The sequence below is a fragment of the Streptomyces sp. NPDC053560 genome, from assembly GCF_044544605.1.
Lineage (GTDB): Bacteria > Actinomycetota > Actinomycetes > Streptomycetales > Streptomycetaceae > Streptomyces.
Genome location: NZ_JBITXI010000001.1, coordinates 624,960 through 706,984 on the forward strand (window position 1 = coordinate 624,960; position 82,025 = coordinate 706,984).

An 82,025-nucleotide genomic window follows, 5' to 3' on the forward strand; every position below is an offset into this window, starting at 1 on the left:
CGGCGGCGTAGCCCCATACGGCCACGCCCCGGCCCGATCACATACATCCGCACAGCGAAAGGAGGACCCCATGCCGACCGCCACGGCCGGAGGACGCGTCCTGACCCCTGAACTGCTGGTACTCGAACAACTCCACTCCGACCTCCTGCGTCGCAACCCCGGCGAGCCGGAATTCCACCAAGCGGTGCTGGAGGTCCTGCAGCACATCGCACCGGCGCTCACCGCGCACCCGGAGTTCAACGAGCCGGGACTCGTCGAACGCATCCTGGAGCCCGAACGGCAGATCCTCTTCCGGGTCCCCTGGACGGACGACTCCGGGAGGACCCGGGTCAACCGCGGGTTCCGCGTGGAGTTCAACAGCAGCCTGGGACCGTACAAAGGGGGCTTGCGGTTCCACCCGTCGGTGAACCTCGGCATCGTGAAGTTCCTGGGTTTCGAACAGGTTTTCAAGAACGCGCTCACCGGGCTGTCCCTCGGCGGCGGGAAGGGCGGCAGCGACTTCGACCCCCGCGGCCGCTCCGACGGCGAGGTCATGCGCTTCTGCCAGTCCTTCATGACCGAACTCCACCGGCACCTCGGCGAGCACACCGACGTACCGGCCGGTGACATCGGTGTCGGCGAGCGCGAGATCGGCTACCTCTTCGGCCAGTACCGGCGCATCACCAACCGGTGGGAGGCGGGGACGGTCACCGGAAAGGACCCTGCCTGGGGCGGCTCGGCGGTGCGGAAGCAGGCCACCGGTTACGGCAACGTGCTCTTCGCCGCCCTGATGCTGCGAGCCCGCGGCGAGGACCTGGACGGGCAGCGCGTCACGGTGTCCGGCTCGGGCAACGTCGCGCTCCACTCCATCGAGAAGGCGCAGGACATGGGCGCCCACGTCGTCACCGCTTCCGATTCCGGGGGCTGTGTAGTCGACGGGAAGGGGATCGACGTGGCCCTGTTGCGACAGGTCAAGGAAGTGGAGAGGGGCCGGGTCAGCCAGTACGCGGCACGTCGTGGCGCGTCGGCGCACTATGTGGCCGGCGGCAGTGTGTGGGACGTTCCCAGCGATGTCGCGCTGCCCTCGGCCACGCAGAACGAGTTGGACGCCGGGGCCGCGTCGACCTTGGTGGAGAACGGGGTGAAGGCCGTGTCCGAGGGCGCGAACATGCCCACCACACCGGACGCCGTGCGCCTCTTGCGGGAGGCCGGTGTGGCGTTCGGCCCGGGCAAGGCGGCCAACGCCGGCGGCGTCGCCGTCAGCGCGTTCGAGATGCAGCAGAACGCCCGGCGCGACACCTGGCCCGCCCGACTCGTGGAGAAACGGCTCTCGGCCGTCATGCGCGAGATCCACGACACCTGCCGCGCGACCGCCGACCGGTACGGTGCGCCCGGCGATTACGTCCTGGGCGCCGATATCGCGGGCTTTGAACGGGTTGCCGTCGCCATGCTCGCTCAAGGGACGGTCTGAGGAGCCCGGAGCTTGCGGGCGAGCGTCCGGCCCGTGCTCGACGCCGAGTGGACGCACGGGCCGGTCGAGCGCGGCACGGTGGACATCAGTGCCCCGACCGCCAGGCCGGGCGCTCATCGACCGCCACCGCTGCGGCCGCATGGTCGAGTGAGTACTGCCGTGGGCCGGACCGCAAGGATGGGCTTCACCCGCGCGCAGGCGGCCTTCACCGTCAGTACCGCGCGCCACCTCATCGCCGCCAGCGTGGCCGCCATGAGCGCCCCCAGCTCCGTCGTACGGGAACGGCCCACGATTCACCACGTCATCGAGCACCTCGTCCACCTCGAACCGATGAAGGCCGAAACCCACTTGCACTCCGGGTGCCCACCCCACCGGCACCGGCGGTACTGGCGGTTCACCGCGCTTCCGGTCAGGTCGTCCCGCAAGGCCCGGTGGGCGCTCCGACGGCGGTGGGCGCCGGGTGTGATGTTCAGTGGGCCGTGCCGCCGTGCCAGACCCCGACCAGGTCCCGGTAGAGCGGAGAGCGGGTCAGGAGTTCGTCGTGGGTGCCGAGCGCGGGGCGGGTGCCGTCCAGTACCAGCACGCGGTCGGCGCGACGGGCCGAGGAGAGTCGGTGGGCCACCACGATGAGCGTGCCCGGCCGCGCCGCCAGTGCCGCCTCCGCGCGGCCCTCCTCCCGCGGGGACAGATGACAGGTCGCTTCGTCGAGCAGGAGCAGCGGGGCCGGGGAGAGGTGGGCTCGGGCGAGGGCGAGCAGCTGACGTTCGCCCAGGGAGAGCCGGTGCGGGTCCACGGTCGCCGACGGCCCGCCGAGCCCGTCCACCATCCGGTGCAGGTCCAGCGCGTCGAGGGTGGAGCCCAGTTCCTCGTCCGTGGCGTCCGGCCGCAGGTAGCAGATGTTCTCGCGGACCGATCCGCTGAAGATGTATGCCTCTTGCGGTACGAGCGCACGCCGGTCCGTCAACTCCCGGGCGGGGCAGCCCATGACTGTGTCGCCGGCCACGAGGACGTCGCCGGTTCCGGGCGTGACCATCCCGGCGATCAGCGCGGTCAGCGTGGACTTGCCGATTCCGCTGGGACCGACCACGGCCAGATGGTCACCGCGCCGTACGGTGAGGTCCAGCTGGTTCAGTACGGGCCGGCCTCCGTATCCGAAGGTCACGGAGCGGAGTTCGACCGCGGGCGGGCACGGCCCCGTGGCGTCGGGTGCGGGGGTGGAGGGGGCGGGTGCGCGGAGAGCAGGCGTGTGGCTGTTACGCACGGTGCCGGTCGTCATCGGAACCGGCCCGTCGGCCGGTACGCCGCCGGTACCGGGGCGGGGCGCCGGGGAGGCGGCCGGTCCGACCAGCCGGTCGAGTATCACCAGCAGCCGGGTGCCCGCGGCACCGAGCGCGGTCATCAGCGTGTTGAGCGCAGGCAGCAGGGACTGCGTCAGATAGGTGAGCGCTCCGAGGAGGGCCCCTGCGGTGACGCCGTTCCGCAGCAGCCACGGCGCACCGGCCAGCAAGGACAGCACGGGGAGGTGCGCCGCGGCCCCGAGCGCCCCGGTGCGTGCAGCGGACCACCGGGCCAGCGCCCGGGAAGCGGAGGCCTCGGCCGTGACGAGCGCGTCCAGCTCCCGAGTGGCGCGCGGGCCCGCGCCGCAGGCAGTGATGTCCCGCAGCCCCTCGCAGGCCCGTCCGGCCGCGGCTGCCAGCGCCTCGTCGGCGTCGAGAAAGGCACGCTGCCACCTGGCCATGGGCAAGAGGGTCAGGAGGAACAGGCCGATGCCCAGCGCGAGCGGCAGCAGCACGAACGGCAGCAGCACCGGCGCGAGCGCACCGAGCCCGAGCAGCGCGCCGACCGCGGTGAACACGAATGAGCGCAGGGTGAGCACCACCCCGGCGAAGCCGTCCCGCACTGCCTCCGTCTGCCCGGTGAGCCGGGACACCGACGAGATGTCCGCACGGGCGGGGTCGGTGAGCGCGTCGTCCAGCGCACGCTGCACCGTCCGCCGTACGAGCCCGTCGCGCAGTGGTTCCACCAGCCCGGCCAGGCCCGTGAACACCCCCCGTACGGCGCAGCCACCGAGGACGATGCCCGTCGCCGAGGCCGCCAGCCAGAGCAGGCCGGCCACCGGACGGCCCGCCAGGAAGCCGTCGTCCAGCGCGCGCGCCGCGCCGTACCCGCCGAGGAAGGTCTGCCCGGACTCCAGCAGCGACCAGCCCGCGAGCACGGCGAGGGAGCGGCGGTGCCGCCGCAGGAAGCGGCGCCCGGGACGCCGGAGCCGCCGCAGCGGCCTCTCCGCCGTGGCACTCGGCTCCGGACATCCCTTCGTACGGGGAGGCTTCCTACGAGGAGGCGTCGTGCGGGAAGACGTCGCCCGCTCGTGAAGCGTGCTCACCGCTCCGCTCCGGTCGCCGTGGGCACCGGTGGGCCCGTTGCGGTGAAGTTGGCGCGGTAGTCCGGGTCCTGCCACAGCTGCTGGTGACTCCCGGTGGCCCGTACCTTCCCGCGCTCCAGCCAGACCACCTTGTCGGCGAGGGCTGCACACGACGGCCGGTGCGCCACGATGAGCCGGGTGGGGGCCCGTACCGTTGAGAGCAGCGCGCGGTTGACCTGCTGCTCGGTGACGGTGTCGAGGCTGGACGTGGCGTCATCCATGATCAGCAGCCGTTCGCCGCCCACGAACGCGCGGGCCAGGCCCAGTCGTTGACGTTCGCCGCCGGAGAGCGGGGCCGCGTCCGGACAGGTGCGGTAACCGTCCGGCAGCAGTGTGACGAAGCCGTCCGCACCGGCCGCGCGCGCCGCCTCCCGTACCTCCGGTGGTGTCGGCCGTCGCGGGCCGCAGGCGAGGGCCTCCTCGACGGTCGGCCCGAAGAGCACGGGGCGCGCGAACGCTGTGCCGATCGCCCGCCGGGTCTGCTCGTACGTCAGGTCCGGCAGCGGTACGCCATCGAGGAGCACCGTGCCGGTGTCCGGGTCGAGCAGCCGCCCCGCCACCGCGGCCAGCAGCGTCTTGCCGGAGCCCGACGGGCCGACGACGGCCGTGGTCGTGCCGCCCGGCAGCCGCAGCGCGGGGACGTCCAGCAGCCGCTTGCCGTCCCGGTCGACGACGACGTCACGGAGCTCCAGCGCGCCGTTGCCGTCCGCCGGAAGGCACGCGCCCCCGTGCCGCAGCGGCGGCAGCTCCTCCAGCGCCGCCACGCGGCGAGCCGCGGCACGCCCCCGGGCCAGCGAGTTGAGCGCACCGGTGACCGCACCGACACCTGCCGCCAGGGTCGCGTAACGGGACAGCGCGAGCAGGTCGCCGACGCTGAGCTGCCCCGCGACCAGCCGGAGCCCGCCCACGGCGAGGACGACGGTGGTCAGCAGCGGCATCAGGACACTGCCGCGCGCCATGGCGCGTCCGTACACCCGCCACATGCGGCGGCCCTGCGCGTCGAGTCCGGGCAAGGAGGAGAGCACGCGGTCCCGTTCCCGGTCACCGGTGCCGGCCGCGGCGATGGTCCGCGCGCCGACCAGCGCCTCGCCCAGTCGGCCCGCGATCGTGGCCTGCAGACGCTGGTACGCGGCGTTGCTCTCGGCGGTGCCCCGGACGAACGTACGCAGGAGAAGCAGCAGCAGGGGCACGCCCGCCAGAAAGGCCACCGCGGCCCACGCGTCGATGACGAACAGGGCCACCAGCGCCCCCACCGGTGGGAGCGCCGCGGTCGCGACGGTCACCGTTGTGACGGGCACGGTCCCCGCGTCGGCGGTGTTGGCGGTCAGCCGGGTGGTCAGGTCTCCGGCGCCGAGCGAGCCGGCGCGGTGCGGTGCGGCCGTCAGCAGTCGGCGGATGCCGCCGTGCCGCAGCCACGAGGTGGAACGGGCCGTGACCGTACCGCCGAGCCAGGCCACGGCGGCGTCCAGCCCGATCTCCGCGGCGAGCAGCGCGGCGCAGAGCAGTACCGCCCCGCTGCCGTCCCCACCGCCGGAAAGCAGCACATCGACGGCGTGGCCCAGCGCGGTGGGCACGGTGAGCGCCGCGCCCGAGGCCGCGACGGAGCAGAGCGCCACCGCCGTGAGCCGCCCCGCGCTGTGCCGGGATGCGGCCCGCAGCAGGGGGCCGGGGGCACCTGCCTCCGCCGTGCTCACCGTGGGCGGGCCCATGGTTCCTCCTGAGGGAGTGCGGGGACGGCCGGTTCCGGGCGGAACGGAGTCCGCCCGGAACCGGAGGAGCGTCCCTTCACCGGGCGCCGGCCGGGGCCGGCGCCTCAGCGGCCGGACGAGGGACGGACCTGCGTCACGGGGTGCAGGCGGCGACGCTGAGGGAGCTGAACTCGCAGATGAGCAGCGATACCTGGCTGCCGTGGGCCAGGTCGCCCGCGGCCTCCTCGGTCGGGGTGTCCATCGCCTGAAGGTCGAGCAGTGCCATGACTGTTACCTTTCTGGGGACTGAGCGGTGTGGGTTGTGCTACTTGCCATCGGCCCCTGGCTGGGACCGGTCTGTGGGCCGCCGCAGCGGCGGGAGGAAGGGCAGGTGCGCCCGGTCGGGTTGGTGCACACTGCCAAGGGCGAGCAGACACCCGGCGGTACCGGTGGACAGGTCCATCGACAGCCGTGACAGCTGCTCCCCGGGGAACGCGAGCTGCCCCTGGTAGGGGATCGCGTGCCAGGCGAGGAGCTCGGACTGGCGGGCCACGTCCTGGTGTCTGCCGTCGCCGGGTGTGGACGTCCGGGAGAGGTGCAGGATCAGGCCCGCAACGCCCCGGAAGAGCCCCGGCTGGATGTAGAAGGAGGAGCGCGCGGCCTGGAGGATCTCCGTCCGTGCCGCGGCGAACTCCTCGTCCTCGCGGTGGACGAGATAGTCGTCGAGGACCATGCCGATGCCCACGCTGCCGCCGCCGAGGTACGGCATCGTACGGCGGGGCTCGCGGACCAGCAGCGCCCCGCGGTCGTCGCGGACGCAACGGGCCAGGTCGCTGCGGAGCGCCGTTGCCGCGGCATCCAGGAGGGCGGGATTGCCGGTGCGTTCGTAGAGGCGGAGGAAGAGCAGCGCGGGCCCGGCGGCGCCGCGCAGCAGACCGGCGCGCGCGTTGCCGGCGGGCTCGGTGGAGAGGCGGTCGGCGGTCAGCTCCGCGCAGCGCAGCGCGGTCTCGTGGAGCGTTGGTTCCTCAAGGAGCGGAGCCAGCTCCAGCAGGGCGAGGCCGACTCCGGCCAGCCCGGAGTGCAGGCCGGAGTTCAGGCCGTACAGCGGCTGCCGGGCGACCAGGTGTGCGAGTTCGGCGGCCGCAGCGCGGTGCCCCAGCCCCGCCAGGGCCCAGGCGATGCCGGACAGCCCGTCGTAGAAGCCGACCGGCGTCCCGGACTCGGGCTCTTTGCTGCGCAGCAGCAGCCACTCCTCGGCGTCCTCGCAGCGGATGCCCGCACTCTGCAGCGCGTACAGCACGCCCGCGGTGCCGTACCCGAAGGACTGCCCGCCGCACGGTGTGGCGAACTGGGCGATGTCGCCCGGGAAGTAGCGGTCACTGCGCTGCGGTGTGGCGGAGGCGAGGATGGCCCGCACCATGGAGTCACGCGCCGCTGGCCAGTCGCCGGGACGCACCGGCAGATACGCCGGCGGAGCGGACGGCACCGCCGTGGCGGACGGGGAGACACCGGTGACCACCGTGGCGGCCGGGGACGTGGCGGTGATTTCTCCGACTGCCCGGTGGAGCACCTCGCGTCGTACCGGATACCGGTCAGCGATGATGTCCGCCAGGTGGCCCGCCTTCGTGCGGTCGAGCGGGAAGAGAATGGTGAGCGGCGCGAACAGCGCCAGTCTGAGACAGGCCAGCGCATACCGGTCGATCTCCGTCCCGCGGCGGTCGGCGGGGGCGACGAACGCGGGATTGGCCACCACCTGACGCCGGTTCTCCTCGGCAGGTGAGGCGGACTCGAAGTCCAGGAGGGTGACCGAGCACTCGTCCGGCGAGACCATCACATTGCTCATGTGCAGGTCCCCGAAGACCAGCCCCCGATCGTTGACCTGCCGCACCGCCCGCTCCACCAGCCCGAACACACGCTCCGCCCACTCCGTGTGCGCGGCGAGCCTGTCGGCCGGCGGATCGGTTTCGGAGAGGGGGAACCGCCGCACGAAGACACTGTTGAGCGTGGTGCCCTCGACGTACTCCAGCACCAGGAAGTGGTGCTCGCCGAGGGTGAAGGCATCCAGCACCTGCGGGACGCAGTCCAGGCCCGCAAGCCGCTCCAGTGCCCACTGCTCACGGCGCAGCCGGCTCACCGCGTCGGCCCCGTCGGCCGCGAGCCCCGCGTGCGGGCGGCCCTCCTTGAGCACCACCGGTTGTCCGGTGCGCCGGTCGCGCCCCGCATAGACACCACCGCCGTTGGAGAAGTGCAGCGCTCGCTCGATGACGTACGGCAGGTCGGCCAGGCTCTGCTCGGAACGCGCCGCCAGGTGCGGTGCGAGAAACGACGGCGGAGAAACCCACTCCGGCAACCGGAACGACGGTCCACGCAGATCGGGTACGAGCTCTCCCGCCGGATTCGCGACGGCGGGGACCAGTTCACCGTCGTCACCGTGACAGTAGCGCCGGGCGAACGCGCCGTACCGCACGTACACCGGGCCGTCACGCCAGCGCAGATCGCTCAGGATGTACGGGCCGTGCTCGCCGGCCAGCAACCGGTCCAGCTCCCGCGCCGTCTCCTCGCAGTCCCTGTCGTCCACGGGGTACACCGTGATGAACTTGCCGCTGCTCGCGCGGTCCGCGTACTTGGCGTTCTTGATGTGGAGCAGATACCTGCTCGGCACGAACTTGAACGCGATCCGCTGCGCGAAGCAGTACCCGGCGACCGTGCGCAGCACCGTGCCGGCGTTGTCCAGGCCCGCGGAGACATGGATCTTCCAACCCTGGGCGGGGAGACGCAAACCGGCAGGCGACAACGCCGTCCAGTCGCCGCTGTGCAGCTCCTCCCACCCCTCCGGGACCGCGGGGCACGCCGCTTCCTCGAAAAGACCGCCGCCCCGGTGCTCCTCCGTCACCCGGCGGGGAGTGTCGTAGAACCAGCGGTCGGCGTCGCAATAAGCGGCGTACTCCGGATTCATGCCCACCCCCGCGTCGTTCCTCAGACCGTCGTCAATGGCCAGGAGTGGCACTGCATTTGCGCCACGTTTCCGGCACAGCGACGCTCCCACGGGGACGGCAGGCACCAACAGTCACAAAAGTCACCTCACGCCTATGAGAAATGCATATGCCGGTCACAAGGGCCGCGCAGCCCGAACGGTTTGCCCAGGTGAGGAGCATCGACGCCAGGGCGCCCGCGCCCCGGCCGCTGCCGGCCCCCGTCATATGTCATGCGGCACGTGTCCTGACTCGGCCCGGTCCACCGCGCCCACGCCCGAGGAGGCCGAGGCGATCCGGAAAAAGAAACGGCCCGTCGCCCGCGGCATGCCGACCGAACACCGGTGCAGACACGGCGCGCCCGCACCGGCCGCCCGGGCCAGCCGCACTGCCCGCCCGTCTGTGAACTCATGGCGAGGCCATCGGGTACCTCGTGAGTACCGCGCGTCCGGTCGAGAGGGGCGAGGATCCTGGCCGGGCAGGGCGGGGCGAGAGCCGCGCCATGGTGAGGTGATCCAGCGCGGTGCCCTGCCGGCCCCACCCCGCATCCCGGCGAAGTTGCGTCGCTGCAGCGCCAGGGGGAGGGCCCCGTGGACGGCAGCACTGCTAAGGGCGGCGGTCCAGTAAGGCGGTGAAGACCCGTCCCATGGTGCGACTGCAGATCTCTTCGTGGTCATGGGCCGTTCGGTGAGCGTTCCGGCCGGGCCGCTCCAGACGTGCACAGAGCTCCGCTTACCTCACGCGCCTTCCCGCTGTGGGACCCAGGGCCGAAGCTGCCCACGAGAGGTGAAGCGGTGGGCGTACTGAAGGACTTCACGGATACGCGCAATGCCAGGCCCCCGTCGGGCTGTCTCCAGCCCCTACTCACTTGGTGAGGAATATATGTACCGCAGCACGCGGAAAACCATCCTTGGGCGCAGCCCATAGCCATTGCTTCGCCCTTCAGCCTGCGGCGGGATGATGTCGGCCTTCGCGGTGGCGGACTTCCACGTGTAGGTGTTCCACGTGTTCACGGCGACAGCATCGCCGTAGCAAGAGGTCAGCAGAAGGCGAAGCTTCTTGCCCGACACGTCCCCACCCGACACTCCCACCGTTCCTGTACGCCAGCGGGGAACTCGCCTCGACGGTGGTCGCGCACGACCGCTTCTACCTCGTAGCTGTTCAAGTCGGAGGCAGAGTTGCCCTGTACGCCACACCGGTGAGCCACCGGTCGCCCCGCGCTCCTCTGATGGCTGGCGGTGGCGCTGATGCGCGTCGAAGACCTCCTGTGATCTCGGCGCTCCAGGTGCCGCCGAGTCCCGCACCAAGACCACGGAGGGGTCAGAATGTGGTTCCGGAGAAGGGCACGAGGTTGATCGCGCTCGTGCCAGGCCGCGATGGTCGCGTGTCTCCGCTACTGCGTTCGACAGTCGCCGCCGTCCCCTCAGCCGTACGCGGACCTTCTGCAGAAGAACGCCATCAGTTTGTGAACAAGCCAATAAGGCGGCATTGACAGATCGTTCTCTCTCGTCAACCGACTGATAAGGTTCTGTGATCGAGCGAACGTAGCCCCTTAGGTCTCATATGCTGCCCCAACGCCCCGGGAACGCGCTTCCCTTTCTCCTCCTCACGGCATTCCGTGTCCTCATCGACGAGCTGCACGTGCGCCTCGCCGACCTGGGGCATCCCGATCTGCGTCCGGCGCACGGCATCGCCATGCAAATGATCAGCCAGGGTGGGAGCATCACCGATCTCGGCCGACGGCTGGGAGTATCCAAGCAGGCCGCCAGCAAGACGGTGGCAGGACTGGAAAAGCTCGGTTATGTGCAGCGGAAGGCGAGTGCCAGGGACCAGCGGCAGATCGTGGTGAGCTTGACGGCACGGGGCGTGGAAGCGCTCACCTTGTCCGGCGACATCTTGAACCAACTGCGCGACGAATGGGCGGCGGAGGTCGGCGAGGGCGACATGGCCCTGGTGGAGGATGCGCTGGAGAAGGTCGGGCGGCCCAACGGGCTCGATCGCATCGTCGGGTGGCTGGGTGCATGAGGGGCGCCGGACCGCCGGGACGCCCATCCGTTCTCCGGCTGAGCGGCCGGCCGACTGTACCCGGAACGGAGCAAACAGCGCGTGCCCGTGCGACTCGGAGTGAGTCGCACGGGCACGCTGCACGAAGCCGGTCGTCAGTGGTGCTGCTGCACCGCCTCCGACTGCGTGCGGGTGCCGGTGGCCTCCGCAGAGGCCTCGGCGCCCGCGGGTGCCGTCCGTTCCACGAACTTCTCCAGCGTGAACGTCATGTCACCGTTCGAGCCGTAGCGCGTGCACATCTGGGTGGGGTAGTACCCCGACTTCTCCACCGCCGGTGTCTGAGGTATCGACCGGCACGCCGCTGACGGCTTCGTCGCGACGATCCAGTCCTTGTTCAGTACCGGCTCCCAGAAAGTGATGTGCCCGTCCCACGTACCGTAGGCGAATGCCTGGGTGAACGGATCACCGTTGGCCGGGGCCGCGTTGGGATCGATGAGGTGGTTCCCCATGCGGCCCGCGGCGCCGGGCAGCCCCCAGCCCTCCGGGGCGTACGGTGCCGGCACGGTTTTCTTGGCCTTCGCGTCGTCATCGCAATTGATGACGAGATTGCACGGCCCGGTGCGTATCTGATTACGGGCCGCGAAATCCTGGATGAAGAAGTGCAGGTCGAAGTGCGGCTTGTCGAAAACATGCGTGGGACCGTGACCGTGCATCTGCCAGTTGAACATCAGCCACTTGAACGGCAGACCGTTGAGCTTCGGGAGCCACAGATCACGCTCGTGGCCACTCGCACAGTCCGTCTCAAGGTTGATGCCGTCGCCGTCCTTGTCGAAGCACGTCTGACCGTCATGGCTCGGCGCCGACGGCAGCGACTTCATGGCCGCTGCGTCGACTCGGACAGCAATCACCTTCGGATGCCTGGCGGCGTCGGCGGCGTACAAGGTCTCGACGAAGCCATCGCCGAGCGAGACCTTGTTGAACGACGTCAGAGCCGGCAAGCTGCTCGACTCGACCGGCTCCGCCGCATCGGAACGGGCCGCGCCGCTGGCCGAGACCAACGGCGCGAGCCCGAGCAGAGCAGCGACGCCGAGCCCGAGACCGAGCGACCAGCGCCCACGAACTTTCCTCATCATCGACCTGTCCCCCCGCTGTGTCTCTCGGTTCTCAGTGCTCTGCGTGCCACTCGAACGCCTTGAACGGCTCGTCGACCGGCGCGTCGGTCATGCGGTTGGCGTAGGTCGAGATGGTGTAGACACCCAGCCCCAGCACAACCTCCAGCGCATTCCGCTGGGTGTAGCCGGCGTCGAAAAATGCCTTCATCGTCTCGTCGGCCACATGTCCGTGGCCTTCCATCACGGCGAGGGTGAAGATCCGCATCGCCTCCAGCTTCGCGTCCTCCAGGGGCTTGCGGGCGCGCAGGGCCTCGATAAGGGACTGGTCGGCGTTGGTGCGCTTCAGCATGGCGCTGTGCATGGCCACGCAGTAGTGACACTCCACCGTGGTGGCCATCGTGAGGATGAAGACCTCGCGCTCAAGAGGGCTCAGGGTGGTCTTGTTGAACAGCGCGTTGCCGTTCATGAAGCCTTCGAGCAGCTCCGGCGACTCGGCCATCAGGGCCACCGGCGCGGGCACGAAGCCGAAGCCCTTGGCGGTGTTCTCCATGATGGGACGTGCGGCTTCGGGGGCCGACGAGACGTCGTGGCGGGTGAACGTGGTCACGATGAGTTCCTCTCTGAACTGTGTGAGCCGAGCGACGGGACTGCCGTTCGGTGGTCTGTAGTGGCCCAGGCGGCGCGCACCGTCGTGACGAGCGCGTCCAGCCGGTCAGGGTGCAGAAGGGAGTAGTGGTCGCCTTCGAGGGTGTGGACGGTGACGTGTCCGGTGAGGTGGGTGGCCCATGCCGAGGTCACCGCCTCGGAGGCGCCCTCACTCGCGCGGATCAGCACGCCCGGTGACGCGTAGCTCCCCGGTTTGTGGTCGGCGAGGGCGCGGGCGTTGGTGACGAAGCGGGAAAGCAGCCCGTCGATCGTCACCTGGTCGGTGTCACCGTCCAGCAGTCCGCCGGCCCGCAGCCGGTCGACCAGGGCCGCGTCGGGATCGTCGGCTTCCGCCAGGTCGTGCCCGGCCAGCGGATCGGGCGCGCCGGCGATATGCGCGACGTCCCGGGCGAACCACTCCAGCAACCGTGCGCGGGACGGGACATCGCCGCGGTCGTCGGGGTGCTCCATCAGGTCGACGGCGACGACCGGGGCCACGGCGAGTCCGCGCTCCGCCAATCGCTCGGCGACCTCCAGCGCGAGCACTCCGCCCATCGACCAGCCGGCGATCCGCACGTCGGGCCCCGTGACGTCCTCGGCGATGGCGTCGGCGTAGCGATCGGCGAGTTCGGCGAGGCCGACCGGTGCAGTCACCTCGTCCGGCACCTGCACCGCGGTCACCGGCATACCGAGGGACTGCGCCAGGTCGCGGTAGCAGACCACGTCGCCGCCGACGGGATGGATCCAGTACGACGTGGGGCCGGTTCCGCCGGACGTCATCGGTACCAGCGTCGTCCGCCGTGTGCGTCCGTGCCGCACTGCGTCGGCCATGGCAGCGAGGGTGGGGTGGGTGAACACCACGGAGAGCGGGAGCGACCTCCCCAGGCCGGTCCGGATGCGGGAGATCAGCCGCACCCCGAGAAGCGAGTTGCCACCGAGCGCGAAGAAGTCGTCGTCCCTGCCGAGTGGGGCGTTGGGCAGCAGTTCGCTCCACAGCTCGGCCAGCGCCTTCTCGAGGTCGTCCCGCGGCGGCTCGGCCGCCGCCTGCCGTACCGACCGGCGGCAATGGTCTTCGAGTGCGCGGCGGTCGACCTTGCCGTTCGCGGTGATCGGCACAGCGTCCAGTGCCACGGTCCGGCTCGGCACCATGTACGCGGGGAGCTGCGCCCGCAAGCTCTGGGTGACCGCGTCGACGGTCGTCCCGTCCGCTTCGAGCACCACGCCGGCCACCAGGCTCTTGGCGCCCATCGTCTCGCCGACCGCGGTGGCGACCGCGCCGCGGACTCCGGGCGTCCGGCTCAGTGCGGCCTCGACCTCGCCCAGCTCGATGCGGTAGCCCTGGATCTTGACCTGGCCGTCCTCGCGCCCCAGGAACTCGATGTTGCCGTCCGGCAGGTATCTGCCCAAGTCGCCCGTGCGGTAGATGCGGCCGTGGACGGTGTCCACGAAGCTCGCCGCGGTCTTCTCTGCGTCGGCCAGATAACCGCGTGCGAGGCCGTCACCGGCGATGTACAGCTCTCCCGGAACCCCCGTGGGCCGATGCCGTAGCCGCTCGTCCAGCACGTGGAAGCGCTGGTTCTCCAACGGCTTCCCGTAAGGGATCGACGGCCATGAGGGATCCACGGCGCCGATGGGGTAGGTGATGGACCAGATGCTGGCCTCGGTGGCGCCGCCCAGCGAGTGGATTGCGGCGCCCGGCATGCAGCGGCGTGCGCGGTCGGGCAGGTCGGTGGGTATCCAGTCGCCGCTGAGCATGACCGCGCGCACCGATGGCAGGGTCGCTTCGTGGCCCGCCAGGTGGTCGGTCATCATCTGCAGCAGGGCGGGGACCGAGTTCCAGACGGTGACGCCGTGCTGCTGCACCAGCTCGTACCACGCCTGCGGATCGCGCAGCTGTTCCGGCCGCGGCAGCACCAGGGTGCCTCCTGCCGCCAGGACACCGAAGACGTCGAAGACCGACAGGTCGAAGTTGAGTGCGGACAGACCGAGTACGCGGTCCGTGGCCCCGATCTCGTAGCGTCGGCCGATGTCCTGGAGCGTTCCCAGAGCGGCCCGGTGCTCGATGACCACACCCTTGGGCTGTCCCGTCGAGCCGGAGGTGAAGATGACGTAGGCGACGCTGTCCGGCTCGGCCGTGCCGGCGGAAAGGCTGCCGGGCGGCGGTGTGTCCGTGGCCACGTCCAGGATCGGGACATCGCTCAGCCACGAGTGGCCCTTGCGCGCCTCGTGGTCCACCACGGTCAGCGTGGCCCCCGACAGCTCCAGTGTCCGGCGGGCACGCTCGGCGGGCAGGTCGGCGGCGATCGGTACGTACGCATTGCCGGCCTTCAGGACGGCGAGAACGGCCACGATCTGCTCAACGCCCTTGGGCAGCAGTACCGCGACGAGTTCTTCGGGGTCGGTCCCTGTCCTGGCCGCGATGTGACGTGCCAACGCATCGGCCCGCCGGTCGAGTTCGGCGTAGGTCATGGTTTCCTGGCCACATACCACGGCCAGTGCGTCCGGAGTCTGCTGTGCGGCCCGCTCGAAGCCGTGGTGCAGCAGACCGGTGGGCCGCTCCGCCTCCGTGGCATTGGCCAGGCGCCGGGGGGCGAGCTCCCGCTCGGTCAGCTCGACGTCCGGTGTACGGCTCCACGCGCTTTCCTCGTCGCAGAGCCTCTCGATGAGTGCGCGATAACTCGCGAACATCGAGGCGGCCATCGTCTCCGGCAACAGCTGAGACACGTAGTCCCAGTTCAGGCGCAGTCCGCTGGCATCCTCGATCACCTGGTGATCCAGCCACACCTGCGGTGTACGGATCATCGAGGAGACTTCCACTCCGTCGCCCGTCAGCCCGATCAGGTGGTCGGTCAGTGCGCCAGACGCGGGCCCCTCGCCCGAGGAGAAGTTCAGCGTGCTGGCGAACACCACGGGCGCCCGGCCGGCCCGCGCGGAACCGTGCAGGGTGGACAGCTCCCGCAGCACCTGCACGCCGCTGAAGGCGCTGTGCTCCAGGTCGTTCCAGAGCTGACGCTGCAGCTGCCGGCTGCGGGTGGCGAAGTCCGCCGGGCCGCGGGTGTCGACCTCGAGCAGCGTGGTGGTGGAGAAGTTGCCGAGTACCGCGCCGACCTCGGGGTGCACGGGGCTTCGGTTGAAGAACAACAGGGTCAGGGTGAAGTGCGGATTCACCGACCAGCGGGCGAGGGTTTCGGCGTACGCCGCGGCGATGGCCGCGGAGGGGGTGGCCCCTGCGGCACCCGCGTGTGCCTTGAACCGCTCCCACTGCTGAGGGGAGACGGTGGCGCTCAGGTGCGCGAACTCCGGCCGCCCGATGGCCGCCGGATCCGCCGCCAGCGGCAGTTCGGGGGCGGGGGGCAGTGTCGCGATCCGGTCCGTCCAGTACTCCCGGGCCGCCGCGTATGCCGGTTCGGACTCCAGCGCTCGGATGTGCCGGACGTAGTCGCGGAAGGTCAGCTCCACCGGCGCCGGTTCGTGCCCGCCGTACGTCTGAGCCAGCTCGGCGAAGAGCAACGCCGTGCTCCAGGCATCGATGATGAGCGCGTCGATACCGACGTGCAGCCGGGTCGTCCCGCCCTGGAGCTCAGTGACGGCGAAGTGGAACAAGGGCCAGACGGTCGGGTCGAAGACCTGGTGGGACAGTTCTTCGGAGCGCTCGGCCAGCCGCGCCGGCAACTCCTCGGCCGATACCGACGTGAGGTCCAGGCGGTCGAGCCGGTAGCGGTCGACCCGCGGCAGGACCCGTTGCCGACCGTCCTCGGTCATGACCGCGCGCAGCATGTCGTGCCGGCCGATGGCCGCGTTGACGGCGGCTTCCAGGCGATCGGAGTCCAGGCCGACCAGGTCGACCTCGATGTAGAAGAAGGTCGAGACGCCGCCCAGCTCCATGCCTTCCGAGCGCCCGATGAGGTATGCCTGTTGCAGGTCGGTCAGCCCGAAGGGCTCGTACCGGCCCTCCGGATCGGGGACCAGTTCCCGGCCCTGCGCCGGCGCGTCCGAGGGGGGCGCGGTCCCCTGCTCGGGCACGGAAGCCGGCCGCATTCGGTGGCCGGCGCTGCCGGACGTCTGCTCCCGTACGTACGCCGCGACCTCGGAGATGCTCGCGCCGTCGAGGAACATCGCCAAGGGGACAGCCACACCACAACGGGCCGCGATCGCCTCCTTGATCTCCAGCGCCATCAGCGAGTCCAGCCCGAGATTCTGCACCGGCTCGTCCTGCGGGAGCCGGCTCGCCTCGGCACGCAGGGACCGGGCACACGCCTCGGTCACCGTCGTGAGCGGGTCCTCCGGCGTTGCGTCCCGCACGACCGGGTCCGCAAGCGGTGCGGCCCCCGCCACCGGCTCCCAGATCTGTGCGTCGGCCGGCGCGTCGCTCGCCCGGACCTCCGCATGTGCCCGCGCGAGCGTGACGCCCGTCGCCGACACCCAGCATGTGCCGGCGTCATCGAAGAGCCAGGCATCGGCCACGACGGTGCGCGCGTCCGCCGCACTCCGCAGCTCAACCTGTACCTGCAGGGACTCGGCCGGCATCCCCGCACGTGCGGTGAACGCATCGATGCCGACCACCATGAACGCGCTGTCCGAGGTGCCACGGGCGGTCAACGGCGCGAACAGCACTTGGAACATCGCATCGGTCAGTCCCGGCGGCACGACGTAGCGCTGCGCCTCCAAGCGGTTGGCGGCCCGGACGCGGGCCCGAGCACGGTCCCGGTCGTACCCGACCTCCTCGATCCATCGGGCTCCGTCACCGAGGTACAGCCGGCGGGACCACATCTGGCGGTAGAACTCGCCACCGGTCATGTGGTGGGGCAGCTCGCCGAGCGGTTCGTATCCGGCCGTCGGGGCGGCAGCCGCCCCGGTCACGCGGCCGCGGCAGTGCACCGGCCAGGCCAGGGCCGGATCGCCCGGGTCGGACCGGTAGGCGAAGCCCAGCGTTCCGTCGGGTGCCGGGTCGAGGGTGAGCATGACCGTCGGACGCCGCTCCGCGTCGTATCCCAGGCGGCGGAGCACCATGACGTCTGCCAGGCCGGCGGTATCCCGGTCCGTCACCGTACGGGCCGCTTGGACGGCGGCCTCCAGGAAGAAGCCCACGTTGACGATGGGCTCTCCCCCGATGACGCAGTCCGCCAGCGCCGGGTCGGCTGCGCTGTCCAGGGACGCGAGGAAGGCGGCACCCGCGCCCGGCGCAGGCACCCGGGTGCCGAGCAGGGGTCCACCGCTGGACAGCGGAAGGCCGGTGGTCTGCCGTTCGGGTACGGAAGCGCCCGCGCTGCGGCTCGGTTCGTACCAATGACGAGTCCGCTGGAAGGGGTACGTCGGGGCGTCAGTGATCTTGGCGGACCGTCCGGACCACAGCTGCAGCCAGTCGATGTCCAGGCCGGCGGTGTACGCCTCCGCCACGGTGGCCGCCACAACCTCACTGTCGGGTCGTCCCGGCCGCATCGAAACGCCCCATACCCCGGGAAGCTGCTGCTCGGGCACGAACCTGCGGGCCATCGCCAGCAGGGTAGGCGTCGGCCCGATCTCCAGGACGTGGTCGATGCCGGTGTCCATGACGGCCGTCATGGCGCCGAAGAAGTCCACCGGCCGGAGCGCGTGCTCCAGCAGGTACGCGGCGTTCCATTCGTCCGCGCCCACCGGCGCCGCCGTCAGCGACGAGATGAGCGGAACGGCCGGCGCGCTGAACGTGATCCCGGCCAGCTCCTGCGCGAAGGCATCGAGCATCGGTCGCATCAGCGGAGAGTGGAAGGCCCGGCCGGTGGCCAGTTGCTTGCTGCGCAAGCCTCGCGCCGTCGCGCGTTCGACCACGCGGTGCACGTCGTCGGGGCTGCCCGAGACCACCACGTGCTGCGGTCCGTTGACCGCCGCGAGGCCGACGCGCCCCTGCTCCTCGGCCAGCAGTTCACGCACGGCGTCCACCGGCCCGAAGACCGCCGCCATCGCCCCCGGCTCGGTCAGCTCCTGCATCAGACGGCCACGGCTGACCGCCACCGCGAGCGCGTCGGCGATGTCCAGTGTTCCGGCCACCGCGGCCGCGGCGATCTCGCCCACGCTGTGCCCGACGACGACGTCGGGCTCGATGCCCAGGGCGCGCCACATCTGTGCCAGCGACCATTCGAGCGCCACCAGCGCCGGCTGCGCGTAGTGAGTGTCGTGGACGAGGGAGCCGTCCGAGGCGAACATGACATCGAGCAGCGGCCGGTCCAGCAGCCCGTCCACCAGTCCGGCGCACCGCTCCAGGCTGCGGCGGAAAACGGGCGAGGACGCGAACAGGTCGGCGCCCATCCCGGGGTACTGCGAGCCCTGCCCTGTGAAGAGGAAGGCGACGCGGCCCTGGCGACGCTTCGCCGGTTGCGCGAGGGCAGCCGTCCCCTCGGCTATCCGCCGCAGTTCGCTCCGCATGTCTGCCGGAGTGGCGGCCACAGCGGCCTGGCGCACCGGCCAGTGATCGCGCGCCGTACCGGCGGTGAAGGCCAGATCCATGAGCGTCTCGCCACTCATGTCACCCCGGTCCGGACCGAGCAGCGCCAGGTACTCCCGGGCGAGCTGCACGACGCCGTCCGCGGTGCGGGCCGACAGCGGCAGTACGCAGCTGCCGGGGTCCTTCCGCGGCAGGTCGTCCGCGACGCGGGCCGGTGCCTCTTCGACGACGACATGGGCGTTCGTGCCGCTCGCACCGAACGAGCTGACGCCTGCGCGCCGGACGCGTTCCCCCGGAAGCCACGGCCGGCCGTCGGCAGGTACGGCGATCTTCAGCCGGTCGAGGTCGATCTCGGGGTTGATCTCCGAGAATCCCCGGTGGGGCGGGATCAGGTCGTGGTTGAGGCCGAGCACGACCTTGATGAGGCCGGCGATGCCCGCGGCCGGCTCCAGGTGTCCGAGGTTGGTCTTGACGGAACCGACGAGCAGCGGAGTGCTCCTGTCCTGCGGACACAGCACGTCGGCCAGCGCGTTCACCTCGATCGGGTCACCGAGCGGTGTTCCGGTGCCGTGCGCCTCGACGTAGTCGATGTCCTCGGCCGCCAGTCCGGCCGCGTCGAGCGCAGCGCGTACGACCTCCCGTTGTGCCTTCGCGTTCGGCACCGTGATACCGCTGGCTCGTCCGTCCTGGTTGACGGCGCTGCCGCGGATGACGCCGAGGATGCGGTCCCCGTCGACCTGCGCGTCGGACAAGCGCTTCAGGACGACCACACCACATCCCTCCGACCGGACATAGCCGTTGGCGGAGGCGTCGAATGTTTTGCAGTGGCCGTCGGGCGACAGCATGTTGGCCTTGCCGAGCACGGTGTACCACTCCGGCGAGAGCAGGACGTTGACCCCGCCGGCGAGCGCCATGTCGGCATCGCGGCTGCGCAGCGCTTGCGCCGCGAGGTGGACCGCGACCAGGGACGAGGAACAAGCGGTGTCGACGGACAGGCTCGGACCGTGTACGCCGAGCCAGTAGGCGATCCGCCCGGCCGCGAACGTCGATGCGTTGCCGGTGAGGGCGTACGCCTCCAGCTCCTCGGGGGCCACGTGGCTCAGCAACGACTGCATGTAGTCGTCGTTGGTCACCCCGACATAGACGCCGACCTTGCTGCCCTTGAGCGTCGTGGGCCTGGCGCCGGCGTTCTCCAGGGCCTCCCAGGAGACCTCCAGGAGCAGCCGCTGCTGAGGATCTAGGTACCGCGCCTCACGAGGGGATATCCCGAAGAATTCGGCGTCGAACCGGTCGACGGCCTTGAGGAAGCCGCCCAGGGGCGCACCGTCGGGAAAGCCCCCGGGAACGTCCGCCAGCCGTGCGGACGGATACGGTGTGACCGCGTCCCACCCCTCGGCGAGCAGCTGCCACAGGGCTGCGGTGTCGTCCGCTCCCCCGGGCATGCGGGCGCCCATTCCGACGATGGCGACGGGTTCCGTGGTTTCTGCGCGCAGGGCGTCCCGTTCGCTGGTCAGCGACTTGATCCGGTCCAGCGCCGAGTGCAGGAGCCGGCGGGTGTCGTCCGGCAGGTTGGTGGTCATGACTGTCCCCCGGGCATCGGCTGGTGAGAGCGTCCGAGTTCTGACTCGAGCGCCCTGATGAGGTCGTCGTCGGCGAGTGTGTCCGGCGCCGCGGGCGAGTGCTCGACGACCGGGCCTTCGGCCGATGCGCTGCCGGCGCGCTCGCGCACCTGGTCGTCCGCGCTCACGGAAGCGGCGAGGAATGCCGCGAGTTCCGAAGCTGTGGGGTGCTCGAACATGAGGCGGGTCGGCAGGGCAAGATCGAAGGTACGGGCCAGCCTGTTCTTGGCCCGGGTGGCGAGCATGGAATCCATGCCGAGCGCGAAGAAGCCCGCGTCCGTGTCGAGGTCCTCCGGCTGCAGCCCCAAGGTCTCGGCCACGACTCGGACGACGGTGTCGGTCACCTCTCGCGCTGTCCAGGTGCCCGGCGTCGCCGACGGCTCGGCCGGGGCACTCGAACCGGCCGGAATCGCTGCGGGGACATCCCGCCGGTCCGCCCACGGGTTCGTCCACTGGGGGCTGGTGAACCAGTGGCGGGCCCGGGTGAAGGGGTATGTCGGCAACGACAGCATGGGGACGGCGCGGTCCGGCCGGAGCCTTGAGCGGTGCGGCCACGGACCGCGCGGGCGGTGGGTGAACAGGAACCCGGAGGCCCGCTCCATCGCCACGTCGTCGGGCAGGTCCCGGTGGAGCGACCCGGTGGCGGCAGCCGGCCCGTCGGCCGCAGCGCACAGCCCGTCGAGCGCGTCCACGAGCGTGGGATGAGGCGACATCTCGATGAAGGTGTCATGGCCGTCGGCGAGCAGGCCCTGCACGCCTTGCGCGAAGCGTACGGGTTCGCGCATGTTGGCGTACCAGTAGCGGGGGGACGGCGCCTGCGCCAGGGGCGTGCCCGACACCGTGGACACCATGGCGACCTGCGGGGCCATCGGCCGGATGCCGCCGATGGTCGCCAGCAGCTCGTCCTGGAGCGCGTCGACCTGCGGGCTGTGCGAGGCGACGTCCACCGCGACGAACTTGCAGAAGACGTTGTCGCGCGCCAGCTGGGCCGCGACCCGCTCCAGCGACTGGCGGGCCCCGGACAACACGGTGGAGTGCGGCGAGTTGACCACCGCTACGCAGATGTCACCGTACCCTCCGCACAGCTGCTGCGCCGCCTCGTGACCGACGCCTGCGACGAGCATGCGGCCCTGCCCGGCGATGCGTGCCAGCAACCGGGAGCGCTCGCAGATCACCGTCACCGCGTCCGGCAGCGACAGGGCGCCTGCGACGTACGCCGCGGCCACTTCGCCCATGCTGTGTCCGATGACGGCATCGGGCTGCACTCCGGCCGCCCGCCAGGTGGCCGCGAGTCCGACGGCGACCGTGAAGAGGGCCGGCTGGACGTGCTCGGTGGCGAGTCGGCCGTCGGCACCGTACTCGATCAGGTCGAGCACACTGCGTCCCAGCACCGGACGCATGGCCTCGTCGACCTCGCGTACAGCCGCGGCGAACACCGGGTCGGTCGCCTGCAGCCGGACCGTCATACCGACCCAGTGCGGCCCTTGGCCCGGGAAGACGAAGACCGTGCCACCACTGCCTTTCGCGGATCCGACCACGCCTGCGGGGCCGGACGCGCCGTCGGCCGCTTCACGCAGGACCGTGACCAGCTCGGCCGGGGATGCGGCAGATGCCGACAGCCGGCTGGGCAACACGGTACGGCGCTGGTCGACGGCTTCGGTGACGGTCCTGACGTACGCCGCGTCCGTACCGTCCAGCAGGTCCGCGTACCGTCCTGCCAGCTCGGCCAGGGCCGCGGGAGCCGCGGCCGAGATGCGCAAGGTCAGCGGCGCTTCGTCCGGCACGGCTTCGGGCGCCTCGACCGGCTGCGGCACGGGCGCGGGCCCCACGAGCGCGTGGGCGTTCGTCCCGCCGGCGCCGAACGCGGAGACGGCAGCGATCCGCCGCTCGTCGTCGCCCTCCCAGGGTCGTACCTGGTCGCCCGCGAAGCCGAGCCGGGTACCGTCGATCCGCAGGTGCGGGTTGACCGTGGTGAGATGCAGTGACGGGTAGACCGTCCGGTGGTGCTGGGCGAGCGCGGTCTTCACCAGTCCCGCGATGCCGGCGGCAGCCTCCAGGTGTCCCATGTTGGTCTTGAGAGATCCCAGGTGGCAGGTCGGCCCGGGCGCCGCACCGTAAATCGCCGCAAGCGCTTCGACCTCGATCGGGTCACCGAGACTGGTTCCCGTACCGTGCGCCTCCACCAGGCTGACCTGCGCGGGGCTGACACCGGCGTTTTTCAGCGCCGCTGTGATGCACTGCTGCTGCGCGCGTCCGCTCGGCGCCGTGAGGCCATTGGTGCGCCCGTCCTGGTTGACGGCGGACCCGCGGATGGTCGCATAGATGCGGTCCCGGTCGCTGAGGGCGTCGGACAGCCGCTTCAGGACGACGGCCACCACACCCTCACCCCGGACATAACCGTCCGCCGCGGCGTCGAAGGTCTTGCACCGCCCGTCCGGCGACAGCGGCAGCCCCTTGGAGTGCGCGACCGTACTGGCGGGCGACAGCAGGAGGTTGACCCCGGCGGCCACCGCCGTGTCGCACTCGCCGGACCGCAGCGCCTGCACTGCCAGGTGCACGGCGACCAGCGAGGAGGAGCAGGCCGTGTCGACGGACAGGCTGGGCCCGCGCAGATCGAGCTGATAACTCAGGCGGTTGGCGATGATGCAGTTGGTCCCGCCGACGACGGTGTAGAGGTCGACGGTCTCCGGACGCGCCAGCTGCATGGTGAGGTAGTCACTGGCATTGGCACCCACGAAGACGCCGGCAGCCGATCCTGCCAGCCGGTCGGCGGGCACCCCCGCGTCCTCGAAGGCGTGCCAGGCGGTTTCGAGCAGCAGTCGCTGCTGCGGGTCGATGTGCGCGGCCTCGCGCGGGGAGATCCCGAAGAAGGCGGCGTCAAAGCTGTCCACGTCGTCGATGAGACCGGCGTGCCGCATGTGCGTACGCCCGACCGCGTTCGGGTCCGGGTCGTAGAACTCGTTGTGCTCCCAACGGCTCGACGCCATCTCGGCGATGGCGTCGAACCCCGAGGCCAGCGCCTCGTGCAGGGCCGTCGGTGTGTTGATTCCCCCGGGCAGCCGCACGCCCAGGCCGACGATGGCGATGGGCTCCCGCCGCGCACGCGAGAGTTCATCGACCCGTGCACGCAAACTCCTGACGGCCGACAGAGCGGTGTTCAGCGCTCTGTCGGACTCCCCCTGCTCGCTCATATCTCCCCCACCAGCGCTTCCAGTTCTGCGAGTTCTTGTTGCAGGGCGTCCAGGCCGCCCCCGTCCGTGCGGGTCCTGGTGGCCGGGACGTCCGGCTCGGCCGCCTGCGGCGCAGCCGGTTCCCCGGACCGGTCCTCCGCCGCTGTCTCATCGGGTGTCAGCCGGTCGGCCAGTTCGGCCGAAAGGGCCTCGACGGTGGGGTAGTTCCAGACCACCGTCGGGGACAGTGTGATGGCCAGCAGGCGCTCCAGTCGGTTGCGCAGTTCCAGCCCCATGATCGAGTTGAGTCCCAGGCTGTGGAACGGTTCCGCCGGGTCCACCTGCGCGGCCGGGACGCCGGTGACTTCACTGACGACACCGCGTACCGCCTCGGTGACACGGACGGTCCGCTCAGCCACGGAGAGCGGGTCCAGCTGCCGGCGCAGGCCCCCTGCGTCCTCGCCGGTCGTGTCCGCCACTGCTACCGGTACCTGGCGCGCCTGGACGCCTCTGATACGCAGCGAGACGCGACCGTCGCTGATCAGATCCACGTCGGCGACGTAGGTCCCTGCGGCGGAACCGGGAGAGACCACCGCGACCGCCCGCGGATCGGCGCCGGGAGCGGAGAGCACGGACATCTCACGGACGGCCGTGGTGAGCACGGCCATGTCGGTGCCGATCCGGTCCGGCCCCACGAGGAGAGGCGCCACGGCAGCCTGCAGGGCGGCGTCCACCACCCGCGGATCGACCGGCAGGCGGCCCTCGGCCTGGCGAGGGTCCCAGTCGATCTCGGCGGTGGATCCGCCCGCGCCGACATCGATCCGGCGGATCCGCCGGTACTGCGGGCCGAAGGTGATTCCCCGTTCGGCGAAGCACTCGTACAGGTCCTCGGCCGGTACCCGGTTCCCTGCCACTGGTACCAGCGGCGCGCTCGCAGCCTCGGCTCGTGCGACCGTGGCCGTCCCCACCTGCACCCAGGGGTCACCGTCCCGTCCGAAGAACTCGACCCGGGCTGCTGTCCCGAGGGTGCGGACGGTGGTCTGCAGAGGTGTGTCCTCTCCGGACACCTCCAACGATGCCGAAAGCTCCAGTCCTCGGACCGTGACCGGTCCGGCTTCCAGGGCTGAGCCGGCCACGTGCAGGGCAACGGCTGCGAAGGCGGCGGCCGGGACCACGATCCGGCCGTCGATCACGTGATCGGCGAGGGACCACGTGAGGGAGTTCAGCCGGCCGGCGTGCACCGCGAGCGCAGGGTCGTGCGGCAGTTCCGTCCGCACGCCGACGGGGTCGGCACTTCCGTGGTTCGCCCCGCTCGTCAGCATCGGTGCGGAGGCCCGCTGCCACGGGTACGGCAGTGGCACCGGGAAGGCGTGCCCAGCGGCGTTCACCGCGGCGTGATCGACCGGGACACCACCGCCGTAGAGCCGTCCGAGCGCGTTCAGCAGTGTCGGCCATTCCGGCTGTTCTTTGCGCAGCGCGGGTACGACCAGTGTGTTCCGTGGCGCGGCGGTCTCCTCAATGGCAGGGCTGAGGACCGCGTGCGGGCTGATTTCGACGAAACAGGTGTAGCCGTCGTCCAGCATCTGATGCGTGGTGGTGACGAAGAGCACCGGATCGCGCAGATTTCTGACCCAGTACTCGACGTCCAGTTCGCTGCCGCCGGCCGGCCGCCCCAGTACGGTCGAGTAGAGAGGAAGCGTCGACTCGGTCGGACGGATGTCCGCGAGAGCCTCTCGCAGTGGCGGCAGGATGGGCTCCATCTGCGGGCTGTGCGAGGCCACTTGGACTCTTACGGGCCGGTTGAACACTCCGCGTTCGGTGAGCTCACGCGCGGCCCGTTCGATCTCGGCCGCCGCGCCGGACAGGACGGTGGAGCGGACCGAGTTGCTCACCGCGACCGACATCGCCTCGTTTCCCGCGCATACCGTCTCGGCCTCCTCGAAGGTCAGCTCGGTCGCGAGCATGGCACCCGTACCGGTCAAGCCGTCCATCAGCGCGGAGCGGCGGCCGATGACCGCAGCAGCGTCATGCAGTGTCAGCGCCCCGGCGAGGTGGGCCGCGGCCGCTTCGCCCATGCTGTGTCCGATCACCGCATGCGGAGTGACCCCGTAGTGTTCCAGCGTGCGTGCCAGCGCCACCTGCACCGCGAACAGCAGGGGCTGAGCCGTCGCGACGTTGGTGAAGGTGTCGTCGTCGGTGTCTTCGAGCAGCGGTTGCAGGACCCGCACACCACACGCCTCGCGCATCGCCGCGTCGCAGCGCCTCAAGTGCCGCGCGAACACCGAGTCGCGGCGGTACAGATCCCGGCCCATCCCACGCCACTGCCCGCCCTGGCCGGGGAAGACGAAGACGGTACGAGGGGCCTCGGCCGCGGCGGGCACACGCTCCGCCCCGGCTGGAGCGTCGGCCCGCGCACGCAGTTCGGCCACGGCCCGGTCCCGGTCGGACGCAACGACGCTCTCCCGGTACGGGAGGGTCGCCAGGCCGGCCAGAGCGGGCGCGACGGCCGCGGGCGAGCTGTCCTCGGGCCACCACTCCGCCACGTCCCGGCACCGCTGGGCCAGCGCCGCCGGGGTGTGCCCGCTCAGCGACAGCAGCGTCTCCCTGGGCAGTCCGGCCGCCGCACCGCAGGCGGCGGTGACATCGGCGAGGTGGCTGCCGGAACGTGAGTACACGGGGAGGAGTCGTGCGTGGTCGCCAAACCTGTCGCGCAGCGCGCTGCCGAGGATGGGATGCGCGTTGATCTCCACCACGACGTCCGGGGTGGTCAGCATCGGGTGTGCCAACGCGGCCGCGAAGTCGACGGGCCGGCGCAGTGCCGTGGCGAAGTACTCGGCGGTGAACGCACCGTCGGCCATCGGACGCCCGTCGAGCGCCGAAATCATCGGCAGTGTCGGCGGGTACTGGTCGAGCTGCCCGAGTGCCTCGATCAAGTCATCGTGGACCTCGTCGATGGCAGGGCTGTGGGCGGCGAGGCCGACGTTGATGCGGCTGGCCTTGTGTCCCGCACTGGACAGGACGGCGATGAGTTCGTCCAGATCGGCAGCCGGGCCCGACAGATTCGTCGAGCATGCCGAGCTCATGCCGGCGACCACGATGCCGGGTCGCTGCTCCAGGTAGGGCGCCAACTGCTCGGCCGAGAGGCCCACCACTGCCATGCCGCCGCCCCGGCCGACCAGCCGCTGCTGCGCCGCCGCGTAGTGTGCGACGACACGACCGCCCTCGTCCGCCGTGAGCGCGTCCACGGCGACCGCACCGGCGATTTCGCCGAGCGAGTGTCCGACCACCACGCCGGGGCGCACTCCGCGGGCGGCCAGGCTGCGCGTCAGGCCCACCTGGATCGCGTAGATCGCGGGCTGGCGCACGGCCACGCCGTACGGTTCCAGGTCGGCCCCGGAGACGAGCAGCTCCATGAGGGACGCACCGAGCACCGGTGCCGCGCCCCGGTCGCACTCGGCCACCGCGGCACGGAACACCGGGTCGGACCGGAGCAGGTCACGGGCCATTCCGGTCCACTGGCCGCCGAAGGGCGAGTACACGAACGCCACGTCGCCGGTCTGCTGCGCACCGTCCGGGAGCACGGACCGGACGCCGTCCCGCACCGGTGAGATGTCCGTGCCGGCGGTCTCCCGCTCATGGGGGCCGACCACAACGTGCGCATTGGTACCGCCCCAGCCGAAGCTGCTGACCCCGCCCAGGACGGGCTCGCCGGACGGCAGGGACACCGGTGCGGACGGCACGGCCAGGTTCAGAGCATTCAGGTCGATGTGGGGATTCACCTCACCGGCCAGGATGCAGGGCGGGACGACACCGTGGTGCATGACGAGGGCTGCCTTGACGAGCCCCGCAACACCCGCGGCCCCTTCGAGGTGCCCGATGTTCGCCTTGAGTGTGCCGAGCCGAACGGGCTCCGACCCACCTTTCAGAGCGCCGGCCAAGGCGGCCGCCTCGATCGGGTCACCGAGGGGCGTACCAGTCCCATGTGTCTCAACGAATCGGACCTGTGCGGGGTCGGTTCGGCCTCGCGCGTGCGCCTCCTGGATGACGGCCTGTTGTGCGCGGGGGCTTGGCGCGGTCAGCCCATTGGTGTGTCCGTCATTGTTCACCGCGGTGCCGTGCAGCAGGCACCAGATGTGGTCGCCGTCCCGCTCGGCGTCGACGAGCCGCTTCACGACGAGCGCCGCGGCGCCCTCGCCCCGGCCGAAGCCGTCCGCCCGGTCGGCGAATGCCTTGCTGCGCCCGTCGGGCGCGAGTCCGCCGAAGGCGATGAGGTCGGCCGTGGTGGCTGCCGACTGGAGGAGGTTGACGCCGCCCACGATGGCAGCGTCGATTTCGCCCGAGCGCAGGGCCTGAGCGGCCAAGTGCACGGCCACCAGGGACGACGAGCAGGCGGAATCCAGCGTGACCGACGGTCCGTGCAGGTCGTACAGGTAGGAGACACGGTTCGCGACCATCGAGAGGCTCGAGCCGGTCGCCGTGTGCATGGTGTGCTGCCCGGGCCGTGCCGCCGCGCCGTGCTCGTTCCAGATGCTGCCCACGTAGACGCCCGTCGCGCTGCCGTGCAGGCCCGTACGGAGCAGCGAAGACGCTTCGATCGCCTCCCAGCAGACCTCGAGGAAGAGACGCTGGACGGGATCGAGTGCTGATGCCTCGCGTGGGGTGAGGTGAAAGAAGCGGTGGTCGAACTCATCGAGTCGCTGCCGCAGGTATCCGGCATCGAGCGCCGGCACCTGGCCGTCGGCGAAACGCCCCTTTGGCGCCGGGCCGACGGCGTCCTGACCGGCCAGGACAAGTTCCCACAGCTGTGCGACGGTGTCGGCACCCGGCAGCCGCGCTGCCATGGAGACGATCGCCAGTGGCTCGGCCGGACCCGCGCCACCACGTCTTCGCCCTCCGGTCGCGGTATCGGCGTCCTGCTGCGTGCACACCGCGGCGGCTGCCAGCTTGTTCACGGTGGGGGCGGCCCACACCGTGGCGACGGTCAGTTCGCGACCGAGCCGCAGTCCCAGACGCCCGACCATTGCCGCGGCAGCCTGGGAGCTCATCCCCATCGAGGAGAAGGTCGCGTTGCGGTCCACCTCCCGGACCGGTACGGCCAGTTCCTCAGCCACGTACGCCGTGATCCACTCCGCGACGTCCGCCGCCGCCCATGTCCCTGTCGTGTCCGTCATGCGCACCGCCCCGTGCCGGCCGCCGCCTCCAGGACGACTGCGGTGAGGACCAGGGAGTCCGAGACCAGCCAACGCCCGGCGACGCCGGCCGGCAGCCCCGGCTCACGGCGAGCGCGGTGCAACTGGGCGTCGAACGTGCCGTGCCAGGCACCTTCACCGAGCCGGTGCAACCCTCTTAACTCGATGTGCAACTGCGCGAAGTCGAGAAGGCCTGCCCCCAGCCCGTAAAGGGCCTTGCATGCCGCTTCCTTCGCGGAGAAGGCCACCGTCTCCGGCCACAGGCCCGGCGCGACCGGCCATCCGTGCCGTTCTCCCAGTGTGGCGATGGCAGCGACGAGCTCATTGGCGAGCGGCCGGTGGGGTTCGGCATCGATGCCCAGAGCGCGTACGTCACGGCGAGCAGCCACGGCGGCTGCCCGGTATCCCGAGCAATGGGTGATCGAACCGGTGAACCCTTGTGGCCAGGCCGGCGCACCGGTGGCTGTACGCACCAAGTCCGTTGCCGGCGCCCCAACTGCGCTCAGCGCCTCTCGCGCCAGCGCTCTGCCCGTCACGAACTCGGCCCGCCGCGCGGCCACTGCCCATCCGAGCGACTCTAGCTCGCGCTCAGTGACCCCTGACGACACATCGCAAGTGGACTCAGCCACTTCCACGCCGGCCGGCACGATGTCCGCCACCAAGCCCTTGATGCCTGAATCAAGTAGTCGAGCATGCACGTTGAAGACCCCTCCCCCGTCTCTCCAGGTGATCGTCAACCTGGTTGACGGTATCAGGAGTCTCTACCTACCCGGCGGCAATATTGACCCGAATTCGCCCCGCCTTGATGCGGAATCACCGCCTCCTCACGACACCACCCAATACGCCGCGTCGCGCATATGCCCCCGACCTGCTCCGACCCTCCCGCCACCTCCCATCCACCACCCTTCGCGTGATCTACGTCACTCACGTGGCCAGCGTGTCCAGCGGTCGGCGCGAATCCCATCTCGCCTTCCGAATCGCGTCCCACCTGCCCCCGTGTCGACGACGGCCAGGCGTTCCCACCGACTCCTTGTGCAGAGCATCCCGTGAGCACTGAAGGGGCCGCCCATGCATGGCCAGAACGCGACGGCCGCACAGCACAACGGCTTGTGCGACGCGCTGAAGCACACCCGGCACAGCCGGTAGGGCATATGGAAGGCGAACGCCGGGCCGGACCCTCGACCGTCAGGCCGGGGACCCCCGCCCGTGTGATGAGAGAGCGAGCCGATTCCCTCGACGGACTCGTCAGGACAGTTGAGGTCGGCCTGTGGGGCGAGGCGACGCGGAGCAGCCCCCCACAGAGGCTGTAAAGCCAGCCGCCCACACGGCGCGGGTGTGACTGTCGACGACATGCAGCCACTGCTGCCAGGCGAAGGTCACCGCCGCCGCGGTCACCCGGCTGTTGCCGTACACCAACATGGTCGGCCAGAGGCGGGGGCAGAACTTGCCCCCCTGCTCCCACAGCCCAGACGACACCACCTGGCCTGCCGGGCGCCGAAAGGCCGGATCACAAGACCTGGCGGGAACTTCCGGCGTCGAACGGAGGCCGCCCGCCCGCGACTCTCGGGAAATTTTCTGGGGAGAACGGCCCCCGCCGGGGAGTCCATGCCGAGTCCCGGCCGCACAAACTCGTACGTCGCTGAAAGCCCCAGTAACAGACATCACTACAGGTCAGCAGCCTACTTACGGTCAAATCGCAGATCATCGGCGTCGGCCAGGGAAGTCCATGACACAGTCCCCCTGCTGAGATGGCCAAGAGATCCGGCTCACCGCCAGCGGTCCTTACGGTTTCAACGGGTGGCCCGTGTCGGCCTGAGCCTCGCTGCCATGGCAGCGAGGCTTTCTTCAGCGTTCGACGTGGAAGCGGCTCTGGGAGATGACGGACTGGCGGAGCTTGGTGGTGAAGTCGGCGTTGCGGGCGATGCGGTCCACGCCGCCGGCCTTGTTGTTGCGCAGGGCCGACTTGAAGCTCTGGTCCAGCGTCCCAGCCATGCGCTCCATCAGTTCGTCGTTGAGGTGGTCCAGGTCGATGTGGAGCAGGTCCCGTGCCGTGGGTTGCCGCAGTCGGGTCAGCGCGTAGGCGGAGATGGAGGCCATGGGGTAGAGCCAGTTCTCGACGGTCTCCCCGAGTAGCGGTCTGTCCTCGGCGTACCGGGTCGGGAAGCGTCGGAGGCGGGTGTGCACGTCCAGGCAGAGTCGGTACAGATCGAGGTCGTGCCGGGGCGAGAAGATCTGGCTGTAGTGCTTGTCGTCCAGCAGCAGGGCTTCGGAGTGCCGTAGTGCCGTGTGCGGTTCGAGCAGGACGAACGCGGTGAATTCGCGGGCCAGGCGCGCCATGCTGACAACCTGGTCGAGCGGAAAGCCCAAGTTGCGGTAGTAGCCGGCCCGGCGTTCGTAGTAATAGCTGCCGGAGTGGGCGAGGCTCTCCTCGATGTCCTTCTGGATCGGCTCGGTGGCGCGCAGGGCGCCGGCGGGAAGTTGTGTCTGGCTGTTGGTGGCCCGGATGATTCTGTCGCGGGTGGTGCCGGCCTCCGGGGCGGCAATGGTGCCGACCGCCTCCTGGCACGGGCCCTGCTCGACGGCATGGCTCAGGCCGCTGACGCGGCCGAGGATCTGGACGCTCTCCTTGACCGGATCGCGCCACCAGGCAACAAGCAGATACTGCATGTGAAACCCCACCAGCGAGTTCCTTTGCGTTCTGGCCGACTGCCCGGTGCCCGTCTGGTGCAGCCGGCCGCCGCGGCCGCTGTTCTGGATGAACTGGGCCAGTACCTGACCGCAGACGGCCTTTCTCAGGGCAGTATCCCGACCGATCGCCGGACCGAAATCCTGAAGCAGGTGGTGGATCACTACTTCCAGCGCATAGCCGAGATCGTCGCCGCCTTGTCGCCCGACGGCCTAGCGCAAAGCCTGGTGGCACGCCACGAGTCGCTTATCCACCACGACGCAACCATCAACACCACTCTGGCAGCGCGCATCGCCTGCTTCGGCGCAGCCAGCCAGCCGGCCGAGGAACTCGCCCGTACCGGCCAACAGCGTGTGGAGGCCGCCCAGGCAAGTCGCTTTCTCATCGAGTATGTGGCCGCCACGCCGGCCCACGGGCAGCATCCGCTCACCCTGGATACCTACGACCAACTTCTCGCTCTAGCAGCAGAGCTGATCTCTCGCGCCCCCCTCTCGGACGCCATCTACTACGGCTTCTCCGACGCTCAGCTGGCGATACTGGCCTCCTGTCGGCTCGGTGTCTCCCGAGGAGACCGGTACGAGACTGGCACTCAAGCTCTCGCGGCCGCCCGAGCCGAAGCCCTCCTGCGAACCGCACCACAACGGCACGTCGCACCCGACAGCTCGCCTCAGCGAGAGAAGCCGGCCGCCGAAGTGGAAGAAGCCATGCTCGCTGATTTTCGCTTCAGCCTCACGGACTTGGGAGAGGGCATCGGCGAGCTCATTGCCCTAGGCGACGAACACTGCGCCACCGAACCTTTCACCATCGCTGCGTCGATCGTTGAGGACAATCTGTGTACGGCTCTGAACTGGCCCCACGACAAGGCAGAGGCGTTCCTCGACCGATTGAGCCTACGTCCTCGCGCCGCCTTCCTATCCGTCAAAGCCGATGCCTTGCCGTGGCGCTACAACCGTGAATGGTCCTACGCCAAGCGCCCCCTCGTGCGCATCGAAAGTCCCACTGGCCCCCACCTGATCTGGGGAGCTCGCCATCTCTGGACCAGTGGCACCTACTGGATGGACCTCGTCTACTCCGGCCGCCTCCGCGGCAAATCGCGGCCCATGAAGAAGCTGATGGGCTCCATCCGCCAAGATCACAACAAGGCTTTTGAGACCCAGGCCGTCGACGCGCTGAAGACCGGCGGATGCTGCCAAGCCGCCCGGGGCATCGACAAGGTGGCGGGCCGCCGGCTCATGTCATCCGAGGGACACGACCTGGGCGACATCGACGCTCTCGGCCTCCACGCTGCACAACGTGTGATCATTCTTGCGGAGGCCAAAGACTTCGAGCTGGCTCGCAATCCGATTGAGATGGCCAACGAAGCCGACGCATTGCTGCGTGGCGACGAAAGCGCCCAGTTCAAACTCGGTCGCCGCGTGCAGTGGGTCCGGCAGAACCTGGCCTCGACGCTGACCCATTTCGGCATCGAAGGCGGTACGGCCAGCTGGACGGTACTCCCCGTAATCGTGACCAGCAGGGACCTCGCATCTCCGCGCGTGTTCACCTCCACCATGCCGGTAATCCCCATCGACCGACTCGAGGACTGGGTCCGCACGCACACCGCGCAGCACAAGCGGCGGCCCAAGCGGCGCTCTGCCTGACTCATTGTTGTTCGCGGACTTGTTTTGATTCCGGCGTGCCACGGCACGAGGCCTGTCTCCCACGCCCCTTGGGGAATTCCTGGGAGAACAGTTTCCGCTGGGGAGACCACGAGGAGCTCCGACCGCATAAACGCTTCTACGCCCGTGAAGAAGGAGCCGCCCAGGTAGCCGATGCCCTGGGGCCTCACCGCTCCAGCGGGCGGTGGGCGGTCTCGGGCAGTCGGAGGTAAACCACCGAGGAGACCAAGCACAATACGGCGACATACACGGGGAAGAGGCCGGCCTGACCCAGGTCCTTGAAGAGCGTGCCGATGTAGGGGGCGGTGCCGCCGAAGAGGGCGACGGTGAGGGAGTAGGGGAAGCCGATGCCCGCGGCGCGCACCCGGGCTGGGAAGATCTCCGCGTTCACCGCCGCCGAGATGGCCGTGAAGCCGCTCAGCAGGATCATGCCCGCACACTGCACCAGCAGCAGCGTGACGAAGGAGTCGTCGAGCAGGTTCAGCAGCGGCACGACCAGCAGGGCGAAACCGATCCCGAACATCAGCAGCAGCGGCTTGCGCCCGAAGCGGTCGGACACCATGCCCGTGAGGGGCTGGAGCACCGCGAAGAACATCAGCGAGACGGTGCCCGCCAGCAACGCGTCCGCCTTCTCCACCCCGGCATTCAGCTCCGCATACGTCGGCAGGTACGAGGTCCACGTGTAGTACGCGAGCGTGCCGCCCGCCGTGATTCCGCAGATCAGCAGCGACTCGCGCGGATGGCGGCGCAGCGCCTCGAAGAGGCCCGGGCGCGGCGCCTTCGCCTGCTCCTCACTGCGCGTCTCCTCCGCGCCGCGCCGGACCCAGAAACCCACCAGGCTCAGGAGCGCGCCCAGCACGAAGGGGACCCGCCAGCCCCAGTTGTCCATGGTGGCGGGCGCGAGGTTCGCGACGAGGAGCGCCGCGATGCCGGACGCGACGAGCTGCCCGATGGTCGTCGAGACGTACTGGAAGCTGGAGAAGAGTCCGCGTCGGCCGGGCCCGGCGGACTCCACGAGGAATGTGGTCGACGCGGCGAACTCCCCACCCACCGACAGCCCTTGCAGCAGCCTGGCCAGGACGAGGACGATCGGCGCGAGGACGCCGGCGGCGGCGTATGTCGGCGTCAGTCCCACCAGCAGGCTGCTGCCGCCCATCAGCAGGATGGTCACCGTCAGCGCCGTGCGGCGCCCGCGCCGGTCGGCGACCGCGCCCATCAGCAGCCCGCCGACGGGCCGCATGAAGAACCCCACCGCGAAGACCGCGAACGTCGACAGCAGCGGCACCAGCGAATTCGACGCGCTCTTGGGGAAGATCTGTGCGGCGATGTAGGTGGCAAGGAAGGTGTAGGTGTACCAGTCGTACCATTCGACCGCATTGCCCACGGACGCCGCCGCGAGCTGTCGCACCGGAGACACCGGGCGCCGCTCCCCCGCCGCCTCGTCGGCCATCTTGTTCTCCGCGCTCGACATGCGCCTCCGCTCCCGGGTCCTTCACGTGACCCTGCCGCTCGGGCAGGATGAGCCATCAGGTGATCATGCCCCCGCGAGGCCGGTGCCCGCCAGGTCCGAGTGGGGCCGAAAGGAGATGGCAACGTGCGCGTAGCACTGTTCGTCACCTGCATCAACGACACCCTCTATCCACGCACCGGCCGCGCGGTGGTCACGCTCCTGGAACGCCTCGGGGTGGAGGTCGGCTTCCCGGCGGAGCAGAGCTGTTGCGGACAGCCGCAGTTCAACACCGGCTACCGGCACGCCACGGAGCCGCTGGCGCTCCGGTACGCGCGGGTCTTCCGCGACTACGAGTACGTGGTGGTGCCCTCCGGGTCGTGCGCGGCGATGGTCCGGGACAACTACCCGCGCATGGGCGCGAAGGCCGCGGCGGAGGGGCGCGGCGGGGCGCTGACCGAGGCGGCGGCGGAGGCCGTGCCGAAGACGTACGAGCTGACGGAGTTCCTGGTCGATGTGTTGCAGGTGACGGACGTGGGCGCGTACTACCCGCACCCGGTCACCTACCACCCGACCTGTCACGGGCTGCGGATGCTGGGGCTCGGGGACCGGCCGCGCACCCTGCTGTCGCACGTCAAGGGCCTGGAGCTGCGGGAGCTGGAGGGGGCGCAGGAGTGCTGCGGCTTCGGCGGCACGTTCGCGGTGAAGAATCCGGCGGTGTCCGCGGCGATGGGCGCCGACAAGACCCGGCACATCCAGGAGACCGGCGCGGCGGCGGTCTGCACGGTCGACAACTCCTGTCTGATGCACATCGGCGGCATGCTCTCCCGCCAGGGCTCGACGGTCCGTCCCGTCCATCTCGCGGAGATCCTGGCCAGTACGGAAGGGAACGTCCTGTGAGCGAAGGGAACGTCCTGTGAGCGTCACCGACCTGGGCATGCCGGCTTTCCCGGCGGCCGCCGCCCGCTCCACCCGCGACACCCGCCTGCGCGCCAATCTGCGCCACGCCACGCACACCATCCGCGACAAGCGCGCCAGGGCGGTCGGTGAGCTGGACGACTGGGCGCAGCTGCGCACGGCGGGGCAGGCGATCAAGGACCGTACGCTGCGCCATCTGGATCACTATCTGGAGCGGCTGGAAGAGGCGGTGACCGAGGCGGGCGGCCAGGTGCACTGGGCGGCCGACGCGGCGGAGGCCAACCGCATCGTGACGCGTCTCGTCCGGGCCACCGGCGAGCGCGAGGTCGTCAAGGTCAAGTCGATGGCCACGCAGGAGATCGGGCTCAACGAGGCGCTGGCCGAAGCCGGGATCAGCGCGTACGAGACGGATCTCGCCGAGCTGATCGTGCAGCTCGGCAAGGACCGGCCGTCCCACATCCTGGTCCCGGCCATCCACCGCAACCGCTCCGAGATCCGCGACATCTTCCGCTCGGAGATGGGCGACTGGGGGCGCCCGGCACCGGACGGGCTGAGCGACCGGCCCGCCGAACTGGCCGAGGCGGCGCGGCTGCACCTGCGGGAGAAGTTCCTGCGCGCCGAGGTCGGCATCTCGGGCGCCAACTTCATGGTGGCGGAGACCGGGACGCTGGTGGTCGTGGAGTCCGAGGGCAACGGCCGGATGTGCCTGACGCTGCCGGAGACCCTGATCTCCGTCGTGGGCATCGAGAAGGTGGTGCCGACCTGGCAGGACCTGGAGGTCTTCCTGCAGTTGCTGCCGCGCTCGGCCACGGCCGAGCGGATGAACCCGTACACCTCGATGTGGACCGGCACCACTGACGGGGACGGGCCGCGGACGTTCCACCTGGTCCTGCTGGACAACGGGCGGACGGACACGCTCGCGGACACGGTGGGGCGGCAGGCGCTGCGCTGCATCCGGTGCTCCGCGTGCCTGAACGTCTGCCCGGTGTACGAGCGGGCCGGCGGCCACGCGTACGGCTCGGCGTATCCGGGGCCGATCGGCGCGATCCTGACACCGCAGCTGCGCGGCACGGCGGGCGAGCTGGACGCCTCGCTGCCGTACGCGTCGTCGCTGTGCGGCGCGTGCTACGAGGTGTGCCCGGTAGCCATCGACATCCCGGAGGTGCTGGTGCATCTGCGGGAGCGGGTGGTGGAGGGCGGCAAGGTCACCCGGGGCGGGGTGCGGACGGTGCTCCAGCCGGCGAAGGGGCACGCGGCGGAGCGGGCGGCGATGCGGGCCGCCGCCTTCGCGTTCGACCGGCCCGGTGTGCTGCGCACGGGGCAGCGGCTGGCGGCGCGCACCCGGAGGCTGCATCCGCGGCGGCTGCCGGGGCCGGGACGTGCCTGGACCGACTCCCGGGACCTGCCGCCGGTGCCGGCGGAGTCGTTCCGGGACTGGTGGCAGCGCACCCGGAGCGGGGAGCGCGGCAGCGGACAGGAGGGCGCGAAGTGAGCAGCCGGGACGTCGTACTGGCGAGGGTGCGCCGGGCGCTGGCGGACGTTCCGCGCGCCGCCGGCCCCGAAGAGACACCGGTACCGAGGGACTATCTGCGGGCGCACGGCGACCAGCCGGCGGCGGACACCGCCCGGCTGCTGGCGGAGAACCTCGCCGACTACCGTGCGGTGGTCCACGACATCCACGCCGCCGGGCTCCCGGCGCTGCTCGCACACCTGCTCGGCGAGCGGGGCTCGCGGTCGGTGGTGGTGCCGGCGGGGCTGCCCGCCGAGTGGCTGGCGGAGTGCGACGTGGAGGTGGTGCCGGACGCGCCGGAGGCGACGCCGGACGAACTGGACGCGATCGACAGCGTGGTGACGGGCTGCGCGGTGGCGATCGCCGAGACCGGGACGATCGTCCTGGACGCGGGCCCGGACCAGGGGAGCCGCCGCATCACGCTGGTGCCGGACCACCACATCTGCGTCGTACGGGTGCCGGAGCAGGTCGTGGCGTCCGTGCCGCAGGCGCTGGAGCGGCTTTCCCCGCGGCGCCCGCTGACCTGGATCTCCGGTCCGTCGGCGACGAGCGACATCGAACTGGACCGCGTGGAGGGCGTGCACGGGCCGCGCACGCTGGAGGTGGTGCTGATGACGCCATGAGTGGGGTCTGCATGACCTTCTGAGTCAAATGGCGTGCGTGAGGCTTGTGTTGCCGAGGGATTGCGTTCGATCCTGACGCTTCCTGTTGCCTTACGTTCGGAGCTGTCGCATGACGTCGCGTCGTTTCAGCCGCCGCTCGTTCCTCGCCACCGGCACCGCGCTGGCCGGCTGGGCCGCCTTCAGCGCACAGAAAGAAGCTTTCGCCGCGGTGGCCGGGCGGGCCGGCGCGAGAGCGGGCGAGGAGTGGAACGCCGCGCCCGGCACGTTCCAGGTCAACCGCGAGCCCGCCCGTCCGCGCCTGATCCCGTACCGCGACACCGCGGCCGCACTGGCCGGGGAGACCGACCGCTCCCCGTACTACCGCTCCCTCAACGGCACCTGGCGCTTCCACTGGTCGAAGAACCCCGACGAGCGCCCGGCCGGCTTCCACGCGCCCGGCTTCGACGACCGTTCCTGGGACCGCGTCCCCGTGCCGTCCAACTGGGAGATCGAGGGCTATCCCCACCCGGTCTATCTCAACATCAAGTACCCGTGGACCGGTTACGAGGACCCGCAGCCGCCGCAGGTACCGCACGAGTTCAACCCGGTCGGCTCCTACCGCCGCACGTTCACCCTCCCGGAGGACTGGGACGGCCGCCGTACCCTGCTCTCCTTCCAGGGCGTGAAGTCCGCGTTCTTCGTGTGGGTCAACGGCGAGAAGGTGGGCTACAGCGAGGACAGCTACACGCCCGCCGAGTTCGATATCACCGGTGCCTTGAAGAAGGGCGAGAACAGCCTGGCCGTCGAGGTCTACCGCTGGTCCGACGGCAGCTGGCTGGAGGACCAGGACATGATCGACCTGTCCGGGATCTTCCGCGAGGTGTACCTGTACTCCGTCCCCCACGTGCATGTGCACGACCTCTTCGTGCACACCGAACTGGACGCGGCGTACCGCGACGCGACGCTGAGGGTCTCAACGACCGTACGGAACAGCGGCGGCGGCACGCCCGGAGGCCACCGGCTCTCCACGGTGCTGTACGACGCGCAGGACCGCCCGGTGCTGCCCCGGCCGCTCACCGCCGATGTGCGGTTCGGCGAGGACGAGCGGGTCACGGTCGAGGCCGCCGCCGATGTGCGGGCGCCCGCCCTCTGGTCGGCCGAGGACCCCAACCTCTACACGCTCGTGACCACGCTGACCGGCCCGGACGGCAAGGCCGTCGACGTCCAGCGCACCCGTGTCGGCTTCCGTTCGGTCGTGTGCGAGCCGGGGAAGTTCACCGTCAACGGCGTACCCCTCGTCTTCCGCGGGGTCAACCGTCACGAGTCCGACCCGGACCACGGCCAGGCGGTGCCCGAGGAGCGGATGGTGCAGGACATCCGCATCATGAAGCAGCACAACATCAACGCGGTGCGCACCTCGCACTACCCGAACGCGCAGCGCTGGCTGGAGCTGTGCGACGAGTACGGGCTCTACGTCATCGGCGAGGCGAACCTGGAGACGCACGGCGTGCGCGACCATCTCCCCGCGAGCCTTCCGGAGTGGACCGACGCCTGCGTGGACCGCATGCGCTCGATGGTCGAGCGCGACAAGAACCATCCCTCGATCGTGGTCTGGTCGCTGGGCAACGAGGCGGGCCAGGGCGACAACTTCAAGGCGATGGCGGAGTGGGCCCGCGCGCGTGACTCCTCGCGGCCCATTCACTACGAGGGCATGAACTCCGTGGCCGACATGGAGAGCCAGATGTACACCAAGCCGGCCGACGTCGAGAAGTACGGGAAGTCCGGCAACGCGAAGCCGTTCATCCTGTGCGAGTACGCGCACTCCATGGGCAACAGCACCGGCAACTTCCGCGAGTACTGGGACATCATCGAGCGCTACCCGAACCTGCACGGCGGCTTCATCTGGGACTTCTGCGACCAGGCCATCCGGCTCCCGGTCCCCGGCGACCGCAGGCGCACCTACTTCTCCTACGGCGGTGACTGGAAGCCCGGCTACCCCACCGACGGCAACTTCTCCGGCAACGGCATCGTCTCCTGCGACCGCACCCCGCACCCCGCGATCCACGAGGTGAAGAAGGTCTACCAGGCGGTCCGGATGGCGGCCGGCGACCTGGCGTCCGGGACCGTGCGGGTCACCAACAAGCAGCTCTTCCTCGGCCTGGACGCGTACGAGCTGCGGTGGGAGGTCACGCGTGACGGGGCGCGCATCCAGCACGGCACGCTCCCCGCGCCGCAGATCAAGCCGGGCCAGGACGGCACCGTACGCATTCCGTACCGGCGGCCCGCTCGCCCCGAACCCGGCGCCGAGTACTGGCTGAACCTCTCCTTCGTGCTGCGCCGCGGCACCCGGTGGGCCGACGCGGGCCACAGCGTCGCCGCCGAGCAGCTGGCCCTGCCGTGGAAGGCCGCGGCTCCGGCCGATCCCCCTGCGTCCTCGCTGCCCGCGCTCACGGTCTCCGAGACGGACAAGGCGGTCACGGTCAGCGGCAAGGACGTGGAGCTGGTCCTGGACAAGTCCACCGGGACCCTGGCCCGCTACCGGCACCGCGGCCGGACGCTGCTGACCGACGGGCCGGTGCCCAACTTCTGGCGGGCGCCCACCGACAACGACATCGGCCGCGGGGCCGAGAAGTCGCTGCGTACCTGGCGGGATGCGGGCGCGAAGCGGACGGTCGGCACGGTCACGACCGAGCAGCCGTCCGGCTCCGAGGTGACCATCGAGGTCACGGCCACCCTGCCCACCGCACCCGCCGTCTCCACCTGGCACACCGTCTTCACGGTGCGCGGCGACGGCGAGGTCCGCGTGCGGCACACACTGAAGCCGGGAGCGGGACTGCCCGACATCCCGCTGGTCGGCGCGCTGCTCACGGTCCCGGCAGGCTTCGGTACCCTCCAGTGGTACGGCCGCGGACCGCAGGAGAACTACTGGGACCGGCACACCGCCGCGTTCGTCGGCCGCCACCGCGCCGCGGTCGCCGACCGGCTCGGCCCCTACCTCCGGCCGCAGGAGAGCGGCAACGCGGTCGACGTCCGGCACGCCTCCCTCACCGACCGGGACGGCGCGGGCCTGGCCGTACGTGCCGAACCGGGCGACAACGCGCCCCTGCTGGAGATCAACGCGCTCCACCACACCCCGGCCGACCTGGAAGGCCCCCGCCATCCCTACGAACTGAAGCCCCGCCCGGAGACCGTGCTCAGCGTCAACCACCGCCAGACGGGCGTCGGCGGCAACGACTCCTGGGGCGCGCCCCCGCTGGAGCAGTACCTGCTGCACGCGGACCGGGAGTACACCTACGCGTACCGGCTGACTCCCGCATAACGAGCGCGGCCGACGCAGGGGGTACTGACCGACAGCAGGGGTACGCGGTGCGCTCGCCGTCGGGTCAGCGGCGCTCGACGACGCGGAACCGCTCGGCGACGACCAGGGTGTCGTCGCCGACGGTGAACTCCGGGTCGCCGAGCGCCGCGCGCTGTTCCGCTCCGTGCCAGAACTCCTCGTGCGCGGCCCGCCACTGGGCGACCGTGGTGTGCCCCTCGCCCTCGTCCACGGCGTGCGCCAGGTCGACGTCCCCGAGGCGGAGCACACGTACCCCGGTCACCTCGATGACGGCCACCGTCCGCCCCGCCGAGTCCGGCACGGCCCGCCGCTCCCCCGCCTCGGGCAGCGGCTCCCCTTCGAGGGCGTACCCCTCGGCGAGGCCCGTGGTCGCCGTCTTGGCGCCGGAGAGCACCGCCGCCACCAGCCTGTCCCGCAGCTCTCCGGGAAAGCCGAGTTCGAAGGCGGGCAGGGCTTCGTTCGAGGTCATGCCCCGGAGCCTAGGGTGCCGGCTGGGGCAGGGCCAGCGGATCGCCGGGGCCCTGCGGCGCCGGGTCCGGCCCGGTCCCCGCGCTGTCGTGCGGCGCCTCCGGCGGCGCGGTGTCCGCGTCGCGGCGTACCAGTGCGGCGTACCGGCCGTCGGCCGCCAGCAGCTCGTCGTGCGTGCCGCGTTCGGCGATCCGGCCGGCGTCCAGGACGACGATCTGGTCGGCGTCGCGGACGGTGGAGAGCCGGTGCGCGATGGTGATCGTCGTACGGCCCGCCGAGAGCCTGTCGATGGCCCGCTGAACGGCGTGCTCGGTACGGGTGTCCAGGGCGCTGGTGGCCTCGTCGAGCACCAGGACCGGCGGGTCGCGCAGGATCGTGCGGGCGATGGCCAAACGCTGCTTCTCGCCGCCGGAGAAGCGGTAGCCGCGCTCGCCCACGACGGTGTCGTAGCCCTCGGGCAGGGCCGCGATGTGGTCGTGGATCTGGGCGGCCCGCGCAGCGCGCTCGATCTCCTCGTCGGTCGCTTCGGGCTTGGCGAAGCGCAGGTTCTCGGCGACCGAGGCGTGGAAGAGGTAGGTCTCCTGGGAGACCACGCCGACCGAGCGGGCGAGGGTGTCGAAGTCCAGCTCGCGGACGTCCACCCCGTCCAGGGTCACCCGTCCGCCGGTCACGTCGTACAGCCGCGGCACGAGATAGCTGAGCGTGGACTTGCCGCTGCCGGTCGGGCCGACCACGGCGAGGCTGCCGCCCGCGGGGACGGTCAGGCCGATGCCGCTGAGCGTGGGCGCGGCGGCGGGGTCGTACGCGAAGGACACGTCCTCGAAGCGGACCTCGCCGCGGGGCCTCACCAGCCGTACCGGCTTCTCGGGCTCGGTGATGGCCACGGGCAGGTCGAGGTACTCGAAGATGCGCTGGAAGAGCGCGAGCGAGGTCTGCATCTGCACGCCGGTGGTCAGCAGCGAGGTGGCCGGGCGCAGCAGGCCCTGCTGGAGGGAGACGAAGGCGACGAGCGTGCCGATGGAGAAGACCGGCCCGCCGACCTGGAGAACGATGCCCGCCGCCCAGTAGATCAGCGCGGGCATGGCGGCCATCACGATGCCGATGGTGGCCATCCGCCAGCGGCCCGCCATGTTGGCGCGTACCTCCAGGTCGACCAGGCGCTCGGACTCGGCGGTGAAGTTCCGGGTGAGCGAGTCGGCGCGGCCCATCGTGCGGCCGAGCAGGATGCCGGAGACGGAGAGCGATTCGGTGACGATCGCGGACATCGTGGCCATCTGCTTCTGCCGCTTGGTGGTGATGCGCTTGCGTTCGTTGCCGACGCGGCGGCTGACCCAGACGAAGAGCGGCAGCAGCAGGAGCGAGACGACGGTGAGCCGCCAGTCCAGCGCGATCATGGCCACGACGGTGGCGACCACGCTGGTGAGGTTGGAGACCAGGGAGGTCGCGGTGGAGGTGACGGTGGCCTGCATGCCGCCGATGTCGTTGGCGATGCGGGACTGGACCTCGCCGGTGCGCGTACGGGTGAAGAACGCCAGCGGCATCCGCTGCAGCTTGGCGTAGACGCCGGTCCGCAGGTCGTGCATGACGCGCTGGCCGACGGTGGTGGAGATCAGCGTCTGGAGCACACCGAAGACGCTGTTCATCACCGCGGTGACGATCATGCCGAGCGCGAGCAGGCTGAGCAGTCCGGTGCGCCGCTCCGGGATCGCCACGTCCAGGACCTCGCGCAGCAGGAACGGCGAGGCGACGGAGACCAGGGAGGCGGCGGCCACGAGCAGGCCGACCACGGCCAGCCGGCCGCGGTAGGGGCGGAAGAGGCGGAGGATCCGGCGCAGCTGGACGGGCTGCTGCTCGTCCTTGGGCGGTGGGGTCCAGTCGACGTTGTCGGGGCGCAATGAGCTCCTTCGAGCGGTGGATGAGGGGTTCAGGAACCCGGCGGGGCCGGGCATCCGTCGAGCGTAGCCCATTGTTACCTATGCTCACAATGAACTTCGTCCTGATAACCTCCGGGCATGCCCTCCTCCCACACCGAGCCCGGCACCGGAACGCGCGCGCGGAAGGACACCGGCCCGCTCGGCGACGCGCCCGCCGCGCCCGACACGGACCTCGCCGAACAGCTGGTACGGCTCACCCGGCGCATGCACCGCGCCCAGAAGCGGCACCTGGAACCGCTCGCCCTCACCCCCGCCCAGTCCCGACTGCTGCGCATCGTGGCGCACTGCGACACCCCGCCCCGGATGGCGGACCTGGCAGCGCGGCTGGACGTCGTCCCGCGCGCGGTGACCACCCTGGTGGACGCCCTGGAGGCGGCGGACGCGGTACGCCGGGTGCCGGACCCGGCCAACCGCCGGGTGGTACGGATCGAGCTGACCGAGACCGGCCGGACGACACTCGGGGCGCTGCGGAGCGCGCGCCGGGCCGCCGCGGAGGACATCCTTGCTCCATTGACCGCCGACCAGCGCGAGGTGCTCGGCGGTCTGCTGGCCACCCTGGTCGACGGGCCGGGGCGGCACCGCTGACCCGATGGGCCGCTGACGAGGAGAAGCCATGCCGTTGCTGGAGCCGGAACCGACCGCACTGAGGCCCGCCACGACCGGGGGCCCGGCGGTCGACCGGGTGGCGGACGAGCAGGCGTCCGGCACTCCCGAACCGCTGCGCGGCGACCTGACCGCGCTGCTCGGCCCGGAGAAGGTCCTGCACGGCCTCTCCGACCTGGTGAAGTACGCCTCCGACGCGAGTCCGTACCGGTTCGTCCCGCAGGTGGTCGTGGTCGCCGAGGACATCGACGACGTCTCGGCGGTCTTCTCCTACGCGCACGGCCGCGGCCGGAAGGTCGTCCTGCGCGCCGCCGGCACCTCGCTCAACGGGCAGGCACAGGGCGAGGACATCCTCGTCGACGTGCGCCGGCACTGGGACGGCATCGAGGTGCTGGGCGACGGTGAACGCGCCCGCATCGGCCCCGGCACGACCGTCGCACGGGCCAATATCACCCTCGCCCGCCACGGCCGCCTCCTCGGCCCCGACCCGGCCAGCGCCCTCGCCTGCACCGTCGGCGGCGTGGTCGCCAACAACGCCTCCGGCATGACGGCCGGCACCACCCGGAACTCCTACCGCACCCTGGCCTCCGCCACCGTCGTCCTCCCCTCGGGCACCGTCGTGGACACCGCCGACCCGGCCGCCGACGAGGAGCTGGCCCACGCCGAACCCGCGCTGTACGAGGGGCTGCTGGCCCTGAAGACGGAGATCGAGGCCGACCCGGAACTGGTCGCCCGCATCCGCGCCAAGTACACCCTCAAGAACACCAACGGCTACCGGCTCGACGCCTTCCTCGACGGCGCCACCCCCGTCGAGATCCTGCGCGGCCTGATCGTCGGGTCGCAGGGCACCCTCGGCTTCATCGCCGAGACGGTATTCGACACCCTCCCGCAGGGCCGCCGTACGTCCACCGCATTGCTCTTCTTCCCCGATCTGCGGGCCGCTGCCGCCGCCGTCCCGCGCTTCAACGAAGCGGGCGCGCTCGCCGTGGAGCTGATGGACGGCAACACGCTGCGCGCCTCGGTCCGCGTCGCCGGAGTGCCCGCCGACTGGGCGGCGCTCCCCACGGAAACGACCGCGCTGCTCGTGGAGTTCCGCGCCCCCGACGAGGAGCGGCAGGCAGCGTACGAGGCCGCCGCCGAGCAGCTGCTGAACGACCTGGAACTGGTCGCGCCGGTCGAGTCCGTCACCAACGAGTTCACCCGCGACCCGGGCACCATCGCCGGCTACTGGAAGGCCCGCAAGGCATTCGTCACCGCGGTCGGCGGCTCCCGGCCCTCCGGTACGACGCTGATCACCGAGGACTTCGCCGTACCGCCCGAGCGGCTCGCCGACGCCTGTACGGCCCTGCTGGAGATGCAGGCCCGGCACGGCTTCGACGCCGCGGTCGCCGGCCACGCCGCCCACGGCAACCTGCACTTCCTCCTCGCGTTCGACGCCTCGAAGCCCGAGGACGTGGCGCGCTACGCGGCCTTCATGGACGAGTTCTGCCGGATGACGGTGGAGCGCTTCGACGGCTCGCTCAAGGCCGAGCACGCCACCGGCCGCAACATCGCGCCCTTCCTGGAGCTGGAGTGGGGGCCGCGCGCCACGGACCTCATGTGGCGGATCAAGGACCTGTTCGACCCGCACGGCATCCTCGCGCCCCGCGTCGTCCTGGACCGCGACCCGAAGGCCCATCTCCGCGGCCTGAAGACCATCCCGGAGGTCGAGGCGGTCGCCGACCCCTGCATCGAGTGCGGTTTCTGCGAACCGGTCTGCCCCAGCCGCGACCTCACCACCACGCCCCGGCAGCGCATCGTGCTGCGCCGCGAGATGATGCGCCAGCACCCGGACTCGCCGGTGACCGACGCGCTCCTGGACGCGTACGGCTACGACGCGGTGGACACCTGCGCCGGCGACTCCACGTGCAAGCTGGCCTGCCCGGTGGGCATCGACACCGGCGCGATGATGAAGGACTTCCGGCACCGGCGGCACTCCCCGCGCGAGGAGAAGACCGCCGCGCTCACCGCGAAGCGCTTCAAGACCGTCGAGGCGTCGGCACGGCTCGCGGTCGCGGCGGCGGACCGGATCGGGCAGCGGCTCGGCGACCGGCTGCTGGAGACCGTCACGGACGCCGCACGCAAGGCCGTACGCCCCGACCTCGTACCGCGCTGGCTGCCCGCGATCCCCGGCGCCGCGGCCCGCCGGCTGCCGCCCACCCGCAGACAGGACGCGGTCGCCGTGTACTACCCGGCCTGCGTGAACCGCATCTTCGGCGAACCGGACGGGTACCGGGGCCCGTCGCTCCCCGAGGCCGTCGTCGCGGTCTCCCGGCGGGCCGGGAAGCCGGTGTGGATCCCGGACGACGTCGCGGGCACCTGCTGCGCCACGATCTGGCACTCCAAGGGTTACGACGAGGGCAATGCCGTGATGGCGAACCGGATGGTCGAGGCGGCCTGGGGCTGGACCGCGGGCGGCCGCCTCCCGCTGGTCGTGGACGCGTCCTCGTGCACGCTGGGCATCGCCCACGAGGTGGTCCCGTACCTCACCGAGGACCACAAGCAGCTGCACGCCGAACTGACCGTCGTCGACTCCGTCGTCTGGGCGGCCGAAGAACTGCTGCCGCACCTGGAAGTGGTGCGGACCGTGGACTCCGCGGTGCTGCACCCCACCTGTTCGATGCGCCACCTGGGCGACGAGGCGCAGCTGCGTACGGTCGCGGAAGCCTGCGCACGGGAGGTCGTGGTGCCGGACGACGCGGGCTGCTGCGCCTTCGCGGGCGACCGCGGAATGCTGCACAAGGAGCTGACCGAGGCGGCGACGGCCCGGGAGACAGCCGAGGTGACGTCCCGCCACTTCGACGCGCACCTGTCGGCGAACCGCATGTGCGAGGTGGGCATGGATCACGCGACACAGGGCCGCGGGTACTACTCCGTCCTCATGGAGCTGGAACGCGCGACGCGGCCCGCCTGAGGGCGGGCCGCGCCTCACGCGCGCGTTCAGCTCTTGGCGGCCACGTGCAGGGCCACCGCGCCCTTCGCGGGCACGGTCAGCTGCGCCTTGCCGTCGTCGCCGACCGTGACGGTGCTGCCGTCGCAGTCGTCCGGCGCTGCCTTGGCGACGTTGCAGTACGTACCGGCCGGCAGCGAGGTCGCGAAGGACTGGGACAGCTCACCGTCCCCGGCGTTGAGGGCCACGAAGCCCTTGTCGCCGCGCCCGAAGGCGATCGCGCTCGACCCGTTGTCCCACCAGTCGGTCAGCTCGGCGCCGCCGACCGCGTTGCGGAAGCCCACCATCCCGGTGATCTCCTGCTTCGCGTGCATGTCCGTCCAGCCGTCGGCGCCGCCGGGCGGGCCCGCGTCCTTGTCGGACCACTCGTAGCCGGAGAAGACGTTCGGCGAGCCGTAGGGCGAGGCCAGCATGAACGCATTGGCGAGCGTGTACGTCGCGCCGTCCTTGTAGGTGAGCGTCGAGCCGTTACGCTCGGTGTCCCAATTGTCGACAAAGGTACGTGCCGACTCGCTGCTGAGCTTTCCGTCAGCGATGTTCTTGAGCTGGGCGATGCTGCCGCCCTGGAAGGCGCTCTTCAGGTGGCCCCCGTAACGGAACTCGTCGACGTCGCCGACGCCCTTGTACTCGTCGGGCTGTACCGCCTCGCCACCGCCGTAGATGACTTCGGAGACCCAGAAACCCGGGTCGCTCATCTTGCCCTTGATCGCGGCCATGTCATCGGCCGCCATGTGCTTGGCCGCGTCGATACGGAAGCCGTCGACGCCGAGGGAGCGCAGGTCGTCGAGGTACTTGGCGATGGTGGTCCGGACCGCGTCGCTGCCGGTGTCCAGGTCGGACAGCCCGACCAGTTCGCAGGTCTGGACGTTCTCGCGGTTGCCGTAGTCGGAGATGTCCTTGCGGCAGGCGTGGAAGTCCTGGTCCTGGAAGTACCCGGGGTAGTCGTACTTCGTGTACTGCGTGCCGCCGGTTCCGGTGCCGGACCCGGACGACATGTGGTTGATGACGGCGTCGGCGACGACCTTGACGCCCGCTTCGTGGCAGGCGGAGACCATCGACGCGAAGGCGTCCCGGTCGCCGAGCCGCCCGGCGATCTTGTAGCTGACCGGCTGGTACGACGTCCACCACTGATCGCCCTTGATGTGCTCCGAAGCGGGCGACACCTCGACGTAGCCGTAACCGGCCGGGCCCAGCTGATCGGTGCAGATCTTGGCGACGTCCGCGTACGGCCGCTCGAACAGCGTGGCGGTGACGGTCTTCTCTCCGGGCGGGGTGGCCTGCGAGCTCCACGGGGCGAGCGCGGCGAGGCCGCCGGCGACGAGCACACCGGCCAGCGTGCCGCCGAGTATCCGGGATCGGTGATGCAGCATGCGGCTCCTTCAACGAACGGACGCGGCAGGGAGCCGCGCCCTCGAAGGCAGCCACGCGCCGAGGCCGCCGTGGGGGGAATCCGCGAGGGAGCCTGCCTTTACGAAGTGAACACGTCAAGGCTTTCCGCAAGAAATTCCAGTCGCTTGCGCAAGACGGGAGTCCAAGTGTTCGCCTCAGGAGTCCAATTCGCCCCCTTGTGGCGCGTCCGTATCAACCGCCAGGGTCCTCACCGAGGTTCACGCACGCACGTCGGCATACCTCGCGGCACACACCGTGCCGCGCTTCACCGGTACGCGCACGTCCGCACGGCAGCTGCGGCACAGGCAGCCGCCCGTACGGAGTTCCACCCGCACCCAGCCCCACCGAGGTCCACGCACGCAGCCGCCGGGCACCGTCCGCACTCCAGGAGGCCCCATGCATGACGCAAGACCCGAGCAGCACGACGACGAGAGCCGCCTCCCCGGCGCCCCGGACGGCACGGAGCCGGCCGCGCCCGACGGCGACGGGCCGAGCCGCCGGTCGGTCCTGCGGACCGCGGGCACGGCCGGCGCCGGGCTCGGGCTCGCCGGGCTGGGCGCATTCGGAGCGAGCGGCACGGCGGCGGCCGCACCGGCGCCCGGCGGGGCAGCCGACACCGCCGCGGCACCGAAGCGGCGCGGCAGGACCATGATCGGCGTACCGTTTGAGGGGCGCAGCACCGTACGCGTCGGCATCGTCGGCCTCGGCAACCGCGGCGGCTCCATGATCGACCTCTTCCTCGCGGTGCCGAACACGCGGGTCGTGGCGGTGTGCGACCCGGTCAAGGAGAAGACCGCCAAGGCGGCGAAGAAGGTCACCGACGCGGGGCAGCCGGCGCCGGCCGTCTACGCCAAGGGCGATCGCGACTTCGAGAACCTCTGCAAGCGCGGCGACATCGACTTCGTGTACGTCGCGTCACCCTGGGACTGGCACTTCGAGATGGCGAAGACGGCCATGCTCAACGGCAAGCACGTGGGCGTCGAGTGCCCGATCGCGCTCCGGCTGGACCAGCTGTGGGAGCTGGTCGACCTCTCGGAGTACACCCGTAAGCACTGTCTCCAGCTGGAGAACTGCTGTTACGGGCGGAACGAGATGCGGGTGCTGCGGATGGCGCACGCGGGTCTCTTCGGCGACCTGCTGCACGGCGCCGGGGCGTACAACCACGACCTGCGCGGCCTGATGTTCGACCCGGACTACTACGAGGGCCCGTGGCGGCGGCTGTGGCACACCCGGCTGCGCGGCGACCTGTACCCCAACCACGGGTTCGGGCCCGTCGCCAACTACATGGACGTCAACCGCGGCGACCGCGCCGTACGGATCTCCAGCTTCGGCACGCCCGCCCTGGGCCTGGCCGCGTACCGCAAGGAGCACATGCCGGCGGGCGACCCGAGCTGGAAGGAGACGTACGTCGAGAGCGACCGGACGATCTCCCTCGTCCAGACCGCCAAGGGCCGCGTGATCCGCCTGGAGCACGACGTGTCCACGCCGCACCCGTACAGCCGCATCAACAGCCTCGGCGGCACGAAGGGCGTCTTCGAGGACTACCCGGAGCGGATCTACATCGAGCCCGACCACACCAACGACGAGTGGGGCGACTTCGGCGCGTACGCCGAGTGGGACCACTGGCTGTGGAAGGAGCACGCCAACCCGCCCGGCGGCCACGGCGGCATGGACTACATGCTGGTCTTCCGGCTGACCCAGTGCATGCACCTGGGCCTGGTGCCCGACTTCGACGTGTACGACGCGGCGACCTGGACCGCGCCGGTACCGCTGAGCGACCTGTCGATCAAGGCCCACGGCAAGCCGATGGAGATCCCGGACTTCACCCGCGGGGACTGGAAGAAGGCCCGGCCGGGGATGGACTCGGAGAAGCCGAAGGGCTGACCGGGGACTGGCCGAAGGTCTGACGGCGGGAGGTCTGAGGCGGGAGGCGAGGCCGGGGTCCGGTGGGCGTGTGCCCGCCGGACCCCGGCCTCCTGCCCGTCGCTCACTTCTCGACGGAGACGTCCCTCGCAGCGGCCCTGGAGTCGGTCTCGGAGGGCGCCTCGGAGGGGGCCTGCGAGGCGGCGGGCGCCTTCAAGACGGCGGGCGTCTCCGGGGCGGTGGCCGGCGCCTCGCCGTCGAGGACCCGCTTCGCCGTCACGCGGTCCAGCGCACCCTCCCAGCGGGAGACCGCGAAGACCGCGACACAGTTGCCGAGCAGATTGGTCGCCACCCGCATCGAGTCCATGATCCGGTCGACGCCGAGCAGCAGTGCCACCGCCGCTGCGGGAATGACGCCCAGCGCGGACGCGGTCGCCGACAGCGCCAGGAACGCCGAACCGGGCACGCCCGCCATGCCCTTGCTGGTCAGCATGAGTACCAGCACGACGGTGATTTGCTGACCTATCGACAGATCGACCCCGACGGCCTGCGCGATGAAGAGGGTGCCGATGGAGAGGTAGATCGACGCACCGTCGAGGTTGAAGGAGTAGCCGGTCGGCAGGACCAGACCCACCGCGTCGTCCCGGCAGCCCGCCGCGCGCAGCTTCTGCATCATCCGCGGCATCACCGTCTCGCTGGACCCCGTACCGAGAGCCAGCAGCAGCTCCTCACGGGTGTAGCGGACGAACTTCCACAGGCTGAGGCCCGCGGCGGCCTTGAGCGCGAGCCCCAGCAGGACGAGGAAGGCGAGCGCGACGCCGTAACAGACCGCGATCAGCTTCGCGTACGTCGTCATCGCGCCGAGGCCGTACTCGCCCACGAGGTGAGCGGTGGCCCCGAAGACGGCGAGCGGCGCGAGACGCATGATGTAGCCGACGATCGTGAAGACGACGTCCTGCGCCTGCTCGATGAACGGCAGGATCTGCGGCACCTTCGTCTGGCCGAGGTGCAGCAGCGCCGCACCCACCAGGCAGGACAGGACGAGGACCTGAAGCAGCGAGTTCTCCGCGAACGCCCCGACCGCGCTGTCCGGCAGCGATTCGAGGATGAACTGCGCGGTGGAGGGCAGGTGTCCGCCGCCGGTCTTCTCGTCGACGGCACTCTGGTCGAGCGAGGACGGGTCGACGTGCATGCCCGCACCGGGCGCGAAGACATTCCCCGCGAGCAGCCCGGCGACGAGCGCGACGGTGGTCGCCACCTCGAACCAGATCAGCGCCTTGAGGCCGATCCGGCCAAAGGCCTTGAGATCGCCGGCCTTGGTGATGCCGGCGACGACGACACAGAACACGAGCGGGGCGATCATCGCCTTGATGAGGCGTACGAAGCCGTCGCCGAGCGGCTTGACGGCCGAGCCGAACTCCGGCCACAGCCGTCCGACGAGAACCCCGAGGAACAGGGCTACGAGGACCTGCGTGAACAGACTGGTGCGCAGCATGCGGCCTGCCCGGCGAGCGAGCGATCCGGTGGCGAGCGGCACGGGCTCTCCCTTGGAAGGATTTTGGGATACGGAAGAGGACTTCCGCGGTCCGCCACTATGGCTGAGCCCTATGCCTCAGAGAAGAGTCCGGTGTTACATCGAAGAAAATCTTGGAGCTATCTCCAAGCAACCGTTGGTACACGTCCCCGCCACCGTGCCGTGACGGGTCCGCACCAGGTGGCGCCACGGGCCCATAGCCCGTGGTACCAGGCGTTGTCCGGCGTCCTCCGCTCTCATCGGATGTCATGCGGTTTCGTCGAGGGTCATACGCTGTCATCGGGGGGGGGCGGTGTCGTCCGATGCCATCCGGTGGCTCAGGCCTTCAGGTCGGCCTTGTCCCCCATGACCACGACGGGGTGCTGCGCGGGGTCGAGCGTGCGCAGCAGGTACCGCATGCCGGACTTGGGGATGCTCACGCAACCGGACGTACCGCTCCCGTGGTCCATGTGCAGCCAGATGCTGCCCCCCTTGGACTGGCCGTCGGGCCGGGCCGGGTCCAGCGGCGAGACGCCCTTGGCGCGGTTGTAGTCGATGGCGATGACGTAGTCGAAGTCGTGCCGGGTCTTCTTGGCCCAGTACGAGGGCGGCGTGAAGGCCGCGGTCGCGGTGTACGGCAGCTTCGCGCCCGGGTCGGGCAGCACACCGCCCGCGTCGGACAGCGAGTACACCCCGACCGGGCTGCGCTTGTCCCCCTCGTGATGGTCCAGGGTCCAGCCGCGCTTGCCGTTGTGCCCCTGCCAGCTCCGGTCGCGGCTCCAGGTGCTCCCACCGCTGCCGTTCTGGTCCGCGCCGTTCGTGTCCGCACCGTTCGCGTCCGCGCCGCCCTTGGCGGCCTTGGCTGCCTTCGCGGCCTTCGCGGCCTTGTTGTCCGACGGGTCCTCGTTCGCGTCCTTGTCCGCGTTGCCCGCCGCGCCCTTCTCACCCTTCGTGTACAGCACGACGGTCGAGGTGGCGTCGTCCTTGCCGTCCCCGTACACCGCGATCACCTGCCGGGAATCGGCCGGGATCCGGGACTGCAGCCGCTCCCCCACTCCGGGGATGCGCTTCAGACCCGTGGCAGGCGTGGCACTCGGCTGCCCCGCGCGCGCGGCGGCCTTCTCGCCCTGCTGCCCCGATCCGCCGCAGCCTGCGACCAGCACGAGCCCCGCGGCGGCCAGCGCTGCCGTCCGTATCGTCGTGACCGTCCGTGCCCGCCCCGCCGTCCTACCTGTACTCCGCATGGCTCCCATGGTCGCACCGACGGCCGACACGTGATCGGTCGAGGTGCCACCGCGGACGTCTGGGTGGCACCCGCGGACCGAGCGACACCCGAGGCCGCACATCGTGGCCCGATCCGTGCGTTCCGCCAGAAAAACGGTTGAAATTCGCGGTCATTCCACGCCAACCTTCCATGGCTCCGCCCTGCTCCTGTCGCGGGCGCGAGCGGCAGCGAGTGGCACAGCCCTGCCCTGCTCCGCTGCGCCCACCGCGCCGGCGGGAGCACCCGGCCCGCTTTCGGCCGGAGCTCCACGCCCGCCCCTACCCGACGAAACGCTTGGACGTCATGCAGATTCGCGATCTACCGCATCCCGACCCGGGTGTCCCCGACGTCCGTACCGGCGGCCGCTTCCTGGTCTGGCTCTACCGCCGGCAACTGGGCGGCCAGCTCAAGGCCCTGGCCTGGGGGCTGGTGCACACCGGCGCCGTGGCCTCCTTCCCGCTGCCGGTGGGCATCGCCGTACAGGCCGTCGCCGACCGCTCCGGCGCCCGGCTCGCCCTCGCGGGCGGGCTGATGGTGCTGCTGGGCGTACTGGTCTCGGTCGGCGACACGATGCTGCACCGCGCCGCCGTCACCAACTGGATCACCGCCGTCGCCCGTATCCAGCAGCTGCTCGCCCGCAAGACCGCGGAGCTGGGCTCGGCCCTGACCCGGCGGGTCGCGGCCGGCGAAGTGGTCGCGGTCAGCACCGGTGACCTGGAGAAAATCGGCTGGTTCGTGGAGGCCATCTCCCGCTTCTCGGCCGCCGCGCTCACCTCCGTCGGCGTATGTGTGGCGCTGGTGCTCTACCAGCCCACCCTGGGCATCGTCGTCGCGGTCGGGGTACCCGTGGTGGCGCTCGCCGTGCTGCCGCTGCTGCCCCGCGCGACGCGACGCGCCGACGAACAGCGCGAGAAGGCCGGGCATGCCACGGAACTGGCCTCCGACACCGTCGCGGGCCTTCGTGTGCTGCGCGGCATCGGCGGCGAGGAACTCTTCCTCGGCCGCTACCGCACCGCCTCCCAGGACGTCCGCAGGGCCGCCGTGCGCAGTGCCCGGATGTGGTCGCTGATCTCGGCCGTCCAGGTCGCGCTCCCGGGGCTGCTGCTGATCGCGGTCGTCTGGTACGGCGCGCGGCTCGCCCTGGACGGCCGTATCGAGGTCGGCGCGCTGGTCACGATGTACAGCGCGGTCACCTTCCTGCTCTATCCGTTGCAGCACTTCGAGGAGATCGCGCAGGCGTACTCCTTCTCCCGGCCGTCCGCGAAGCGGGCCGCCCGCGTCCTGGCGCTCAGCCGCCCGGTCGACGGCCGCGTCACCGACCACGCCCCGCTCGACGGCGACCTGTACGATCCGGCAACCGGCCTGCTGGCCCCGGCCGGCCACCTCACGGCAGTCGTCTGCGGCGACCCGGACGCGGCGGGCCGACTCGCGGAACGCCTGGGCGGCCACCCGGCAAGCGCTTCGGACGAGAGCGCCTTGGACAAGACCGCTTTGGACGAGAGCGCCTTGAGCGAGAGCGCCTTGGACGAGTCGGAGAAGGCCGACGGGGGCGATCCGGAGGAGGCCGACTGGGGCGATCCGGGGGGTCAGGAAGGCTCGCGAGCCCGGGCGGCCGAGCATGCGCGGGCAGCCGCGTCCCCGAAGGCGGATGCGGCAGCGGAGGGCATGTCCTCCTGTACCGGCCCGTCGGACGAAGCCGGTTCCACGCGCGGCACGCGCACGCCCCCCTCCGCCGAGCCGCGGCTGCCCTCCGTCGAGCTGGGCGGTACCGCCCTGGACGACGTACCGCGGGACGCCGCCCGGCAGGCCGTGCTGGTCCAGGACAAGGACCCGGTGCTGCTGTCGGGGACGCTGCGGGAACTCTTCGACGTACCGTCCTCCGGCGCCGTCACCGCGCGGCAGGCCCTGGCCGCCGCCCAGTGCGACGACGTACTGGCGGCGCTCGCCCAGGCCGGCACCGACGGGTCGGACGACCCGATGGACAGCCGCATCACCGAACGCGGCCGCTCCCTCTCCGGTGGCCAGCGCCAGCGGCTCGCGCTGGCCCGGTCGCTGCTCACCGATCCGGAGGTGCTGGTGCTCGACGAGCCGACCAGTGCGGTCGACTCGCACACCGAAGCACGGATCGCCGACGGCCTGCGCGTCCTGCGCAAGGGCCGGACCACGGTCGTCCTCACCTCCAGCCCCCTGGTGCTGGACCGCGCGGACCGGGTGGTGTTCCTGCCCGACGGCAAGGTCACCGCCGTCGGCCCGCACCGCGAACTCCTGCGCACCACACCGGCCTACCACGCGGTCGTCACCCGCGAGACCGACGAGGAACGCGCCCGCACGGGGCCCGGGACCACCGACGGCACGGAGACTGCCGAGCGCACCGGGGCCGTCGGCCGCGCGGGTGCCGCCGACCGCGCGGATGGCGGCTCCGAGGAGCTTCTGGACGACGGTCCCGAGGAATCCCAGGATGACGGTCCCGCGGAACTCCTGCGGGAGACGGACGGATCCACCGGATCCACCCCCTCGCGCGCCCGGGTGGGCGCGCTCGAATCGATCGAGGAGACGGCATGATCGGCCTGGCGCCGCCGGAGCACGATCCGGAAGCCGCACGTACGACGACCACCCTCCCCGTCGGCTCCCCCGCGACCGTACGCAGCTACGTCGCGGGGCTGATCCGCCGTCACCGCAAGGCATTCATCCTCCTCGTCACCGTCAACGCCATCGCCGTCATCGCCTCGATGGTCGGCCCGTATCTCCTCGGCGGCCTCGTGGAGGACCTCTCCGACGGTGTGCGCGACATCCATCTGGAGCGCACCGTCGGCCTGTTCGCGATCGCCCTGGTCATCCAGACCTTCTTCGTACGGATGGTCCGGCTGCGCGGGGCGATGCTCGGCGAGCGGATGCTGGCGGACCTGCGCGAGGACTTCCTCGTACGGTCCGTCGGACTGCCGCCCGGCGTGCTGGAGCGGGCCGGCACCGGGGACCTGCTCTCCCGCATCACGACGGACATCGACCGGCTGGCCAACGCGATGCGGGAGGCCGTGCCGCAGCTGTCCATCGGCGTGGTCTGGATCGGCCTGCTGGTCGGGGCGCTCGGCCTGACCGCACCTCCGCTCGCCCTGTCCGTACTCGTCCCGCTGCCCCTGCTGATCGTCGGGTGCCGCTGGTACTTCAAACGGGCGCCGAGCGCTTATCGTTCCGAGGCCGCCGGATACGCCGCGGTGTCCGCCGCGCTCACCGAGACGGTCGACGCGGGGCGGACCATCGAGGCGCACCGGCTCGGCGACCGCCGCACCCGGCTGTCGGAGCGGCGCATCCGCGAGTGGACCCAGTGGGAGCGGTACACGCTCTACCTCCGCTCGGTCCTCTTCCCGGTGATCAACGGCACCCACACCCTGAACCTCGGGTCCGTGCTGATGCTCGGCGGCGTTTTCGTCTTCCAGGGCTGGATGACGATCGGCCAGCTGACCACGGGTGCGCTGCTGTCCCAGATGATGATCGAGCCGATCGGCATGATCCTGCGCTGGTACGACGAACTCCAGGTGGCGCAGGTGTCGATCGCCCGGCTCGTCGGAGTGCGGGAGATCGAGCCCGAGGCTGCGGACGAGCGGATCGCCCCGGACGGCCGGCACGTCCGCGCCGACGGTGTCCGCTTCGGCTACCGCGCCGACGTGGACGTTCTGCACGACGTGTCGCTGCGGGTACGGCCCGGCAGCCGCGTGGCGCTCGTCGGCCCCTCGGGCGCGGGCAAGTCCACACTCGGCCGGCTCCTCGCCGGCATCTACGCGCCCCGCAAGGGCGAGGTCACCCTCGGCGGCGCCGCACTGTCCCGGATGCCCGCCGAACGGGTACGTGCCCATGTGGCACTGGTCAACCAGGAGCACCACGTCTTCGTGGGCTCGCTGCGCGACAACCTGCTGCTGGCCCGTACGGGCGCGGACGACACCGACCTGTGGTCGGCGCTGACCGCGGTCGACGCGGACGGCTGGGCGAGGGGGCTGGAGAAGGGGCTGGACACGGAGGTCGGCTCCGGCGGCCACGCGCTGACCCCGGCGCAGGCCCAGCAGGTCGCCCTGGCCCGGCTGGTCCTGGCGGACCCGCACACGCTGGTCCTGGACGAGGCCACCTCGCTCCTCGACCCGCGGGCCGCCCGCCATCTGGAGCGCTCGCTCGGCAAGGTGCTGGACGGCCGAACGGTCGTCGCCATCGCCCACCGGCTGCACACGGCCCACGACGCGGACGTGATCGCCGTCGTCGAGGCCGGCCGCATCACCGAACTCGGCACCCACGACGAACTCGTCTCCGCCGACGGCCCATACGCCGCCCTCTGGCGCTCCTGGCACGCATAACCCGACACCGGCGCTCACCGGTTCAAGAGGGCCCGGGCTTGAGCGGCCCGGGCTTGAGCGGCCCGGGACCGAACGGCCCGGGCGCGTATGCGCTCCCTCGGGGACGGGCCGAGCTTCGGCACCCGGGGTCCGGCTCAACCCGGTCCCCGGGCTTGGGCGACCGTCCGGGTGCGGCCCGCCCGGTGGGCGTGGCCCCTCCTCAGGGTGCGGCCTGTCCTCGGAGAGCGGCCCGCACACCGGGGGCGGCCCACACGCTGGGGGCGGCCCACACGCTGGGGGCAGCCAGCTCTTTGGGCCTGTCCCCTCAAGGCGCGGGGGCCCGGCTTCGGCCGCGCCGTCACGAGGGGACGGCCGCCGCGGGGAGCCGCCGCCCACATCGGGCTCGTCCACATCTTGCCTGCCCGCATCGAGCCTGTCCGCACCGGGCCAGCACAGCACCCCGCGTGCCGTAGCTCTCGGCTCTTGATCGTTACGGGATGCGCTCGGCGGGGCGCCCGCACCCGTGGCGCGGGCTCCGTCTGCCCGCTCACGCGGGCCGTCGGTACGTAGCGGCCAAGAGGCTAGAGGAAGCCGAGGGCCGTCAGGCCGCCTATGCCGCCGAGGAGGGTGAAGATCGGCATCAGGACCTTCAGCTCCACCCAGCTGCCGGCACGGAAGCGCATGCCCTTGGGCGGGCCCACCGGATACCAGCGCTTGCGGCCTATCGGGATGGGCCACATGATCGGACAGCCCGAGACGGTCAGCGCGTCGCCGATGTCGTGCACCAGCGCACCCAGCACGATCGGCAGGCCCAGCCACAGGTACGCCTGGTCCGGCTCGGTGAACAGCCAGTGCGAGCCGTTCCCCGGCTGGTCCAGCACCCCGGCGAGGATCCACGCCGTGGCCGCGCCCAGCAGCCACACCAGCACATCGCTGGAGACCCGCGCCGCCCGCCACAGCAGCCCTTCGATGGCGAGCACCATGTGCACGAAGAGGATGCCGAGCACCGCCCAGCGGCCGCCCTGCACCGCCAGAACCGACATACCGGCCCCGACGAGCACCGCCCACAGCCAGGTATGGGTCAAGGTGCGGTGACCACCGGACCGACGGGCGTCCCCCTTCATCCGAGTGGCTTTGTAGACGGCGTGCGAGATGTTGTCGACGACCTCGCACAGCCCCCGCGACAGCGGCCCGAAGGCACGGGAGATCGTGGCCGCCTTGTGGTCCAGGTCGGGGGCGAGGGCCGCACCGGCACAGATCAGCGCGCCGACGACGACCACCGGCCAGGGCATCGGGTGCCCCAGGGCACCGGCCGCCGCGCCCACCCCCAGCCAGGCCGCGGCCCCGGACAGCGAGTGCGCCGGTCCCATCATGGTTGTTCCCCACCCCTTGTCGTTCTTGTTCTCGCGCCGATGCTCCCCGGCCTCGCGCCGCCGGCGCTGGGCGTCGCGGAGCTGACGCGCGGTCGGCGACACAGCGTAGCGTCAGATGATCACTGTAGGACCCGCCGGTTCCCGCTTCCGGGGTCGGGGAAGGCAGTATGGGGGCGTGACCCTCATCGATCATCTCCCGAACGACGCCGACCCCGATGCCCTCTTCGAAGCCTTTTCGACCTGGGCCGAAGAGCAGGGCATCTCGCTCTACCCTGCCCAGGAGGAGGCACTGATCGAGGTGGTCTCGGGGGCGAACGTCATCCTGTCCACCCCCACCGGCTCCGGTAAGAGCCTGGTCGCGGCGGGCGCGCACTTCACCGCCCTGGCCAACGACCAGGTCACCTTCTATACCGCCCCCATCAAGGCACTGGTCTCGGAGAAGTTCTTCGACCTGTGCAAGCTCTTCGGCACCGAGAACGTCGGCATGCTCACCGGCGACGCCTCCGTGAACGCCGATGCGCCCGTCATCTGCTGCACCGCCGAGGTGCTCGCCTCGATCGCGCTGCGGGACGGCAAGGACGCCGACATCGGCCAGGTCGTCATGGACGAGTTCCATTTCTACGCCGAGCCGGACCGCGGCTGGGCCTGGCAGATCCCGCTGCTGGAACTGCCGCAGGCACAGTTCGTCCTGATGTCGGCAACGCTCGGTGACGTCGCGATGTTCGAGAAGGACCTGACGCGGCGCACCGGCAAGCCGACCTCCGTTGTACGGTCCGCGACGCGGCCCGTGCCGCTGTCGTACGAGTACCGCTCGACACCGATGACGGAGACGCTCACCGAGCTTCTGGAGACGCACCAGGCTCCGGTCTACATCGTGCACTTCACGCAGGCCGCGGCCGTGGAGCGGGCGCAGGCCCTGATGAGCATCAATATGTGCACCCGGGCCGAGAAGGACGAGATTGCCAAGCTGATCGGCAATTTCCGTTTCACCACCAAGTTCGGGCAGAACCTCTCGCGGTACGTGCGCCACGGGATCGGCGTGCACCACGCCGGCATGCTGCCGAAGTACCGGCGGCTGGTGGAGAAGCTGGCCCAGGCCGGCCTGCTGAAGGTGATCTGCGGGACGGACACCCTCGGCGTGGGGGTCAATGTACCGATTCGCACCGTGCTGTTCACCGCGCTCACGAAGTACGACGGGACCCGGGTGCGCACCCTGCGGGCCCGTGAGTTCCACCAGATCGCAGGGCGGGCCGGGCGGGCCGGTTTCGACACCGCCGGCTTCGTGGTCGCGCAGGCGCCCGAGCATGTCATCGAGAACGAGAAGGCACTCGCCAAGGCGGGCGACGACCCGAAGAAGCGCCGCAAGGTCGTACGGAAGAAGGCTCCCGAGGGCTTCGTCAACTGGGGACAGAACACCTTCGAGAAGCTGATCGCCTCCGAGCCGGAGCCGCTGACCTCCCGCTTCCGCGTCACCCACGCGATGCTGCTCTCCGTGATCGCCCGGCCCGGCAACGCCTTCGAGGCCATGCGCCGGCTGCTGGAGGACAACCACGAGTCGCGCAAGAACCAGCTGCGGCACATCCGGCGGGCCATCGCCATCTACCGCTCTCTGCTGGACGGCGGGATCGTGGAGCGCCTGGACGAGCCGGACGCCGAGGGCCGGATCGTGCGGCTCACCGTCGACCTGCAGCAGGACTTCGCGCTCAACCAGCCGCTGTCCACCTTCGCGCTGGCCGCCTTCGACCTGCTCGACCCCGAGTCGCCCTCCTACGCGCTGGACATGGTCTCGGTCGTGGAGTCCACCCTGGACGACCCCCGGCAGATCCTGGCGGCCCAGCAGAACAAGGCCAAGGGCGAGGCGGTCGCCCAGATGAAGGCCGACGGCGTCGAGTACGAGGACCGCATGGAGCGCCTCATGGACGTCGAGTACCCCAAGCCGTTGGAGGAGCTGCTCTCCCACGCCTACGGTCTCTACCGCCGCAGCCATCCCTGGGTCGGCGACCATCCGCTGTCGCCCAAGTCGGTCATCCGCGACATGTACGAGCGGGCCATGACCTTCACGGAGTTCGTTTCCTTCTACGAGCTGGCCCGCACCGAGGGCATCGTGCTGCGCTACCTCGCGAGCGCGTACAAGGCGCTCGATCACACCGTGCCCGACGACCTGAAGTCCGAGGACTTCGAGGACATCATCGCCTGGCTCGGCGAGATGGTCCGCCAGGTCGACTCCAGCCTCCTGGACGAGTGGGAACAGCTCGCCAACCCCGAGGAGGAGACGGCCGAGGAGGCCATGGAGCACGCCGACGAGGTCAAGCCGGTCACCAAGAACGTGCGGGCCTTCCGGGTGCTCGTCCGCAACGCGATGTTCCGGCGGGTGGAGCTCGCGGCGCTGGACAAGGTCGAGGAGCTGGGCGAGATGGACGCCGACTCCGGGTGGGACGAGGACGCCTGGGCGGACGCCATGGACGCCTACTGGGACGAGTACGAGGACCTGGGCACCGGCCCGGACGCCCGCGGCCCCAAGCTCCTGCAGATCGAGGAGGACGAGGAGCACGGCCTGTGGCGTGTGCGCCAGACCTTCGCCGACCCGAACGGCGACCACGACTGGGGCATCTCCGCCGAGGTGGACCTCGCCGCGTCCGACGAAGAGGGCCGCGCGGTCGTGCGGGTCACTTCCGTGGGCCAGCTCTGACCACAATGATCTGCCCGGTCCCGGGGGGGGGGGGGGGGGGGGCCCGCCCCCGCGCGGCCGCCCCCCCCCCCCCCCCCCCCCCCCCGCGCCCCCCCCCCCCCCCCCCCCCCCCCCCCCCCCGGCGGTCACCGCACCGATCCGACCGAAGGCCTCTGCTCCGACCGCTCCCCCACTCCGATGAAGGGCACCCGTAGATGACCAGTCCGGCAGAAAAGCTGGTGGACCTGCTCGATCTGGAACAGATCGAGGTGAACATCTTCCGCGGGCGCAGCCCCCAGGAATCCCTGCAGCGCGTCTTCGGCGGCCAGGTCGCCGGGCAGGCGCTGGTGGCCGCCGGGCGGACCACGGAAGGCGACCGCCCCGTGCACTCGCTGCACGCGTACTTCCTGCGGCCGGGCCGGCCCGGGGTACCCATCGTGTACCAGGTGGAGCGGGTGCGGGACGGGCGTTCCTTCACCACGCGCCGGGTCGTGGCCGTCCAGCAGGGGCGCACGATCTTCAATCTGACCGCCTCCTTTCATAAGCCCGAACCGGGGTTCGAGCATCAGCTTCCGATCGGCCGGGTGGTACCGCCCCCCGAGGAGCTGCCCACCGTCGCCGAAGAGGTCCGCGAGCATCTGGGCGGACTGCCCGAGGCACTGGAACGCATGGCCCGCCGCCAGCCCTTCGACATCCGCTATGTCGACCGGCTGCGGTGGCGGCCGGAGGAGATCGAGGGGGCGGAGCCGCGCAGTGCCGTGTGGATGCGGGCGGTCGGGCCGCTGGGTGACGACCCGCTCGTCCACACCTGCGCGCTGACCTACGCCAGCGACATGACGCTGCTGGATGCCGTGCGGATCCCGATCGAACCGCTGTGGGGTCCGCGCGGTTTCGACATGGCCTCCCTCGACCATGCGATGTGGTTCCACCGGCCGTTCCGTGCCGATGAGTGGTTCCTCTACGACCAGGAGTCGCCCATCGCGACGGGTGCCCGGGGCCTGGCCCGCGGCCGTATCTACGACCGCGAGGGCAGACTGCTCGTCTCCGTGGTCCAGGAAGGGCTCTTCCGGAAGCTGGGCGACTGAATCCGGGCCCGGCCCGAGGAGGCGCGAGCACGGCGGGTCAGGAAGGCGCCATGCCGCGCGGGACCGCCTCCGGTGACCGCCGCCCTGGGGCGGGTGCCGGCCGGGAATTGAGCGCCAGGACCCGTTCGGGCCCGGATGAGGCGGGCCCGGGGCGAGGGCACGGTGGCGGGAGCCGGCAGCCCCCGGACATCGCCCTTGATTTTGGAGGTCGGTCCCCTGTCTTCCACAGGGGCCCTGCCCCCTCCGGAGCCCTGGGCCTCGACGGCTTCACCGGTCTCGGTGGGTTCATCGGCCTGTACCTCACCACCGCTCCCGGTCCCCGCGTCGGACGGCGGGGCCGCCGCGGAGGGGGGAAGGGCCGGGGCCGGGTGTTCCCGGCGGGCTGCGTCGAGTTGCCGGGAGAAGCTGATGCGGTACCACATCACCTCGTCGAACTCCTCCGCCGTCTCGGCCCGCTCCACGGCCGCACGAGTGCGGGTCGTGTTCGCGCCCGCGGACGAGAGGCAAGGCCTGAGCTTGCGCAGCCAGACCCGCTCGGCTGGATCGCGTACGAGCGCCGCCAGCTCCTCCGGCGGCAGCACGGCGGCGATCACCGCCGACACCGCCCAGGACCCGTCCGCGTCCGTCACCAGTTGCGCCACGCGCCGGCTCCGCCACAGCCTGCCCCGCCAGTCCTGGCCGGAGCAGAGCAGCGCCCGCATGGGCGGCGGCGTGGGGCCGTGGATGAGACTGCATTCCTTGCCGGCGAAGGCCGACAGCTCGGCTGCCAGGTACTGCCACACGATCGCGCCGTAGCGGTTCACATAAAAGCGGACAGGGCCGAAGCATCCCGCCCTGGCCAGGCGCAGGAACCTGCCGGGAGCGATGCCCATCAGCTCGGCGCCCTCCGTCGCGCCGACGACCCGGATCCGCTCACGCAGGGTGTCGGGGAATCCCCTTTCTTCCTGCAGCCGAGCGATCTCCGCCGCCGGCACCCGCCGACGGCCGGACGCGTCGCCCGGCCCCGGCGGTACCGTACCCACCTCGTCGAGCTGAACGGCGAGCTCGAACTCACCCGTTTTCAAACCCAGTTCCCGAGCCGCCCGCCCCATCGCGAGCGTTTCCGAGCCCTCATACCTCACGGTCATGTCACTTCTCCCCCGCTACAGTCCAATTACTGACAGTCACGACTGTAGCCGCGGAGTGTGACAGTGGGTCAACCCCCACCTCAGACCTGTGGATAACTTTCCGGCTGCCGCGCCGCCACCGCGAGATGTTCACCGACCCGGTTGACCAACAGCGTCATTTCGTACGCGATCTGCCCCAGGTCGGATTCGGCCTCGGACAGCACGCACAGGCAACTGCCGTCGCCCGCCGCGGTCACGAACAACACCCCGTCGTCGAATTCGACCATGGTCTGCCGTACCCGGCCCGCCCGGAACTGCTGTCCAGAACCCTTGGCCAGACTGTGCAACCCGGAGGCGACCGCCGCCAGATGTTCGGCGTCCTCCCGCGCCATTCCCTCACTCGCCCCCGTGACCAGGCCGTCGTTGGAGAGCACAAGAGCGTGCCGCACCTGATCGACGCGTCGTGTCAGGTCGTCCAGCAGCCAGTCCAGTCCGCTGCTCAGTGCCATTCCCGCTTCCTCCCCGTAACACCGTGCTACCTACTGGGCTGCGGCACCACCTGTCGCGCGCCGCCGTGTCAGCCTCGCTCACCTCCGCCGTCTCGGCAAGCGGCCCGGACACGTCGACGCGCGTCCTCCTGCCGCTCACGGGCCGGATACCGCAGGATGACTCCATGGCGCGAAAGATGACCAAGGACGAGTGGCAAGCCTTCGTCTCCGCCGGCACCCGCACGGGCAAGCTGGCGACCGTACGGACCGACGGGAGGCCGCACGTCGCCCCCGTGTGGTTCCTGCTGGACGGCGACGACGTGGTGTTCAACACCGGCGCGAAGACGGTGAAGGGGCAGAACCTGATCCGGGACGGCCGGCTGGCCGTGTGCGTGGACGACGACCGACCGCCGTTCGACTTCGTCGTGCTCGAGGGGCGAGCGCGCGTGAGCGAGGAACTGTCGGAGGTACGTGCCTGGGCGACACGGATCGCCGCGCGTTACATGGGCGAGGACCGTGCCGAGGAGTACGGGGCACGCAACGGCGTGGCCGGGGAGCTGCTGGTGCGGGTCCATGTCGACAAGGCGGTGGCACTGGCGGAGATCGCGGACTGAGTCCGGCCGGCCCCGGGGGCCTACGGCCGGCTCGCCGTGTCGAGCATGCGGGCCGTGTGCATCCGCCCCGCGTGCTCGACCAGCCGGATGAGGACTTCCTTCCCGGAGTCGCGGTCACGGGCATCGCACAGCACGACCGGCGTTCCGCTGTCCAGGTCCAGCGCCCGTGACACGTCGTCCGCGCCGTAGTCGCGGGCGCCGGGGAAGCAGTTGACGGCCACGAGGAAGGGCACCCGGCGGTTCTCGAAGTAGTCCACGGCCGGGAAGCAGTCCGCCAGTCTTCGGGTGTCGGCGAGAACGACTGCGCCCAGCGCGCCCGCGGAGAGGTCGTCCCACAGGAACCAGAAGCGGTCCTGCCCGGGGGTCCCGAAGAGGTACAGCGACAGGCCCTGTCTGATGGTGATCCGGCCGAAGTCCATCGCCACCGTGGTGGTGGCCTTGCGGTCGACGCCACGGGTGTCGTCCACCGTCTCCCCCACTTCGCTGAGGTACTCCTCCGTGCGCAGCGGGCGAATTTCGCTGACCGACCCGACCAGGGTCGTCTTCCCGACTCCGAAGCCGCCCGCTATCAGGATCTTCAAGGCCATGTCGGCCTCGTCCCGCACCGTTTCGGAGTGCGCGTCCACGAGATCCATCGGTACTTGTCCTCCAGGAAGCGATGAGCGCGTCAGGAGTGCGCGCGGGTGAGGGTGCTCGCGTTCATGGGTTCCGGGGTCCGGCGTGCGCCGGGACCGGCCGGCTTCGGTGGAGCGTTCCGGTGGGCCGTCGCACGTCCCCCGGGAGTCACACGGCAGGACCGTAACCTCTCTTGTGCCGCGGCGCGGGGTGATTCGGTGAACTGGATCACAGCCGTCCCGCCGTCACGGCTGCTGCCCGGCTCCCGTGGCGAAGTGCGACGCGGCGCGCAGGTGTTCCGCCACCCCCTGGACGAGGGACGCCGTCTCGTAAGCGACCACCCCGACATCGGCACCCGGCGCGCTCAGCACCGCCAGGCATGCGCCGTCTCCGACCGCTGCGACGACCAGGTAGCCACTCTCCATCTCCACCATCGTCCGGCGCAGCTCTCCGGAGGAGAAGTGCTGCCCCGTACCCCTGGCCAGGCTGTGGAATCCCGAGGCGACGGCCGCCAGATGATCCGCGTCCTCCCGCAGCAACGAGCCGGAGGCCCCGGCGACCATCTCGTCGCCGCCGAGCACCACGGCGTGCCGAACCTCCGGTACCCGGGCTGTCAGATCGTCCAGCAACCGGCTGAGGCGGTCCCTGGGGCTCCGTGGTGTGTGACTCGCTCGTTCCTCGTGCATCAGCGTTCTCCCTTCGTGGAGCCGCGTGCCCAGCCCTGGCGATAGGCGGTCATCCGGGTGCGCGCCTGCTCCGGGGAGACAGTGGGCCCCTCCTCTGGCAGCGGGCCCGTCTCCGCAGGAAGCGGCTCGCGCAGCCGCCCGGCCAGGCTGCGCTGTCGTATGCGGCGCGGAAGGCCGTCCGTGCCGTCGGGCGGGGCCGCCGCGGTCTCGTTCGCCGGTGGTTCCAGTGCGCGGTCGGCCCGGCGTCCGACATGTGCCCGTACGCGTTCCAGTGGCGCGTCGAGGAGCGGGCCCGGAGCGGAGGTGATGCGTTCCGGGGGCTCAACACCATGCACGAGGGCGTTCGGCAGCAGGACCACCGCCGTCGTGCCGCCGTACGCCGAGGGGCGCAGCACGACGCGTACACCGTGCCGGGAGGCCAGCCGGCTCACCACGAAGAGGCCCAGCCGGTCGCTGTCGGCAGGGGCGCGCGCTCCGGTCTGCGCGATGCGGCGGTTGGCCTCCTCCAGCACTTCCTCCGCCATGCCGAGTCCGCGGTCCTCGATCTCCAGTACGTGACCGGTACCGACCTGTTCGCCGTGCACCCGCACCTTGGTGTGCGGGGGTGAGAACTGTGCGGCGTTCTCGATGAGCTCGGCCAGCAAATGGGTGAGGTCGGCGACCACGCCGCCCGGTACCGCGCCGGCGGGGAGGCGCCGCACTTCGATGCGCGCGTAGTCCTCGATCTCCGAGACCGCGGCGCGCACGACATCCGTGAGCGATACCGGTGACCGCCAGGCGCGTCCCGGGGCAGCGCCGGACAGGATGATCAGGCTCTCCGCGTGACGTCGCATACGGGTGGTGAGGTGGTCGAGCCGGAAGAGGTCGCCGAGTTCGGCCGACTCCTGGGAGCGGCGCTCCATGCTGTCCAGGAGAGCGAGCTGACGGTGGAGGAGCATTTGGCTGCGGCGGGCGAGGTTCACGAAGACACCGTTGACGGCGTCGGCTGCTGCGGCGTGTTCCACCGCCTCGTCCCGCACTGCCCGGCGCACGCTCTCCAGCGCCGCTCGGACCTGGCTGATCTCGTCGGCGGCGGGCGTGCCCGAGGAGTCGGCCGCGGGCGGGCCCTCGGAGTCACCGGGCGCCTCGGCCGGAGCGCCGGCCTGCTGTCCCTGGTGGGCTTCGCGCAACATAGCCGGGAGTTCCCCCCGGGCCATGTCGAGGGCCTCGTCACGCAGCGCCGTGAGGTCCCCGGTCAGACCGCGGCCGACCCGAACGGAGACGACCGAGGAGAGGACGAGCGCCACGAGGCCGAGTCCGATGGCCGCCCCCGTGGAGGCCGGAGCTCCGTACGTGAAGGGGCCATGGCGATCTGCGACCCCCGTGGTCACGTCCTTCTCGAAGTCGTTCAGATCGCGCCGCAGTGCCTCGTAGGAGGGCTGCCAGCGGCCCCCCGGGGCGACCCGTGCCGCGTCACGTCCCGGGGCGGCCGCGCTCACCGCGTTCTCCATGGCGCGCACATCGGCATGCGCCCTGCTTGCAACGATCGTGCGCCACTGCGAAGCCGCGTCGTCGGACAGACCGTCTGTGGCAACGCGTTCCATGAGGTGCCGCGCCGCCACCGTGCCCGTGAACGCCCGCTGCTCTTCCTTGTCGAGCGTTCCGGCGAGGTCGACGGCAGTGAGGACGGCTTCCTCCTGGGCGAGCAGTTCGCGAGCCCGGCTCAGCGGGGTGGCCGCCGCGCCGCCCAGTGCCGCGTCGAGGGCGAGAGCCGACGCGACGGCCGATGTGTAGCGCCCGTACGCCTGCGGCCAGGTGAGGGTGCGTTCCGTCGTCGGTCGGCGCTGCTTCCTCACGGCATCCAGGCCTGCGGTGAAGGCCGTCAGGTGGCCCGCCGCGCGGTTCGGGATCCACGCGCCCTCCCCGCCCCTGTGCCGGCCGTCGAGCCGCAGCCGTGCCGCGGTCCTCGTGGTCTTCCCGGCGAGCCTCGCGAAGGCGCCTTCACGGGCCCGGGTGGGAGCCGCCAGGTAAGCGACAGCCGCCCGCCGTTCCTCCTGGAGCGCACGCACCAGCTCATGCAGGGGAGGGCGGATCTCGACATCGATGTGCTGTGCCCGGCTTGCTGCCGACGCTTCCTTCAACGCGTCGGCCGTCACGGCGCCCAGGAGCACCAGGAGGGCCACGAAGGGGACGAGGAGCAGGCGGACGAGGCGTGCGCGAACCGTACGGGGGCGGCGAGCGCAGCCACTCCGCTCCCCGAGTGCTCCCCGACCGGTCGGGGGCCGGCCGGGGGCGGCGTCGTCCAGGTGTCCCATGGCTCCGGGACGCTAGACCTGCTGGGACGACACACCGGGCACGCAGTTCAGAAGTGCTGGCATTTGACGCGCCTTGCCAGTGCCCGATCGGCCTGTGCCCGAATGTGCGCACCGTACGGATGTTCCGGTCGTTGTGAGCTACGGGACACCACACCGCCGGCCCATGGGGGATCATGTCGTCACCATGAGCGAATTCAGTGACAGCACCCGGGCGGGCGGTGGCCGTGACCGCTCCGGCCACGGGTCGCACGACGTACGGGAGTTCTTCGGGCAGCGGGCACGGGACTGGGACGCCCGCTTCCCCGACGACGGGCCGGCGTACGCCGCGGGCGTCGCGGAGCTGGGCCTGCGGGTGGGCGACCGTGTGCTGGACGCCGGGTGCGGCACGGGGCGGGCGCTGCCGGCGCTGCGTGCGGCCGTAGGAGCGTCCGGTGTGGTGCTCGGTGCCGATCTCACACCGGAGATGCTGGAAGCGGCCGTACGAGCCGGACGGGACGCGGAGGCGGCCCTGCTGCACGCGGACGTCTCGGCACTGCCGGTCCGCGACGGCGTGCTGGACGCGGTCTTCGCGGCCGGGCTGGTCTCACATCTGGGGGAACCGGCCCGCGACCTCGCCGAACTGGCCAGGGTGGTCCGGCCGGGAGGGCGGCTGGCGCTTTTCCACCCGGTCGGCCGGGCCGCCCTCGCTGCCCGTAAGGGGCGCCCGCTCACCCCTGACGACCTGCGTGCGGAACCGAATCTGCGGCCGCTGCTGGCCGACAGCGGCTGGGAGCTCGTCCGGTACGTGGACGAGGACGCGCGCTACCTGGCGCTGGCCGCACGGCAGGGCTGACCGCGCATCGGGGGTGCGCCTGCCCCGGAGGAGGCGCGCCCCGCTCACGGCGTCGCCGCGCCGCGGGTGTGCGGCACCGGGCATCCCGCACCGCTCCGCCGCCCCTCGGGGAAGGTACCGAGCTCGGCGATGCGGTAGCCGTTCGGATAGCCCTTGATCTCCGGGTTCTGCCGGGCGTAGTGCGGTGTGCGGCGCGGCGGCAGCAGGCGGACGGCCTTGGCCCGCAGCCGCAGCGCGCCGCGCACGGCCCCCTGGATTGCCGGGTGCGGCCGCTCGTAGCGGAACGCCTCCAGCAGGGCGTCGTCCAGCAGCGCCTTGCTTGCGGCGCGCACGACGGGGGCGAGCGGGCCGTACCAGCCGGCCATCAGGTCGAGCGAGGCGTCGGAGACACGCCTGCCGCCCTCGTCCCAGCCGAAGTGCTCGTGTTCGTAGTCGTCCAGGCAGCGTTCGAACTCCTGGTAGGTCCGGGGCACGTCGCTGATCCCCATGTGCTCGCCGAGCGTCCGGTAGTACGCCGCCATCGCGCGCTTCTCGTGCTCGCACAGCCGCCGCCAGCCGTACTGGTCGATCCAGCGCTTCGGTACGACCACGAACGTGCACAGCACATAGCGCATGTCGTCATTGCTGATGTCGTAGCTGCGGTGCATCTGATTGATGCGCCGGATGGCCGTGCGGCCGTCCTCGGCCTCGAAGCCGTGCTCGACAACCGAGTCCAGTAGGAGCGCGGTGTCGTCGTAGCGCTTCTGCGTACGTTCGGTCATCTCGGCGGTCTGAGCGAGCAGACGGCCGATGCTGGGTACGGCGTACGTCCGGTAGAGGGCGAGTTCAAGCGCTCTGGTGACATCCCATGGGAACTCGTGCGTCACAGTGATGCGGAAGATCCGCAGGTAATCCATTTCCGGGTCCAGTCGCTGGATCTCCTTGAGCAGGTCGTAACGCCCCACGAGAGCACCGTCCCTTTCGTCGAGGAAGGTCCAACAGTACGTGGACAGGGGAGACTTGGAAGGCCGCACACGCTCTCCACCCGATGGGGGAATGATGACCGACCTCCTCCGTAGACTCCGGTCCCGTCTGCCCCAGAACATGTTCGGTCCCAGAGAGCCGCGTCCGGAGCGGGAACCGGGCAAGAAGGGCCCGCACAACCTCTTCGAGGCGGCCGCCGCGCACGTTGCGGCGTGCGCCGAAGGGGACGAGGACCGGGAAGCCGAGGCGGCGGGCTGGGTGTCGCCGGAGGCGCTCGCCTTCGGGATCAACGAACTGGCCTGCCGTGCGCTGATCGCGCTCGCACGGGAGCGCCGCCAGTCGCCGCACGAGGTGGCCAGGGACCTGCTCAGCCTGCCGGCCGCCTGAGCGGTACCGGCTCCCACCGGAAGCGGGCACCGAGGCCGTGACAAGCGCCTGTCCGGCCAATTAAGGTGCGCCGACAACATGATCTGTGTGGTCGGCAGCTTTTCCCGGCCGCGAGCGAGTGGGAGGCCCGAGTGTCCGCGACGGAGGGCGCAGTCGGCGACGGCAACGATGCCGGCGAGGTCGATGACGACCAGCTGTTCGTACTGACGGCCGTGTTGCTGACGCCCGGGCAGTTCCCGAGTGTGCTGGGTGACGACTATCCCGAGGTCTGCGCCAAGCTGCGCCTGGAGCCGTACGAAGAGGGTTACGGGCTGGTGCTCGGGCAGGACGGCCGGGGTGCGCGCTGGACCGTCGCGACGGAAGACGTCACCCTGGTCGCCTGTGCGATAGCCGCCTGGGACTGCGGTATGGAGTACGACCTCTCCCCCGACGAGAACAGCATCGTCGCCGCGCTGCCGGGCTGGCCGCTCGCGCTCGCGGTGGCCGCGCCCGGGGTGCCGGCGCCGCACGACCCGGCGCCGGAGGAGGGCGATCCGGAGCCGCTGGCGCCGCCGGACGCGCTGGAGTGGGGGCCGGCCCAACGGCGCCTCGGCGCGGACGAGATCGCGCTGCAGTGGGCCGCTTGGCGCGAGCAGGTCGACGGCGAGGTCACCTTCGTCGAGCCCGGTACCAAGCCGCACCCGGGGGTACGCCGGGTGCTGGACGAGGCGCGGGGGTACGTGCAGCAGCCTCCGCCACCCGGCCGGGTGCGCTCGTCGTTCGCCGCCGGTGAGGCCCGCACGCTGCGGGTGGACGGGCCGGGCTGGAGCATGGTCGCGCGGACCGACGACATCGCCTTCGTGCTGCTGGACGACGAGCCGGGCGAGGTCCTGCCGGTGGGCCGCGGCCCGGAGCTCCCCGGCCTGCTGCAGTCGCTGGACGCGATGGCGGCCCGGCCGGCCTGAGGCGGCTCGGCGCACGGCGCGGTTCGCCCCTCGGTGGACCACGGGCCGCATCCCGACCGCGTGACCCCCTACGAGGCGGGGCCGCCGCTCGACATCCTGGTCGGCCGGATCGCCGGGCACGCGCAGCCGTGGCCTGGCCCGGCACCGTCCTCCCGTCGGACTCCGGGTCCTCAGACGGTCGGATCACCCGGGCCCTGCCCGCGGGGCGCTCGGCCCGCCTCCGAGGCTCCCGGGGCGCTCAGCGGCCCAGCTCCTTGCGGGAGACGCGGCGCAGCCGACGCCGCTGCGAGGGGTCCAGCGTCAGATAGGCGATCGCCGGAACTCCGATCATGACCAGCAACGCCGCCCAGAACGGCAGCAGCCACAGCAGGATCACGCCTGCCGCCACACCGCCGACGGCGACCTTCGCACGAGTGGACATCCTTCACGACCTTTCCGCGGCGGATGCCGCGTCCGTTGTCTTCCATTGAACGCCGGATCGGCGCCGGAAGTTCCACGCGAGCCCGCATCGTGCTGTACCCTCGGCCGCTCCGCAGGCAGGTAGTCAAACTTGAGGAGTCGACGGCACGTGCCAGTCCTTCCCGCGTTCAGCCTCGACCGGATCGCCGGCCTCTCCCCGTGCGCCGCCACTTTCGTGCCAAGTGATCCACCTCGTACGGGGCGGATCGCGTTCTGGCGGCCGGACGGCGAGCCGCTGCCCGAGGACTCCCCTCCGGACGACGCGGCCCTGGAGGAACTGACCGTGGCCCTCCCCTCCGGAGGAGGCCGGGTCCTCACCCGGGAGGTGCGCGCCCTCCTGCTGCCCGTCGGCGCCGCGCTCCCCGTACTGACCCGGGCCCGCGCCTCCCGTACAGCGCACCCGGCCGCGGCCTTCTGGGGCGCCGCCTCCCTCATCGCGCTGCACCTGATGGCGCGCGGCAAGCTGCTCCCCGGGCTGAGCCCGGGCGATCACGATGCCTGGCGGTGCGGCCCCCTCGAACCGTCCGACCTGGCCCGCATACGGGAGCTGTCGGCCGTGATGCCTCCCTACGCGCACGCCACACCGCTCCCCGGGAGCGACCCGGTGCGGCTGCCCGAGCCGGAGCGGCTGCTGCGCTCGTTCCTGGACGCCGTGGCCGACGGACTGCCGCGTTCGCCCGCGGCCGAGACGGCTCTGGGCGGGCCGGCGTACGCGGCGGCGCTCCCGCAGCACCTCCCCGAGCAGCGGGCCTGGGCTGCCGATGTGGCGGCGGGGCACGACGCCGGGGTGCGCCTGTCGCTCCGGATCGAGGTCTCGGGGCTGGACGACGCCGCGGTCTCCGGGCTGGACGACGCCGCGGACGACAGCGCTGCGGACGCGGCTGCCATCGCCCATGACAGGCCCTCCGGCGGCCGTGGGGAGAGGTTCTCCGGCGCCGCAGGGGACTCCCCCGCCCGTCCCCGGTTCACCGCCGTGCTCCAGTTGCACAGCCTGACCGACCCGACGCTGGTCGCCGACGTCTCCGAGGTGTGGGCCGGTGGCTCTCCCGCGGGGCGGGCCTTCGGGGCACGCGCGCGTACGGACTCGCTGCTGACACTGCGGCGCGCGGCCTCCGCGTGGGCGCCGCTGTCCCCGCTGCTCTCCGCCGCCGTACCGGACACCCTCGACCTCGCCGAGGAGGAGATCGGCGAACTGCTCGGCCCCGGAGCCCGGGCACTCGCGGCCGCAGGGGTCCAGGTGCACTGGCCCAAGAGTCTCGCCCGGAGCCTGACCACACGTGCTGTCGTGGGCCCATCGGACTCGGCGGACTCCACGGACGCGGCGCAGGACCGCACCGAGTCCGCGCTGCCGTCCCTGCTGTCGGCCGACGCGCTGCTGTCGTTCAGCTGGCGGTTCGCCGTCGGGGAGCACGAGCTGAGCCGGGCCGAGCTGGACCGCTTGGCTGAAGCCGGGCGGCCCCTCGTACGGCTTCAGGACCAGTGGGTGCTCGTCGCCCCCGAAGCGCTGCGCACCGCGCACGAGAGGCGGGACCGGAAGGTCGCGCCCATGGACGCCCTGGGCGCGGCGCTCACGGGGACGGTCGACGGCGGAGACGGCGAGCAGCTGGAGGTACAGGCATCCGGCCTGCTGCGGGAGTTGCGCGACCGGCTCGCCGATCCCGAGCGCTCCGGGGACGACACGCCCGCGCAGCCGGCAGCGCTCGCCGCGACGCTGCGCGACTATCAGTTGCGCGGGCTGGGCTGGCTGCACCGTATGACATCGCTCGGCCTCGGGTGCTGCCTGGCCGACGACATGGGGCTAGGCAAGACGATCACGCTGATCGCGCTCCACCTGCACCGCCGGGCGGACGCGGCGGCGACCGGTCCGACGCTGGTGGTCTGCCCGACCTCGCTGATGGGCAACTGGCAGCGCGAGATCGCGAGGTTCGCACCCGGTACTCCCGTGCGCCGCTTCCACGCCGGGCAGCGTGATCTCTCGGACCTGGCGAACGACGAGTTCGTGCTCACCACGTACGGCACGATGCGGGTGGACGCCGGGAAACTGGCCGGCGTGCACTGGGGCATGGTCGTGGCGGATGAGGCCCAGCACGTGAAGAATCCGTTCTCCGCGACCGCTCGGCAGCTGCGGACGCTGCCGGCCCGGGCCCGGATCGCGCTGACCGGCACCCCGGTGGAGAACAACCTCTCCGAGCTGTGGGCGATCCTCGACTGGACCACGCCGGGCCTCCTGGGGCCCCTGAGCCGCTTCCGCACGCGGTACGCCCAGGCGGTCGAGGGCGGTGCCGACCCGGCCGCTGCCGAGCGACTGGCCCGGCTCGTGCGGCCGTTCCTGCTGCGCCGCCGCAAGACCGATCCGGGTATCGCGCCCGAGCTGCCGCCCAAGACCGAGACCGACCGCGCGGTGGCGCTCACGCCGGAACAGGCCGGGCTGTACGAGGCGGTGGTGCGCGAGGGGCTGGCCGACATCGCCGGAACGGACGGGTTCGCCCGCCGCGGCCTGGTCGTCAAGTTGCTGACCTCGCTGAAGCAGATCTGCAACCACCCCGCGCAGTACCTCAAGGAGGACGGCACCGACGGACAGCGTGCACGGCGGTTCGCGGAGCGCTCGGGCAAGGTCGAGCTGCTGGACGAACTCCTGGACACCTTGCTCGCCGAGGGAGCCGGCGTGCTGGTCTTCACGCAGTACGTACGGATGGCGCGGCTTCTGGAGGCGCACCTGGCGGCACGCGGGGTGGGCACTCAGCTGCTGCACGGGGGCACACCCGTCGCGCGACGGGAGGAGATGGTGCGCCGCTTCCAGGACGGCGGCGTACCGGTCTTCCTGCTGTCCCTGAAGGCCGCGGGCACGGGCCTGAACCTCACCCGGGCCTCGCACGTCGTGCACTTCGACCGCTGGTGGAACCCCGCCGTCGAGGCGCAGGCCACCGACCGCGCCCACCGAATGGGACAGTCCCGGCCGGTACAGGTGCACCGCATGATCGCCGAGGGCACGGTGGAGGACCGGATCGCCGACATGCTCGCCCGCAAGCAGCGGCTCGCGGACGCGGTACTGGGGGCGGGCGAGGCCGCGCTCACCGAACTGACCGACGCGGAACTGGCGGAGCTGGTAGAGCTCCGAGGGGGCGAACGATGAGCGACTTCCACAGCGACGAGGACGACATGTACCGCGACGCGCGGACCTTCGAAGCGCTGCCGCCCGCCCACGGGCGCGGCTTCGCGCGCACCTGGTGGGGGCAGGCCTGGCTGAAGGCCCTGGAGGACACCGCGCTGGACACCCAGCAACTGAAGCTGGGCCGTCGGCACGCCCGTGCGGGGGCCGTGGGCGCGGTGTCCGTACGGCCGGGCCGCATCACCGCCGTCGTACAGGACCGCGACCGCACCGCGCACCGTTCGGACGTGCTGGTCCAGGAGCTGGACGCATCGGAGTGGGACCGCCTGCTGGACCTGGTCGCCGACCGGGCGGGGCACATCGCGGCGCTGCTGGACCGCGACATGCCGCCCCAGCTCGTCGAGGACGCGGCGGCGGCCGGCATCGAACTGCTCCCCGGCATCGGGGATCTGGAGCCGTCCTGCGACTGTGAGGCGTGGGACCACTGCGCCCATACCGCGGCGCTCTGCTACCAGATGGCGCGGCTGCTGGACCAGGATCCGTTCGTGCTTCTCCTGTTGCGCGGGCGCGGCGAGGAGGAGCTGCTCGGCGAGCTCCAGGAACGGAGCGCCGCACGCGCGCAGGCCTACGTGCCGGAACCCGCCGAGGTGCCCGGAGGCGTAACGGCTGCCGAGTCCGGTGTGGCGGCGGCCGAGGCGTTCGCGGCTCAGGAGGCCCCGGCCCCGCTGCCGGCGCCACCGCCCCGGGTGGAGGGGGCGGGTGCCGTGCCGGCGCTGGGCGGCGGCACGGCACCCGCTCCCGGGATCGACGTACCGGCACTGGAGTTCCTGATCGGGGACACCGCGGAGCGGGCCAGGAGGCACCTCGCCGAGGCGCTGTCGGGCCGGCACGCCGACACCCCGCCGGCGGCCGAGCCGACGGTCTCCGAGGACACGGTGCGGCTCGCGGCGGCCGGGCCGCCCGACACGGTCGCCGCGCGGCTGGCCGCGGGCTCCGGGCGGGACGCCAAGGGTCTCGCGGATGCCGTACGGGCGTGGCGGCAGGGCGGCCCCGCGGCGCTTGCGGTGCTGGAGGAGGAGTGGACGCCCGGGGCAGAGGAGTTGGCTCGCGCCACCACCGGGCTCGCCGCCGCCTGGGACGACGAGACGGACCGGCCCCGTATGCGGGCCACGCGCAACCGCTGGACGGTGGTCGGTGCCGGCACGCAGCTGCGGCTGAGCAGGGACGGACGCTGGTGGCCGTACCGCAAGGAGCAGGGGCGCTGGCTACCTTCGGGGCCGCCCGACGAGGACCCGGCAGCGGCACTGGCTTCCCTCACCGGGACGGCCGAGGAGCCTGCCACGGAGTAGACGGACAGCGGGGTCCCGGGGGCCGAGCAAACGCAGGCCCTCGGACCCGGTTCCCGCCGGCTCCGTAGGAGCACACTGGTCGCATACCGGCGGCTCCATCACCACCACCATTCCGCCGAAATTGCGTCGACAACCGCCCCTGCAACCCTCATGATCGGCCCATGGCGAATTCCCGGCCGGACCCTGCCGGTACCCCTCTCAGCGAGCGCGCCGAGCGCGCCGTGGACATCGCGGTCAGAGCCGGGCGTCGGCTGGGCCTGCGGGCGGACGAGCCGCGTGTCCTGCACGACATGTTCAACGTGCTGGTGCACCTCGCGCCGCACCCGGTGGTGGTGCGCGTACCGTCGCTCGCCCTGGTGCCGGTCGAGGAGCTGGCGGACAAGCAGCGGCGCGAGCTGGACGTGGTGAGCTGGCTGGCCGACGCGGGCGCGCCGGTCGTACGGCCCAGCCCCCTGGTGCCGCGGGAGCCCGTCGAGTGCGACGGCAGGTCGCTCGTCTTCTGGGAGTACGTCGACGAGAAGGACCCGATGCGGGAGGTCGCTGCGGACGGTATGGAGGCTCTGGAGGACCGCTTCGTCGAGCAGACGGGCTGGGCCGTGGAGCTGCACGACCTCCTCGCTCGCTATCCGGGCGACCTGCCGGTGCTGTCCCCTCTGGTGCCCACGATCGCACCGCTTCTGGAAGCGCTGCGGAAGGACCCGCAGGGGCTCACCACGGCCGAACTGGACCGTGCGGAGCAGGAGTACGCGGTCCTCGAAACCCTTGTGGCCGACCTGCCGGACCACTTCCCGGCGGCTCGCATACAGGCGCTGCACGGGGACGGGCCGTCGTACAACCTCCTGCGGACCGCCGACGGGCACCTCTTCAGCGACTTCGAGGACGCCACGCGAGGCCCCGTGGAGTGGGACCTGGCCCTGGTGGCGCCGCGCGCCGTCGCGGAGTACGAGCGGGTGGGCGGGCGCTCCCTGGACCGCTCGCTGCTGGACGTCATGGAGCGGGCGCGGCTGCTGCAGATCGTGGGTGCGCTGGCGGTGGTGCCCTCGATGCCCGAGCTCGGCCCGATGATGGCGCCGACGATCGACCTGTGGCGGCAGCGCGCCCCGCTGACGGCGGACATCCTCGGCCGCTAGCGGAGCCGAGCGTCCCGACTCCCGGCGGAGACCCCGCGCGTCTTCCGGATTCTTCGCCGCGGGCCGTCTCCGCAGCATGGGACGTTCCCTCGCCTCCGCGGCACGCGCCGTTGCACACGGCATCCACGCGCCGTCGCGGGCTACTTCGCGCCGGGTTACCTGCCGTGCCGGGAGGGAGGATATTCGGGGCCACCAGAGCTCATAGCCTGGCTCGTTCCCCGGAGGTGTCCCGCTGTGACCACCACGACCCCGCTCCCGCGTACGGGAGCGGCCCCCGGCGCCTGGCCGCTGCTCGGCCACGCCTGGCAGCTCCACTCCCGCCCGTTGGAGTTCCTGTCCTCCCTGCCGGCCCACGGCGACCTCGTACGGATCGGCATGGGCCCCTACCCGGCCTACGTCGTCTGCGGGCCGGAGGCGGCCCACCGGATGCTCACCGACTCCCGCACCTTCGACAAGGGCGGGCCGTTCTTCGACAAGGCACGAGTGCTCTTCGGGAGCAGCCTGCCGATGGCCGGGTGGCGCGAGCACCGCTGGCAGCGCCGGCAGATGCAGCCCGCCTTCCAGCCCGAGCGGATCGACGCGTACGCCGGGGTCATGGGCGAGGAGATCGACCGGATGACCGCCGGCTGGCGGCCCGGTATGCGGTTCGATCTCACGGCTTCGCTGACCACCCTGACGCTGCGCATCGTGACCCGCAGCGTGCTCGCCGCGGAGGCCGAGGACGAGGCCGTGGCCGACGTGCAGCACAGCCTGCACACCGTCATCGACGGCATCTACCAGCGGGTGATGCTGCCCCTCGGCCCGCTCTACCGCCTGCCCACGCCCGGAAACCGCCGCTATCGCAGCGCCTGCACCCGTCTGCACCGCGCCATCGACGGCATCATCGCCGAACGACGGGCCTCGCCCGGGGGCGACGACCTGGTAGCCATGCTCCTGGAGGCGCGCGACGAGGACACCGGCGAGCCGCTGTCGGACAAGGACATCCGCGACCAGCTCGTGGTGATGAGCGGCGCCGGCTTCGAGACCACGGCCAATTCGCTGGCGTTCGCCTTCTGGCTGCTCAGCCAGCATCCGGAGGCCGAGAAGCGGGTGCACGACGAGGTGGACAGGACCCTGGCCGGGCGGACCGCCACCCCGGCCGACCTCGACGGGCTGGACTACACGCGACGCGTCGTCCACGAAGTGCTGCGGATGTACCCACCGGGCTGGTTCTTCACCCGCGTCACCACTACGGAGACCACGCTCGCCGGGCACCGGCTCCCCGCGGGCACGGCCCTCCTGTACAGCGCCTACCTCCTCCATCACCGGCCCGACCTGTTCCCCGACCCCGAGCGTTTCGACCCCGACCGCTGGCTCGAAGGGAGCGACTGCCCCCGAGGGGCCCACGTGCCGTTCGGCGGCGGCAACCGCAAGTGCATCGGCGATCAGTACGCGCTGGTCGAGATGACCATGGCGCTGGCCAGTGTCTGCGCCCGCTGGAGCGTGCAGCCCGACCCCGGCGCGACCCTGCGCGTTCAGGTCAGGGGCACGCTCGGCCCCGGGCGGCTGTTCATGACCTGCCGGCCGCGCGGCACGGCCGGCGACGGCTGAGCAGGCGAGTGGCACCACCGTGCATGCCGGGTGGCGCCTCCCGTGCGCGAGATTTCCCTCGTACGCGAGCGCGCGACGATGGGCCGGGAATTGTCTTCCCGGCCCATTTCCCGTACCCGGCCCGTCCGTTGCGTTTCCGACGGCGGAGGGGGTATCGGCCGTGCGGTGTTCCGAGGTAAACTCCCCGGCAGTGCCACCGGGAATTCCGTGGGCACACCCGAGGCCATTACGGCCCGATGCGAACAAAATGTTGCTGGGAGGTGACGTGTTGATGAAGCCCCGACAGAATCCGGCCCGACGCCCGGCGGAGTGTCTGACGGAGCGGCGCCACGTCGACCTCGTCAGGGTCTCCAGCGCCCTGTGTAGCCGTTCGGCCTGAGCGCCCTCCCACTCCGCGGAACTGCACCGATCCGGTGATTCCGCGCCTCCCGCGCGCCGCATCCGCGTGACGTCTCACGCATGCCTGCGCGCCGGACACCCTCATTCGCGCAGGCCTGCCACGCATTTCCCGTGCCGGAAATACGCCCGGTAATTCTGCCTGCCCGGAAGAGTTTTCCTCGTATATCACTCCCCCGACTCCCCCTGCCTTTCCACCCTTCCGGAGTTCTTCCATGTCCGCATCCGACCGAGTTCCGCAGCCCGCCGGTGATCCGGCGCGGTTCGCCTACTGGGTGCCCAACGTCAGCGGTGGCCTGGTCACCAGCACCATCGAACAGCGCACCGACTGGGGCTACGAATACAACCGCAAGCTCGCCCGGCTCGCCGAGGACAACGGCTTCGAGTACGCGCTCAGCCAGGTCCGCTACATGGCCAGTTACGGCGCCGAGAACCAGCACGAGTCCACCTCCTTCAGCCTGGCACTGCTGCTCGCCACCGAGCGCCTGAAAGTCATCGCCGCGGTCCACCCCGGACTGTGGCACCCGGGCGTGCTCGCCAAGTTCGGGGCCACCGCCGACCACCTCTCCGGTGGCCGGTTCGCCGTCAACGTCGTCAGCGGCTGGTTCAAGCAGGAGTTCACCGCGCTCGGCGAGCCCTGGCTGGAGCACGACGAACGGTACCGGCGCGCGGAGGAGTTCATCCGCGCCCTGCGATCGGTGTGGACCGAGGACCACGCCGAACTGGCCGGGGACTTCTACCGGATCCGGGACTTCTCGCTGAAGCCGAAGCCCCTGAACAGCGCGGACCGACCGCACCCGGAGATCTTCCAGGGCGGCAACTCCACGGCGGCCCGTGCGATGGCCGGCCGGGTCTCCGACTGGTACTTCAGTAACGGCAAGGACTTCGACGGCGTCACCGAGCAGCTCACCGATGTCCGGGCGGCCGCCGCGGCCGCCGGCCGTACTGCCCCCAAATTCGGCCTGAACGGCTTCCTGATCGCCCGGGACACCGAGAAGGAGGCCCGGGGGGTGCTGCGCGAGATCGTCGCCAAGGCGGACACCGAGGCGGTTCACGGCTTCGGCCGGGCCGTCCAGCAGGCGGGCAGCTCCACCAGTGACGGCAAGGGCATGTGGCAGGACTCCTCCTTCGAGGACCTCGTCCAGTACAACGACGGATTCCGTACGGGGCTGATCGGCACCCCGGAGCAGATCGCCGAGCGCATCGTGGCCTACAAGCGGCTCGGCGTGGACCTCTTTCTGCTCGGCTTCCTGCACTACCTGGAGGAGGTCGAGTACTTCGGCGAGCGGGTGCTGCCGCTCGTACGCGAACTGGAAGCCCAGGACAAGACCCGCACCGAAGGAGTACTGGTATGAGCACCGCCGCACACACCGACTGGCAGCAGCGTCCCGCGCCGGCCACTCCGGAGGCGTGGATCGACCGCGCCGCCGAGGTCGCCGCCGTCCTCGCGACCGACGCCGCGGCCCGGGACCGGGCCGGCGCCACGCCGTACGAGGAGGTCCGGCTGCTCAAGGAGTCCGGGCTGGTCACCCTGTTGGGGCCTGCCGAGCACGGCGGGGGCGGCCAGGACTGGCCGACCGCGTACCGGGTGATCCGCGAGGTCGCCAAGGCCGACGGCTCGATCGGGCAGCTGCTCGGCTACCACTACCTGTGGAACTGGGCGGCCCGCTTGGTCGGCACACAGGAGCAGTGGGAGCACGTCGAGGCCGAGGCCGCCCGCAACCGCTGGTTCTTCGGGGGCGCCGTCAACCCCCGCGACAACGACGTGGCCGTACGGGACGAGGGCGAGACGCTCACGTTCACCGGCCGCAAGTCGTTCTCCACCGGCAGCAAGGTCTCCGACGTCACCGTGCTGGAAGGCGTCCTGGAGGGCAGCGTCGGGCCCGACAACCCCGAAGGCGACCACGTCTTCGCCATCGTGCCATCGGACAGCGCGGGACTGACTTTCCACGACGACTGGGACAACATCGGTCAGCGGCTCACCGAGAGCGGCAGCGTCACGATCGACGGGGTACGCGTCCCGTGGAGCGCGGCAGCCGGATACGTCGGCAAGTCGTTCCAGCCGCGGGTCTACAACACGCTGAACGTGCCCACCATCCAGCTGGTGTTCGCGCACTTCTACCTGGGGATCGCGGCCGGCGCCCTGGAGACCGCGCGGACCTACACCCGTACGAAGTCCCGCTCCTGGCTGCACGGGGGCCACGACCAGGCCGTCGACGAGCCGTACGTGATCGACGTCTACGGGGACCTGACGGCGAAGCTGTGGGCGGCCGAGGCGCTGGCCGACCAGGTGGCCGAGGAGGGCTGGGAACTGCACTCGGCCCCCGATGCGGTGACCGAGCAGACGCGGGGCGAGCACGAGGTGCGCGTCGCCGCCGTGAAGGCGCGGGCCACGGACGTGGCCCTGGAGGTGGCGAACCGGGTCTTCGAGGTCACCGGCGCCCGCTCCACGGCCACCGCCGAGGGTCTGGACCGCTTCTGGCGCAACATCCGTACGCACACCCTCCACGACCCCGTCGCCTACAAGCGCCGTGAGGTCGGCCGCTTCGTGCTCACGGGGGAGCTGCCGCAGCCCACCTGGTACTCGTAACGGCCCGTCCGCTGTTCCTCGGGGCGGGGGGGGGCGCCCCCCGGGGGGGGGCCCCCCCCCCCCCCCGGCCCCCGCCCCCGCCCGCCCCCCCCCCCCCCACCCCCCCCGGGGGGGGGGGCCGCCCCCCCCCACAAGACCCCCCCCCCCACCCCCGGGGT

Annotated in this window: 51 protein-coding genes (1 of these 51 only partly in view); 26 read left to right on the top strand and 25 right to left on the bottom strand. The window is 71.1% G+C overall.

The annotated features are described in order from the left end of the window. Both ACIGQF_RS02560 and gdhA read left to right on the top strand, forming a co-directional pair. Positions 1-11: the 3' portion of a beta-ketoacyl-[acyl-carrier-protein] synthase family protein gene (locus ACIGQF_RS02560; protein ID WP_399704442.1), read on the top strand. It extends 1,234 nt beyond the left edge of the window; the window shows 11 of its 1,245 coding nt (coding positions 1,235-1,245); its start codon lies off the left edge, out of view; it ends in the stop codon at positions 9-11. 59 nt (positions 12-70) lie between these two features. Further along, positions 71-1,450, top strand: coding sequence for an NADP-specific glutamate dehydrogenase (gdhA, locus tag ACIGQF_RS02565; protein WP_399704445.1), 1,380 nt, complete (start codon positions 71-73; stop codon positions 1,448-1,450). Between the two features lie 469 nt (positions 1,451-1,919). On the opposite strand, the gene ACIGQF_RS02570 is transcribed toward gdhA, so the two are convergent. The 4 genes from ACIGQF_RS02570 to lanKC form a co-directional block, all read right to left on the bottom strand. Then, a complete protein-coding gene (locus ACIGQF_RS02570; RefSeq protein ID WP_399704448.1) occupies positions 1,920-3,833 on the bottom strand; it encodes an ATP-binding cassette domain-containing protein in 1,914 nt (637 codons plus the stop codon). Then, entirely contained in the window at positions 3,830-5,581 is a 1,752-nt protein-coding gene (locus tag ACIGQF_RS02575; protein WP_399704450.1) for an ABC transporter ATP-binding protein, read from the bottom strand. Before ACIGQF_RS02575 ends, ACIGQF_RS02570 begins: the two co-directional genes overlap by 4 nt. Positions 5,582-5,714: 133 nt before the next feature. Continuing rightward, positions 5,715-5,846, bottom strand: a complete 132-nt coding sequence (locus ACIGQF_RS02580; protein ID WP_399704453.1) for a SapB/AmfS family lanthipeptide — start codon at positions 5,844-5,846, stop codon at positions 5,715-5,717. A 39-nt stretch (positions 5,847-5,885) separates the two neighbouring features. Further along, positions 5,886-8,516, bottom strand: coding sequence for a class III lanthionine synthetase LanKC (gene lanKC, locus ACIGQF_RS02585; protein WP_399704772.1), 2,631 nt, complete (start codon positions 8,514-8,516; stop codon positions 5,886-5,888). 1,657 nt (positions 8,517-10,173) lie between these two features. On the opposite strand from lanKC, the gene ACIGQF_RS02590 reads away from it, so the two are divergent. Next, a complete protein-coding gene (locus ACIGQF_RS02590; RefSeq protein ID WP_399704455.1) occupies positions 10,174-10,557 on the top strand; it encodes a MarR family winged helix-turn-helix transcriptional regulator in 384 nt (127 codons plus the stop codon). Between the two features lie 134 nt (positions 10,558-10,691). Here ACIGQF_RS02590 and ACIGQF_RS02595 read toward each other — a convergent pair whose 3' ends face one another. The 7 genes from ACIGQF_RS02595 to ACIGQF_RS02625 all read right to left on the bottom strand — a co-directional run bounded on the left by ACIGQF_RS02595 (position 10,692) and on the right by ACIGQF_RS02625 (position 31,368). Next, a complete protein-coding gene (locus tag ACIGQF_RS02595) occupies positions 10,692-11,594 on the bottom strand; it encodes a hypothetical protein (protein ID WP_399704458.1) in 903 nt (300 codons plus the stop codon). A gap of 106 nt (positions 11,595-11,700) precedes the next feature. Next, positions 11,701-12,255, bottom strand: coding sequence for a carboxymuconolactone decarboxylase family protein (locus ACIGQF_RS02600; RefSeq protein WP_399704460.1), 555 nt, complete (start codon positions 12,253-12,255; stop codon positions 11,701-11,703). Next, positions 12,252-20,291, bottom strand: coding sequence for an amino acid adenylation domain-containing protein (locus tag ACIGQF_RS02605; protein WP_399704462.1), 8,040 nt, complete (start codon positions 20,289-20,291; stop codon positions 12,252-12,254). Before ACIGQF_RS02605 ends, ACIGQF_RS02600 begins: the two co-directional genes overlap by 4 nt. Further along, complete coding sequence (locus ACIGQF_RS02610) at positions 20,288-23,521, bottom strand: type I polyketide synthase (RefSeq protein ID WP_399704464.1); 3,234 nt, start codon at positions 23,519-23,521, stop codon at positions 20,288-20,290. Before ACIGQF_RS02610 ends, ACIGQF_RS02605 begins: the two co-directional genes overlap by 4 nt. Then, positions 23,518-28,671 (bottom strand): acyltransferase domain-containing protein, encoded by a 5,154-nt coding sequence (locus ACIGQF_RS02615; RefSeq protein WP_399704466.1) that lies wholly within the window; start codon positions 28,669-28,671, stop codon positions 23,518-23,520. Before ACIGQF_RS02615 ends, ACIGQF_RS02610 begins: the two co-directional genes overlap by 4 nt. Then, entirely contained in the window at positions 28,668-29,426 is a 759-nt protein-coding gene (locus ACIGQF_RS02620) for a 4'-phosphopantetheinyl transferase (protein WP_399704467.1), read from the bottom strand. The genes ACIGQF_RS02615 and ACIGQF_RS02620 overlap by 4 nt, the downstream gene beginning before the upstream one ends. A gap of 1,108 nt (positions 29,427-30,534) precedes the next feature. Then, a complete protein-coding gene (locus ACIGQF_RS02625) occupies positions 30,535-31,368 on the bottom strand; it encodes an AIPR family protein (RefSeq protein WP_399704470.1) in 834 nt (277 codons plus the stop codon). A gap of 45 nt (positions 31,369-31,413) precedes the next feature. Between ACIGQF_RS02625 and ACIGQF_RS02630 the strand changes: the two genes are divergently transcribed. After that, complete coding sequence (locus ACIGQF_RS02630; RefSeq protein ID WP_399704473.1) at positions 31,414-33,015, top strand: hypothetical protein; 1,602 nt, start codon at positions 31,414-31,416, stop codon at positions 33,013-33,015. 184 nt (positions 33,016-33,199) lie between these two features. On the opposite strand, the gene ACIGQF_RS02635 is transcribed toward ACIGQF_RS02630, so the two are convergent. Continuing rightward, positions 33,200-34,504, bottom strand: a complete 1,305-nt coding sequence (locus ACIGQF_RS02635; protein WP_399704476.1) for an MFS transporter — start codon at positions 34,502-34,504, stop codon at positions 33,200-33,202. 123 nt (positions 34,505-34,627) lie between these two features. Here ACIGQF_RS02635 and ACIGQF_RS02640 point away from each other — a divergent pair, with 123 nt between their 5' ends. The 4 genes from ACIGQF_RS02640 (at position 34,628) to ACIGQF_RS02655 (ending at position 40,829) form a co-directional block, all read left to right on the top strand. Continuing rightward, complete coding sequence (locus ACIGQF_RS02640; RefSeq protein ID WP_399704479.1) at positions 34,628-35,380, top strand: (Fe-S)-binding protein; 753 nt, start codon at positions 34,628-34,630, stop codon at positions 35,378-35,380. Between the two features lie 16 nt (positions 35,381-35,396). Continuing rightward, positions 35,397-36,890, top strand: coding sequence for a lactate utilization protein B (locus ACIGQF_RS02645; RefSeq protein WP_399704482.1), 1,494 nt, complete (start codon positions 35,397-35,399; stop codon positions 36,888-36,890). Beyond that, positions 36,887-37,531 carry a lactate utilization protein C gene (locus ACIGQF_RS02650; RefSeq protein WP_399704485.1) on the top strand — a complete coding sequence of 215 codons (645 nt, stop codon included), beginning with the start codon at positions 36,887-36,889 and terminating at the stop codon, positions 37,529-37,531. Before ACIGQF_RS02645 ends, ACIGQF_RS02650 begins: the two co-directional genes overlap by 4 nt. Before the next feature lie 109 nt (positions 37,532-37,640). After that, the gene (locus ACIGQF_RS02655; RefSeq protein ID WP_399704487.1) at positions 37,641-40,829 is read left to right on the top strand and encodes a glycoside hydrolase family 2 TIM barrel-domain containing protein; all 3,189 of its coding nucleotides are present in this window, start codon (positions 37,641-37,643) and stop codon (positions 40,827-40,829) included. Between the two features lie 64 nt (positions 40,830-40,893). On the opposite strand, the gene ACIGQF_RS02660 is transcribed toward ACIGQF_RS02655, so the two are convergent. Together ACIGQF_RS02660 and ACIGQF_RS02665 are read right to left on the bottom strand one after the other, a co-directional pair. Beyond that, positions 40,894-41,316 carry an ASCH domain-containing protein gene (locus ACIGQF_RS02660; protein ID WP_399704490.1) on the bottom strand — a complete coding sequence of 141 codons (423 nt, stop codon included), beginning with the start codon at positions 41,314-41,316 and terminating at the stop codon, positions 40,894-40,896. 10 nt (positions 41,317-41,326) lie between these two features. Beyond that, a complete protein-coding gene (locus tag ACIGQF_RS02665) occupies positions 41,327-43,264 on the bottom strand; it encodes an ABC transporter ATP-binding protein (protein WP_399704491.1) in 1,938 nt (645 codons plus the stop codon). 189 nt (positions 43,265-43,453) lie between these two features. Here ACIGQF_RS02665 and ACIGQF_RS02670 point away from each other — a divergent pair, with 189 nt between their 5' ends. Together ACIGQF_RS02670 and ACIGQF_RS02675 are read left to right on the top strand one after the other, a co-directional pair. Continuing rightward, positions 43,454-43,834 (top strand): MarR family winged helix-turn-helix transcriptional regulator, encoded by a 381-nt coding sequence (locus ACIGQF_RS02670; RefSeq protein WP_399704775.1) that lies wholly within the window; start codon positions 43,454-43,456, stop codon positions 43,832-43,834. A 28-nt stretch (positions 43,835-43,862) separates the two neighbouring features. Beyond that, positions 43,863-46,805: an FAD-binding and (Fe-S)-binding domain-containing protein gene (locus ACIGQF_RS02675; RefSeq protein ID WP_399704494.1), complete on the top strand. Its 2,943-nt coding sequence runs from the start codon at positions 43,863-43,865 to the stop codon at positions 46,803-46,805. Between the two features lie 26 nt (positions 46,806-46,831). Here ACIGQF_RS02675 and ACIGQF_RS02680 read toward each other — a convergent pair whose 3' ends face one another. After that, positions 46,832-48,211, bottom strand: coding sequence for an alpha-amylase family protein (locus ACIGQF_RS02680; protein ID WP_399704497.1), 1,380 nt, complete (start codon positions 48,209-48,211; stop codon positions 46,832-46,834). 415 nt (positions 48,212-48,626) lie between these two features. Between ACIGQF_RS02680 and ACIGQF_RS02685 the strand changes: the two genes are divergently transcribed. Beyond that, positions 48,627-50,114, top strand: a complete 1,488-nt coding sequence (locus tag ACIGQF_RS02685) for a Gfo/Idh/MocA family protein (protein ID WP_399704500.1) — start codon at positions 48,627-48,629, stop codon at positions 50,112-50,114. Between the two features lie 103 nt (positions 50,115-50,217). Here ACIGQF_RS02685 and ACIGQF_RS02690 read toward each other — a convergent pair whose 3' ends face one another. Continuing rightward, positions 50,218-51,588 (bottom strand): cation:dicarboxylate symporter family transporter, encoded by a 1,371-nt coding sequence (locus ACIGQF_RS02690; protein ID WP_399704502.1) that lies wholly within the window; start codon positions 51,586-51,588, stop codon positions 50,218-50,220. 356 nt (positions 51,589-51,944) lie between these two features. Further along, entirely contained in the window at positions 51,945-52,850 is a 906-nt protein-coding gene (locus ACIGQF_RS02695) for a hypothetical protein (protein WP_399704504.1), read from the bottom strand. A 323-nt stretch (positions 52,851-53,173) separates the two neighbouring features. Here ACIGQF_RS02695 and ACIGQF_RS02700 point away from each other — a divergent pair, with 323 nt between their 5' ends. After that, positions 53,174-55,432 carry an ABC transporter transmembrane domain-containing protein gene (locus ACIGQF_RS02700; RefSeq protein WP_399704506.1) on the top strand — a complete coding sequence of 753 codons (2,259 nt, stop codon included), beginning with the start codon at positions 53,174-53,176 and terminating at the stop codon, positions 55,430-55,432. After that, the gene (locus ACIGQF_RS02705) at positions 55,429-57,210 is read left to right on the top strand and encodes an ABC transporter ATP-binding protein (RefSeq protein ID WP_399704508.1); all 1,782 of its coding nucleotides are present in this window, start codon (positions 55,429-55,431) and stop codon (positions 57,208-57,210) included. Before ACIGQF_RS02700 ends, ACIGQF_RS02705 begins: the two co-directional genes overlap by 4 nt. Positions 57,211-57,770: 560 nt before the next feature. On the opposite strand, the gene ACIGQF_RS02710 is transcribed toward ACIGQF_RS02705, so the two are convergent. Continuing rightward, positions 57,771-58,562 (bottom strand): metal-dependent hydrolase, encoded by a 792-nt coding sequence (locus ACIGQF_RS02710; protein WP_361568507.1) that lies wholly within the window; start codon positions 58,560-58,562, stop codon positions 57,771-57,773. A gap of 175 nt (positions 58,563-58,737) precedes the next feature. Between ACIGQF_RS02710 and ACIGQF_RS02715 the strand changes: the two genes are divergently transcribed. Both ACIGQF_RS02715 and ACIGQF_RS02720 read left to right on the top strand, forming a co-directional pair. Then, on the top strand, positions 58,738-61,251 hold the full coding sequence (locus tag ACIGQF_RS02715; RefSeq protein WP_399704510.1) for a DEAD/DEAH box helicase: 2,514 nt from the start codon (positions 58,738-58,740) through the stop codon (positions 61,249-61,251). Between the two features lie 194 nt (positions 61,252-61,445). Then, positions 61,446-62,315 (top strand): acyl-CoA thioesterase II, encoded by an 870-nt coding sequence (locus ACIGQF_RS02720; protein WP_361568411.1) that lies wholly within the window; start codon positions 61,446-61,448, stop codon positions 62,313-62,315. On the opposite strand, the gene ACIGQF_RS02725 is transcribed toward ACIGQF_RS02720, so the two are convergent. Further along, entirely contained in the window at positions 62,246-63,442 is a 1,197-nt protein-coding gene (locus ACIGQF_RS02725) for a DUF6397 family protein (RefSeq protein ID WP_399704513.1), read from the bottom strand. The genes ACIGQF_RS02720 and ACIGQF_RS02725 overlap by 70 nt on opposite strands. A gap of 80 nt (positions 63,443-63,522) precedes the next feature. Then, entirely contained in the window at positions 63,523-63,930 is a 408-nt protein-coding gene (locus ACIGQF_RS02730) for a roadblock/LC7 domain-containing protein (RefSeq protein ID WP_399704515.1), read from the bottom strand. Positions 63,931-64,094: 164 nt separating this feature from the next. Between ACIGQF_RS02730 and ACIGQF_RS02735 the strand changes: the two genes are divergently transcribed. After that, positions 64,095-64,523, top strand: coding sequence for a PPOX class F420-dependent oxidoreductase (locus tag ACIGQF_RS02735; RefSeq protein ID WP_399704517.1), 429 nt, complete (start codon positions 64,095-64,097; stop codon positions 64,521-64,523). Between the two features lie 20 nt (positions 64,524-64,543). On the opposite strand, the gene ACIGQF_RS02740 is transcribed toward ACIGQF_RS02735, so the two are convergent. From ACIGQF_RS02740 to ACIGQF_RS02750, 3 genes are all read right to left on the bottom strand, one after another. Beyond that, positions 64,544-65,158, bottom strand: coding sequence for a GTP-binding protein (locus ACIGQF_RS02740; protein WP_399704519.1), 615 nt, complete (start codon positions 65,156-65,158; stop codon positions 64,544-64,546). 225 nt (positions 65,159-65,383) lie between these two features. Beyond that, positions 65,384-65,824 (bottom strand): roadblock/LC7 domain-containing protein, encoded by a 441-nt coding sequence (locus ACIGQF_RS02745; protein ID WP_399704521.1) that lies wholly within the window; start codon positions 65,822-65,824, stop codon positions 65,384-65,386. After that, on the bottom strand, positions 65,824-67,986 hold the full coding sequence (locus ACIGQF_RS02750) for a nitrate- and nitrite sensing domain-containing protein (RefSeq protein WP_399704523.1): 2,163 nt from the start codon (positions 67,984-67,986) through the stop codon (positions 65,824-65,826). The genes ACIGQF_RS02745 and ACIGQF_RS02750 overlap by 1 nt, the downstream gene beginning before the upstream one ends. A 316-nt stretch (positions 67,987-68,302) precedes the next feature. Here ACIGQF_RS02750 and ACIGQF_RS02755 point away from each other — a divergent pair, with 316 nt between their 5' ends. Then, positions 68,303-68,950, top strand: coding sequence for a class I SAM-dependent methyltransferase (locus ACIGQF_RS02755; protein WP_399704526.1), 648 nt, complete (start codon positions 68,303-68,305; stop codon positions 68,948-68,950). Positions 68,951-68,994: 44 nt separating this feature from the next. Here ACIGQF_RS02755 and ACIGQF_RS02760 read toward each other — a convergent pair whose 3' ends face one another. Beyond that, the gene (locus ACIGQF_RS02760; RefSeq protein WP_399704529.1) at positions 68,995-69,894 is read right to left on the bottom strand and encodes an oxygenase MpaB family protein; all 900 of its coding nucleotides are present in this window, start codon (positions 69,892-69,894) and stop codon (positions 68,995-68,997) included. Positions 69,895-70,033: 139 nt separating this feature from the next. On the opposite strand from ACIGQF_RS02760, the gene ACIGQF_RS02765 reads away from it, so the two are divergent. Together ACIGQF_RS02765 and ACIGQF_RS02770 are read left to right on the top strand one after the other, a co-directional pair. Next, the gene (locus ACIGQF_RS02765; RefSeq protein ID WP_399704531.1) at positions 70,034-70,300 is read left to right on the top strand and encodes a hypothetical protein; all 267 of its coding nucleotides are present in this window, start codon (positions 70,034-70,036) and stop codon (positions 70,298-70,300) included. 131 nt (positions 70,301-70,431) lie between these two features. After that, positions 70,432-71,244 carry a hypothetical protein gene (locus ACIGQF_RS02770; protein WP_399704533.1) on the top strand — a complete coding sequence of 271 codons (813 nt, stop codon included), beginning with the start codon at positions 70,432-70,434 and terminating at the stop codon, positions 71,242-71,244. Between the two features lie 238 nt (positions 71,245-71,482). Here the strand turns inward: ACIGQF_RS02770 and ACIGQF_RS02775 are convergent, their stop codons facing one another. Then, positions 71,483-71,665, bottom strand: a complete 183-nt coding sequence (locus ACIGQF_RS02775) for a hypothetical protein (RefSeq protein ID WP_361568379.1) — start codon at positions 71,663-71,665, stop codon at positions 71,483-71,485. A gap of 147 nt (positions 71,666-71,812) precedes the next feature. Here ACIGQF_RS02775 and ACIGQF_RS02780 point away from each other — a divergent pair, with 147 nt between their 5' ends. From ACIGQF_RS02780 to ACIGQF_RS02810, 7 genes are all read left to right on the top strand, one after another. Further along, complete coding sequence (locus ACIGQF_RS02780) at positions 71,813-74,836, top strand: SNF2-related protein (RefSeq protein ID WP_399704535.1); 3,024 nt, start codon at positions 71,813-71,815, stop codon at positions 74,834-74,836. Then, positions 74,833-76,161, top strand: coding sequence for an SWF or SNF family helicase (locus ACIGQF_RS02785; RefSeq protein WP_399704537.1), 1,329 nt, complete (start codon positions 74,833-74,835; stop codon positions 76,159-76,161). The genes ACIGQF_RS02780 and ACIGQF_RS02785 overlap by 4 nt, the downstream gene beginning before the upstream one ends. 161 nt (positions 76,162-76,322) lie before the next feature. Next, entirely contained in the window at positions 76,323-77,291 is a 969-nt protein-coding gene (locus ACIGQF_RS02790; protein ID WP_399704540.1) for an aminoglycoside phosphotransferase family protein, read from the top strand. Between the two features lie 234 nt (positions 77,292-77,525). Then, complete coding sequence (locus ACIGQF_RS02795; RefSeq protein ID WP_399704542.1) at positions 77,526-78,881, top strand: cytochrome P450; 1,356 nt, start codon at positions 77,526-77,528, stop codon at positions 78,879-78,881. Between the two features lie 271 nt (positions 78,882-79,152). Then, complete coding sequence (locus tag ACIGQF_RS02800; RefSeq protein ID WP_399704544.1) at positions 79,153-79,260, top strand: putative leader peptide; 108 nt, start codon at positions 79,153-79,155, stop codon at positions 79,258-79,260. 232 nt (positions 79,261-79,492) lie between these two features. Further along, positions 79,493-80,632, top strand: a complete 1,140-nt coding sequence (sfnG, locus tag ACIGQF_RS02805; protein WP_399704545.1) for a dimethylsulfone monooxygenase SfnG — start codon at positions 79,493-79,495, stop codon at positions 80,630-80,632. Continuing rightward, positions 80,629-81,867, top strand: coding sequence for an acyl-CoA dehydrogenase family protein (locus ACIGQF_RS02810; RefSeq protein WP_399704547.1), 1,239 nt, complete (start codon positions 80,629-80,631; stop codon positions 81,865-81,867). Before sfnG ends, ACIGQF_RS02810 begins: the two co-directional genes overlap by 4 nt. Positions 81,868-82,025 lie beyond the last annotated feature (158 nt).

Coding starts and splice junctions, on each gene's coding strand:
- ACIGQF_RS02785 (WP_399704537.1), top strand. CDS start 74,833: ATGAGCGACTTCCACAGCGACGAGGACGACATGTACCGCGACGCGCGG.
- ACIGQF_RS02670 (WP_399704775.1), top strand. CDS start 43,454: ATGCACCGCGCCCAGAAGCGGCACCTGGAACCGCTCGCCCTCACCCCC.
- ACIGQF_RS02680 (WP_399704497.1), bottom strand. CDS start 48,211: ATGCTGCATCACCGATCCCGGATACTCGGCGGCACGCTGGCCGGTGTG.
- ACIGQF_RS02730 (WP_399704515.1), bottom strand. CDS start 63,930: ATGGCACTGAGCAGCGGACTGGACTGGCTGCTGGACGACCTGACACGA.
- ACIGQF_RS02605 (WP_399704462.1), bottom strand. CDS start 20,291: ATGACCACCAACCTGCCGGACGACACCCGCCGGCTCCTGCACTCGGCG.
- ACIGQF_RS02610 (WP_399704464.1), bottom strand. CDS start 23,521: ATGAGCGAGCAGGGGGAGTCCGACAGAGCGCTGAACACCGCTCTGTCG.
- ACIGQF_RS02775 (WP_361568379.1), bottom strand. CDS start 71,665: ATGTCCACTCGTGCGAAGGTCGCCGTCGGCGGTGTGGCGGCAGGCGTG.
- ACIGQF_RS02690 (WP_399704502.1), bottom strand. CDS start 51,588: ATGCTGCGCACCAGTCTGTTCACGCAGGTCCTCGTAGCCCTGTTCCTC.
- gdhA (WP_399704445.1), top strand. CDS start 71: ATGCCGACCGCCACGGCCGGAGGACGCGTCCTGACCCCTGAACTGCTG.
- ACIGQF_RS02810 (WP_399704547.1), top strand. CDS start 80,629: ATGAGCACCGCCGCACACACCGACTGGCAGCAGCGTCCCGCGCCGGCC.
- ACIGQF_RS02665 (WP_399704491.1), bottom strand. CDS start 43,264: ATGCCCGGCCCCGCCGGGTTCCTGAACCCCTCATCCACCGCTCGAAGG.
- ACIGQF_RS02755 (WP_399704526.1), top strand. CDS start 68,303: ATGAGCGAATTCAGTGACAGCACCCGGGCGGGCGGTGGCCGTGACCGC.
- ACIGQF_RS02765 (WP_399704531.1), top strand. CDS start 70,034: ATGTTCGGTCCCAGAGAGCCGCGTCCGGAGCGGGAACCGGGCAAGAAG.
- ACIGQF_RS02685 (WP_399704500.1), top strand. CDS start 48,627: ATGCATGACGCAAGACCCGAGCAGCACGACGACGAGAGCCGCCTCCCC.
- ACIGQF_RS02655 (WP_399704487.1), top strand. CDS start 37,641: ATGACGTCGCGTCGTTTCAGCCGCCGCTCGTTCCTCGCCACCGGCACC.
- ACIGQF_RS02580 (WP_399704453.1), bottom strand. CDS start 5,846: ATGGCACTGCTCGACCTTCAGGCGATGGACACCCCGACCGAGGAGGCC.
- ACIGQF_RS02615 (WP_399704466.1), bottom strand. CDS start 28,671: ATGACGGACACGACAGGGACATGGGCGGCGGCGGACGTCGCGGAGTGG.
- ACIGQF_RS02720 (WP_361568411.1), top strand. CDS start 61,446: ATGACCAGTCCGGCAGAAAAGCTGGTGGACCTGCTCGATCTGGAACAG.
- ACIGQF_RS02710 (WP_361568507.1), bottom strand. CDS start 58,562: ATGATGGGACCGGCGCACTCGCTGTCCGGGGCCGCGGCCTGGCTGGGG.
- ACIGQF_RS02800 (WP_399704544.1), top strand. CDS start 79,153: ATGAAGCCCCGACAGAATCCGGCCCGACGCCCGGCGGAGTGTCTGACG.
- ACIGQF_RS02745 (WP_399704521.1), bottom strand. CDS start 65,824: ATGCACGAGGAACGAGCGAGTCACACACCACGGAGCCCCAGGGACCGC.
- ACIGQF_RS02635 (WP_399704476.1), bottom strand. CDS start 34,504: ATGTCGAGCGCGGAGAACAAGATGGCCGACGAGGCGGCGGGGGAGCGG.
- ACIGQF_RS02660 (WP_399704490.1), bottom strand. CDS start 41,316: ATGACCTCGAACGAAGCCCTGCCCGCCTTCGAACTCGGCTTTCCCGGA.
- ACIGQF_RS02725 (WP_399704513.1), bottom strand. CDS start 63,442: ATGACCGTGAGGTATGAGGGCTCGGAAACGCTCGCGATGGGGCGGGCG.
- ACIGQF_RS02575 (WP_399704450.1), bottom strand. CDS start 5,581: ATGGGCCCGCCCACGGTGAGCACGGCGGAGGCAGGTGCCCCCGGCCCC.
- ACIGQF_RS02735 (WP_399704517.1), top strand. CDS start 64,095: ATGGCGCGAAAGATGACCAAGGACGAGTGGCAAGCCTTCGTCTCCGCC.
- ACIGQF_RS02695 (WP_399704504.1), bottom strand. CDS start 52,850: ATGCGGAGTACAGGTAGGACGGCGGGGCGGGCACGGACGGTCACGACG.
- ACIGQF_RS02705 (WP_399704508.1), top strand. CDS start 55,429: ATGATCGGCCTGGCGCCGCCGGAGCACGATCCGGAAGCCGCACGTACG.
- sfnG (WP_399704545.1), top strand. CDS start 79,493: ATGTCCGCATCCGACCGAGTTCCGCAGCCCGCCGGTGATCCGGCGCGG.
- ACIGQF_RS02790 (WP_399704540.1), top strand. CDS start 76,323: ATGGCGAATTCCCGGCCGGACCCTGCCGGTACCCCTCTCAGCGAGCGC.
- ACIGQF_RS02740 (WP_399704519.1), bottom strand. CDS start 65,158: ATGGATCTCGTGGACGCGCACTCCGAAACGGTGCGGGACGAGGCCGAC.
- ACIGQF_RS02700 (WP_399704506.1), top strand. CDS start 53,174: ATGCAGATTCGCGATCTACCGCATCCCGACCCGGGTGTCCCCGACGTC.
- ACIGQF_RS02675 (WP_399704494.1), top strand. CDS start 43,863: ATGCCGTTGCTGGAGCCGGAACCGACCGCACTGAGGCCCGCCACGACC.
- lanKC (WP_399704772.1), bottom strand. CDS start 8,516: ATGAATCCGGAGTACGCCGCTTATTGCGACGCCGACCGCTGGTTCTAC.